The sequence below is a fragment of the Pseudomonas moorei genome (assembly GCF_042846945.1).
Classification (GTDB): Bacteria; Pseudomonadota; Gammaproteobacteria; order Pseudomonadales; family Pseudomonadaceae; genus Aquipseudomonas; species Aquipseudomonas moorei.
Genome location: NZ_AP035776.1, coordinates 3,259,465 through 3,374,499, shown reverse-complemented (window position 1 = coordinate 3,374,499; position 115,035 = coordinate 3,259,465). Strand labels below are relative to the sequence as shown.

98 protein-coding genes and 9 tRNA genes (2 of these 107 cut by a window edge) are annotated in these 115,035 nt (G+C 59.8%); 37 read left to right on the top strand and 70 right to left on the bottom strand.

Annotated features, from left to right (window positions below; all coding sequences use genetic code 11):
* Positions 1–207 carry the start of a hypothetical protein gene (locus ACGJAX_RS15725; protein WP_390955300.1) on the bottom strand. 393 nt of this gene lie to the left of the window's left edge, so only the first 207 of its 600 coding nucleotides appear in the window; its start codon is at positions 205–207; its stop codon lies off the left edge, out of view.
* A gap of 97 nt (positions 208–304) precedes the next feature.
* On the opposite strand from ACGJAX_RS15725, the gene ACGJAX_RS15720 reads away from it, so the two are divergent.
* The 6 genes from ACGJAX_RS15720 (at position 305) to ACGJAX_RS15695 (ending at position 5,781) form a co-directional block, all read left to right on the top strand.
* Entirely contained in the window at positions 305–2,023 is a 1,719-nt protein-coding gene (locus ACGJAX_RS15720) for a DNA cytosine methyltransferase (protein ID WP_390955299.1), read from the top strand.
* 314 nt (positions 2,024–2,337) lie between these two features.
* Positions 2,338–2,805, top strand: coding sequence for a hypothetical protein (locus tag ACGJAX_RS15715; protein ID WP_390955298.1), 468 nt, complete (start codon positions 2,338–2,340; stop codon positions 2,803–2,805).
* Positions 2,806–2,852: 47 nt separating this feature from the next.
* Entirely contained in the window at positions 2,853–3,440 is a 588-nt protein-coding gene (locus ACGJAX_RS15710; protein WP_390955297.1) for a hypothetical protein, read from the top strand.
* Positions 3,437–3,793, top strand: coding sequence for a hypothetical protein (locus ACGJAX_RS15705; RefSeq protein WP_390955296.1), 357 nt, complete (start codon positions 3,437–3,439; stop codon positions 3,791–3,793). The genes ACGJAX_RS15710 and ACGJAX_RS15705 overlap by 4 nt, the downstream gene beginning before the upstream one ends.
* A gap of 615 nt (positions 3,794–4,408) precedes the next feature.
* Positions 4,409–4,642 (top strand): hypothetical protein, encoded by a 234-nt coding sequence (locus tag ACGJAX_RS15700; protein ID WP_103406190.1) that lies wholly within the window; start codon positions 4,409–4,411, stop codon positions 4,640–4,642.
* Positions 4,642–5,781 carry a tyrosine-type recombinase/integrase gene (locus ACGJAX_RS15695; RefSeq protein WP_390955295.1) on the top strand — a complete coding sequence of 380 codons (1,140 nt, stop codon included), beginning with the start codon at positions 4,642–4,644 and terminating at the stop codon, positions 5,779–5,781. The genes ACGJAX_RS15700 and ACGJAX_RS15695 overlap by 1 nt, the downstream gene beginning before the upstream one ends.
* A gap of 113 nt (positions 5,782–5,894) precedes the next feature.
* Here ACGJAX_RS15695 and ACGJAX_RS15690 read toward each other — a convergent pair.
* A tRNA-Val gene (locus ACGJAX_RS15690) sits at positions 5,895–5,971 on the bottom strand.
* 183 nt (positions 5,972–6,154) lie between these two features.
* Here ACGJAX_RS15690 and ACGJAX_RS15685 point away from each other — a divergent pair.
* Positions 6,155–7,438 (top strand): FAD-binding oxidoreductase, encoded by a 1,284-nt coding sequence (locus ACGJAX_RS15685; protein WP_090318775.1) that lies wholly within the window; start codon positions 6,155–6,157, stop codon positions 7,436–7,438.
* 51 nt (positions 7,439–7,489) lie between these two features.
* Here the strand turns inward: ACGJAX_RS15685 and ACGJAX_RS15680 are convergent, their stop codons facing one another.
* The 23 genes from ACGJAX_RS15680 to leuC all read right to left on the bottom strand — a co-directional run bounded on the left by ACGJAX_RS15680 (position 7,490) and on the right by leuC (position 32,507).
* Complete coding sequence (locus ACGJAX_RS15680; RefSeq protein ID WP_390955294.1) at positions 7,490–8,461, bottom strand: XdhC family protein; 972 nt, start codon at positions 8,459–8,461, stop codon at positions 7,490–7,492.
* 1 nt (position 8,462) lies between these two features.
* Entirely contained in the window at positions 8,463–9,698 is a 1,236-nt protein-coding gene (locus ACGJAX_RS15675; RefSeq protein WP_390955293.1) for a c-type cytochrome, read from the bottom strand.
* Positions 9,699–10,238, bottom strand: coding sequence for a (2Fe-2S)-binding protein (locus tag ACGJAX_RS15670; protein WP_007982256.1), 540 nt, complete (start codon positions 10,236–10,238; stop codon positions 9,699–9,701). It lies immediately after the preceding gene.
* Positions 10,231–13,062 carry a xanthine dehydrogenase family protein molybdopterin-binding subunit gene (locus tag ACGJAX_RS15665; RefSeq protein WP_248914066.1) on the bottom strand — a complete coding sequence of 944 codons (2,832 nt, stop codon included), beginning with the start codon at positions 13,060–13,062 and terminating at the stop codon, positions 10,231–10,233. Before ACGJAX_RS15665 ends, ACGJAX_RS15670 begins: the two co-directional genes overlap by 8 nt.
* 504 nt (positions 13,063–13,566) lie before the next feature.
* Positions 13,567–13,643: transfer RNA gene (locus ACGJAX_RS15660), tRNA-Asp, on the bottom strand.
* Positions 13,644–13,735: 92 nt separating this feature from the next.
* A tRNA-Asp gene (locus tag ACGJAX_RS15655) sits at positions 13,736–13,812 on the bottom strand.
* Positions 13,813–13,865: 53 nt separating this feature from the next.
* Positions 13,866–13,941: transfer RNA gene (locus ACGJAX_RS15650), tRNA-Val, on the bottom strand.
* A gap of 158 nt (positions 13,942–14,099) precedes the next feature.
* Positions 14,100–14,873 (bottom strand): SDR family oxidoreductase, encoded by a 774-nt coding sequence (locus ACGJAX_RS15645; RefSeq protein WP_390955292.1) that lies wholly within the window; start codon positions 14,871–14,873, stop codon positions 14,100–14,102.
* Positions 14,870–16,081: an O-succinylhomoserine sulfhydrylase gene (locus ACGJAX_RS15640; protein WP_390955291.1), complete on the bottom strand. Its 1,212-nt coding sequence runs from the start codon at positions 16,079–16,081 to the stop codon at positions 14,870–14,872. Before ACGJAX_RS15640 ends, ACGJAX_RS15645 begins: the two co-directional genes overlap by 4 nt.
* Before the next feature lie 78 nt (positions 16,082–16,159).
* Positions 16,160–17,665, bottom strand: a complete 1,506-nt coding sequence (gene purF / locus ACGJAX_RS15635; RefSeq protein WP_075945888.1) for an amidophosphoribosyltransferase — start codon at positions 17,663–17,665, stop codon at positions 16,160–16,162.
* 41 nt (positions 17,666–17,706) lie between these two features.
* On the bottom strand, positions 17,707–18,267 hold the full coding sequence (locus ACGJAX_RS15630) for a CvpA family protein (RefSeq protein ID WP_090318758.1): 561 nt from the start codon (positions 18,265–18,267) through the stop codon (positions 17,707–17,709).
* Between the two features lie 98 nt (positions 18,268–18,365).
* Entirely contained in the window at positions 18,366–19,025 is a 660-nt protein-coding gene (locus ACGJAX_RS15625) for an SPOR domain-containing protein (protein ID WP_247254176.1), read from the bottom strand.
* Positions 19,009–20,316 carry a bifunctional tetrahydrofolate synthase/dihydrofolate synthase gene (folC, locus tag ACGJAX_RS15620; protein WP_390955290.1) on the bottom strand — a complete coding sequence of 436 codons (1,308 nt, stop codon included), beginning with the start codon at positions 20,314–20,316 and terminating at the stop codon, positions 19,009–19,011. Before folC ends, ACGJAX_RS15625 begins: the two co-directional genes overlap by 17 nt.
* Positions 20,313–21,233, bottom strand: coding sequence for an acetyl-CoA carboxylase, carboxyltransferase subunit beta (gene accD / locus ACGJAX_RS15615; protein ID WP_090318747.1), 921 nt, complete (start codon positions 21,231–21,233; stop codon positions 20,313–20,315). Before accD ends, folC begins: the two co-directional genes overlap by 4 nt.
* 191 nt (positions 21,234–21,424) lie before the next feature.
* Positions 21,425–22,039, bottom strand: a complete 615-nt coding sequence (locus ACGJAX_RS15610) for a phosphoribosylanthranilate isomerase (protein WP_248914061.1) — start codon at positions 22,037–22,039, stop codon at positions 21,425–21,427.
* Between the two features lie 63 nt (positions 22,040–22,102).
* Positions 22,103–22,927, bottom strand: coding sequence for a tRNA pseudouridine(38-40) synthase TruA (truA, locus tag ACGJAX_RS15605; protein WP_090318742.1), 825 nt, complete (start codon positions 22,925–22,927; stop codon positions 22,103–22,105).
* 172 nt (positions 22,928–23,099) lie between these two features.
* A complete protein-coding gene (locus ACGJAX_RS15600) occupies positions 23,100–25,724 on the bottom strand; it encodes a FimV/HubP family polar landmark protein (RefSeq protein WP_390955289.1) in 2,625 nt (874 codons plus the stop codon).
* Positions 25,725–25,928: 204 nt separating this feature from the next.
* Positions 25,929–26,939 carry an aspartate-semialdehyde dehydrogenase gene (locus ACGJAX_RS15595; protein WP_390955288.1) on the bottom strand — a complete coding sequence of 337 codons (1,011 nt, stop codon included), beginning with the start codon at positions 26,937–26,939 and terminating at the stop codon, positions 25,929–25,931.
* A gap of 244 nt (positions 26,940–27,183) precedes the next feature.
* Positions 27,184–28,296: an aspartate-semialdehyde dehydrogenase gene (asd, locus tag ACGJAX_RS15590; RefSeq protein ID WP_090318733.1), complete on the bottom strand. Its 1,113-nt coding sequence runs from the start codon at positions 28,294–28,296 to the stop codon at positions 27,184–27,186.
* A gap of 69 nt (positions 28,297–28,365) precedes the next feature.
* A complete protein-coding gene (leuB, locus tag ACGJAX_RS15585; RefSeq protein ID WP_130206987.1) occupies positions 28,366–29,448 on the bottom strand; it encodes a 3-isopropylmalate dehydrogenase in 1,083 nt (360 codons plus the stop codon).
* A 64-nt stretch (positions 29,449–29,512) separates the two neighbouring features.
* Positions 29,513–30,280 carry a methyltransferase domain-containing protein gene (locus ACGJAX_RS15580; protein ID WP_390955287.1) on the bottom strand — a complete coding sequence of 256 codons (768 nt, stop codon included), beginning with the start codon at positions 30,278–30,280 and terminating at the stop codon, positions 29,513–29,515.
* Between the two features lie 153 nt (positions 30,281–30,433).
* Positions 30,434–31,078 (bottom strand): 3-isopropylmalate dehydratase small subunit, encoded by a 645-nt coding sequence (gene leuD / locus ACGJAX_RS15575; protein ID WP_090318721.1) that lies wholly within the window; start codon positions 31,076–31,078, stop codon positions 30,434–30,436.
* Positions 31,079–31,088: 10 nt separating this feature from the next.
* A complete protein-coding gene (gene leuC / locus ACGJAX_RS15570; RefSeq protein ID WP_090318719.1) occupies positions 31,089–32,507 on the bottom strand; it encodes a 3-isopropylmalate dehydratase large subunit in 1,419 nt (472 codons plus the stop codon).
* A 147-nt stretch (positions 32,508–32,654) separates the two neighbouring features.
* Here leuC and ACGJAX_RS15565 point away from each other — a divergent pair, with 147 nt between their 5' ends.
* Positions 32,655–33,545, top strand: a complete 891-nt coding sequence (locus ACGJAX_RS15565; protein ID WP_090318715.1) for a LysR family transcriptional regulator — start codon at positions 32,655–32,657, stop codon at positions 33,543–33,545.
* Between the two features lie 66 nt (positions 33,546–33,611).
* Positions 33,612–36,890: a PAS domain S-box protein gene (locus ACGJAX_RS15560; RefSeq protein ID WP_090318710.1), complete on the top strand. Its 3,279-nt coding sequence runs from the start codon at positions 33,612–33,614 to the stop codon at positions 36,888–36,890.
* Between the two features lie 66 nt (positions 36,891–36,956).
* On the opposite strand, the gene ACGJAX_RS15555 is transcribed toward ACGJAX_RS15560, so the two are convergent.
* The 10 genes from ACGJAX_RS15555 to gltX all read right to left on the bottom strand — a co-directional run bounded on the left by ACGJAX_RS15555 (position 36,957) and on the right by gltX (position 42,939).
* Positions 36,957–37,403 (bottom strand): Hsp20 family protein, encoded by a 447-nt coding sequence (locus ACGJAX_RS15555; RefSeq protein WP_047531258.1) that lies wholly within the window; start codon positions 37,401–37,403, stop codon positions 36,957–36,959.
* A 130-nt stretch (positions 37,404–37,533) separates the two neighbouring features.
* Positions 37,534–38,493 (bottom strand): tRNA-dihydrouridine synthase, encoded by a 960-nt coding sequence (locus ACGJAX_RS15550; protein WP_247254169.1) that lies wholly within the window; start codon positions 38,491–38,493, stop codon positions 37,534–37,536.
* Between the two features lie 174 nt (positions 38,494–38,667).
* Entirely contained in the window at positions 38,668–39,105 is a 438-nt protein-coding gene (locus tag ACGJAX_RS15545) for a thioesterase family protein (RefSeq protein WP_056853718.1), read from the bottom strand.
* 48 nt (positions 39,106–39,153) lie between these two features.
* Positions 39,154–39,987 (bottom strand): alpha/beta fold hydrolase, encoded by an 834-nt coding sequence (locus ACGJAX_RS15540; RefSeq protein WP_090318699.1) that lies wholly within the window; start codon positions 39,985–39,987, stop codon positions 39,154–39,156.
* Positions 39,988–40,016: 29 nt separating this feature from the next.
* A complete protein-coding gene (locus ACGJAX_RS15535) occupies positions 40,017–40,556 on the bottom strand; it encodes a TetR family transcriptional regulator (protein WP_390955286.1) in 540 nt (179 codons plus the stop codon).
* 184 nt (positions 40,557–40,740) lie between these two features.
* Positions 40,741–40,816 (bottom strand) — tRNA-Glu (locus tag ACGJAX_RS15530).
* 80 nt (positions 40,817–40,896) lie between these two features.
* Positions 40,897–40,972, bottom strand: a tRNA-Ala gene (locus ACGJAX_RS15525).
* A 53-nt stretch (positions 40,973–41,025) separates the two neighbouring features.
* Positions 41,026–41,101, bottom strand: a tRNA-Glu gene (locus tag ACGJAX_RS15520).
* A gap of 79 nt (positions 41,102–41,180) precedes the next feature.
* A tRNA-Ala gene (locus tag ACGJAX_RS15515) sits at positions 41,181–41,256 on the bottom strand.
* A 201-nt stretch (positions 41,257–41,457) separates the two neighbouring features.
* The gene (gltX, locus tag ACGJAX_RS15510; RefSeq protein WP_090318693.1) at positions 41,458–42,939 is read right to left on the bottom strand and encodes a glutamate--tRNA ligase; all 1,482 of its coding nucleotides are present in this window, start codon (positions 42,937–42,939) and stop codon (positions 41,458–41,460) included.
* 233 nt (positions 42,940–43,172) lie between these two features.
* On the opposite strand from gltX, the gene ACGJAX_RS15505 reads away from it, so the two are divergent.
* Complete coding sequence (locus tag ACGJAX_RS15505) at positions 43,173–44,222, top strand: HlyD family secretion protein (RefSeq protein WP_090318690.1); 1,050 nt, start codon at positions 43,173–43,175, stop codon at positions 44,220–44,222.
* Positions 44,212–45,762 (top strand): MDR family MFS transporter, encoded by a 1,551-nt coding sequence (locus ACGJAX_RS15500; protein ID WP_248914054.1) that lies wholly within the window; start codon positions 44,212–44,214, stop codon positions 45,760–45,762. The genes ACGJAX_RS15505 and ACGJAX_RS15500 overlap by 11 nt, the downstream gene beginning before the upstream one ends.
* Before the next feature lie 60 nt (positions 45,763–45,822).
* Here ACGJAX_RS15500 and uvrB read toward each other — a convergent pair whose 3' ends face one another.
* Positions 45,823–47,838, bottom strand: coding sequence for an excinuclease ABC subunit UvrB (gene uvrB / locus ACGJAX_RS15495; protein WP_130207009.1), 2,016 nt, complete (start codon positions 47,836–47,838; stop codon positions 45,823–45,825).
* Positions 47,839–48,190: 352 nt separating this feature from the next.
* Here uvrB and ACGJAX_RS15490 point away from each other — a divergent pair, with 352 nt between their 5' ends.
* Together ACGJAX_RS15490 and ACGJAX_RS15485 are read left to right on the top strand one after the other, a co-directional pair.
* A complete protein-coding gene (locus tag ACGJAX_RS15490) occupies positions 48,191–49,387 on the top strand; it encodes an amino acid aminotransferase (protein WP_247254166.1) in 1,197 nt (398 codons plus the stop codon).
* A gap of 150 nt (positions 49,388–49,537) precedes the next feature.
* Positions 49,538–49,738: a hypothetical protein gene (locus ACGJAX_RS15485; protein WP_090318679.1), complete on the top strand. Its 201-nt coding sequence runs from the start codon at positions 49,538–49,540 to the stop codon at positions 49,736–49,738.
* Here ACGJAX_RS15485 and ACGJAX_RS15480 read toward each other — a convergent pair.
* Positions 49,735–49,965, bottom strand: a complete 231-nt coding sequence (locus tag ACGJAX_RS15480) for a hypothetical protein (protein WP_090318677.1) — start codon at positions 49,963–49,965, stop codon at positions 49,735–49,737. The two genes, ACGJAX_RS15485 and ACGJAX_RS15480, sit on opposite strands and share 4 nt — an antisense overlap.
* Before the next feature lie 227 nt (positions 49,966–50,192).
* Here ACGJAX_RS15480 and ACGJAX_RS15475 point away from each other — a divergent pair.
* A tRNA-Asn gene (locus ACGJAX_RS15475) sits at positions 50,193–50,268 on the top strand.
* Positions 50,269–50,397: 129 nt separating this feature from the next.
* Here ACGJAX_RS15475 and ACGJAX_RS15470 read toward each other — a convergent pair.
* The 3 genes from ACGJAX_RS15470 to xth all read right to left on the bottom strand — a co-directional run bounded on the left by ACGJAX_RS15470 (position 50,398) and on the right by xth (position 54,044).
* Positions 50,398–51,915 (bottom strand): solute carrier family 23 protein, encoded by a 1,518-nt coding sequence (locus ACGJAX_RS15470; RefSeq protein ID WP_390955285.1) that lies wholly within the window; start codon positions 51,913–51,915, stop codon positions 50,398–50,400.
* A 397-nt stretch (positions 51,916–52,312) separates the two neighbouring features.
* On the bottom strand, positions 52,313–53,140 hold the full coding sequence (locus ACGJAX_RS15465; RefSeq protein ID WP_390955284.1) for an arylamine N-acetyltransferase: 828 nt from the start codon (positions 53,138–53,140) through the stop codon (positions 52,313–52,315).
* A 109-nt stretch (positions 53,141–53,249) separates the two neighbouring features.
* On the bottom strand, positions 53,250–54,044 hold the full coding sequence (gene xth / locus ACGJAX_RS15460) for an exodeoxyribonuclease III (protein WP_248914050.1): 795 nt from the start codon (positions 54,042–54,044) through the stop codon (positions 53,250–53,252).
* A gap of 238 nt (positions 54,045–54,282) precedes the next feature.
* Here xth and ACGJAX_RS15455 point away from each other — a divergent pair, with 238 nt between their 5' ends.
* A complete protein-coding gene (locus tag ACGJAX_RS15455) occupies positions 54,283–54,468 on the top strand; it encodes a hypothetical protein (RefSeq protein ID WP_390955283.1) in 186 nt (61 codons plus the stop codon).
* Positions 54,469–54,523: 55 nt separating this feature from the next.
* Here the strand turns inward: ACGJAX_RS15455 and ACGJAX_RS15450 are convergent, their stop codons facing one another.
* A complete protein-coding gene (locus ACGJAX_RS15450) occupies positions 54,524–55,930 on the bottom strand; it encodes a DUF1254 domain-containing protein (RefSeq protein WP_390955282.1) in 1,407 nt (468 codons plus the stop codon).
* Positions 55,931–56,072: 142 nt separating this feature from the next.
* Positions 56,073–57,644: a diguanylate cyclase gene (locus tag ACGJAX_RS15445; protein WP_390955281.1), complete on the bottom strand. Its 1,572-nt coding sequence runs from the start codon at positions 57,642–57,644 to the stop codon at positions 56,073–56,075.
* A gap of 191 nt (positions 57,645–57,835) precedes the next feature.
* On the opposite strand from ACGJAX_RS15445, the gene ACGJAX_RS15440 reads away from it, so the two are divergent.
* Entirely contained in the window at positions 57,836–58,303 is a 468-nt protein-coding gene (locus ACGJAX_RS15440; RefSeq protein WP_090318659.1) for a hypothetical protein, read from the top strand.
* A gap of 93 nt (positions 58,304–58,396) precedes the next feature.
* Here the strand turns inward: ACGJAX_RS15440 and ACGJAX_RS15435 are convergent, their stop codons facing one another.
* Entirely contained in the window at positions 58,397–60,148 is a 1,752-nt protein-coding gene (locus tag ACGJAX_RS15435; protein ID WP_390955280.1) for a L,D-transpeptidase family protein, read from the bottom strand.
* 83 nt (positions 60,149–60,231) lie between these two features.
* Here ACGJAX_RS15435 and ACGJAX_RS15430 point away from each other — a divergent pair, with 83 nt between their 5' ends.
* The 3 genes from ACGJAX_RS15430 (at position 60,232) to ACGJAX_RS15420 (ending at position 62,395) form a co-directional block, all read left to right on the top strand.
* On the top strand, positions 60,232–60,936 hold the full coding sequence (locus tag ACGJAX_RS15430; protein WP_390955279.1) for a murein L,D-transpeptidase catalytic domain-containing protein: 705 nt from the start codon (positions 60,232–60,234) through the stop codon (positions 60,934–60,936).
* Between the two features lie 86 nt (positions 60,937–61,022).
* Positions 61,023–61,427, top strand: a complete 405-nt coding sequence (locus tag ACGJAX_RS15425; protein WP_390955278.1) for a hypothetical protein — start codon at positions 61,023–61,025, stop codon at positions 61,425–61,427.
* 203 nt (positions 61,428–61,630) lie between these two features.
* Entirely contained in the window at positions 61,631–62,395 is a 765-nt protein-coding gene (locus ACGJAX_RS15420) for a transporter substrate-binding domain-containing protein (protein ID WP_390959886.1), read from the top strand.
* Positions 62,396–62,561: 166 nt separating this feature from the next.
* On the opposite strand, the gene ACGJAX_RS15415 is transcribed toward ACGJAX_RS15420, so the two are convergent.
* Entirely contained in the window at positions 62,562–62,783 is a 222-nt protein-coding gene (locus ACGJAX_RS15415; protein ID WP_390955277.1) for a hypothetical protein, read from the bottom strand.
* Positions 62,784–63,249: 466 nt separating this feature from the next.
* Here ACGJAX_RS15415 and ACGJAX_RS15410 point away from each other — a divergent pair, with 466 nt between their 5' ends.
* The 3 genes from ACGJAX_RS15410 (at position 63,250) to tal (ending at position 65,724) form a co-directional block, all read left to right on the top strand.
* A complete protein-coding gene (locus ACGJAX_RS15410; protein ID WP_034147866.1) occupies positions 63,250–63,519 on the top strand; it encodes a hypothetical protein in 270 nt (89 codons plus the stop codon).
* A 101-nt stretch (positions 63,520–63,620) separates the two neighbouring features.
* Positions 63,621–64,619 carry a tRNA dihydrouridine(20/20a) synthase DusA gene (gene dusA, locus ACGJAX_RS15405; protein WP_390955276.1) on the top strand — a complete coding sequence of 333 codons (999 nt, stop codon included), beginning with the start codon at positions 63,621–63,623 and terminating at the stop codon, positions 64,617–64,619.
* A 178-nt stretch (positions 64,620–64,797) separates the two neighbouring features.
* Entirely contained in the window at positions 64,798–65,724 is a 927-nt protein-coding gene (gene tal, locus ACGJAX_RS15400; protein ID WP_390955275.1) for a transaldolase, read from the top strand.
* Positions 65,725–65,916: 192 nt separating this feature from the next.
* On the opposite strand, the gene rssC is transcribed toward tal, so the two are convergent.
* A complete protein-coding gene (gene rssC, locus ACGJAX_RS15395; RefSeq protein ID WP_090318630.1) occupies positions 65,917–66,399 on the bottom strand; it encodes an anti-sigma factor antagonist RssC in 483 nt (160 codons plus the stop codon).
* On the bottom strand, positions 66,399–67,580 hold the full coding sequence (rssB, locus tag ACGJAX_RS15390) for a two-component system response regulator RssB (protein WP_090318626.1): 1,182 nt from the start codon (positions 67,578–67,580) through the stop codon (positions 66,399–66,401). The genes rssC and rssB overlap by 1 nt, the downstream gene beginning before the upstream one ends.
* A 275-nt stretch (positions 67,581–67,855) precedes the next feature.
* Here rssB and ACGJAX_RS15385 point away from each other — a divergent pair, with 275 nt between their 5' ends.
* Positions 67,856–68,155, top strand: coding sequence for a PilZ domain-containing protein (locus ACGJAX_RS15385; RefSeq protein WP_090318623.1), 300 nt, complete (start codon positions 67,856–67,858; stop codon positions 68,153–68,155).
* Between the two features lie 60 nt (positions 68,156–68,215).
* On the opposite strand, the gene ACGJAX_RS15380 is transcribed toward ACGJAX_RS15385, so the two are convergent.
* Positions 68,216–68,905 carry an MlaA family lipoprotein gene (locus tag ACGJAX_RS15380; protein ID WP_390955274.1) on the bottom strand — a complete coding sequence of 230 codons (690 nt, stop codon included), beginning with the start codon at positions 68,903–68,905 and terminating at the stop codon, positions 68,216–68,218.
* A 200-nt stretch (positions 68,906–69,105) separates the two neighbouring features.
* Between ACGJAX_RS15380 and ACGJAX_RS15375 the strand changes: the two genes are divergently transcribed.
* The gene (locus ACGJAX_RS15375) at positions 69,106–69,726 is read left to right on the top strand and encodes an HAD family phosphatase (protein WP_390955273.1); all 621 of its coding nucleotides are present in this window, start codon (positions 69,106–69,108) and stop codon (positions 69,724–69,726) included.
* 109 nt (positions 69,727–69,835) lie between these two features.
* Positions 69,836–70,099 (top strand): DUF4404 family protein, encoded by a 264-nt coding sequence (locus ACGJAX_RS15370; RefSeq protein WP_090318615.1) that lies wholly within the window; start codon positions 69,836–69,838, stop codon positions 70,097–70,099.
* Positions 70,100–70,143: 44 nt separating this feature from the next.
* Here the strand turns inward: ACGJAX_RS15370 and queF are convergent, their stop codons facing one another.
* A complete protein-coding gene (gene queF / locus ACGJAX_RS15365; RefSeq protein WP_248914040.1) occupies positions 70,144–70,974 on the bottom strand; it encodes an NADPH-dependent 7-cyano-7-deazaguanine reductase QueF in 831 nt (276 codons plus the stop codon).
* A 61-nt stretch (positions 70,975–71,035) separates the two neighbouring features.
* On the bottom strand, positions 71,036–71,572 hold the full coding sequence (locus tag ACGJAX_RS15360) for a plastocyanin/azurin family copper-binding protein (RefSeq protein WP_390955272.1): 537 nt from the start codon (positions 71,570–71,572) through the stop codon (positions 71,036–71,038).
* 155 nt (positions 71,573–71,727) lie between these two features.
* Here ACGJAX_RS15360 and ACGJAX_RS15355 point away from each other — a divergent pair, with 155 nt between their 5' ends.
* Both ACGJAX_RS15355 and ACGJAX_RS15350 read left to right on the top strand, forming a co-directional pair.
* Positions 71,728–72,408, top strand: a complete 681-nt coding sequence (locus ACGJAX_RS15355) for a heavy metal response regulator transcription factor (protein WP_090318607.1) — start codon at positions 71,728–71,730, stop codon at positions 72,406–72,408.
* The gene (locus ACGJAX_RS15350; protein WP_390955271.1) at positions 72,408–73,757 is read left to right on the top strand and encodes a heavy metal sensor histidine kinase; all 1,350 of its coding nucleotides are present in this window, start codon (positions 72,408–72,410) and stop codon (positions 73,755–73,757) included. The genes ACGJAX_RS15355 and ACGJAX_RS15350 overlap by 1 nt, the downstream gene beginning before the upstream one ends.
* Positions 73,758–73,878: 121 nt before the next feature.
* On the opposite strand, the gene ACGJAX_RS15345 is transcribed toward ACGJAX_RS15350, so the two are convergent.
* From ACGJAX_RS15345 to ACGJAX_RS15335, 3 genes are all read right to left on the bottom strand, one after another.
* Positions 73,879–75,123, bottom strand: coding sequence for a lipoprotein-releasing ABC transporter permease subunit (locus ACGJAX_RS15345; RefSeq protein ID WP_090318600.1), 1,245 nt, complete (start codon positions 75,121–75,123; stop codon positions 73,879–73,881).
* A gap of 66 nt (positions 75,124–75,189) precedes the next feature.
* Positions 75,190–75,873 carry a lipoprotein-releasing ABC transporter ATP-binding protein LolD gene (gene lolD, locus ACGJAX_RS15340; RefSeq protein ID WP_174552474.1) on the bottom strand — a complete coding sequence of 228 codons (684 nt, stop codon included), beginning with the start codon at positions 75,871–75,873 and terminating at the stop codon, positions 75,190–75,192.
* Between the two features lie 7 nt (positions 75,874–75,880).
* Positions 75,881–77,131, bottom strand: coding sequence for a lipoprotein-releasing ABC transporter permease subunit (locus ACGJAX_RS15335; protein ID WP_090318594.1), 1,251 nt, complete (start codon positions 77,129–77,131; stop codon positions 75,881–75,883).
* 94 nt (positions 77,132–77,225) lie between these two features.
* Here ACGJAX_RS15335 and ACGJAX_RS15330 point away from each other — a divergent pair, with 94 nt between their 5' ends.
* A complete protein-coding gene (locus ACGJAX_RS15330; protein ID WP_090318591.1) occupies positions 77,226–77,807 on the top strand; it encodes a PilZ domain-containing protein in 582 nt (193 codons plus the stop codon).
* 14 nt (positions 77,808–77,821) lie between these two features.
* Entirely contained in the window at positions 77,822–78,544 is a 723-nt protein-coding gene (locus tag ACGJAX_RS15325; RefSeq protein ID WP_390955270.1) for a glycerophosphodiester phosphodiesterase family protein, read from the top strand.
* Between the two features lie 42 nt (positions 78,545–78,586).
* Here the strand turns inward: ACGJAX_RS15325 and sthA are convergent, their stop codons facing one another.
* Together sthA and ACGJAX_RS15315 are read right to left on the bottom strand one after the other, a co-directional pair.
* On the bottom strand, positions 78,587–79,981 hold the full coding sequence (gene sthA / locus ACGJAX_RS15320; protein WP_007984277.1) for a Si-specific NAD(P)(+) transhydrogenase: 1,395 nt from the start codon (positions 79,979–79,981) through the stop codon (positions 78,587–78,589).
* 207 nt (positions 79,982–80,188) lie between these two features.
* A complete protein-coding gene (locus ACGJAX_RS15315; protein WP_390959884.1) occupies positions 80,189–81,163 on the bottom strand; it encodes an FAD:protein FMN transferase in 975 nt (324 codons plus the stop codon).
* A gap of 326 nt (positions 81,164–81,489) precedes the next feature.
* On the opposite strand from ACGJAX_RS15315, the gene ACGJAX_RS15310 reads away from it, so the two are divergent.
* On the top strand, positions 81,490–82,788 hold the full coding sequence (locus ACGJAX_RS15310; protein ID WP_390955269.1) for a tricarballylate/proton symporter TcuC: 1,299 nt from the start codon (positions 81,490–81,492) through the stop codon (positions 82,786–82,788).
* Between the two features lie 97 nt (positions 82,789–82,885).
* Here ACGJAX_RS15310 and ACGJAX_RS15305 read toward each other — a convergent pair whose 3' ends face one another.
* The 5 genes from ACGJAX_RS15305 to ACGJAX_RS15285 form a co-directional block, all read right to left on the bottom strand.
* Positions 82,886–84,325, bottom strand: coding sequence for an efflux transporter outer membrane subunit (locus ACGJAX_RS15305; protein ID WP_390955268.1), 1,440 nt, complete (start codon positions 84,323–84,325; stop codon positions 82,886–82,888).
* Positions 84,326–84,334: 9 nt separating this feature from the next.
* Complete coding sequence (locus tag ACGJAX_RS15300; RefSeq protein WP_390955267.1) at positions 84,335–86,485, bottom strand: glycosyltransferase family 2 protein; 2,151 nt, start codon at positions 86,483–86,485, stop codon at positions 84,335–84,337.
* Position 86,486: 1 nt separating this feature from the next.
* On the bottom strand, positions 86,487–87,731 hold the full coding sequence (locus tag ACGJAX_RS15295) for a hypothetical protein (protein ID WP_390955266.1): 1,245 nt from the start codon (positions 87,729–87,731) through the stop codon (positions 86,487–86,489).
* Entirely contained in the window at positions 87,728–88,933 is a 1,206-nt protein-coding gene (locus tag ACGJAX_RS15290) for an HlyD family secretion protein (protein ID WP_090318570.1), read from the bottom strand. The genes ACGJAX_RS15295 and ACGJAX_RS15290 overlap by 4 nt, the downstream gene beginning before the upstream one ends.
* A gap of 534 nt (positions 88,934–89,467) precedes the next feature.
* Positions 89,468–90,931 (bottom strand): glyceraldehyde-3-phosphate dehydrogenase, encoded by a 1,464-nt coding sequence (locus ACGJAX_RS15285; protein WP_090318567.1) that lies wholly within the window; start codon positions 90,929–90,931, stop codon positions 89,468–89,470.
* A 363-nt stretch (positions 90,932–91,294) separates the two neighbouring features.
* On the opposite strand from ACGJAX_RS15285, the gene mfd reads away from it, so the two are divergent.
* The 3 genes from mfd to ACGJAX_RS15270 are packed head-to-tail and all read left to right on the top strand — an operon-like array spanning position 91,295 to position 98,025.
* The gene (gene mfd, locus ACGJAX_RS15280; protein ID WP_390955264.1) at positions 91,295–94,744 is read left to right on the top strand and encodes a transcription-repair coupling factor; all 3,450 of its coding nucleotides are present in this window, start codon (positions 91,295–91,297) and stop codon (positions 94,742–94,744) included.
* A 10-nt stretch (positions 94,745–94,754) separates the two neighbouring features.
* On the top strand, positions 94,755–95,321 hold the full coding sequence (locus ACGJAX_RS15275; RefSeq protein WP_090318560.1) for a CsiV family protein: 567 nt from the start codon (positions 94,755–94,757) through the stop codon (positions 95,319–95,321).
* A gap of 10 nt (positions 95,322–95,331) precedes the next feature.
* A complete protein-coding gene (locus ACGJAX_RS15270; protein WP_390955262.1) occupies positions 95,332–98,025 on the top strand; it encodes an SNF2-related protein in 2,694 nt (897 codons plus the stop codon).
* 115 nt (positions 98,026–98,140) lie between these two features.
* Here ACGJAX_RS15270 and ACGJAX_RS15265 read toward each other — a convergent pair whose 3' ends face one another.
* The 3 genes from ACGJAX_RS15265 to ACGJAX_RS15255 form a co-directional block, all read right to left on the bottom strand.
* Entirely contained in the window at positions 98,141–98,878 is a 738-nt protein-coding gene (locus ACGJAX_RS15265; protein ID WP_390955261.1) for an S-methyl-5'-thioinosine phosphorylase, read from the bottom strand.
* 12 nt (positions 98,879–98,890) lie between these two features.
* Complete coding sequence (nagZ, locus tag ACGJAX_RS15260; protein ID WP_174552493.1) at positions 98,891–99,889, bottom strand: beta-N-acetylhexosaminidase; 999 nt, start codon at positions 99,887–99,889, stop codon at positions 98,891–98,893.
* A 170-nt stretch (positions 99,890–100,059) separates the two neighbouring features.
* Positions 100,060–100,767, bottom strand: a complete 708-nt coding sequence (locus tag ACGJAX_RS15255) for a TetR/AcrR family transcriptional regulator (protein WP_247254138.1) — start codon at positions 100,765–100,767, stop codon at positions 100,060–100,062.
* A gap of 229 nt (positions 100,768–100,996) precedes the next feature.
* Here ACGJAX_RS15255 and lexA point away from each other — a divergent pair, with 229 nt between their 5' ends.
* Together lexA and sulA are read left to right on the top strand one after the other, a co-directional pair.
* Positions 100,997–101,605: a transcriptional repressor LexA gene (gene lexA / locus ACGJAX_RS15250; RefSeq protein ID WP_090318547.1), complete on the top strand. Its 609-nt coding sequence runs from the start codon at positions 100,997–100,999 to the stop codon at positions 101,603–101,605.
* A 10-nt stretch (positions 101,606–101,615) separates the two neighbouring features.
* The gene (gene sulA / locus ACGJAX_RS15245) at positions 101,616–102,089 is read left to right on the top strand and encodes an SOS-induced cell division inhibitor SulA (RefSeq protein WP_090318543.1); all 474 of its coding nucleotides are present in this window, start codon (positions 101,616–101,618) and stop codon (positions 102,087–102,089) included.
* Between the two features lie 90 nt (positions 102,090–102,179).
* Here the strand turns inward: sulA and ACGJAX_RS15240 are convergent, their stop codons facing one another.
* The 7 genes from ACGJAX_RS15240 to ACGJAX_RS15210 all read right to left on the bottom strand — a co-directional run bounded on the left by ACGJAX_RS15240 (position 102,180) and on the right by ACGJAX_RS15210 (position 110,704).
* Positions 102,180–102,413: a hypothetical protein gene (locus tag ACGJAX_RS15240; RefSeq protein ID WP_007995277.1), complete on the bottom strand. Its 234-nt coding sequence runs from the start codon at positions 102,411–102,413 to the stop codon at positions 102,180–102,182.
* A gap of 152 nt (positions 102,414–102,565) precedes the next feature.
* Entirely contained in the window at positions 102,566–103,090 is a 525-nt protein-coding gene (locus ACGJAX_RS15235; RefSeq protein ID WP_247254136.1) for a DUF6586 family protein, read from the bottom strand.
* 151 nt (positions 103,091–103,241) lie between these two features.
* Positions 103,242–105,869, bottom strand: a complete 2,628-nt coding sequence (topA, locus tag ACGJAX_RS15230; protein ID WP_247254135.1) for a type I DNA topoisomerase — start codon at positions 105,867–105,869, stop codon at positions 103,242–103,244.
* A gap of 113 nt (positions 105,870–105,982) precedes the next feature.
* Complete coding sequence (locus ACGJAX_RS15225; protein WP_034147901.1) at positions 105,983–106,219, bottom strand: DUF1653 domain-containing protein; 237 nt, start codon at positions 106,217–106,219, stop codon at positions 105,983–105,985.
* A gap of 99 nt (positions 106,220–106,318) precedes the next feature.
* Positions 106,319–107,494 (bottom strand): acetyl-CoA C-acyltransferase FadA, encoded by a 1,176-nt coding sequence (fadA, locus tag ACGJAX_RS15220; RefSeq protein WP_390955260.1) that lies wholly within the window; start codon positions 107,492–107,494, stop codon positions 106,319–106,321.
* A gap of 29 nt (positions 107,495–107,523) precedes the next feature.
* Positions 107,524–109,671: a fatty acid oxidation complex subunit alpha FadB gene (fadB, locus tag ACGJAX_RS15215; protein WP_390959774.1), complete on the bottom strand. Its 2,148-nt coding sequence runs from the start codon at positions 109,669–109,671 to the stop codon at positions 107,524–107,526.
* 595 nt (positions 109,672–110,266) lie between these two features.
* On the bottom strand, positions 110,267–110,704 hold the full coding sequence (locus tag ACGJAX_RS15210) for a hypothetical protein (RefSeq protein ID WP_247254133.1): 438 nt from the start codon (positions 110,702–110,704) through the stop codon (positions 110,267–110,269).
* Positions 110,705–110,808: 104 nt separating this feature from the next.
* Between ACGJAX_RS15210 and ACGJAX_RS15205 the strand changes: the two genes are divergently transcribed.
* Positions 110,809–111,249, top strand: coding sequence for a universal stress protein (locus ACGJAX_RS15205; RefSeq protein ID WP_090327238.1), 441 nt, complete (start codon positions 110,809–110,811; stop codon positions 111,247–111,249).
* 183 nt (positions 111,250–111,432) lie between these two features.
* Here the strand turns inward: ACGJAX_RS15205 and ACGJAX_RS15200 are convergent, their stop codons facing one another.
* Positions 111,433–113,352, bottom strand: coding sequence for an ATP-binding cassette domain-containing protein (locus ACGJAX_RS15200; RefSeq protein ID WP_090318524.1), 1,920 nt, complete (start codon positions 113,350–113,352; stop codon positions 111,433–111,435).
* Between the two features lie 213 nt (positions 113,353–113,565).
* On the opposite strand from ACGJAX_RS15200, the gene ACGJAX_RS15195 reads away from it, so the two are divergent.
* A protein-coding gene (locus tag ACGJAX_RS15195) for a transglycosylase SLT domain-containing protein (RefSeq protein ID WP_390959771.1) crosses the window boundary here: on the top strand, positions 113,566–115,035 show its 5' portion. The gene runs 459 nt beyond the window's last position; only the first 1,470 of its 1,929 coding nucleotides appear in the window; it begins with the start codon at positions 113,566–113,568; its stop codon lies beyond the right edge, outside the window.

Here is a 115,035-nt window from a genome sequence, read left to right as displayed (position 1 = left end):
AAGCTCAGCCATCCAATGATGTCTGAAATTACTCAAATTCCCTTGAATTTGATTTCTCTGAACGCCAATCGTTAACCACGCCGCTAAAAGCGCTACTACAACTCCAGCTGCAGCCGGGACAACTGTTGCCCAATCCGTGTCTGAGTCGATATGAATATATATTGGCGAATCTTTAAGGCCAATCTCAGTGCCAACTTGATTCTTCAATAATCGCCCCTCGTACTTGATATCAGCAGCGTTTAGTTCAAATGACCTAGGTAGTTCCATATCTTAGCCCGAGTTTAAATCAAGAAGGATATACCATATGGCCATCACTTACGGAAGCGTGTGCAGCGGCATCGAAGCCGCGACACAAGCCTGGCACCCACTGGGCATGCGGGCGACCTGGTTCGCCGAGATCGAGGCCTTCCCCAGCGCGGTGCTGGCCCACCATTACCCGAACACGCCGAACCTCGGCGACATGACCAAACTCAGCGCCCTGGTGCTGGCCGGCAAGATCGCCGCACCGGACGTCCTCGTCGGCGGAACCCCGTGCCAGGCCTTCAGCGTGGCCGGGATGCGCGAAGGTCTCACCGACCCGCGCGGCGCCCTCACCATCAAATACGTGGAGCTTGCAGATGCAGTTGACTATGTTCGCGCCGGCCAGCGAAGGCCCGCCTGCGTTGTCGTTTGGGAAAACGTCCCCGGCGTCCTCAGTGACAAAGGGAACGCCTTCGGATGCTTTCTTGGCGCGCTTGCTGGGGAAGACTGCGAACTGCAGCCTTCAGGGAAGAAATGGCCGGACGCTGGTTGTGTGTATGGACCCAAAAGAACAATCGCGTGGCGGATCCTGGACGCCCAATATTTCGGCCTGGCCCAACGACGCCGCCGTGTGTTCGTTGTCGCAAGTGCTCGAGACGGATTCGATCCAACCGAGGTACTTTTTGAGCGAGAAGGCGTGCGCCGGGATACTGCGCCGCGCCGAGACGCGGGGCAAGACGTTACCGGAACAGCTCCTTTCGGCCCTGCGCTCCAGTGCGGATGCGGAGAAGTCTTCGGCGAAGAGCTCGGACCATACGGCTGCGTGAACTGTGAGGGTGATGAAGGTCCGGCGGTGTCGATGTTCCGCGGGATCCCGGCGTTCGGTGGCCACAGCCTGGAAGGATCAGTTGAACGCTCTGCCACGCTCACCGCGAAGGACACGCGCCTGGACGTGGAAAGCGAAACCTTCTTCGTCGCGCCGACATTGGCCGGCGGCGGGCGCAAGTCCGGAGGGTATTCGCTCGACGACATCCCCATCACGGCGCCTGCGCTGCGGGCTCAGGCCCAGAGTAGCCACCGCGCCGACTCGGAAGCCTTCATCGTCGCGGGTACGCTAAACGCCAACGGCAAGGCGGCCGGCAGTGCCACTCAGCAAGATGCCGAATCAGGCCTACTGGTGGTGCACGGCACTCAGGACCCCGATGTCCGCGTCGACCAAGCGCACACCCTCGGCCGGAACAACGGCATGGAAAACGCCGTGCTGGCCTTCTCCTGCAAGGACCACGGCGCCGACGCTGGCTCGCTATCACCGACGCTCCGCGCGATGAACCACTCAGGCAGCCACGCGAACGCCGGTGGCCAGGTTGCCGTGTGCATCACAGGCGATATTACCCACACCCTGAAGGCTGAAGGCTTCGACGGCAGCGAAGACGGTACCGGTCGGGGCCAGCCTATTATCGCCGCCTTTGCCGAGAACTCCCGTGCCGAACTGCGATACGAGAGTGGAGACGGCTCCATCTCGGGTTCGCTCAGCGGCGGAGGCGGCAAGGCTGGTCAAGGCATGCCGTCGGCTCAAGTCGGCGCATCCGTTCGACGTCTCATTCCCCGCGAGTGCGAACGCCTCCAGGGCATGAGCGACAACTACACACTGATCCCCTGGCGCGGGAAGCCAGCCAGCGAATGTCCGGATGGGCCGCGCTACAAGGCTATCGGGAACAGCAAGGCAGTCACCGTCGTTCGCTGGATTGGCCGGAGGATTCTTTATCAGCTCGAAAGCCGGTAAAGACGGGTGTTAGTGGTAGTAAGAATCGGTGTCTCATCCCGGTCACGCATTTTATCTAGCTCATTACGCGCCTCAGCAATGCCCAATGCGTAGCCGTTCATTGATGCAATCAGTGAACCGCTAATCACGTATCGACCGCAATCTGGGCAACCGATCTCCTTGCCGTCGTATCTGGTGGGATGATCAATTGATTCTGTTCCGCAGACTAAACAAAGCATTCGCACCTCCTTATTAATCGCTCCACTGTAGCCGATCTCAAGCATCGCGACCCCACTCACTCCACCGCCCGGGCATGACCCGGCATAGGACGCCCCATGCCCACAGAAAACAAACTCATCCCGTCGCTGCCGGAAGTGAAGCGCTGGCAATTAAAAGGCTTCATCCCTGGTGTTGAAGGCGAGAGCAAGGCTGTATTCCGGCCGGTCGTGGTTTTAGCCGATGATTTCGACCGCATCGCCGCCGAGCGTGACGCCCTGCAGCAGCGCCTGAACGCAGCGGATCAGCGGATTGATGAGCTGACCATCCCAGATGGCTATTGCGTCATGCCCACCTGGCTGACCGCCGAGAACGGCGCCAAGGCTCTCCTGCTTGGTGAGTTCAAGTTGGAAGTCACGACCGAATGTCCTGAATGCCGCGAACTTGAAGAGCCTTTAGAGGGCTGTGAGGTCTGCGATGGCGAGGGGGAATATGGGCAGCAGCACATGATCCCTTGGGATCAAATCAAATTCATCTACAGCGAGGCCGTAAAGGGCCTGGCGAAAAAACCGAACACCCTGCTGTAACTCCTTCCCCCTTCAAAGTCAGCCGCTATAGCGGCAAGGACGAAGTCATGACTGCACAAAAGCCAATCATCATGTTCGACTCCCCGGAAGCTGCCAGCCTTCAAACGGTAACGGGCTGGGTTTCCGCCGATGGCCGATTTTTCGGGAATGATGAAAACCTCGCCCGGTATTGCGGCGCCACCCATCGCTGCTGTGACGCCCACCCGGAACACCAGATTTACGAAGTGAACAGCTACTGCAAAGAGTGCCACCATCAAAGACGGCAAGCGAAGTTCGCAGCCATGCCGGTCAAAGAGTGGGCCGGTGAGCCGCTGGTCATCTTCGACGGCGACCAGTACTTCTTCGATGAAGACAGCTTGCGCGACTACCTCATCGAGAGCGATATCGATCTCGCCGACCTGCAGCTCTGCATCTGCGAACCGAACTATCCCAGTCAAATCGATCCTGCAGACCACTTTTGCGATGACTTGCCGGAAGACGGTGAGATCCGCGACGACCAGTTAGTAGCGGCATTCGAGCTACTGAACGAGATGATCCGCAAATCTGAGCCGCTGTCGTGGTCGGAGGGCAAGTTTGCAGCTGCGCTGCCACAGGCGTTCATTGACGAGGTCATGAATGCACGGGAGGCGGCATGAAGCTGACTGAGAAACAGCAGGCCGTCCTCGCTGAGCTGAGAAAAATCGGGCGGGAGAACGCCTATCGCTATCGCGAAACCCAGCCATACCTGCACCAGAAGGACTGCGAGAAGCTCGCCCTGTGTGATCAGGCGTGCGTGTTCGGTCTGGGCGGGCTGACCTACCAGGTTGCAGGCCGACTCGGGGTTGCTGCCCCGTCCGTACTGAGCATATTCAAGGCTCTTCGGCGCAAAGGGCTGGTTATTCGCGAGGAAGCCTATCCGGATTACCAGCGCGCACGGTACTGGTGGCCGGTTGACTTGGCTGCTGAGCTCGCCGGAGAACAGTTGCCGGCAAGCGAGGTGACCCCATGATCGCCCTCGCCTGGTTCGCCTACGTGTACTGCTACAAGGGGCCGCGCTAAAGAGCCCACCCTGACCAGTTGCGGCCACTCAGCATTTCTCTGAAACAGCTGGCAGGGCGAACTCCTTAACCTTATTCGAGCGGGCCTTCCCCGTATATCAGCTACTCCCTGATACCCGCCGCCAGCGTCCCCACCGAAATCGTCCGATTGCAAACCAAAACCTTACAACTCACAGCCTGCCGGTGTACGGCGGGCGAGGAATTCGCATGCCAAAAGTAATGCAATCGGTCGCAGATCCAAGCGCGGAACACGGCTTTCGAATAGAGCCTGCGACATATGAGCAGGCCGAAAAGGTGGCAGGGTTCCGGCTTGATCGACGGCGCAAATACTGGATTACCGAGAACGGCGAGGTCGAGGAAGAAGGCGTTGCGACATTGGCGTGTAGCGGGTGCAGCTGCGGATGTGAGGGTGGCTGCAGTTGCGGCCCATCGTCTGGTTGCAGTGAGTGCGGCTACACCGGCAAGCGGCGATTTTTCTTCGGCTACCCCGCTCAGTCGCCCGAACAGCGGAAAGAACTCCGAAATATATAACCATCTTCTGCCGCCACGCGGCGCGGAGCATCATCATGGCAAAAGTTATTGCCCAAATTACCGCCAGGCTGCCGCGCCTCATGGAGGCCGGCGAATACAGAAAGCTGCGCTACGCCGGCGGAAAGCCGAGCCTGCAGCAATTGAAAAAATGGATTGAGGAAGGCGAAGTGGTGGGAGAGGTAAAGGGCGGGATGTACTTCGTGGACCTGCAGGCGGCCGTGATTGGATCGAACGATCCGTTGCTGGCCAAGATGATGGAGGTGGGCTAATGGCTCCCCCGCGCGCCAGGACCGTTAAAAATCGTGATCTGCCTGCCAACCTGTACCCGAACGGGAAATATTGGCAGTACAAGAACCCGATCACCGGCAAGAAGACCAGCATCAACAAACCGATGGCCGAGGCCATCAAGCTGGCTAACGCCGCCAACGCCAAGTTGCTTCCGCTGCTGGTCGACGACGGCTCGCTGCTTGCCATGATCACCGGTGACGCCGCGCCGAAGTTCACTCGCTGCCTGGAGCGCTTCGAAGACGAATGGCTGACCACAAAGACTTATGCAGCCAGCACCCTAAAGGAAATCAAATTCAAGTTGGCCCGGTACCGCGAGGACTTGGGCCACCTGATGATGGGGCAACTGGACGTGCTGACGGTGGCGGAGTACCTGGACGGGTTCGAGAACAACGCCTACACCAAACACCGCGGGCTGCTCGTCCAGGTGTTCGCGTTCGCCGTGGCCAAGGGCCTGTGCGAGCGCAACTCAGCGGAGCTGACCCTGGTGAAGAAGGAAGCCGAGAAGAAGCGCCAACGGCATACAGTCGAGGGGCTGAACAGGATTTTGGAGTATGTGGGGACGCCGATCTGGCTAAAACGCGCCATTCGGTTGGGGTTGCTGAGTCTTCAGCGGCGGGAAGATATCGTGGTGTGGCCGAAATCGGCGGTGGACCTCGAGCAGAACACCATCAAGGTGTCGCCCGGGAAGACGCAAAACTATGGGAAACCCGTGCACTTGGAAATTGTCATGGGCCAGGCACTGCGGGAAGTTGTGTTGGAGTGCATGCGGTCGCCGGTGGTCTGTCCGTACCTGATCCACTACTCGCCGAAGGCGCGCAAGCGGACACAGTTGGACGCCAAGCTACACTGGAACGCAGTGACAGCGGACTACCTGACCAAGTCGTTTGCCCTGGCTCGGGACGATTCGAAGGCCTACGACGACATGCCAGCTGGCGAGCGCCCCACCTTCCACGAGATCCGAGCGCTCGGCGCATGGCTGTATGAGCAGCAGGGTTTCGAGCAGGAATATATTCAGGGATTGATGGGACACGCCGACGTGAAGATGACCGAGCACTATCAGGCAGGGCACGGTGATGAAGCGGTGGTTTACATGAAGGTCAAAGCCGACCTGAAGATGTAGCGCGGTGGTCGTTTGCCCAAAATATTCCCAAAGTTTGCCCAAACACCAGACAACAAAAAAGGGCCCACCTTTCGGTGAGCCCTTCTAGACCGCCCAGCAGAGCGGATTTTGTTTGGTAGGCGCGATTGGACTCGAACCAACGACCCCCACCATGTCAAGGTGGTGCTCTAACCAACTGAGCTACGTGCCTGCTGTGAGGCGGCATTCTACGGAATTCCGGAGGGGTGTCAACACCTTTTTTCGAGCTAACCCTATGAATATGCAAAATATTTAATTTTGCTGCTGCAAAGAAGATTTTCCGGTGGCTGGCGGTGGTTTTTTAACTCGGGTAGGATCAGCACACTCGTAAAATATATTAAACAGAGGCTGCAGGATGGCGAACACCCCCTACCCAGAATCCTACTACGCCGCATCGGCCAATGCGGTTCCGCCGCGCCCGGCTTTGCAGGACGACGTTGAGACCGATGTCTGTGTGATCGGCGCCGGTTATACCGGGCTGTCCTCGGCCCTGTTTCTACTGGAGAACGGTTTTCGGGTGACGGTGCTCGAAGCGGCCAAAGTGGGTTTCGGCGCGTCAGGGCGTAATGGTGGCCAGATCGTTAACAGCTATAGCCGCGATATCGACGTAATCGAGCGCAGTGTCGGTCCCAAGCAGGCGCAATTGCTGGGGCAAATGGCGTTCGAAGGCGGGCGGATCATTCGTGAGCGAGTGGCCAAGTACAACATCCAGTGCGACTTGAAGAACGGTGGCGTGTTCGCAGCCATCACCGCCAAGCAAATGGGCCATCTGGAATCCCAGAAGCGCTTGTGGGAGCGCTTCGGGCACACGCAGCTTGAGTTGATGGATCAGCGGCGCATCCGTGAAGTCGTGGACTGCGATCAGTACGTCGGCGGCATGCTCGACATGAGCGGCGGGCACATTCATCCGCTTAACCTGGCGCTGGGCGAAGCGGCTGCAGTCGAGTCGCTGGGCGGCACCATCTTTGAGCAATCGCCGGCAGTGCGCATCGAACGCGGCGCGAACCCGGTGGTGCACACGCCGCAGGGCAAGGTGCGGGCCAAGTTCATCATCGTGGCGGGTAACGCCTACCTGGGCAATCTGGTGCCGGAGCTGGCTGCCAAGTCGATGCCGTGCGGAACGCAGGTCATTACGACTGAACCCTTAGGCGATGCGGTGGCGAAAAGCCTGCTGCCTCAGGATTACTGCGTCGAGGACTGCAACTACCTGCTCGACTACTACCGCCTCAGCGGAGACAAACGCCTGATTTTTGGTGGCGGCGTGGTATATGGCGCGCGCGACCCGGCGAACATCGAAGCCATCATTCGACCAAAAATGCTCAAGGCTTTCCCGCAACTCAAAGACGTGAAGATCGATTACGCCTGGACCGGCAATTTCCTGCTGACCCTGTCACGCCTGCCACAGGTCGGACGGTTGGGCGACAACATCTACTATTCCCAGGGTTGCAGCGGCCACGGCGTGACCTACACGCACCTGGCCGGCAAAGTACTCGCCGAGGCGTTGCGCGGTCAGGCGGAGCGCTTCGACGCCTTTGCCGACCTGCCGCACTACCCCTTCCCTGGCGGTCAATTGTTGCGCACACCCTTTGCGGCATTGGGCGCCTGGTATTACGGATTGCGGGACAAGTTCGGGTACTGATCGTCAGATACGAAAAGGGCCGCTTGATGCGGCCCTTCTTTTAACAGCGCGTCAAAGTCGATCCCGCGCAATTCCACTGCGAATCCGCAAGATATCAGCCAGCACGGCCAGCGCAATTTCCGCCGGCGTCTTGCTGCCCAGGTTCAGACCGATCGGCGCATGAATCCGGGCCAGCTCGACATCCCCAAGGCCACCAATGCGCCGCAGCCGCTCAAAGCGCTTTTGCGATGTCTGCACGGACCCCATCACACCAATGTAAAACGCCTCGGTGTGCACCGCTTCCATCATTGCCAGGTCATCGATGCGCGGATCGTGGGTCAGCGCCACCACCGCCGTATCGCTATGACAGCCGCCATCGGCGATGAACACCGACGGCAATTGGCGGCGGATCTCCACGCTCTCCAGCACCACGCCTTCCAGCACCTCGTCGCGCGGATCACAGAGGATCACTTCGAAGCCCAGGCCCACGGCAAACTCCGCGCAGGCGTGTGCCACGCTGGAGTACCCGGCCAGCAACAAGCGCTGAGCCGCGCCGATGCGCAGCCGGACCCGATCGATCTCCCGTTCGACCCGCACACCCTGCTCGCGATCATCGAACAGACTGCGCGCGCCGCTGACCAGATCGACTTCACGGATCAACCGGCGTCGACCCAACAGCGCCGACTCCAGTTCCCGCAAATGCGCCTGCTGCTCGCAACCGGGCTCCAGCTTCTCCACCAGCACATCGAGCACGCCGCCACAGGGCAGACTCACCCGCGAGCGCGGGTCATCGCCTTCCCCGTAGCGTACGACGCTGACCGCTTGCTCAAAGGCGCCCTCGGCGACGCGCTCAAGGAAGTCCTCCTCGACGCAGCCGCCGGACAGCGATCCGATCCACAAACCATCGGTATTCACCGCCAGCAACGATCCGGGCGCGCGCGGCGCCGAGCCGTAGGTGGCGAGCACAGTGCACAGCCAGACACGCTGACCGGTCGCCGACCACTCTAGAGCCCGACGTACCACTTGCAGGTCGAGATGCTGCATGTCAGTGCGCCTTGTGCTCGAGCGGCGGCGCTTCTGCCCGCAGCTTCTGCACGTCGTTTACCGGCAGGTCACCCGATTGCCCGCCCCAACCCTGACGCAGGTAGTTCAGCAGATCGGTGAGCTGCTCCTGACTGAGTTTGCGGGCAAAACCCGGCATCGGTTGCATGTGCTCGAACCCGGCAAATTTCTGTTCGCCAATACCCTCGTCAATCACCCGCACCAGGTTGCGCGGATCTTCCAGGCGCAACGTGGTGTTGCCACGCATGGCCACGGCGACGTGCGGCTTGCCTTCACCACCAATCGCATGGCAACCGGCACAGACGTTCAAATATTCCTGACGCCCGCGCTGGGCACTCGCAGTCAATTGCTCCAATGGCACATCGGTCAGCACTTTTGCGGCCGGTGGCTGATCGCCGAGCAGGAAAGTCGCCATGGCGGCCAGGTCCGCGTCGTTGAGGCCCTGGGTGCTGTTGTGGAACACCGGGAACATCTCGTTGAACATCGTGCCCTGGGCGCTCATGCCGTGCTTGAGGAACGAGCTCAGGTCCTGATGATTCCAGCCGCGAGCCGCCAGGTCCGTGGCCAGCAGGCTCGGCGCCAGATAGCCATTGAGCAGACCGCCGGTCATGCGCTTGTCCTGTTGCATCGCACCCGGCAAGCCGCGTGGGGTATGGCATTCGCCGCAATGACCGAGCACGTCGACCATGTACTGGCCACGCTTCCAGGCTTCGCTTTTGCCTTCAGCCGGCGCCAGTTTCACGTCTTTGCCGTAGAGCATGTTCCAGCCCATCAGGCCCAGGCGCACGTTGAACGGAAAGCTCAGACTGGTCACCGGCGCAGCACGCTCGATCGGCTCGACGGTCTTCAGGTACGCGTGAATCGCGTCCGAGTCTTCGCGCGGCATCAAGTGATACGAGGTGTACGGCATCGCCGGGTACAGGTTCGCGCCGTCGCGGCGCTTGCCTTCAGTCAACGCGGCGAAGAATTCGTCATCGCTATACAGGCCGATACCGTGCTCTTTGCTCGGGGTAATGTTGGTGCCGTAGATCGTGCCGAACGGCGAGATGATCGGCAGACCGCCCGCGAACGGCGCGCCACCCGGCGCGGTGTGACAGGCCATGCAGTCGGCGGCGCGGGCGAGGTATTCGCCGCGTTTGACCTGATCATCGGCGTGAACCAAAAACACCGGCGCAGCCAGGCCAACCGCCAGCGCCAGGCGGGTAAGTAGTTGCTTCATTTAACCCTCCTTGACCAGGCCGAGATCGGTCAGCACGTTGCGCGTGGCGCTGTAGTAGCGCACGTAGCCGGTGCAGCGGCAGATGTGGTGGCCGAGGCTGTCCTCGATGACTTTTTCCAGCTGGCTTTTGACGATGGGCTGACGCTGCAGCTTTTCCACCAGCACGGTCGCCGCGTTGACGAAGCCAGGCGCGCAATAGCTGCACTGGAAGGCGAATTCGTCAACGAAGCGTTGCTGGATCGGGTTCAGCTCTGTGACTTTGCCCTGTTCGTCGCGGGTCGCGTGGCCTTCGATGGTCCGCACTTTCTTGCCTTCGAAATAGTGCGCGCCAGTGATGCAGGTGCGCACTTCTTCGCTGGTGCCGTCGGGGTTGTCGACGATGACCACGCACGCATGGCAAATGCCCTGGCCGCAGCCCAGGCGCGAGCCGGTAAGGTTCTTGTATTCGTGCAGGTAGTCGATCATCGGCAGGTCATCAGGGATGTCCACCGGGCCGACGGATTGACCGTTGAGGGTCAGTTGAAGCGGACGGTTAGCCATTGAGGGCCTCCTTGATGCGCGCAGAAGTGATAGGCAAGTCGCGTACGCGCTTGCCGATGGCGTGGGCCACGCCGTTGCCGATGGCACCAACCACCGGGATCATCACCACTTCGGCGATGCCCTTGGACGGGTCGCTCGGCGACAGAGGCGGCAGGATTTCCGCAGTCTGTTTCCACACCGCCACATGTCGCGCCATCGGAAGGCGGTAACGGTTGAAGTTCCAGTCACCCTCCCCCGGTCCACCTTCGTACAGTGGCATTTCTTCCATCAGTGCATGGCCGATGCCCATGGCGATGCCGCCTTCGATCTGGCCCTTGACCAGCTCCGGCACCAGCACCCGGCCGCACTCGACCCATGAGTGGTGGTTGAGCACTTCGACTTCCGCCGACCCCTTGTTCACTTTCAACTCGACCAGCGTGGCCACGGGGCTGTAGTAAGTCACGGCCGCGTTATTCAGCTGGGTCGCCGGATAGGCGATGTTCTGCCGATCCAGCAAATGGAAACCGGCGCTGGTCATTTGCGCCAGCTTCGCCTTCGGCGCACCGTCGCCGTACTTGACCGCCAAGCCATCGAGCGGCAAGCGTTCACGCACGCCATCAATGCTGAACTCAGCCTCGGCCCAACTCCAGCGGTTGAAACCGTGCACGGTGGCGGCCGTCACCAGACCACGTTCGTGGGCACGCTTGGCCAGCACTTCGAAAGGCAGGGGCTCCATACCGTTGGCAGTCAGTTTGCCGTCAACCCAATGGGCATCCTCGCGGCGTACCACGTATGGGTTGGCCTGGCCGCCGTAAGGGCCCTGACGCCAGATCTCCAGCGCCGCCGGCCACAAACCGTGGTTGAACAGCACACGCGCTGCTTCACGGGTGGCGTGGCTGAAGTAGTAGGCCGAGTTGGTCGCCGACGAGGCCGACGCAATTTTGCCGACCCAGCGCGGGTTGCGCAGGAAGTTGTCCTGCTCGGCCTGACTCATGATGTAAGGGTTGCCGCCGCTGATCAGCTGCATCTCTTTCCATTCGGTTTCGCCGGTCTTCACTTCGTGCGCCGGGTTGCCGAGGAAATCGGCCACGACCATCGCTTGCGAAGTCGACATGCCGGTACCGATCTCGATGCCGATGTGGCGCAGGGTGATGCGGCCTTCGGCAGTGAATTCGATGCTGGCCATCGGCGCTTCGGAACCGGTACCGAAGTCTTTCTGGCAAATGGCGAACCCGATGCCATACCAGTGATCCGGATCAGCCGCTTCGCGCTGCTTCTTGATCGCGTCGCGGTTTTTCCAGACTTCATGAACCGCGGCCTTGTCGAGAATCTCGTGCAGGCGCAACGCCCCTGCCGGCACTGCACCCTGGGTGTTTTTCATGCCCGAGCGCAGGGCATTTTTCTTGCGCAGGTCGATCGCATCGACGCCCAGGCGATCAGCAATCTCGTCGACCATCATTTCGGTCGACGCCATGCTCTGCAGGGTGCCATAGCCACGCATCGACCCGGCTTCAACGGCGCGGGAATGATAGGCCGTGACCTGCAAATCGTTCTGCGGCATGTAGTAGATCGACTGCGCCGCCGTGGCCCCCACCGCTGCCACCGAGGCGCTGTAGTTGATCCGGCCGCCGCCGTCGACACTCATGTCGGCGCGGAAAATCTTGAAGCTGTGATCGTTCTTGTCCACCGCCAGCTGATAGCGAATGTCGAACGGGTGACGCTTGATGCCGCTCTGGAACTGCTCGTAGCGGTCGTTGGCCAGACGCACCGGCACACCGGCGCCGTACAGCGCCGCCAAGGCTGCGTAGTAGACGAAAATGTTGTGGTCTTTCGAGCCGTAGCCGACGGTGTAGCCCGGGTGCATGTTCAGGTTCGCCAGGCCGAAACGCGACGGCGCGATCATCTTCGCGGTCTCGGTTGCAGCTTCCAGCGGGCACTGGGTCGCCACCACGAAATGCAGGGTCTTGGTCGCAGGATCGTACCAACCGTTACCGTTGTCCGGCTCCATCGCTGCCGGTTCGATCGACGGGGTCTTGTAGCGCTCGTCGAACACCAGCCAGTTGTCCGGCGGCGTCTCGATCTGCTGCTTCATGCGCTCGGCGTAGAACAAGCCGCGCTCGGTCAGGTTGCCGTGCAGGTTCGGTTGCGAATTCCACACCGGACGGCGATTGCGCAGCATCGGGAACAGGATCGAATCCTTGAGGCTGGCGAATTCATCTTCGTCCGCCGAGGTCGCGCCACCCACCCGCACATAGCGGAAGCTGCCATAGGGGTCGCCTTCGTAGTACGGCACTTGGGCACCGTAACGAATCGCTTTGTCATTGAATTTGAGTTTGGCCTTGGCCTGGCGGAAGCGCTCGAAGTCGTTCCAGATCAGGATCGCCACCGGATGACCAATGAACATTGGCACCTTGCCGGCCGGCAACAATGGGTCGGGGGCGTGCTCTTCCGGGAAGACGATGCCGTCCTTGACCAGATCCTCGGCGGTAACGATGCGATCGGGCTGCAGATCGGCGCCAAGCCACGACAGGTCGTAACCATCATAAATGCGATCAGCCTTGACGGTTTTCAGCAGCATTGCGTGGCCTTGTTGCTGTGGCCAGCCCGGCATGTCCTTTGAACGGATGTCGCGGGCAAAAACCTTGCTGCCGCAGACCTTGGACAAGGCATCGTTACGGGCTCGCGCCTTACCGTTGTTGCCGAGCCACTGCTCGGACGGCACGGTCACGCTGTTTTCCATCAAGGCGGCCAGCGCCTGACTGCTGAGCGGTGTAAGCGTCACGCTCACACCCGCTACCAGCCCGCCCTGAAGGAACGAACGCCGGGATATTTCACGGTTGGACATGGATCATCCTCTGGGCGGTTATGGGGTCCGCCCTTCTGATTATGTACTGGAAATCTCGAGTCTTGCAGAAGCCCTTCTTTGACGTTGCAAAGGGCTGTAGTGACAGTGCAAAGCTGACCGAAAGGTTAAGTTTATAGGCTTATGCGCTCACAGCAAATAACCAGACACAAAAAAACTGACCAAAGAATCAAAAAACTGCGACTTTGCACCGCAGGGAACGACTGGACAAACAGACATCCGCCCTGCCTGCAGGAGCAAGCTTGCTCGCGAAAGATCCCTTCCAGCCGATCTAAATTTTGAATGTGGCGACGCCTTCGCGAGCAAGCTCGCACACAGGGATTTGTGCCGGATAAAGGGTTGCAGCCAGGAGGGAAACAGGAGAAAGGTCAAATTTCAGACACAAAAAACCCCGGTCTTTCGACCAGGGTCTTTGCTATCGACTCGAAGTAGCGCAATTGGCTTTCTTCGTAGCTCCAAGGCGTTCAGTGGGCCTCGGAGCAGATATGGCGCAGCGGACGGGACTCGAACCCGCGACCCCCGGCGTGACAGGCCGGTATTCTAACCGACTGAACTACCGCTGCGTATCGCTGTGGACTTGCGTCCAGGTAACTCGTCTGATTGAAAACTCAGTAGCTTTTCAATCTCGAACCAGATGAATCTGACTCGGAAAATATGGCGCAGCGGACGGGACTCGAACCCGCGACCCCCGGCGTGACAGGCCGGTATTCTAACCGACTGAACTACCGCTGCGCGTCGGTGGAGGCATTTCAGCTTCCATCTTGCTTTCGCAAGACTCTCGAGAGTGGTGGGTGATGACGGGATCGAACCGCCGACATTCTGCTTGTAAGGCAGACGCTCTCCCAGCTGAGCTAATCACCCGTTTGCATCTCCGAGGCCGCGAAATTTACGCAGGTAGCGAACCTAAGTCAATAGCAGGATTGAAGTTTTTCTGAAAAAGACAAAATCATGTCATTTCCGGCGGTGCTCGCCACGAGCGCCGGCAACCTCAAACCGCGACCGAGAGGCCCTTGCTGGAGTTACTCGCGGTAAATCATCTTCTTGGTCATGCCGCCGTCGACCACAAACTCCTGGCCCGTCACGAAACCGGCGTTCTTCGACAGCAGCCACGCGACCATCGCCGCCACGTCCTCGACCGTCCCTACCCTGCCTGCCGGATGTTGCGCGTGATCGGCATCGGTCAGCGGCTCGGCGCGGCGCACCGAGGGATCTCGCGTATCGATCCAGCCGGGACTGACCGCATTGACGCGAATCTCCGGGCCAAGGCTGATCGCCAACGCGTGAGTCAAGGCCAGCAAACCGCCCTTGCTCGCCGCATACGCCTCGGTATCGGGTTCCGATTGCCCGGCGCGGGTCGATGCCAGATTGACGATCGCTCCGCTGTGAGCTCGCAAGTAGGGCGCACAGTGCTTGGCCAACAACATCGGCCCACTGAGATTCACCGCCAACACCCGATTCCAGTAAACCAGGTCGAGGCTCTCCAGCGTGATGTTGTGCGGATCGGCTACCGCCGCATTGCACACCAGTGCATCCAGACGCCCAAACTGCCCCAGCACCTCGGCGACACCCAAAGCAACCTGCCCTTCGTTCGACACGTCCATGGCGATGAACCAGGCGTTTTCACCAAGGACCTTCGCCACTTTAGAACCGCGCACCCGATCCAGGTCCGTCAACACGACTTGCCAGCCCTCGCTGATCAGCCAGGCGGCTATACCCAGACCAATGCCCCGCGCAGCACCGGTCACCAGTGCAACGCGGCCATTGGAACCCCCTGGCGTGGCCAATTCGATCACAAGGCAGCCAACCCGCGCGCCAGATCGGCTTGCAGGTCGGCCACGTCTTCCAGCCCAACCGCGATACGGATCAGGCTGTCACGAATGCCCGCGGCTTCACGCTCTTGCGGCGCCAGACGCCCATGAGAGGTGGTGCTCGGGTGGGTGATGGTGGTTTTGCTGTCGCCCAGGTTGGCGGTGATCGAAATCAGACGGGTCGCGTCGATAAAGCGCCAGGCGCCCTCTTTGCCACCCTTGACCTCGAAACTCACCACCGCACCAAAGCCCTTCTGCTGACGCTGGGCCAGCTCGTGCTGCGGATGGCTCTTGAGTCCGGCGTAATGGACCTTTTCGATGCCGTCCTGCTGCTCCAGCCACTCGGCCAGCTGCTGGGCATTGGCGCAATGGGCCTTCATCCGCAGATTCAGGGTTTCCAGACCCTTGAGGAAGATCCAGGCATTGAACGGGCTGAGGGTCGGCCCGGCGGTACGCAGGAAACCGACCACTTCTTTCATCTGCTCGCTGCGACCGGCCACGACACCCCCCATGCAACGACCCTGGCCGTCGATGAACTTGGTCGCCGAGTGCACAACGACGTCGGCACCCATTTTTAGCGGCTTTTGCAACGCCGGGGTGCAGAAACAGTTGTCGACCACCAGCATCGCGCCTTTGGCGTGAGCGATTTTCGCCAGTTCGGCAATGTCCACCAGCTCGGCCAATGGATTGGACGGCGACTCGACGAACAGCAATTTGGTATTGGCCTTGATCGCTGCATCCCAGCCGGACAAATCCGCCAGGGGCACGTAATCGACTTCGACGCCGAAACGCTTGAAGTATTTTTCGAACAGGCTGATGGTCGAGCCGAACACGCTGCGCGATACCAACACGTGATCGCCAGCGCTGCACAGGCTCATCACTACCGCCATGATCGCGGCCATGCCGGTTGCGGTGGCCACGGCCTGCTCGGCGCCTTCCAGCGCGGCAATGCGCTCTTCAAAAGCGCGCACGGTCGGGTTGGTGTAGCGCGAGTAAACGTTGCCCGGCACTTCCCCGGCAAAACGCGCGGCCGCATCAGCGGCGGTACGGAATACGTAGCTGGACGTGAAGAACATCGGATCACCGTGTTCGCCTTCCGGCGTACGGTGCTGACCGGCACGTACGGCCAGGGTGTCGAACGCTACGCCTTCGAGGTCGCTGTCCAGTCGACCGGCATCCCAATCCTGACTCATGCTGTCACTCCTTGCCCTGCTCTTGAAATAAAAGGTCTTTGGTAGATACAAAACCGGCCCCTAGGGGCCGGTAATTACTCAGTTGTTGTACAGATCGATGATCGCACTGACCGCCTGGGTCTTGACCTTGGAGGCATCGTTACGTGCCTGCTCGATCTTGTTCAGGTAGGCCTCGTCGACGTCGCCGGTCACGTACTGGCCGTCGAACACGGCACAATCGAACTTCTCGATCTTGATCTTGCCGCCACCGACCGCTTCGATCAAGTCAGGCAGATCCTGATAGATCAGCCAGTCGGCACCGATCAGGTCAGCCACGTCCTGGGTCGAACGGTTGTGGGCGATCAACTCATGAGCGCTCGGCATGTCGATGCCGTAGACGTTAGGGAAACGCACGGCTGGCGCTGCAGAGCAGAAGTAGACGTTCTTGGCGCCCGCTTCGCGTGCCATCTGAATGATCTGCTTACAAGTGGTGCCGCGCACGATGGAGTCGTCCACCAGCATCACGTTCTTGCCGCGGAATTCCAGCTCGATGGCGTTGAGCTTCTGGCGTACGGATTTTTTCCGCGCAGCCTGGCCCGGCATGATGAAGGTACGACCGATGTAGCGGTTCTTCACGAAGCCTTCGCGGAACTTCACGCCCAGGTGGTTCGCCAGCTCCAGGGCTGCGGTGCGGCTGGTGTCCGGGATCGGGATGACCACGTCGATGTCGTGCTCGGGGCGCTCGCGCAGGATCTTCTCGGCGAGCTTCTCGCCCATGCGCAGACGGGCTTTGTAGACCGACACGCCATCAATGATCGAGTCCGGACGCGCCAGGTAGACGTGTTCGAAGATGCACGGGGTCAGGGACGGGTTGGTCGCGCACTGACGGGTGTGCAGCTTGCCGTCTTCGGTGATGTAGACCGCTTCGCCCGGTGCCAGGTCGCGAATCAGGGTGAAGCCGAGCACGTCCAGGGAAACGCTTTCGGAGGCGATCATGTATTCGACGCCTTCGTCGGTGTGACGCTGGCCGAACACGATCGGACGAATGCCGTGCGGATCACGGAAACCGACTATGCCGTAGCCGGTCACCATCGCCACTACCGCATAACCACCGACGCAACGGTTGTGCACGTCGGTGACGGCAGCAAACACGTCTTCTTCGGTTGGCTGCAACTTGCCGCGCTGGGCCAGTTCGTGCGCAAACACGTTGAGCAGCACTTCCGAGTCGGAGCTGGTGTTGACGTGGCGCAGGTCAGATTCGTAGATCTCCTTGGCCAGCTGTTCAACGTTGGTCAGGTTACCGTTGTGCGCCAGAGTGATGCCGTAAGGCGAGTTGACGTAAAACGGTTGAGCTTCGGCCGACGTTGAGCTGCCCGCGGTCGGGTAGCGCACATGGCCAATACCCATATGACCGACCAGACGCTGCATGTGACGCTGATGAAACACGTCACGCACCAGGCCGTTGTCCTTGCGCAGGAATAACCGGCCATCATGGCTGGTCACGATACCGGCAGCGTCCTGGCCGCGGTGCTGGAGGACGGTTAGCGCGTCATACAGCGCCTGATTGACGTTCGACTTACCGACGATACCGACGATGCCACACATGCGACGCAACCCCTACTTAATGGATCTGAACTGAACACAACTCACTGAGGCGTTTTCGCCGTCGGCAAGAGGTGCTCCTTGAACGGTATTTCAGCGGGTACGCTGATACCGCTGGCAAGCCACTGACTGCTCCACCCGAGAATCAGGTTTTTGGACCAGTCTGCGACCAATAAAAACCTTGGTACGAGTTGGGATTCTTTCCACCACCCGTCCTGCTGTACCGGCCCCAGGCTCAACAGCCCGACCGCCACGACCACCAGCAACACGCCACGCGCGGCGCCGAAGGCCATGCCGAGGAATCGATCGGTCCCGGAAAGCCCGGTGACGCGTACCAACTCGCCGATAAGATAATTGATCATTGCGCCTACGATTAAAGTGGCGACAAACATGATGGCACAACCCGTGATCACACGAGCCGATGGCGTTTCGATGTATCCGGCGAGGTACTCGGACAATGAGCCACCGAACATCCAGGCAACGACTCCTGCGATGATCCAGGTCACCAGCGACAGCGCTTCTTTGACGAAGCCGCGGCTCAGACTGATCAATGCGGAGATGGCGATGATTGCAACGATCGCCCAGTCAACCCAGGTAAATGGCACAGTGCAGCCTACAGACGGATAAGGCGGCGCATTTTAGCAGAGCCCATGCTTATCGGTAAGCTGCGATTGTCAGTGCATTTCAAATCGGGGCGATAGATTTAGCCGCGCTCTGGCTGAAAGCGCACCACAAAACCCTTGAGGTTTTGCTGGCGATTCAACAAATCGCGCAGGCGATCAGCCTCGGCACGCTCGATCAGCGGACCAACAAACACCCGATTCTTGCCGTCGGCAGAACGAATGTAGGCGTTATAACCCTGACTGCGCAGGGTTTTCTGCAGCTTTTCGGCACTTTCGCGATTGGCCAGACTGGCCAGTTGCACCGACCAGCTGACCGACAGGCCATTGGCGTCGACACGACTTTGCGTGGTATCCGGCTTACCCGGAGCGGCCGCAATCGGCTGGGCGGGAGCCGTCGCAGGCTTGGCGGCCGGGGCAGGAGGTGGCGTGACGGCTTTTACAGTTGGAGCCGGCACCGCCGACGCCTTTGGCGCGACAGGCGCTGCAGGCTCCTCCTCTTGGGCAATTTCATCGTCACTTGGCACCGGCTCCTGCGGCAAAGCCTGGGGCTCGGGCACGACGACCGGTTCAACCTGAACCTGTGGCATCGCTGGCGCTTGCGGTGCAGCCGGCGCCTCAACCGTCACCTGGCGCTGCTCATCCTGACGGGAAAACAGCATCGGCAGGAAAATCACGGCCAGCGCGACCAAAACCAGGGCACCGACCATGCGCTGTTTGTAAGCTTTATCCAGCAATGCCATTTGCCGCTTCCTCCGTGGAGCGCCGAGCCAACCACTCAAGGGCCTCGGCGACACAATAAAAAGATCCGAACAACAGAATTTCATCGTCGCTCGTCGCCAGCGCACACTGCCCTTCCAGAGCGGCTGCCACGCTGTCATAGGATGTTACCGAAGCACCGGTCTTTTCCAGCGCCCCCTGCAGATCGACAACCGGCCGCGCCCGTGGCGAATCCAGCGGCGCGACAGCCCAGTGCTCGACACTAGCACTCAACTCAGTAATGACACCATCCAGATCCTTGTCCGCCAGCAACCCGAACACCGCCAGGCGCTTGCCCACCGGCGGCCGGCTCGCCAGGCGACGGGCCAGATACTCCGCCGCATGGGGGTTATGCCCCACATCCAGCAGCAGGTTCAGACGCTTGCCCTGCCAGTCGAATTGCCGACGATCGAGACGACCGACGACCCGCGTTGCCTGCAGCGCCTGGATAATTTGCGCATCATCCCAAGGCAAGCCGAGCAGCAGATAAGCCTGCAATGCCAGCGCGGCGTTTTCCATCGGCAGATCAAGCAACGGCAGATCATGCAGCTCAACCGCACGCCCGTGGGCGTCCAGACCGCGCCATTGCCAGTTGTGATCGGTGATACCGAGGTCGAAATCGCGCCCACGCAGGAAAAACGGGCATTTGAGTTCGCGCGATTTATCCAGCAGCGGTTGCGGAGGATTCAGGTCGCCACAGAGCGCGGGCGCGCCCTGTCGAAAGATACCGGCCTTCTCGAAGGCCACGGACTCCCGGGTATCGCCCAGGTAATCGGCGTGATCGACACCGATGCTGGTGACCAGCGCCATGTCGGCATCCACCACGTTGACCGTGTCCAGACGCCCGCCCAGCCCCACTTCCAGCACCACGGCATCGAGCCCGGAGCGCTGGAATAGCCAAAACGCCGCCAGGGTGCCCATCTCGAAATAGGTCAGGGAAGTGTCGCCACGCCCCGCCTCGACCGCCGCAAAGGCTTCGCACAGCTCGGCGTCAGTGGCTTCAACGCCATTGACCTGCACCCGCTCGTTGTAACGCAGCAGGTGCGGAGAGTTGTAGACACCGACTTTCAGGCCCTGGGCCCGCAGCAACGAGGCCACGAACGCACAGGTAGAACCCTTGCCGTTGGTGCCGGTGACCGTGATCACCCGAGGCGCCGGCTTGCCCAGCCCCATGCGGGACGCTACCCGTTGCGAGCGCTCAAGGCCCATGTCGATGGCCGAGGGGTGCAACTGCTCAAGGTAGGCGAGCCACTCGCCAAGGGTACGTTGGGTCATACGTTGGCAGGCACCGGTGGAACCACGATCGGCTCGATGGGGGTCGCGACGAACTGGGGCGTCGGCAGGCCCATCATCTGCGCCAGCAGATTGCCCAGACGCGGACGCAGCTCCTGACGGTGAATGATCATGTCGATGGCGCCATGCTCCAGCAGGAACTCGCTGCGCTGGAAGCCTTCCGGCAGTTTTTCGCGCACGGTCTGCTCGATCACACGCGGGCCGGCAAAGCCGATCAGCGCTTTAGGTTCGCCGACAATCACGTCGCCGAGCATCGCCAGACTGGCGGAAACACCACCGTAGACCGGGTCGGTCAGTACGGAGATGAACGGAATGCCTTCTTCACGCAGACGCGCCAGTACTGCAGAGGTCTTGGCCATTTGCATCAGGGAGATCAGCGCTTCCTGCATCCGTGCACCGCCAGAGGCGGAGAAGCAGATCATCGGGCAGCGGTTTTCCAGCGCGTAGTTGGCAGCGCGTACGAAGCGCTCGCCGACGATGGCACCCATCGAACCACCCATGAAGGAGAATTCGAACGCCGACACCACCACCGGCATACCCAGCAAGGTACCGCTCATGGAAATCAGGGCGTCTTTTTCGCCGGTCTGCTTTTGCGCAGCGGTCAGGCGATCCTTGTACTTCTTGCCATCGCGAAACTTCAGGCGATCCACTGGCTCCAGGTCCGCACCCAGCTCAACACGGCCTTCGGCGTCGAGGAAAATGTCGATACGGGCGCGTGCGCCGATACGCATGTGGTGATTGCACTTGGGGCAAACGTCCAGGGTCTTTTCCAGCTCCGGACGATACAGCACAGCCTCGCAAGACGGGCATTTGTGCCAAAGACCTTCAGGCACCGAGCTCTTCTTGACCTCGGAACGCATGATCGAAGGGATCAGTTTGTCTACTAACCAGTTGCTCATGCTTTCTTTCTCCAGTACCGGCGGCCCGAACGCTCTGGTTCGCAGCCCCGCGTATGCCCTTGAGCTAAATTCATGTGTGCGGCGATGATCGGTCAATGGCCGGGTCAGCGAAACGTGACCTGCGTACCACCCAACAACCCTCAGCCTTTTTGTACAGAGCAGTGGACGGCGGCAGTCTGCCAGCCGTCACATCAACGCACCGCGTTGATGAATGCCCGAATCTTCGCGTGATCCTTGATGCCCTTGCTTGCCTCCACCCCGCCGCTGACATCCACGGCATACGGCCGAACCCGATCAACTGCCTCAGCGACGTTATCCGGGGTCAAGCCGCCCGCCAGAATGATCGGTTTGCTCAAACCCTGCGGTATCAGTGACCAGTCGAATGCTTCGCCGGTTCCCCCCGGAACACCTTCGACATAGGCATCGAGCAAGATCCCGCTGGCACTCGGATAAGCATCGCAAGCCGCCGCAATGTCATCACCGGCCTTGACTCGCAACGCCTTGATGTACGGGCGATGCCAGCTTTCACACTCCGCCGCGCTTTCGTCGCCATGGAACTGCAACAGATCCAGCGGCACAACCTGGAGGATGTCTGCCAATTCTTCGCGACCGGCGTTGACGAACAGGCCCACGGTCGTGACGAACGGCGGCAACGCCCGGATAATCGCGCGCGCCTGCTGAACCGTCACCGCCCGCGGGCTCTTGGCGTAAAACACAAACCCGATGGCATCGGCACCAGCCTCAACCGCCGCCAACGCATCTTCTATGCGGGTAATCCCACAAATCTTGCTGCGAACGGCTGACATGTCGATAAAACCTCACGGCAAATCCGGGAAAGTCCCGGATGGTAACAAAAGCGTTCGAGGGCGTCAGCCGTCAAGTTCGGTGAAACCGGTCAGGAAATGCGGACCGATGTAACGCTCGGGCAATTCGAACTCGTCGCGGTACTCGACCTGCACCAGATAAAGACCAAACGGGTGTGCCGTCACCCCGCCGGAGCGGCGAATACGGCTTTCCAGCACTTCCTTCATCCATTCGACCGGGCGTTCGCCGGCCCCGATGGTCATCAACACACCGGCAATGTTGCGTACCATGTGGTGCAGGAAGGCATTGGCGCGGATATCCAATACGATCATCTTGCCGTGACGGCTGACGCGCAGATGATGCAGCTCCTTGATCGGCGACTTGGCCTGACACTGCCCGGCGCGAAAGGCGCTGAAGTCATGGATGCCCACCAGGTACTGCGCCGCCTCGGCCATGCGCTCGACGTCCAGCGGACGGTGATTCCAGGTAATTTCTTCGTTCAGGTGCGCCGGGCGGATCTGATCGTTGTAGATCACGTAGCGATAGCGCCGCGCAATGGCCTTGAACCGTGCATGAAAATGCGCTGGCATGACTTTGGCCCAACTGACGCTCACGTCGTGAGGCAAGTTGATATTGGCCCCCATGACCCAGGCCTTCATCGAACGCTCGACCTGGGTGTCGAAATGCACCACCTGCCCACAGGCATGAACACCGGCATCGGTGCGCCCGGCGCAAAGCAGCGATACAGGTGAGTCGGCGACTTTCGACAAGGCGTTTTCGAGGGTTTCCTGCACCGTGAGCACGCCAGAGGCCTGGCGCTGCCAACCACGATAGCGCGAGCCCTTGTATTCAACGCCCAACGCGATTCGGAAAAAGCCGTCGGCCGCCATTTCGGCGGCCGGGTTATCTATATTTGCCAAGGAGTGACAGCCTGCTGATGTACGCAAAGGCGGGCATTATAAGGCCGCAGGACGTGGACGCCAGTACAACCGCGCGCCCCTGGGGTAAAACAAAAACGGCAGCCTCACCGGGCTGCCGTTTTGCTTACAACGAGCCGATCACTCACGCCAGACGTGCCAGCATCTCCTTGGCTTCGCTCTTCTGGCCGTCATCGCCTTCGATCACCACCTCATTGAGGATATCCCGGGCGCCATCGTTGTCCCCCATATCGATGTAGGCCTGGGCCAGATCGAGTTTGGTGGCGACCTCGTCGGTACCGGAAAGGAAATCGAATTCCGGCTCGTCATCTGCGGAAGCCAGCGCGTCATGCGCCGTGAAACTCGGCTCGGCGATGCTGCCCGACAAGCTCTCCAGCTCGGCATTGACGTCGTCCAGCTCCGCCGCGAAGGCATCAGGCGCCGCCATTTCCTCGGCCAGGGACAGGTCAAAATCGGCCGGCAATTCCAGATCGTCCAACGCCAGCTCAGGTGCTGCCGGGGTTTCGACGACCGGCAAGTCCTTCACGCCTTCATCCAGATCGAGCAGGAAATCATCTTCGGCCAGCATCGCTGTCGAGGGTTCCGCGCCAAGATCCATGTCCAGATCGAAATCCGACAGGTCGTCGAGGTTTTCCTTGATATCAGTCTGCTGCTGCAACACCGACTCGAAACTCAGATCATCGTCGAGCGGAAAATCTTCCAGGTCTGCCAACGTCGTCGGCTCAGGTTCCGAGGCAGGCGCAGGCGTAACAGCCGCCGGAGCAATGTTGTCCAGGTCATCCAGGCTCAGATCGAACGCGCTGTCGAAATCATCATCGACCGGGGCCGGGGCCGGGACTTCCGGCTCATCCTTCAACAGGTCCTTGACGTACTGCGCGTCCAGTTCGGCGGCGACAGCTGCAGCGGCGATACCACCGGCTGCGACCAGAGCCATGGCCGGGAAGCGACTTTTGAGTTTTTCGACCTGGGCGAAGTTGTCGCCATTGGCCACCAATTGGCGCTCCTGGGTCACGAACGCATCGCGGTCGCCTTGCTGACCGTAAACTTCCATCAGCTTCAGGCGCAGATCACTGCGCTGCGGCTCCAGCTTGACTCCCTCTTCCAGCAGCGCAGCCGCCTGATTCAAACGACCGGCAGCGATGTGCGACTGAGCCTTGCCCAACACGTCATCGGAGCGATCGGCGGCCGGAGCCACCAGTGGCGCCGCGATCGGCGGCGTTACCACAACCGGGGCGATAACCGGAGCAGGCGCTGGCGCAGGAGTCGGCGCGGTAGCGAGCTTCACGCTCGGAGGTGGAACCTCCAGGCCTTCGAAGCTGCTTTCCGGCAGGTCAAGATCGGAGGAAAACGGCTGTTCTTCGGCCAAGGCCCTGGCCATGCGCAGGTGTTTCTCGGCTTCTTGCTGGGCTTTGCGGCGGCGAGCCAGCAACAGCAGCAAAAGCAGCACAACCACTGCCCCGCCACCGGCCAGCCCCAACAGCCATGGGTTGGTCAGCAGGTCATTGAACTGCTTGTCGTTGGCGGCGACCGGCGTCGGTTCAATGGGCTGTGCGACAGGCGCCGGAACCGTCTCGGGTGCCGCCGCAGTCGCTGGTGCTGCCGGAACCACTGGCGCAGGTGTTGCCGCAGGAGCAGGCGCCAGCTCAGCCGACATCGCCGGAGCGGTCGCTGCCGCCGGAGTATCAGTCGCGCCCTCAGCCTGCAATTTGGCCAGTTGATTGTTTTTCAGTTCGATCAGGCGCTGCAGCTTGTCCATCTGACTTTGCAGATCAGAGATGCGGCTTTTCAGTTCTGCATTGTCACGACGGGTCGTGTCGAGGCTTTCCTTGGTCACTGCCAGCTTGTTGTTCAGGGCCTTGGCATCACCGGCAGCGCCTTTACCGCGCGCTTTTCCGGATTCGGCGGAAACCAGGCTCAGCTTGTCGGCGGCGGTTTGCGCCGGAGCACCTTCGGCACGGGCTCGCCGGGTTGCATCGAGTTGCTGCTGCCCCGAACCCGGCTTCGCCACATAACGACGGCCCTGCCGCCACGCGGTGTTCTGCGCGGCCACTTCAGCAATCGCCTTGGGTTGCGGCACGCTGGTGCTTTGCGCCTGATCCGGCAGACGCAGCACCTGCCCGGTTTTCAGCCGGTTGATGTTGCCGTCGATAAAGGCATCCGGGTTCAGCGCCTGGATGGCCAGCATGGTTTGTTGAATCGAACCGCCATTACGCGCCTTCGCCGCGATCTCCCACAGGGTATCGCGCGGCGTGGTGGTGTGTTGCGACGGCTGGCTCGCACCGGTGACGGGCGCTGTGACAACCTGCGTCGGCGCGGGCTGCGCAGCCGCTTCGGCGGTTTGCGGCGAGAATTTGGACGGATCGAGCAGCACGCTGTAATCGCGCAGCAGGCGACCATTGGGCCACATCACCTGAACCAGGAATTTCACCATCGGCTCGGAAAGTGGTTTGCTGGACGTCACACGCAGGATGCTTTTGCCACCGGCGTTCAGCACCGGGGTGAAGGTCAAGTCGTTGAGAAACGCCTGGCGGTCGACACCCGCCTTGGCGAACTCTTCAGGTGAAGCCAGGCTCGGCACCACTTCGGCAGCGGTGAGGTCCTTGACGTCGAGCAGCTCGATTTCCGCCACCAACGGCTGGTTCAGCGTTGATTTCAGGGTCAGCTCCCCAAGCCCGAGCGCATGCGCCATACCGGAGGACAGCGCCGAGGCGGCCGCTATTGCTAACACCAGTTTGCGAACTTGAACCATAGCTCATCCTTAGTTTGAACATTCCTCGGCCAGCGAGAAGGTGTTGATAGCCGCTGCCGTAAGGCATTGCGCGGCGGCGAGAGGTCGCCGCGCGCGATCGTTTCATGCATGCCCCGGAAAGCCCCGCAGGGTGGCTCGCCTTCAGCATTCCAGCCAAGCATAGCGCTGGTCGGAACCATTCGAAAAATTGTTGCCAAGTATCTTTTACAGCAAGTCTTTTATCAACAACTCAGCCAGCTGCACAGCGTTGAGCGCGGCGCCCTTGCGTACGTTATCTGACGTCAGCCACAAATTAAGTTCCGACAGGTCGTCGATACCCTGGCGTACCCGACCAACGTAGACCACATCCTGCCCTACCGCGTCACCTACCGGCGTCGGATAATCGCCAGCTTCGACCAGCTCGATCCCAGGCGCGTCCTCCAGTGCGGCGTTGACTTTCGCCAGGTCGACCTCACTCGCCGACTGCAGGGTCACACTAAAGCTATCGCCAAAAAATACCGGGGCTTGAATGCAAGTGACGGAAATCTTCAATGCAGGCAGGGCCATGATCTGGCGCACCTCACGCACCAGGCGTTTTTCCAGCAGCGTATGACCTCGCTCGTCCGGCTTGCCGACCTGCGCCAACAAGTTGAACGCCATCTGCCGATCGAAAAAGGTCGGCTCCAGGGGGCGCACGTTAAGCAACTCGGCGGTCTGCCGGGCCAGTTCGGTCACGGCCTCCCGGCCTTGGGCGGAAACCGCCAGGCACGCGGTCAGGTTGATGCGCTGCAGATCGATCAAACCCATTAACGGCGCCAGCACCACGGCCAGCGCGGTAGCCGATGGGCTCGGGCTGCTGATCCGGAATGGTTTTTTCAGACCGGCCAGTACGTGCGCATTGGCTTCCGGCACCACTTGTGGCGCCTGGTCGGCCGGCAGCGCGCCGGACAGGTCAATCACCGAGCAACCGGCGGCCGTGGCGCGCGCGGCGAAACTGAGGGTCACGGCCGGGCCGGCGGCGAAGAACACCAACTGGACTTTGCCGAAGTCGAACTCATCGACTTCCCGCACCCGCACATTCTTGCCGCGAAACGGCACCGAGTGCCCTGCGGATTCACTGCTGGCCAACAAGTGCAGGTTGCCGACCGGAAAGTCGCGCTCTTCAAGAATCTGCACCAGTGTTTCGCCAACAGTACCGGTGGCGCCGATCACGGCAATATCGAAGGACTGGCTCATGGTTTTACCTCTGGCGAAACGGGGGGAGCGGCACTTTACCGGGTGGTGGGGATGCAGGCAATTATGTGGCTCTGTTCTGGCCTCATCGCGGGCAAGCCCGTTCCCACAGGGTTCAGCACAATCCTTGTGCGAGCGGGCTTGCCCGCGATGACGGAACATCAGGCAACCCATCCACATCAGACTGTCTGGAATAAAAAAACCCGCACCTCTTTCAAGGCACGGGTTCTTTCACCGCTTCAATCGATCAACGCTCAAGCAGAATCCGCAGCATGCGACGCAGCGGTTCGGCCGCGCCCCACAGCAGTTGGTCGCCGACGGTGAACGCACCGACGAATTGCGAACCCATGTTCAGCTTGCGCAGACGGCCGACTGGCACGTTCAGGGTACCGGTGACCTTGGTAGGGCTCAGTTCCTGCATGCTGATCTCGCGGTTGTTCGGCACCAGCTTGACCCAAGGGTTGTGCTGGCTGATCAGCCCTTCGATATCGGCGATCGGCACGTCCTTGTTCAATTTGATGGTCAGCGCCTGGCTGTGGCAACGCATGGCGCCGATGCGCACGCAGATGCCATCGACCGGGATCGGGCTCTTGAAACGACCCAGGATCTTGTTGGTCTCGGCCTGGGCCTTCCACTCTTCACGGCTCTGGCCGTTCGGCAGTTCCTTGTCGATCCAGGGGATCAGGCTGCCGGCCAGCGGTACGCCAAAGTTTTCGGTCGGGTACGCGTCGCTGCGCATGGCTTCGGCGACACGACGGTCGATATCGAGGATGGCGCTGGCCGGGTCGGCCAGTTGATCGGCGACAGCGGCATGGGTCGCGCCCATTTGCTTGATCAGTTCACGCATGTTCTGCGCGCCGGCACCGGAGGCCGCCTGATAGGTCATGGCGCTCATCCACTCCACCAGACCGGCTTCGAACAGACCGCCCAGGCCCATCAGCATCAGGCTGACGGTGCAGTTGCCGCCGATGTAGTTCTTGGTACCTGCGTCCAGCTGCTGGTCGATGACCTTGCGATTGACCGGGTCAAGGATGATGACCGCGTCATCCTGCATGCGCAGGCTGGAAGCGGCGTCGATCCAGTAACCCTGCCAGCCGGCTTCGCGCAGCTTCGGGAAGACTTCGCTGGTGTAGTCGCCACCCTGGCAGGTCAGAATAACGTCGAGGGTTTTCAGCTCTTCAATGCTGTAAGCGTCCTTGAGCGGAGCAATGTCCTTGCCCACGGACGGGCCTTGGCCACCGACATTGGAAGTGGTGAAGAACACCGGCTCGATAAGATCGAAATCCTGCTCTTCCAGCATCCGCTGCATGAGCACGGAACCGACCATACCGCGCCAACCGATCAGACCTACACGTTTCATCGCAACTACACCTTCTTGAAAAGTGGGCCGCTGCTTTCGAGGGGTGAAAGTGGCAGCGGGCCCGAGAGATTACAGATTCCGCAGCGCGGCGACTACTGCGTCACCCATTTCCTGCGTACCGACTTTAGTGCAACCAGCCGACCAGATGTCGCCCGTACGCAAGCCCTGGTCCAACACCAGGCTGACGGCTTTTTCGATGGCATCGGCCGCGGCCTGCTGGTTGAAGCTGTAACGCAGCATCATCGACACCGACAAAATGGTCGCCAACGGGTTGGCGATGCCTTTGCCCGCGATGTCCGGCGCCGAACCATGGCACGGCTCGTACATGCCTTTGTTGTTGGTGTCCAGGGACGCCGACGGCAGCATGCCGATGGAGCCGGTGAGCATCGAAGCCTGGTCAGACAGGATATCGCCGAACATGTTGTCGGTGACGATCACGTCGAACTGCTTCGGCGCACGCACCAGCTGCATCGCGGCGTTATCGACGTACATGTGGCTCAGTTCGACCTCAGGATAATCCTTGGCCACTTCCTCGACAATTTCACGCCACAGCTGGCTGGAGGCCAGCACGTTGGCCTTGTCGACCGAGCACAGTTTCTTGCCACGGACCATGGCCATGTCGAAACCGACACGGGCGATGCGGCGGATTTCGCTTTCGCTGTACGGCAGGGTGTCGTAGGACTGACGCTCGCCGTTTTCCAGGGTACGGGTGCCACGCGGGGCGCCGAAATAGATACCGCCGGTCAGCTCGCGAACGATCAGGATGTCCAGGCCGGAGACGATTTCCGGCTTCAGGCTCGAAGCCTCGGCCAGTTGCGGGTACAGGATCGCCGGACGCAGGTTGCCGAACAGGCCCAGTTGCGCACGGATTTTCAGCAGGCCACGTTCCGGACGAATGTCACGCTCGATGGTGTCCCATTTCGGGCCGCCAACGGCGCCCAGCAGCACGGCATCGGCGGCACGGGCACGTTCCAGGGTTTCATCGGCCAACGGCACGCCGTGCTTGTCGATGGCGGCGCCACCGATCACGTCGTGACTCAGCTCGAAGCCCAGGGCGTACTTGTCGTTGGCCAGTTCCAGCACCTTGACCGCTTCGGCCATGATTTCCGGGCCAATACCGTCACCTGGGAGAATCAGAATCTGCTTGCTCATGCTTTCCTCATGTCATCAGTCGGTGCACCCTGGGGCGCGCCCGGAAAAATCTATCGATCGGTACCTATTTTTCAGCAAACAGCACCAGTACATCCGTACTGAACGAACCATCGGCCTCAATCTCGAAATATTCGCGTACTTCGTTGCCCATCGACTGCTGCAATTCGCGGATCGCCGCGCGCATCACCTGTGGCGTGCGCATGCGCTCGACCCAGGCGTTGTACTCCAGACGCAGCCGCTGCCGCGTGGTGCTACGGGTATGCAACCCCGCCTCGCTGACCTGGCGCAACCATTCGCCGGCGGAATAATCGCGCACGTGGCTGGTGTCACGCAGCACTTCGACGCTTTGCAGGTAAGTGTCAAACAACGGGCTGCCCGGTGACAACACATCGATGAACGCCGCCACGCCACCCGGTTTCAACACCCGACGCACTTCCCGCAGGGCCAGGCCGAGGTCGCTCCAATGGTGCGCCGAATAACGACTGAAGACGAAATCGAATTCACCATCGGCAAACGGCAAGCATTCGGCGGCGCCATTGACCGTGGACACGTTGCTCAAACCACGATCAGCGGCGGCTGTGGTCACCACGTCGAGCATCTGCTGCGACAGGTCGTAAGCCACCACTTCCTTCACCAGCCCAGCCACATGAAAACTCACATGACCGGCACCGCAACCCAGGTCCAGCACGCGGGCATCGCCCTTCCCCGCCAGTTCGGCCTGTAGCAGTGCGAATTCAGTGCCTTGAGCGTGTACGGCGCTGCTCAGGTAGGCCGAAGCCTGTTCACCGAATTGCTTTTGGACTACCTGGCTGTGCTGGGCGGTGCTGGTCATGGGGACTTCCTTTTGGGGGTGAGTCTTGGGGTGTCTGGTCTGGCCTCATCGCGAGCAAGCTCGCTCCCACAGGTTTTGTGAACACCGCAAATCCCTGTGGGAGCTGGCTTGCCAGCGATGGAGACGGCCCTGACTACAAAAATCTCGAATCAATCACGCGTCGCGAAACAACCAAGGCTGGCTCGCACGGTGCCTGGCTTCAAACGCCGCAATCGCGTCGCCGTCCTGCAAGGTCAGGCCGATGTCGTCCAGGCCATTGAGCAGGCAGTGTTTGCGGAAAGCGTCGATTTCGAAGCTCAGGACCTTGCCGTCCGGGCGGGTCACGGTCTGGGCTTGCAGGTCGATCTGCAACTGGTAGCCCGGATTGGCTTCAACCTGCTGGAAAAGCTCATCAACTTCGGCATCGCTCAAGATGATCGGCAGCAAGCCGTTCTTGAAGCTGTTGTTGAAGAAGATGTCGGCATAGCTCGGCGCGATGATGCTGCGGAAACCGTACTCTTCCAGAGCCCACGGCGCGTGTTCACGGCTGGAGCCGCAACCGAAGTTTTCACGGGCCAGCAAGACGCTGGCGCCTTGATAACGCTCGGCGTTGAGGACGAAGTCCTTGTTCAGCGGGCGCTTGGAGTTGTCCTGATACGGTTGCCCCACATCCAGGTAGCGCCATTCATCGAACAGGTTCGGGCCGAAACCCGTGCGCTTGATCGATTTCAGGAATTGCTTGGGGATGATCTGGTCGGTGTCGACGTTGGCACGATCCAGAGGCGCGACAAGTCCAGTGTGCTGGGTAAAAGCTTTCATGCTGCGCTCCTTAGATCAATTCACGGACGTCGACGAAACGACCGTTCACAGCGGCGGCGGCGGCCATGGCCGGGCTCACGAGGTGGGTACGACCACCGGCGCCCTGACGGCCTTCGAAGTTACGGTTGGACGTCGAGGCGCAGTGCTCACCGGACTCTAAACGGTCCGGGTTCATCGCCAGGCACATCGAGCAACCCGGCTCACGCCATTCGAAACCGGCTTCGAGGAAAATCTTGTCCAGGCCTTCCGATTCGGCCTGGGCCTTCACCAGACCCGAGCCCGGCACGACGATGGCCTGTTTGATGGTCGAGGCCACTTTGCGGCCCTTGGCAATCACGGCAGCCGCGCGCAAGTCTTCGATGCGCGAGTTGGTGCAGGAACCGATGAACACGCGGTCCAGCTGAATGTCGGTGATCGCCTGATTGGCGGTCAAACCCATGTATTTCAGGGCGCGCTCGATGGAGCCACGCTTGACCAGGTCCATTTCCCTGGCCGGGTCCGGCACGTTCTGATCAACGGCCAGGACCATTTCAGGCGAAGTACCCCAGCTGACTTGCGGCTTGATCTGGCTCGCGTCGAGCTCGACCACGGTATCGAATACCGCATCGGCATCGGACACCAGGTCTTTCCAGGCTTCGACCGCCAGGTCCCATTCCGCGCCTTTCGGGGCGAATGGACGACCTTTCACGTAAGCCACGGTTTTTTCGTCGGCCGCCACCAGACCTACGCGAGCGCCGGCCTCGATGGACATGTTGCAGATGGTCATGCGGCCTTCGACGGACAGGTCACGAATCGCGCTACCGGCGAATTCGATGGCATGGCCGTTCCCGCCGGCGGTACCGATCTTGCCGATCACGGCGAGTACGATGTCCTTGGCGGTCACGCCGAACGGCAATTGGCCTTCGACGCGCACCAGCATGTTTTTCATTTTCTTGGCGACCAGGCACTGGGTGGCGAGCACGTGCTCGACCTCGGAGGTGCCGATACCGTGAGCCAGGGCACCGAAGGCACCGTGGGTCGAGGTATGGGAGTCGCCGCAGACCACGGTCATGCCCGGCAAGGTTGCCCCCTGCTCCGGGCCGATGACGTGAACGATGCCTTGGCGCACGTCGTTCATCTTGAATTCGACAATGCCGTATTCATCGCAGTTATCGTCAAGGGTCTGGACCTGCAGGCGCGAGACCTGGTCAACAATGGCGTCGATGCCGCCCTTGCGCTCCGGTGTGGTCGGTACGTTGTGGTCCGGGGTCGCGATGTTGGCATCAATGCGCCAAGGCTTGCGCCCGGCCAGACGCAGGCCTTCGAAGGCTTGCGGCGAGGTCACTTCGTGAATGATGTGACGGTCGATGTAGATCAGCGCAGAGCCATCGTCGCGCTGCTTGACCAAATGCGAATCCCAGAGCTTGTCGTAGAGCGTTTTGCCGGCCATCAGACGGTTTCCTCATCAGCTTGTTTCTATGCCCCGGGCGTTGAGATTTCAATAACCCTTTGGCTTGTGAGGCTGATCCTATGGGGTTACATTAAATAACTCAAATTCATATTTTTTATGCTTTGGATAACCAACTGGAATGCAACCATGGACCTGGCCAACCTCAATGCTTTTATTGCCATCGCCGAGACAGGAAGTTTCTCCGGGGCCGGCGAGCGCCTGCACCTGACGCAACCTGCGATCAGTAAACGTATCGCCGGGCTGGAGCAGCAATTAAAGGTGCGCCTGTTTGATCGACTGGGTCGTGAAGTCGGTCTGACAGAGGCGGGTCGCGCCCTGCTGCCGCGTGCTTATCAGATTTTGAACGTACTCGATGATACTCGCCGTGCCCTGACCAACCTCACCGGCGAGGTCACCGGTCGGCTGACACTGGCCACCAGTCACCACATTGGCCTGCACCGCCTCCCCCCTTTATTAAGGGCGTTCACCCGCCGCTACCCCGACGTCGCGCTGGACATTCAATTCCTCGACTCGGAAGTGGCCTACGAAGAGATCCTGCATGGTCGCGCCGAATTGGCGGTCATTACCCTGGCGCCGGAACCTCATGCGCTGGTCAAGGCCACCCCGGTGTGGGACGACCCGCTGGATTTCGTGGTCGCCCCGGAGCATTCGCTGCTCACCAACGGCCCGGTCAGCCTGGCGGACATTGCCCGGCATCCGGCCGTGTTCCCCGGCGGCAACACGTTCACCCATCACATCGTCCAGCGCCTGTTCGAAGCCCAGGGGTTGACGCCAAACATCGCCATGAGCACCAATTATCTGGAAACCATCAAAATGATGGTGTCGATTGGCCTGGCCTGGAGCGTGCTGCCGCGCACCATGCTCGATGATCAAGTTGCGCGAATACCCCTACCGGGCATACAACTGTCTCGCCAGCTAGGCTATATCCTGCACACAGAACGGACGCTATCGAATGCAGCGCGGGCCTTCATGGCCTTGCTGGAGGCTCAAATCGATCTGCCAGGGACTCAAGGCTAACTTGTGCTACTCCTATAGAGCCGCGAATTCCTGTGCCAAATGCCCAAATCAGCCTAAGGCTTGCCAATGCCGAAATCTGTTGACCGTATTCCGCCGATGCCGCGAATCCAGGCACTTGACCCTCAACGATCCGAGCAGAGCTGGGAAAGTGCCCCCCAATTGTTGGCTGCCCTGAACGGCGCGCGTTTGGGCGCCTGGTATTGGGATATCGAACGCGGGCAGATCAGCTGGTCTCGCGGCACCCAGGCGCTGTTTGGCTTTGATCCACGCCAACCGTTGCCCGCCGATCTGGAATACCTCGATTTGCTGCCCCCGGAAGACCGAGCGAAAACCGTTCGCGCCTTCCACGCCGTGATCGCCGGCGCACCGCTGGAGCAAGCGATGCACCATCGCATTCGCTGGCCCGACGGCAGCCTGCATTGGCTGGAGATCAATGGCAGCCTGCTGCCCGACAAACACGGCCGGCCACGCATGATCGGGGTGATACGCGAAATCACCCACCAGCGCCAGCGCGAGCAGGCGCTCAGCAGCTCGGAAAAGCGTTTCGCCACCCTCTTTCACCTGTGCCCGAACATGGTCCTGCTGACCCGCCAGGAAGACGGTCTGATCACTGAGGCCAACCAGTATTTCGAGAGCCTGTTCGGCTGGCCGGTACAGGATGCGATCGGCCGTACCACCCTGGAACTGGGCCTTTGGGTGCACCCCGAACAGCGGGCGGTTCTGGTCAAAGCCACCAAGGCCAAGGGCGAACTGATCAACATGGAAGTGCAGTTTCGCGCCAGCAATGGCCAGATCCACGACGGCATCCTCAGCGCGCAAAAGGTCGAGCTCGAAGGCCAACCGTATCTGCTGAGCACCTTCCTCGACACCACCGAACGCAAAGCCGCCGAGCACGCCTTGAAAGACAGTCAGGAGCGCCTCGACCTGGCCCTCGATTCTGCGCAACTGGGTACCTGGGACTGGCACATTCCCAGCGGCATGCTTTACGGCTCGGCCCGCGCCGCCCAGTTGCACGGGATGGACGCGAAACCGTTCCACGAATCTTTCGAAGACTTTTTCGAAGGCGTGCCCGGCGAGGAACGCGATTCCATGCGCGACGCCTACCGTAGCCTGCGCGAAGGTCCGGCGGGCAATTATCAACTGACCTACCGGGTACAACTGGAGGACGGCACCTCACGCTACCTGGAAAGCCGCGCCCGGCTCTATCGCGACGAAAACGGCCTGCCACTGCGCATGGCCGGCACCCTGCTCGACATCACCGATCAAGTCGAACGCGAACAGCAGCTGGTGGCTTCCGAAGAGAAATTCGCCACCCTGTTCCAGGTCAGCCCGGACCCGATCTGCGTCACCCGCCAGGACACTGGGCACTTCATCGAAATCAACTCCAGCTTCACCCAGACCTTTGGCTGGAGTGCCGCCGATGTCATTGGACGCAGCGCCGACGAAATCGGCCTGTGGGACGCCTCGGCAAAAAGCCTGCAGCGCATCGAACAGGTGATCCGCGAGCAAAGCCTGAACAACGTGGCCATCCTCGTCCAGCACAAGGACGGGCAGTCGCTGACCTGCGTGATCTCGAGCCGGCAGATCAGCGTCGGCGACCAGCCATGCGTGGTCACCACCCTAAGGGACATCACCCAGCAACAGCGCTCGGAAGCCGCGCTCAAGGCCAGCGAAGAAAAGTTCGCCAAGGCATTTCATTCAAGCCCCGATGCCATCACCATCACCGAACGCGACACCGGGCGTTATCTGGAGGTCAACGACGGTTTCTGCCGCCTGACCGGCTACCGCGCCGACGAAGTGATCGGGCGCACGGTGTATCAGGTCGGCATCTGGGCCGAAGAAAAACAACGTTCGGCGTTATTGGCTGAATTGCAGATCAAGGGCCGGGTTCATCACCAGGAAATGCTCGGGCGCAACAAGCGCGGCGAATTGCTCACAGTGGAAGTGTCGGTGGAACCGATCACCCTCAATGAAACCGCATGCCTGCTGCTGACCGCCCGGGACGTCAGCCTGCTGAAAAACGCCGAAGCGCAGATCCGTCACCTGGCCTACCACGACCCATTGACCAATCTGCCCAACCGTGCACTGCTGATGGACCGCTTGAGCCAGCAGATCGCCTTGCTCAAACGCCACAACCTGCGCGGCGCTCTGATGTTTCTAGACCTCGATCATTTCAAGCACATCAACGATTCCCTCGGCCATCCGGTGGGCGACACGGTGCTGAAGATCATCACTGCCCGCCTGGAAGCCAGTGTGCGCATGGAAGACACCGTCGCACGCCTGGGCGGCGACGAATTCGTGGTCCTGCTCAGCGGTCTCGAAGGCTCACGCAGTGAAGTCAGTGATCAGGTGCGCGAACTGGCCGATACCCTGCGTGAATTGCTGTCGGAACCGATGTTCCTCGATGGCCAGCGCCTGCAAGTGACGCCGAGTATCGGCATTGCCCTGATTCCCGACCACGGCTCCACGCCGACCGATTTGCTCAAACGCGCGGACATTGCCCTCTATCGCGCCAAAGATTCGGGGCGCAACACCGCGCAGATGTATCACAACACCATGCAGAAGGCTGCCAGCGAGCGCCTGCGCATGGAGACCGATCTGCGCCTGGCGCTGTCGCGGGGTGAATTTCGCGTGCACTACCAGCCCCAGCTCGATGCCCGCAATAACCGCATCGTCGGCGCCGAGGCCCTGGTGCGCTGGACCCATCCCGAACTCGGCGCGCAATCGCCGACCGAATTCATCAAGGTGCTGGAGGACAGCGGGCTGATCCTGGAGGTCGGCACCTGGATTCTCGACGAAGCCTGTCAGGCCTTCAGGCAACTGATCGCCAATCGCCTGATCGACCCGCTGAACTTCAGCCTGTGCGTCAATATCAGCCCACGGCAGTTCCGCCAGAACGACTTTGTCGAACGCATCGAAAACAGTCTTGCCAGCCACGGTCTGCCCTGCTCGCTGCTGAAACTGGAAATCACCGAAGGCATCGTCATCCAGAATCTGGAAGACACCATCAGCAAAATGCGTCGCCTGAAAAAACTCGGCGTGAGCTTTGCCATGGACGACTTCGGCACCGGTTATTCCTCGCTGACCTACCTCAAGCGCCTGCCGGTCGACACCCTGAAAATCGACCAGTCGTTCATCCGCGACGCCACCACCGACCCCAATGACGCCGAAATCATCCGCGCCATCGTGGCCATGGCTCGCAGCCTGGAACTCAAGGTGATCGCCGAAGGGGTGGAAACACCGGAGCAACTGGCGTTCTTGCAGGGGCTGGACTGCCATTTCTATCAGGGTTACCTGCACAGCCGGCCGTTGCCGGTGGAGGAGTTTCAGAAACTACTGAGATAACCGGATCTTTCCAGAGGCCGGGTACAAAAAAGGGGCGCCAATGGCGCCCCTTCTTGTTGCTCTGACTCAGTGCTGCAGAGCCGGTTTTTCCGTCCCGTTGATCGGGATGCGTTTGGCTTTCGCCTCTTCCGGAATCACCCGCAGCAGGTCGATGCTCAACAGACCGTTGCTCAGGCCGGCAGCCTTGATTTCGATATGGTCCGCCAGTCGGAACGACAGCTTGAACGCGCGCTGGGCGATGCCCTGGTGCAGGAAGGTCACGCCTTCGTTGCTGTCACGCTTGCCGCCACTGATGGTCAGCACACCCTTCTCGACTTGCAGCTCCAGGTCTTCTTCCTGGAAACCGGCCGCCGCCACGACGATGCGGTATTGATCGTCACCGTGTTTTTCGACGTTGTACGGTGGGTAGGTGCTGCCTGGCTCGTTGCGCAGGGCGGTTTCGAACAGGTCGTTGAAACGGTCGAAGCCTACCGAGGAACGAAACAGAGGCGCCAGGGAAAATGCAGTACTCATGGTTCAAATCTCCTGAAAACTATCAGCAAGTTGTTTGTCTCCGCGACCCGAATTCGGCATCGCGTAACCCTTAGATAGGGACCGCCGATTACTTTTCAAGAGATTTTTTTCAAATTTTTTTTAGCTGTTTTCAGGCGGCTTCAGCGACCTGCAACCCCAACAAACGCGAGACCTGATCCAGTTCGGTCTCGCGGCGCAGGACGCTGAACAGCTCCACCGCTTCGGGATAATTGCGGGTCAGCATCGCCAGCCACTGCTTCAAGCGACCCGGCGATTGACGGGGCGTCATCTGCGCCTTGGCTTGCAGCCAGAAGTCCTGAATCAGAGGCAGCAGCTCGGCCCAGGTCATCTCGATGACCTCTTCACCGGCACGCGCGGCGGCGATTTGCCGAGCCAGATCCGGACGCGAAACCAGGCCGCGACCCAGCATGATGTCTTCCACACCGCTGATTTCGCGGCAACGGCGCCAGTCTTCGACACTCCAGATATCGCCGTTGGCAAAGACCGGCACCTTGACCACGTCCTGTACCCGCGGAATCCATTCCCAATGCGCCGGTGGCTTGTAGCCGTCGGTCTTGGTTCGTGCATGGACCACGATGTGCGCCGCGCCACCTTCGGCCAGGGCCGTGGCGCACACCAGCGAGCCATCCGGGCTGTCGAAGCCCAGACGCATCTTGGCGGTCACCGGAATATGCGCCGGAACGGCGCGGCGGACATGTTCGACGATCTGGTTCAGCAGCTCCGGCTCCTTGAGCAGAACCGCTCCCCCGCGGGACTTGTTCACGGTCTTGGCCGGACAGCCGAAGTTCAGATCGATCACTTCGGAACCCAGCTCACAAGCCAGCGCAGCATTTTCTGCCAGGCAAACCGGATCAGAACCCAACAACTGCACGCGCAGCGGCACACCGGCAGCAGTGCGAGCACCGTTGAGCAATTCCGGGCCGAACTTGTGGAAATAGGCAGGCGTGAGCAACTGATCGTTGACACGAATGAACTCGGTTACGCACCAGTCAATGCCACCCACGCGGGTCAGCACGTCGCGCAGGATGTCGTCGACCAACCCCTCCATGGGCGCCAAGGCAATTTGCATGAAAAACACACTCAACGAAAAACGTGCGGCAGTTTACTGGATTATCGAGCGAAAGACTTGCGCATACCTTTGTAGCGAGGGAGCTTGCTCCCGCTGGAGCGCGAAGCGGTCCTCCTGCAAATGGAGAGTGCTGCGCACTCTAAAGGGAGCAAGCTCCCTCGCCACACAGTCTTGTCAAATCAGGACCTGTAAGGCCGGGCCATACCCCTCGATGAACTCCGCCGGCATGCGCTTGGGCTTGCCACTGGACAGTTCGATGCAAACGAAGGTGGTTTGCGCCCGCAGCAACGTCGAGTTGTCGCTCGGGCGCTTCAACTGGAAGTGACGAGTCATTTTCAGGCGCTGATCCCAATCGACGATCCAGGTCGCCAATTGCAGCTCGTCGCCTTCATAAGCGGCCGCCAGGTAATCGATCTCATGCCGCACCACCGCCATCGCCCGGTCCAGCCGCCGGTATTCGACCAGATCCAGGCCCAGGCGCTGGGAATGGCGCCAGGCACAACGCTCAAGCCAGGTGACGTATACCGCATTATTGGCGTGCCCCAGTCCGTCGATGTCCTCGGCGCCTACTTGCAGATCAATGATAAATGGCGTTGCCCGATCCCAGCCCATGCCCCACTCCCGGTCAGATGATGTCGACCGGGGCAGTGTAACGGATGCTCAGGCCGATTGGCGCGATTGCAGACGGCGTCCGGCCAGCAGTGATAGCACGCCATCAATCACCCGAGGGTCGGCCAATACTCGTTGATGACCACCTTCCTGCAGGCGCAACAGGCGGCTGTCGAACCAGGCTTCATGGATCGCCTGCGATTCCTTCACCGAGACAAACTTGTCGTCTTCGGCATGGACGATCAGGCCAGGCATGTCCAGTTGGTAGTGCGCCACATCCAGCGTTGCGGCGCGCATGCCGACGTCCTTCTCAACCTGACGAATGAATGCCGAGCGAGCTTTTGGCGGCAACCCCACATAACGCGCGAAGCCGCGCAGTACGCCGAGAATTCGCGCCGGAGCCGCGATGGTAACCAGGGTTTCGGTACGCAAGCCCAGCTGCACGGCCAGCATGGCGCTGGCGCCACCCATCGAATGACCGATGACTGCTTGCAAGGGCGGCAATTCGGCGGCGGCTTCGAGCATGGCGCGGGCGAACAGCACTACGTTCGCTTCGGTTCCCGGTGAACGACCGTGCGCCGGACCATCAAGGGCAACCACGGAATAACCGGCATCGACCAAAGCGGTGATGAGACTGGCAAACTGCGTCGGCCGGCCTTCCCAACCGTGCATCAGTAACACTGCCGGACCCTGCCCCCAGCGCAATGCCGAGAGACCGAAGCGCAACGTGATCCGCTCGGATTTGGCCAGCAGCGGCAATTCCCAATCACGCGGCGCAAATTCTCGCGGCGTCATGAATGCCAGTCGCATTTTGCTTGCGACCAGCTTTGGAGCAAACCAACCCAAGGTGCCATTGACGCCACGAACCCACTTTAACGCGCTCATCGCTCTCTCCTCAGGCGCAAGCCTTCAGGTCAACGCACTGCCGACTTGGCGGCGCGCAGCAATCGATCGGATAGATCACCAGGACCCAGCGCCCGTGCCAGCGCCAGACCGCCCACCATCAAGGCCAAGTCGGCCAGGGCTTTATCGGTATCTTCAGGACTGGACGCCAACTGCGCGACCATCAGTTCCATGTGTTCATTCAGTGCGACCCGGAAGGCATCGGGCAGACGTCCGAGCTCACCGATCGACGCCGGGATCGGGCACGCAGACTCGCTGGAATCACGATGCTTGCGCGACAGATAGAACGCAGCGACCAGCGCGCGACGCTCTTCACCGGTCAGCTCGGCATCCATGTCGGCAATCAGCTCACGACGGCGACCCAACAATTGCTTGAACGCCTCCAGCATCATTGCGTCCTTGCTTTCGAAGTGCGCATAAAAGCCGCCGACGGTCAGGCCGGCTGCGCCCATGACTTCGCCCACGCTAGGCTCGGCCGGGCCGCGCTGAATCAGCGCTGCGCTGGCAGCCTTGAGGATGCGTTCACGGGTTTGAGCTTTTTTATCGTTCATCGTTGCCTCCGAATATTACGACTAGAATATTATTCTCATAATAAATTTCTGCAAGTCGTGGATGTGACCGCTGGTCTGAAGAACAGTTTGAAAGAAATGGGGGAATTTGGCCAAACGCCAGACAAACAAAAGGGCCATTCAATAATTGAATGACCCTTATAAAATCCCGCAGAGCGGGTAATCGTGGCGTCCCCTAGGGGACTCGAACCCCTGTTACCGCCGTGAAAGGGCGGTGTCCTAGGCCACTAGACGAAGGGGACACAAACCCTTCTATACAACTGATCAGTGCTGAGAGCTGATCGATTCAAGGCCGGTGTGGCCAGACCTTGAACTGTAAAATTGGTGGAGCTAGACGGGATCGAACCGTCGACCTCTTGCATGCCATGCAAGCGCTCTCCCAGCTGAGCTATAGCCCCGGATTTTTCGCCTCGCGGCGGAGCGACATCTTGTAACATCGCTTCTGTAAAACTGGCGTCCCCTAGGGGACTCGAACCCCTGTTACCGCCGTGAAAGGGCGGTGTCCTAGGCCACTAGACGAAGGGGACGCAAACCCTTCTATACAACTGATCAACGCTGAGTGTTGATCGCTTCAAGGCCGGTGTGGCCAGACCTTGAAGTGTAAATTGGTGGAGCTAGACGGGATCGAACCGTCGACCTCTTGCATGCCATGCAAGCGCTCTCCCAGCTGAGCTATAGCCCCTCATCGTTGATGTCATCGCTGAGGACGGGGCGAATCTTAAGGGTGTATCGAAAGCCTGTCAAACTTATTTTTAAAAAATTTCAAAAATTTTTGTCGGCATTACAATCACTTACCACCCTTCCCCCGCAAATTCGGGAGAAAACGCCGGAGGACAGGAGCAAATATCCAGGCCTCCGACGGCTACCGCAGAGTCAGACGCGCTCAGGCAATAGCGCCCAGCAGCTTTTCCCACTCTTTGTTTTCTTTCTTCGACACGCCGCCCAGCAGGTCAATCGCCTGGCGCAGACGGAAACGCGTCAGGTCCGGACCGAGGATTTCCATCGCATCGAGCACGGACACCGAGCTCGCCTGACCGGTGATCGCGGCGAACATCAACGGCATGGCGTCACGCAGCTTCAGCTCCAGGGACTCGACCACGGCCTGAATGGTCGCAGTGATGCTGTCCTTCTCCCACTGACGCAGGCTTTCCAGCTTCCACAGGATCAACTGCATCAACTGACGAACCTGATCGCCGGACAGTTTCTTCGACTCGAACAGCCTGGCGTCCGGATTCACGCCACCGGCAAAGAAGAACCCGGCCAACGGTGCGACCTGGCTGAAGGTCTCGACACGGCCCTGCACGTGCGGCGCGATCTTCATCATGTATTCGGAATTGAAGGCCCACTTCTGCACGCGCGCGGCGAATTCTTCCACCGGCAGGTCGCGTAGCCACTGGCCATTGAGCCACGACAATTTCTCGATGTCGAAAATCGGCCCGCCCAGGGACACACGCTTGAGATCGAAGTTATCGACCATTTCCTGAAGCGAGAACTTCTCTCGCTCGTCCGGCATCGACCAGCCCATGCGCCCCAGGTAGTTGAGCATCGCTTCGGGCATGAAACCCATGCGCTCGTAGAACGTCACCGAAGTCGGGTTCTTGCGCTTGGACAGCTTGCTCTTGTCCGGGTTACGCAGCAGCGGCATGTAGCACAGCTCCGGCTGCTCCCAACCGAAGTATTCGTACAGGAGGATCAGTTTCGGCGCCGATGGCAGCCACTCTTCTCCACGCAACACGTGGGTGATGCCCATCAGGTGGTCATCGACCACGTTGGCCAGGAAGTAGGTCGGCAGGCCGTCGGTCTTCATCAGGACTTGCATGTCCATGCGATCCCACGGGATTTCAACGTCGCCACGCAGCATGTCCGGAACCACGCAGACGCCTTCGCTCGGCACCTTCATGCGGATCACGTGCGGTTCGCCAGCGGCCAGGCGGCGTGCGACTTCTTCCTTGGACAGCAACAGCGCACGGCCGTCGTAACGCGGCGTCTCGCCACGAGCCATTTGCTCGGCGCGCATCTGGTCCAGTTCTTCGGCGGTGCAGAAGCACGGGAAGGCATGACCCATGTCGACCAGTTGCTGGCAATACTTCTGATAAATGTCGCCACGCTCGCTCTGACGGTAAGGACCGTGCGGGCCACCCACGTCCGGGCCTTCACTCCAGTCGATGCCCAACCAGCGCAAGGCGTCGAAAATCTGCTGTTCGGACTCACGGGTCGAACGCAGCTGGTCAGTGTCTTCGATCCGCAGGATGAACTCACCGCCGTGCTGCTTGGCAAAGCAGTAGTTGAACAATGCGATGTAAGCGGTACCTACGTGGGGGTCCCCGGTAGGCGATGGCGCGATGCGCGTGCGGACGGTGGTCATGGCAAGTCTCAACAAAAGAATAGAAAGCGAAGATCAGACAAGGGGCGAATGGTAACAGGCGACGTACGCCCTGCTCCAGTAAGCAGGGCATTTAAGCCAAGGTTGCGCCTACAACGCCCGTTTCCCACGGTGAATGACCGAATATCAGCCAATGGCATTTACCGTTTATCGGCTGTATGCAAGATTCGCCTGCTGATAACTTTCCTGACAATTTCTCGACTACAGTTTGCCCCATGCCTGCCCAACTCAAGCGTCGCCTGTCCATTTTCCTGATAATCGTCCTGCTGATCGCCGCGGGCTTTTTTGCCCATTGGTTTTTCAAAGGGCGTTTTTACGAAAGCACTGACAACGCGTACGTCCAGGGCGAGATCACCCGCGTGTCCAGCCAGCTGGGGGCGCGCATTGACAAGGTGCTGGTCCAGGACAACCAACATGTCGAGAAAGGCCAGTTGCTGGTCAAACTTGAAGGGGATGATTTCCACCTCGCCGTCGACCGCGCCAACGCGGCCCTCGCCACCCGCGAAGCCGAACGCCTGCAAGCCCAGAGCAAACTGACGCAGCAAAGCAGCCTGATTGCCGCCAGCGATGCGCAAGTCGCGTCCATGCAAGCGAGCCTGGGTCGCTCACAGATCGACCTGAACCGCGCCGAGACTTTGCGCAAGCCCGGTTATGTCTCGGAGGAACGGGTCACCACCCTCTCCGCCGACACCCATATTGCCCGCTCGCAACTGGCCAAGGCCCAGGCGGATTCCCAGGGCCAGCGCCAGCAAGTCAACGCACTGACCGCCGAAATCAAACGCCTCGACGCGCAAATTGCCAACGCCAAAACCGATCTCGCCCAGGCTGAACTGAACCTCACCCGCAGCGAAATCCACGCCCCTATCAGCGGTCTGATTGGCCAGCGCGCCGCTCGCGAAGGCCAGTACGTACAGGCCGGCGCCTATTTGCTGTCGATCGTGCCGGATGAAGACATCTGGATTCAGGCCAACTTCAAGGAAACCCAGATCGGCCACATGCAACCCGGCCAGAAAGCCGAGCTGATTTTCGACGCCTACAGCGACACGCCGATCGAAGCGCGGGTCGACAGCCTGTTCGCCGCGTCAGGCGCGCAGTTCAGCCTGTTGCCGCCGGACAATGCCACGGGCAACTTCACCAAAGTCGTACAACGGATGCCGGTAAAGCTGACCTTCGCCCCGGACAATCCCCTGCGCGGCAGGATCCGTCCAGGCATGTCGGTCACGGTCAAAGTGAATATCAAAGACGCCCCTGACAATGGCCGGTGATCAACTGATCCGTCCGGTCGGGGAACCGACCCGGCGGGACTGGATCGCGGTCATGAGCGTGATGCTCGGCGCCTTCATGGCTGTGCTCGACATCCAGATCACCAACTCTTCGCTCAAGGATATCCAGGGTGCGCTGTCGGCCACCCTGGAAGAAGGCTCGTGGATTTCCACCTCGTACCTGGTGGCGGAAATCATCATGATTCCGCTGACCGCTTGGCTGGTGCAGCTATTGTCGGCGCGACGTCTGGCGGTGTGGGTGTCCCTTGGATTTCTCGCCGCATCGCTCCTCTGCTCCATGGCCTGGAGCCTGGAGAGCATGATTGTCTTTCGCGCCTTGCAAGGCTTCACCGGTGGCGCGCTGATCCCGCTCGCCTTCACCCTCACCCTGATCAAACTCCCTGAACACCACCGCGCCAAGGGCATGGCCATGTTCGCCATGACCGCCACCTTCGCGCCGTCGATTGGCCCGACGCTGGGCGGCTGGCTGACGGAAAACTGGGGCTGGGAATACATCTTCTACATCAACGTGCCCCCCGGCCTGATCATGATCGCCGGCCTGATGTACGGCCTGGAGAAGAAGGAAGCACACTGGGAACTGCTCAAAAGCACCGATTACGCAGGGATCGTCACCCTCGGCGTCGGCCTTGGCTGTTTGCAGGTGTTTCTGGAGGAAGGCCATCGCAAGGACTGGCTCGAGTCGAACCTGATCGTCACCCTCGGCAGCATCGCGCTGCTCAGCCTGATGACGTTTGTGATCGTACAGTTTTCCAAGCCCAACCCGCTGATCAACCTGCGCATCCTCGGCAATCGCAACTTCGGTCTATCGAGCATTTCCAGCGTCGGGATGGGCGTCGGGTTGTACGGTTCGATCTATCTGTTGCCGCTGTATCTGGCGCAGATCCAGAACTACAACGCCCTGCAGATCGGCGAGGTGATCATGTGGATGGGCGTGCCGCAGCTGTTTCTGATCCCGCTGGTGCCCAAGCTGATGAAGTACATCTCGCCCAAATGGCTGTGCGCGATGGGTTTCGCACTGTTCGGCGTGGCGAGTTTTTCTTCGGGCGTGTTGAACCCGGACTTTGCCGGACCGCAGTTCAATCAGATCCAGATCGTCCGTGCTCTGGGCCAGCCGCTGATCATGGTCACCATTTCGTTGATTGCCACTGCCTACATCCTGCCCCAGGACGCCGGCTCGGCGTCGAGCCTGTTCAACATCTTGCGCAACCTCGGCGGCGCCATTGGCATCGCCCTGCTCGCCACCCTGCTGGATGCGCGTACAAAGACGTACTTTGATTACTTGCGCGAATCCATCGTTCCCGGCAACCCACAAGTGGCTGAACGCATGGCCTCTTTGACCGATCGCCTGGGCAGCGAAACGGCGGCGCTGGGCAAACTCAGCGAGATTGCCCATCAACAGGCCTCGATCATGGCGTACAACGACGCGTTTCATCTTGTCGGGATTGCGCTGGGGATCAGCATGCTGGCGGTGTTGCTGACCAGGAAATTGCCAGCGGGGCTCAAGGCCGGCGAAGCTCATTGAGGTTCGTGCCGTCTCAAGAAGCTGGCTTGCCGGCGCCTACAGACCAGTGTTGTTCCTCGCTCAGACCGTAATCAACCGCTCGCGCAACTTGGCAATCTCGTCCCGCATCTGCGCTGCGGCTTCGAATTCCAGGTCACGCGCCAGCTGGTACATCTTCTCTTCCAGCGCCTTGATACGCTTGGCAATCTCACCTGGCGACCGTAATTCGGCTTCGTACCGGGCATTTTCCTCGGCGGCCTTGGCCATGCCTTTGCGTTTCTTGCTGCGCGAGCCCGGCACGGTGGCACCTTCCATGATGTCGGCCACATCCTTGAACACGCCCTTGGGCGTAATGCCGTTGGCCAGGTTGAAGGCAATCTGCTTGTCTCGACGGCGCTCGGTTTCGCCAATCGCGCGCTCCATGGAACCGGTGATGCGGTCCGCATAAAGAATCGCCCGGCCATTGAGGTTACGCGCCGCCCGGCCGATGGTCTGGATCAGCGAGCGCTCGGAGCGCAGGAAGCCTTCCTTGTCCGCATCGAGAATCGCCACCAGCGACACTTCCGGCATGTCCAGGCCTTCGCGCAACAGGTTGATCCCCACCAACACATCGAAAGTGCCGAGGCGCAGATCGCGGATGATCTCGACCCGCTCCACGGTGTCGATGTCCGAGTGCAGGTAACGCACGCGCACGCCGTGGTCGGCCAGGTAGTCGGTCAAATCTTCGGCCATGCGCTTGGTCAGCGTGGTAACCAGCACTCGCTCCTCGACGGCAACACGCTTGCCGATTTCTGACAGCAAGTCGTCAACCTGGGTCAGCGCCGGGCGGATTTCCACCTGCGGGTCGACCAGACCGGTCGGTCGCACCACCTGCTCGACCACTCGCCCGGCGTGTTCCGCCTCATAGTTGCCGGGGGTCGCCGAGACAAAAATGGTCTGCGGGCTGATGCTTTCCCATTCGTCGAAACGCATCGGCCGGTTATCCAGCGCAGATGGCAGCCGGAAGCCGTACTCGACCAGGGTTTCCTTGCGCGAGCGGTCACCTTTGTACATTGCGCCGACCTGCGGCACGCTGACATGGGACTCGTCGATCACCAGCAAGGCGTCGGCCGGCAGGTAATCGTAAAGGGTCGGTGGCGGCGCGCCGGCCTCACGGCCGGACAGGTAGCGCGAGTAGTTTTCGATGCCGTTGCAATAACCCAGTTCGAGGATCATCTCCAGATCGAAACGGGTGCGTTGTTCCAGCCGCTGGGCTTCCACCAGTTTGTTGTTGGAACGCAGGTATTCCAGACGCTCCTTCAATTCGACCTTGATCCCTTCCACGGCGCCCATCAGGGTTTCCCGTGGCGTCACGTAGTGGCTTTTGGGATAGAAGGTGAAGCGCGGCAGCTTGCGGATGACTTCGCCAGTCAGCGGATCAAAAGCCGACAGGCTTTCCACTTCATCATCGAACAGCTCGATGCGGATCGCTTCGAAGTCGGATTCCGCCGGGTGGATATCAATCACATCGCCTCGTACACGGAAAGTCGCGCGGGCAAATTCCATGTCGTTGCGGGTGTATTGCAGGTCGGCCAGACGCCGCAGCAATTCCCGTTGATCGAGCTTGTCGCCGCGATCCACGTGCAACACCATCTTCAAATAGGTTTCCGGGCTGCCCAGACCGTAGATGCACGACACCGTGGTGACGATGATCGCGTCCTTGCGCTCCAGCAACGCCTTGGTCGCCGACAGCCGCATCTGCTCGATGTGATCGTTGATCGAAGCATCTTTCTCGATGAAGGTGTCGGACGACGGCACATAGGCTTCGGGCTGGTAGTAGTCGTAGTAGGAAACGAAATACTCCACGGCATTGTTCGGGAAGAACGCCTTGAACTCTCCGTACAACTGCGCGGCCAGGGTCTTGTTCGGCGCCAGCACCAGGGTCGGGCGCTGCACCTGAGCGATCACGTTGGCGATACTGAAGGTCTTGCCCGAACCGGTCACACCGAGCAACGTCTGGTGCGCCAGCCCGGCCTCGATGCCCTCGACCATCAGGCGGATGGCTTCCGGCTGGTCGCCGGCGGGCTGGAAACGGGTGACTAGCTGAAATTCAGACATGTAGTACCTCTCGGTTCTCGGTGCAGGAATCCGCCCCTGCACAGTCAAACCGGCAGGAACGAGAAAGGCCGCAAACGACCCGCGTCGCCCGAGGAAAAAACTGGATTGTGCTCAATGTGGAGCCGATTGCACTCGCTTTCAAGGCAAACGTCCTACATCCCTCGAAGTCTTTGACGATGCCAATCGACTAACGGTCGGAAAATAATCGGAAAAACTTACCGTAAAAGCTGAATCGTCTGTCGCCATCAATCGCAGATGGCCTCTATACTAGCTCCCCGTTTGTGCACCGCTCTAGTGCATTCGGCTGGAGCGCGACACGTCCCTCCACTCTCCATTCAGAGCCGCCGCAAAAATGAGCCTGTTCTCCGCTGTCGAAATGGCACCACGCGATCCAATCCTGGGCCTCAACGAAGCATTCAACGCCGATACCCGTACCAACAAGGTCAACCTGGGAGTCGGTGTTTACTGCAACGAGGAGGGGAAGATTCCACTCCTGCGCGCCGTTGTCGAAGCCGAAACCATTCGCGTCGCTCAACACGCTTCCCGTGGCTACCTGCCAATCGACGGCATTGCCGCCTACGACCAGGCCGTGCAAAAACTGCTGTTCGGTAACGATTCGCCATTGATCGCCGCTGGCCGCGTCATCACCACCCAGGCCGTTGGCGGTACTGGCGCACTGAAAATCGGCGCCGACTTCCTCAAGCAACTGCTGCCGAACGCCGTCGTGGCCATCAGCGACCCGAGCTGGGAAAACCACCGCGCACTGTTCGAAACCGCCGGTTTCCCGGTGCAGAACTACCGCTACTACGACGCCGCGACCCATGACGTGAACCGCGTCGGCCTGCTGGAAGACCTGAACGCGCTGCCAAACGGCTCGATCATTGTCCTGCACGCCTGCTGCCACAACCCGACCGGCGTCGACCTGAGCCCGGCGGACTGGAAAAACGTGCTGGAAGCGGTGAAGGCCAAAGGTCACGTGCCGTTCCTCGACATGGCTTACCAGGGCTTTGGCGACGGCATCGACGAAGACGCCGCTGCCGTGCGTCTGTTCGCTGAATCGGGCCTGACCTTCTTCGTCTCCAGCTCGTTCTCCAAATCCTTCTCGCTGTATGGCGAGCGCGTGGGCGCCCTGTCGATCGTCAGCGAATCGAAAGAAGAAAGCGCGCGCGTTCTGTCGCAAGTCAAACGCGTCATCCGCACCAACTACTCCAACCCGCCGACCCACGGTGCAAGCATCGTCGCCGCCGTGCTGAACAGCCCGGAACTGCGCGCCCAATGGGAAGCCGAACTGGCCGAAATGCGCCTGCGCATTCGCGGCATGCGCACCCAGATGGTCGAACTGCTGGCGAAAAACGCACCGCAGCGCGATTTCAGCTTCGTTGGCCGTCAGCGTGGCATGTTCTCGTACTCCGGCCTGAGCGTTGAGCAGGTTCACCGTCTGCGCAACGAATTCGGCATCTACGCCCTGGACACCGGCCGCATCTGCGTGGCTGCGCTGAACCAGAGCAACATCAATGTCGTGACGGACGCCATTGTTCAGGTGATCTGAATCGTGCGCTGATACGAAAAACGGGAAGCCTTTTGGCTTCCCGTTTTTTATTTGTCGCAGATAATTCTCAAAGCGCCGACCAGCGCCCCTAAACTGCACACATCGCTCCTGCAGGTTTGATGTACACCCGAGATTTCGACGAGAGCCCACATGAAAAACGATGACCTACGCGCTGACCGCGATGACCTGGATGACTTCATCCCCCGTGCTCCGGCCAAACGGGGCAATAACCTGGTGATGCAAGTCGCCACCGGCGTGTTCCTCGGCGGCCTGGCGCTGTGGCTGGTGCAACTGGGCGCCACAGCGCTTTACGCCAAACTGATGCTCGGCACCTTTACCTTCGGCGGTTAGGCCAGTTCGGTCGCCCGCAGGCTGGCGGCGTCGTCATAGGCGACATAGAGCGATTCAGCCACCTGACTCTTGATCGCCTTGGTGCTTTCCAGACCCAGGACAAAACCTTCAGCCTTGCCGCCGGCGCGGTTCAATTCGTCGGCGCTGCTGGCCTGGGTGATCGCATCGAACAGTTTTTCGGCGTGCGGGCCGACACCCTTGGGCAGGCTGATCTGAGCGATGCTCATGCGAGCACCCCGTTTTGACGAGGTGAGGTGGTTGAGTGATTCATGGCGCGTACCTTTTCGGCGAATGGCCGGTAGCGCGTGTAACCACTTCCGGGCGGCCATGGTAGTCCTCTGCTGCGTTTCTGGTAACCGCCAATCACCGATAAACCACCGTCTGTCCCGATGAATCCATCAACTTGCTATCAGGCGCTTGACTTCTCTTTTTGAATCAGTAACATAGGCGCCATTCCGCGATAGCTCAGTTGGTAGAGCAAGTGACTGTTAATCACTGGGTCCCTGGTTCGAGTCCAGGTCGTGGAGCCAGACAAGCAACATCAAGAAGCCCCTGAATCGAAAGATCAGGGGCTTTTTTGTGGCTGCGATTTTTTGATCCACAAAGAAAAAGCCGACCTGTCTATTCAACAGATCGGCTTTTTTCATTCGCTAAGTGTGTCAGACATGCTCACTGCTTTTGGCATGCGTCGCTCGCGGCTCTCCGTGGCCATGGTCCGGCTCCACCACCGGAATCTCTTTACCATCGCAGTCATGCAGCTTGCCGTCGCTGAAGTAATCCCCTTCGCGCAACGCCGCCAGATCCTGATAACGCAGAACCCGCTCGGTCCCCGCGGCAAACACCGACTGTTGGTCGGAGTTACCGGCCGTGAGATGGTTGAACGTGAGGTTCAGCACGATGGCCATGATGGCCGAAGAGCTAATGCCGGAGTGGAAAATGGTGGCGAACCAGCTTGGGAAATGGTCGTAGAAGTTCGGTGCAGCGATGGGGATCATGCCGAAGCCGATGGAAGTGGCAACGATGATCAGATTGACGTTGTTGCGGTAGTCGACCTTGGACAGCGTACGGATACCGCTGGCGGCCACCGTGCCGAACAACACGATACCGGCACCACCGAGCACGGAGGTTGGTACCGCTGCGATGACCCGCCCCATGAACGGCAGCAGGCCGAGGAGCACCAGGAACAGCCCCCCCGTGGCCACCACAAAGCGGCTCTTGATTCCGGTCACCGCCACCAGCCCGACGTTCTGGGCAAAGGCGCTTTGGGTGAATGAGCCAAAAATCGGCGCGATCATGCTCGACAGCATGTCGGCGCGCAGACCGTTCCCCAGGCGCTTGGAGTCAACCTTGGTGCCGATGATTTCACCAACAGCCAGGATATCGGCCGAGGTTTCCACCAGGGTCACCATCACCACAATGCACATCGACAGGATCGCGGCAAAGTGGAAAGTCGGCATGCCGAAATGGAACGGCGTGGGAAAACCGAACATTGGGCCCTGGGTCACGGACGAAAAATCCGCCATGCCGAGAACCACAGCGATGATCGTACCGACGACCATCGCCAGCAGGATCGACAAGCGGGAGATGGTCGCGCTACCGATCTTGCTCAGAAACAGCACCAGCACCAGCGTCACAGCGGCCAGGCCGATGTTGGCCATGCTGCCAAATTCCGGTGAATGACTGTTGCCGCCCATAGCCCAGCGTGCCGCCACAGGCATCAGCGTCAGGCCGATGGTGGTGATCACGATCCCCGTGACCAGCGGCGGAAAGAACTTGGTGATTCGAGAAAACACTGGCGTGATCAGCAAACCGATCAGGGACGCCGCAATCACCGCCCCCAGAATCGACTGGAACCCGCCCTCGCCGCCGCTGCTGACAATCGCCACCATGGTTGCGACACCCGAGAACGACACACCCTGTACCAGCGGCAACTGACAGCCAAAAAACGGTAGACCCAGGGTTTGCAGCAACGTGGCCAGCCCCCCCGCAAACAATGAAGCAGCAATCAACAAACCGATGTCCGCCGGCGAAAGCCCGGCCGCCTGACCAATGATCAAAGGCACCGCGACGATGCCGCCGTACATGGTCAGAACATGTTGCAGGCCGTAAGCCATATTCGCGCCGATCCCGAGATTTTCATCTTCAGGTCGTTGGTGTGAAACATGGGGCGTTTTCATGTTAGGGGGTTCCCTGGTTTTTGTTATGCGCACACTGTATTCAAGACTCAGGACAACTGTCTATAGAATTGTATACAACTGACCGGTCAATTTATGAACGGTTAGCCATGCAGTCTGTGTGCCAGTGTGTGCAACCTCCTAAAAAACCTCGGAATATATCCGCCCCGCCCTTTCCCTCTTGCGCTCACCCGCCGTTTGAATGTCTGGCGAGCATTGGCCGCGGACAACGGTTTTTATAGGCAGATCAAGTGTGTTGTGCCTGAAAAGCCTGCAAGACAGCCTTCGTGGCTCTCAGTGAATTTCACAAGGCGAAGGCGCCTGAAGCACGACCAGGAAGAAGCGCGAAAAAGGGGCAGAATGATCCAATTCGCCCCTTTTTGTGTGCACGATGATCCGTCTATTGCGGCACGATCAATCGCTCAAGTGTGCGCATCAATGTCGCATGGGTGGGCACCCGTATGTCGAACTCGCTCTCCAGAACGCCGATCAACGCCTGCACATCGGCCACTTCCCGGCGCTCGCTGTCAGACCCCATGCGATGAATCGCAAAACTGCCGTTGTTGAGCGTACGTCGCCAGCCCTCCCCGGTCCGCGCCACCATCAGTTGCCTGGCGAACGGGGATTCGGGGTGAGTCGAGACATACCAGTTGCCGACGGCGTAATCGATGTCCTCCTGGCGCTGCAGGTCGAAGATGTACATCGCTCGCCATTTGCCCGCGACCCTGGCGCGCAGGGTGTAGCCGTCGGCGTGCTGTTCGATGCGATACGACTCATGGGGCGTGAGTTGTTCATCGGCGGTATCGAGCAACAGGGGTGCGGTGGGCACCATGCCACCGAAGCCGACGTCGCTGATGTAGCGCACGCCGTCCAGGGTGACCAGGCTCAAGCGGTGCGTTCGGGCTGTCCACGCGCCTTCAGGCTGCCCCATGACCACGCGACCGCTGATGCCCCGCGCATCGAAACCCAGCGCCTGAAGCAAGGCCAGGTACAGATTGTTCAGTTCGTAGCAGTAACCGCCGCGCCCCGCGTGCAGGACTTTCTTCTCTATCGAGGGCAAGTCGATCAGCACCGGTTCGCCGGATAACGTGGTCAGGTTTTCAAACGGGAACACGCCGGTATGGCGCAATTGCAGTTGTCGCAGGGTTTCCAGGGTCGGCGCCGGGGGCATGTCAAAGCCCAGGCGTCGCAGATACAACGCGAGGTCAGTCAGGCGTGGCTCGCTCATCGTTCAGTCCTTGTGCACGCAGGCGGATCGCCCGCCAATGGGCGCTATGTATAAGGGAAGAACCGCCGTGACCGACAATTGATTTAACCAATCGCCCCCACTCCTGACGTCAACGGTGTTTGCGCGAATCCAGTTGAATCCAGGTCGGTGCGTGATCGCTGGCGTGGGGTTCGTTGCGTACCCAGGCATCGACGCCCGCCGCCTGCAGGTAAGGACTCAAGGCTGGATTGAGCAGCAGGTGGTCGATGCGCAAACCGGAATTCTTCTGCCAGTGCTGGCGAAAATAATCCCAAAAGGTGTAGAGCCGATCCTGCGGGTACAGGTATCGCAACGCGTCCGTCCAGCCCTGATCCAGCAGGCGCTGATAACATTCGCGGCTCTCGGGTTGCAGCAGCGCATCCTTGAGCCATGAGCGCGGGTTGTAGATGTCCAGGTCGGTCGGCACCACATTGTAGTCACCGGCCAGCACCACCGGATGCTCGCTGCACTGAAGATCCTTGGCATAGGCGATCAGGCGCTCGAACCACGCCAGCTTGTACTCGAACTTCGGTCCAGGCTGCGGGTTGCCGTTGGGCAAGTACAAGCAGCCCACCAGCACGCCGTGCACGGCGGCTTCCAGGTAGCGGCTCTGGCTATCGCCGTCATCGCCCGGCAAGCCTCGTCGGCTCTCCAGGGGCTGCGCGTCCCGCGCCAGAATCGCCACGCCGTTCCACGATGCCTGCCCCTGCCAGATGGCGCCGTAACCGATGGCCTCCAGCTCAGCAGCAGGGAACGCGCTGTCGACCGACTTGAGCTCCTGCAAACAGGCGATGTCCGGTTGCTCACGTTCGAGCCAGGCCAGCAGGTTCGGCAGCCGGGCGCGCATGCCGTTGACGTTGAACGTCGCGATTCGCAACTTTTTCATGGCCATCAGTCCTGTTGCCAAGGGTGTCCAGATTGTGACCCCGATGGCTCGTAGTGGTTGCGTCGGCTGACGCGTATACGGCGTAACAGCACGGCCTTCGCAAGCAAGCTCCCACAGGGTTCCCGGTTGGCCCGCAGGCCGGCGATCTACCCTGCTACGCCACTCGCCATCCAACCGGCACCAACCGTCTCGCCCCTCACACCAACATCAGGTAACGACTCATTTTGGGAGACGCGCCATGATGAACATCAAACTCACTTCGCTGTTACTGGCCGGATTGCTGTCCGCTGCATCCCTGGCCACCTACGCGGCATCGGGCGACGGCGCCAATACGACTGGCACCCAGTCCGGCGCCACCAGTGGCCCGGTCATGCCGCCCGACAATACTCCCGGCTCGTCCTCGGGCGGCGGGACAGGCAGCTGAACGCGCAAAGGCAGCCGATGAAGGGCAAGTCGTCGGCTGCTCCATCGGCAGATACCTACATCTGCTTGACCGCCGGAGGGTTCCACTTGCCGTTCAACGCTTCGGCCTTAGGCCCGTACAGGCGCATGGTCAGGTTGAACGGCCCCTTGGGTGCCGGCAACCAATTGGCCTCAAGGTCCTTGCCCGGGTTTTCGTTCTGGAAGTAGAGGTCCAGCGATCCGTCGGCATTGTTCTTGAACGGCATCCAGCTACTGACGGCGAAACGGTTAAGTTCGTTGCCGACCTGGAAACCTTCGGGGTCGTATAGCGTGATCGACCAGAACGCATTCACCGGAGGCGTTTCGCCCTTGGGAAAATGCAGCACGTACTTGTTCGCACCCTCCAGCGCCTTGCCATTCGCATCGCCCATGTTCAACGGATAAATCGCATCTTCAGGCAGGTTCGCGCCGAGCCCTACCTGAGCAACGATGGCGCGCTTGAGGTAGTAGTTGCCGTAGACGCCCATGGTGTCGGTGTTCATCGACCAGCCATTGACCACTCGCGCCAGGGTCTCGACTTTCCACTTCATCAGCGCCTGAGCCTCTTCAGGCACGGTTTGCAGCGCCGCCTGGATATCGGGGTCGAGCGAACTCAGGTTGAATGGCTGGCCGGATTCGATGCCGATGCGTTTCATCTGCGCCAGTATCGGTTGATCGGTGCTGTGGGCCGGATGCACTTTGAGCAGTTCGGCCGCGTAGGCGAAGTAATTGCCTGCCGACATCGTGTCGACCTGGATCTTCGGTGGCGTCTTCATGTCCACCGCAGGGTCGATCGTGACACTGACCGGTTCCGCCGCTTTGCCCAGGCGCGACAGCGGCGTCACGGTATAGCCGGCCTGAATCTTGTGTACCGCCGCGTAGTCCGCTGCGCCATCGGTCTTGGTCCGGCCAATGACCCACACGAAAGGTGTCGGTGCCGGCAGATGATTCAGCCCGGCAGGCACCGTGCCGGTCCAGCCCGGCGGTGTCACCAGGAACTGTGCGGCATCGGTTCCGGTGGTGCGCCAGCCCGGCGAAGCGAATACATCGCTCCACATGTCGAGCATCGGCAGCAAGTAGAAACGCCCCGCGGTGTCCGGGGCGGCGATGACCAGCGGCTCCTTGGTCAAATCGAGCCAGGCGATGGAATACAAGGTGTCGAAGTTGGAACGCACCACCCCTTTGAAATTCGCAGGCGGATACTGCGGCACACTCACAAACATGTTCATCGGCCCCTTGCCGAACTCCTTGCCCGGCTCGATGTTGGTGAACTGTTTGCGGGTGATGTCCATGGTCAACAGCGGGTAGAAATAAACGTACGCCTCGACACCGATGGCGTGAGCTTCTTCGGGTGTGATTTTCGATTGCGCGTGACTGGCCAGGGGAAAGATAGCGGAGGCGGCAACACTTAGAGCAACGGCGGTCAATGCTTGGGATATCAACATGTTGGCGATCGTCCGAGGCATGGCGGGGTCTGCCGGGCTCGGCAGAGCTAACGGAACTCTAGACGATCACATGAACAAGATCTGACAGGCAGACAGTCGGTTATTCAAGGTGTTACAGGGCTGAAACAGTGATGCACCGGCCTCAACGATCCGAACGCATCAACACTTCGACACCGCCTTCCATCGACAGCACGGCCGAGCGATTGCGCCCCGAATGCTTGGCTTGATAGAGCGCCGCATCGGCGCGCTGGAGGAATACTTCAATGCTGTCGTGCCCGGTCGGCACAAACGAGTAACAACCGAGGCTGACCGTCACGTAACCGGTGGGCGATCCGCTGTGGTTGATATTTTTGTCCATGACGCAACGGCGGATTTGTTCAGCAATGGTCATGGCACCGTGGATGTCCGTGTCCGGCAGCAGCACGGCAAATTCTTCACCGCCGTAACGCACCGCCAGATCGGCCTTGCGATGGCAACATTTTTTCACCGCTCGCGCCACCTGGGCCAGGCAGTGATCACCGACCACATGGCCATAGGTGTCGTTGTAGCGCTTGAAAAAATCGATGTCCAGCATGATCAGGCTCAGCGGACTCTGCTGCCTGGCGCCACGCCCGAACTCGATGTCCAGCGCCCGCTCGAACAAGCGGCGATTGGCCAGGCCGGTCAGGCTGTCATGGGTGGCGATCAGCTCCAGCGCTTCCTGGGCCTTGCGTAAATCCGCCTCGATTCGCTCGCCGACACGTACCTGACGAATGAACACCCAACCGAACACCCCCACTCCCAGCATGACCAGGGCGACGATGAGGCTGGATCGAAACGCGGTGTCATACCACCCGGCGAGAATCGAATCTTTTGACGAGGCCGCCGAGACCACCAGTGGATAAGCCTCCAATTGTCGATAGCCGTACAAGCGGACAACGCCGTCCACCATAGAAGTGAAGGTGGCACTGCCGGAGGGTGCCCGGGTCAGGAGTTTCTCGAAGATTTCGCCCCTGGCCAATGACGTGCCGATCTGCGACTCGACAAAGGGCCTGCGTGCCAGCAGCGTTCCATCGGTCAACCCGAGGAACATCGAGCCGTTGTCGTCAATGCTGAAGCTTTTGAAGAACTGGTCGAAATACGACATCTTGATCCCGGCCAGCAACACGCCCTGGAACTGACCATTCTTGTCGTTCACCCGCTTGGACACCGGAATGATCCACTCGCCGTTTTCCCGACTGCGAATCGCCGGGCCAATGTGCGCCACCGTCGACACATTCTGCTGATGGAACTTGAAGTACTCACGATCCGCGACGCCGGAGCCGCGAGGCAGATTTTCAAACGACGTCACCACCCACTGGCCCTTCTGATCGAACAGAAAAATGCCGTGCAATTGATTCAATGCCAGGACGCGTCGGGCGAAGGTTTTCTGCAAACGAGGTCGAACGGCAGGGCCAAACCCGTCAGCCTGAATCCAGTCCACCAGACTGGTGAGCACCAGGTCAGCCTTCTTGAACGTGTCTTCGGCCTGCTGTGCCATGGCTCGCGTCAGGTTCGACGAGGCGACCTGAGCCTGGCGCAGGTCGTGGCGCCGGGATTGTTCCAGTTGCAGGTAAAGCAACCCACACAGGCACAGGCACACCGCAGCAATGAAAAGCACCGCGGCCTTGCGTAACGGCAGGCGTTTCGATGCGACGCTGGGGACGTGATGCTGATCGTGTGGGCGCGGGGGCAAAAAAAATCATCCTCAGGGGCAACGCATGGGCACCGGCCCAAAAGCCCCTCATTTTTGTGCGCGCAGTCTACGGGTTTATCGGGGACAAATGGCAACCACTTGCCAAGTGGTTGAACAGACATGACCCAAGGCAAGAACTGCATCCCCCGGGAGCAGCTACGATTAGTCATACATCAAGACAGGGAATCGAAATGACCAAGGCAGACGAACTCGCCGCAAAGCTCAAACAAACCCGGCATACCAGCGCCGATCAGGCGATCGACAGCTGGCCAGGGCAGGTCTACGAGCTGTATCACCGCATCGAGACCTGGCTGCAGCCCCTGATGGAGGCCGGGCTGACGTTGCGGCGCAATCCCACGCATGTCTTCGAGAGCCACCCCGATGGCGAGACGTACGACTATGCCATCGACCAGTTGGTGATCACCGGTAACGACCACAGCATGACCTTCGACCCCGTCGCCCGCTTTACGGACGATGGCGAAGGGCGTGTCGAGATTCACTGTAAAAGCAACGAAATGGCGTTGTTGCGCACCCTCGACGAACACGGTGAAACCCACTGGTGGCTTCAAGGCATCGAGCTAGCCGCACAGCAAGCCGACGCGGTGGCGCTGACTGAAAACGGCCTGCTCTCGGTGGTGCAACAAGGGCTGGAACTGTAGGGCCATCGCTTTTCGTAAGCATCCGGCTTGCCGCGATGGCGTCATTTAGAGCGCCTTCGCCAGCAAGCCGGCTCTACAGGTGCGGTATCGCGCTTACAGCTTGCTTTGTTCGGTCACCACCAGCGCGGTGTCCGCACGGGGCAAGTCCAGGGCCGGTAGTTTGGTAGACAGGTTCAACTCTCGCAGTACCGGGGAGTCATAGCCATAGACGTCAGGTTTGAAGGTCACCCGGCCATCCTTGCTCAGATCGACGGTCCAGTACGCCAGCAGCAGCGGCACCTTGACTGGAAGCTTGATGTTTTCGGTTCGTCCATTGGCCAATTGCTTTTGAATGCCTTCGCTGTTCCAGCGCACCGGGTCGTTGAACAGCAACTCGACCAACTGCAGCGGATTCTCCACCCGGATGCATCCGGAACTGGTGGCTCGCACGGACTTGGCGAACAACTCGCGGTGCGGCGTGTCGTGCAGGTAAATGGCGTAGTCGTTGGGGAAGCGAATCACCACCTGCCCGAGGGAGTTCTCGGGACCGGCATCCTGGCGCAAGGTAAGGCCCTTTGCGTTGGACCAGTCGACGGTTGATGGGTCGAGCACGTTGCCCTGGCGATCAAAAACGCGGATCCGGTTGGCGGCCAGGTAGCCGGGATTCTGTTGAATCTTGGGCAACATATCCTGGACCAGAATCGTCGGCGGCACGGTCCAGGTCGGGTTGAACGTCACGTAGGTAATCTCGGACTGAAACACCGGCGTGCTGCGAAACGGCTTGCCGACCTGTACCCGGGAACGCCAGATCGGCTGGCCATCGCGGTACAGTGCGACCTTGTAACCGGCAATGTCGACAACCACAAAGGTGCCCTTCAGTTTGTAGAGCAACCAGCGCGCCCGCTCCATGTTCACCCGGACCTGATCGATCCGCGCTTCAACAGGCACATTCAAGGCTTCCAGCGTCGTCTTCCCCGCCACGCCATCGGCGCCCAGGTATTGCTCGGCTTGATATTTCTTCACGGCGGCAATGACGCTGTCGTCGTAGTCGTTTCGCTTGCCTTTGGTCGGGGCCAGGTAGCCCGCAGCCACCAAACGGGCACGCAACTGCTCGACCGCCACACCGTCCATGCCGGGTTTGAGCGATTGCCCTTCGGCCACTTTCGGCCAACCGCCAGCGTCCCGAACCTTGCGCAGCTGCGCCAGGCTTTCGCGCATGTTGCGGTAAACCGTTTCCTGCGGCGGCGCCAGGGCGAAGGCGCGGGCGATGTCGTGGGCATCGAGTGCGGCGAAGAAGCTGTTCATGTCCTCGCGAGGATCCACGCCGACAGGGTCAAAGTTCCAGTGGAAGTCCAGCCGTGAGGGGTCGACTTTCCCCCGTCGCAACTGCAGCAGTGCCGTGATGTAGGTGCGAGTTGCCGCAAGGTCGAACGCCGCCGATTGTGCCGGCGTCGGAGCGGTAGCCTGCAACGCCAGTCGTGCCTGCTCCAGTTCGGCAATCCGGAAATCCTGCGGGACCAGACCGTCGATTTTTGTGTCATTCAGGCTTTTCAGCAACTGGGCGACATCGCGTCCATCCGTCCAGGCAGCGCGATAGTTGCGATGGGAATAGAAATCCAGGACGACCCGATTGATATCCAGCCGCTGATGCCTGCGCGCAGTGAGCAGCGGCGGAAAGGCCGATTGCAGAGGTTCAAGCACCGCTTGTATGGCCTGGCCAACGACGTCATTGGGCGCAGCCCCCTGTACCCCGATCGGCGGAGTTTCCGGCATGATCGGCGAAGTTTCACCGAACGCCGTGCCACTGATCAGAAAGACCATAATAAAGACGCGGCTTATGACGAATAACCTTGTTAATTGCCCCATGGATAATCCTTAATCTCCTGCAAATCAAAAGGCTAGCGTCCTATTCGCTGCTAGACTCGAACTATTCCTGATGAGACTGACTTATGGCGCTACATCGCTTTGGCCTCCCGCTCACAGCCCTGCTGTTGACGTCGGCTTTACTGCCATCAGCCTACGCCGATTCGCTTGAAATCGCTCTGGCCAAAGCTGCTCCAAATGCCAATGCCAAAGTCATCGCCCTGGCAGTACGCGCCACACAATGCACCCGCGCCCAAGGCGCAGCCCCGGCACAGAGACTAGCAGTGATCGATTACTCACTGCCTTCGACCGAACAACGCTTGTGGGTGTTCGATCTGAAAAAACGCAAACTGCTCTTTCACGAACTCGTCGCCCACGGCCGTAACAGCGGCGAAAACATGGCCACCCAGTTTTCCAATCAAAACGAAAGCTACGCCACCAGCCTCGGCCTGTTCCGTACGCAAGAGAGCTACCTCGGCCAGAACGGCTATTCGTTGCGCATGGAAGGCCTGGAGCCAGGCTTCAACGATAACGCGTTCGAGCGGGCAATCGTCATTCACGGCGCACCGTACGTCAGCCCGGTCCTGGCACGCATCAACGGGCGCATCGGCAGAAGCCTTGGTTGCCCGGCCGTCAGGCCGGCGATTGCCCATCGACTGATCGACTCGATGAAAGACGGCCAACTGTTGTTTTCCTACTACCCGGATCAGCGCTGGCTGAAGTCTTCTTCCTACATTAATTGTGGGAGCGGCACCGTGGCGTCGTCGGAACAGACCACTAAACGCCAGTAATCAAGCAGCGTCACTTGATATTAATCAATGGCAGCCACTCACTGGGGGTTAAGCTCAAAACACATCCCCAGTTTGAGTACACGGCCATGCACAAGCATTTCATATCACTCGTTGCCGCGCTGCTCCTCAGCAGCCCATTGATCGCTTTGGCCGCAGATGAACAGCCCGCCAACACCTCGCCAACCGCACCGGCCACCACCACCGCACAAGACAAGGCGTGGAGCGAGCAGTTGCAAAAAATGCAGGCCGCCCACGAAAAAATGGCCGCCGCCAAAACCCCGGCCGAACGTCGGATCGCCATGCAGGAAGGCATGAATGCGATGAGGGGTGGCATTGGCATGATGCAAGGCCAGTGCCCAGGCATGGGGATGGGAATGGGAATGGGAAAAGGGATGGCCGGTGGCATGGGCCACTCAGACCAGATGATGGACTTGATGCAAAAAATGATGGATCAGCAATCAAGCATGATGAAGCAGCCACTGGACCAATAGCCGTGCCATCGTGACGAGGAGAACAAGCGGGAGGCGGCGGCTCAAATAATTGCTGTCACAACAAACTCGAAAAAAGGGCGTTCCACAGAGTTGGAACGCCCTTTTTTGTTGCCAGCGGCAGCCGAGAAACTGATTCGCTACACTCAGGCCTCTTCAAACCCTCACAAAAGCCCGAAAAAATGAAAATCCTGCAAAGCGCGATGATGCTCAGCGGCCTGCTCGCTCTCTCCCTTGGTGCGTCGGCGGAAGGCACCTCACATCTGGACAGCGTCATCCAGCAAGGCCAACTGCGCGTCTGCACGACGGGCGACTACAAACCCTATACCTCCAAAGGCGAAGACGGCGAATACGCCGGGATCGACATCGCCATGGCCCGCGCCCTGGCCGACAGCCTTGGCGTCAAGGTCGAGTGGGTGCCCACCACCTGGAAAACCCTCATGCCGGACATGCTCGCCGGTAAATGCGACATCGGCATGGGCGGCATCTCGGTCACTCTCGAGCGGCAGAAAAAGGCCTTCTTCAGTACCACGCTGGACGTCGACGGCAAAATCCCGCTGGTGCGCTGTGAAGACCAGGCCCAGTACCAGACCCTCGAGCAGATCAACCAACCCTCGGTGCGCCTGGTCGAACCAGCCGGCGGCACCAACGAAGCCTTCGTTCACGCCCTACTTCCCAAGGCGCAACTGCAACTGCACGACAACGTGAGCATTTTCCAGGAGCTGCTGGACAAGAAGGCTGACGTGATGATCACCGACGCCTCGGAAGCGCTCTACCAGCAGAAACTCAAACCGGGACTGTGCGCGGTCAACCCGACGCAATACATGCAATACGGCGAGAAAGCCTACCTGCTACCCCGCGACAACATGACCTGGAAGTTATACGTCGATCAGTGGCTGCACCTGGCCAAGGCAACAGGCAATTATCAGAAGATTCTGCGGCAGTGGCTGGCGGTGCCTGACGCGAAGTAATGCGTCATACCTGCCACGGAAAAAAAACCAACTGTAGGAGCCGGCTTGCCGGCGAAGGCGATTTAACCGTCAACAACGATATCGATCGCCCACGCAAATGACAGCAACAGGCTTCTACAGAGGTCCAACACATTCCAACCCCTGACGGGTCAGCACGCGATCAAACTCAGTCGTCGTGCAGCAAGCCCGAGCTGTACTCGCCGAAGCTATTGCTCAACGCATTGCCATGAAAACTCATCTTGTTGGGGCTGCTATTGGTAGGCCCCGGACCAAAGCCAGCAGATGGCACGGATTCGACCGAATAGGTTTCATGAGACGTCACACCCGAACAGGCACTCAACAGCAAAGCACCGGCGATGAGCGAGACTTTGAAGAGGTTTGAGATCATTTTTTCCGGTTCCTGTGGGGTGGATAAGCGGTGGCTTGGTCTTGTCCGTTCATCCTAGGCCGGTGGCATGTCGGGGATTATGAAACTTGGGTGGGTGACAGCGCTGGTTCAGGTACGGCGTATTTTCTAAAGAACGAGGCAATCTCTCAAAAAGAGCCACGTCCTACACGACGATAGGAATTGTCCGTACACTCCGCCATTGCTGCGTTTTTGTCACGAAGCCTATAGTCCGTCCAGCGCCCAAATGGCGTGTCGGGTTTGGCGACTCGATGGCAAAGCACAGAAACCTCCCAGCTATCTCGGAGTGTTTCGGAACGCACTTGGCTGCCTGTTTTTCTGGCGGCTGTGCGTGGGAGACCCTTGGGTCTGCCGGTTTGCCTTGTCCCGGTTCGCCAACCTGCGTACAGCTGCCACCCTTTGTTTGGCGACACTGAGTGGTAGTTCACCTCAATTCAAGGAATCGCCCATGAAAGAGTTTATGGCTTTAACCAGCAATGCCGACGATCTGCCCTCCTTTTACGTCAATACCACCCAACCGCTTCACTCACTGCTCAGCAGTGCCAGTTACCGAATCAGCGCCGTAACGCAGGTTCTCGAAAACCTCGCCATGCGCGGCGAAATCAGTACCGACTCGGTCATCCTCAGCGACTTCGCGTTGCTGTGCAGCATTCCGTTGCGTGATGGTTGCGATGTGCTGGATGTCATTGCACGACGTATGGATGCTGAACCGTCCTGACGCAAAAAAAGGGGCGCCCTCCCCGGACGCCCCTTCGGCCCTCTCCACTTCCATTCCTGATAAACTCACACCCCCTCAGCCTCACCCATCCCAGAACGCCAATGCCCCTGATGACCGCACCGACCCCCGCCCCGCTTTCCCGCCGCTTTTCCGTCGCCCCGATGATGGACTGGACCGACCGCCACTGCCGTTTCTTCCTGCGCCTACTCTCAAAAAACGCCCTCCTCTACACCGAAATGGTCACTACCGGTGCTCTGCTCAATGGTGATCACGAGCGTTTCCTGCGCCATAACGAAGCCGAACATCCACTCGCGCTTCAACTCGGTGGCAGCGTTCCGCTGGATCTGGCCGCCTGTGCCCGCATGGCCCAGGACCATGGCTACGACGAGGTGAACCTGAATGTCGGCTGCCCGAGTGATCGGGTGCAGAACAACATGATCGGTGCGTGCCTGATGGGGCATCCGCAGTTGGTGGCGGATTGTGTGAAGGCGATGCGGGATGCGGTGTCGATTCCGGTGACGGTGAAGCATCGCATCGGTATCAATGGGCGGGACAGTTACGAGGAGTTGTGCGATTTCGTGGGGACGGTTCGGGATGCCGGGTGCACCAGTTTTACCGTGCATGCGCGGATTGCGATTCTGGAGGGGTTGTCGCCGAAGGAGAACCGCGACATTCCGCCCCTGCGTTATGACGTGGCGGCGCGGTTGAAGGCGGATTTTCCGGAGCTGGAGATCATTCTCAACGGCGGGATCAAGTCACTGGAAGCCTGTCACGAGCATTTGCAGACGTTCGACGGTGTGATGCTGGGTCGTGAGGCGTATCACAACCCTTATGTGATGGCCGAGGTGGACCAGCAGTTGTTCGGCAGTATGGCACCGGTGATCACTCGCGCCGAGGCGTTGGCGCAATTGCGGCCATATATCGCTGCGCATATCGATGCCGGCGGTTCGATGCACCACATCACCCGCCATGTGCTAGGCCTGGGCACCGGGTTTCCGGGGGCGCGCAAATTCCGGCAATTGCTGTCGGTGGATATCCACAAGGCCAAAGACCCGCTGGCGTTGCTGGATCAGGCGGCAGCGTTGCTTGAAGGGCGCTGACGGTCGGTTGCTTTGAACCTGTGGTCTGTTTTGGCATCGTATTTACCGATACCGCGCCCCGCCTTTCAAACAGCCGTTTTCAGGTTGTTGCCACCGGGGCCGTCGATACACGTACGCGCCCTTGAGTGGCTGTCAGCGCTCGGGTAATGTCATCAGACCCATAGGACAGAGCACGCCCATGACTTCCAAGCTGGAACAACTCAAACAAATGACCACCGTCGTTGCCGACACCGGCGACTTCGAAGCAATCGCTCGGGTTAAACCGGTAGACGCCACCACCAACCCTTCCCTGCTGCTCAAGGCGGCGGCGATTCCTGCTTATGCCGAATTGCTGAATGCTTGCGTCAACGACTGCAAGGGCGATGTCGGCCTGGCCAGCGACCGGTTTGGCGTTGCGGTGGGGCAAGAAATTCTGAAAGTGATTCCGGGGCGTATTTCCACTGAAGTGGATGCGCGCCTGTCGTTCGACACTGACGCCGTATTAAAGCGTGCGCACCGTCTGATCGAGCTGTATGAAAAGGCCGGCATTGGCCGCGACCGCGTGCTGATCAAGATCGCCTCCACCTGGGAAGGCATCCGCGCGGCGGAGATCCTGGAGAAGGAAGGCATCCAGACCAACCTGACCCTGCTGTTCTCCTTCGCCCAGGCAGCCGCTTGCGCTGACGCCGGGGTGTTCCTGATTTCGCCGTTCGTGGGCCGTATCTACGACTGGTACAAGAAAGCCAACGGCAACGACTACACCGGCGCGGACGATCCGGGCGTGCAGTCGGTGACGCGTATCTACAACTACTACAAGGCCAACGACTACAAAACCGTCGTGATGGGCGCAAGCTTCCGTAACCTGGGCCAGATCGAACAACTGGCCGGTTGCGACCGCCTGACCATCAGCCCGGACCTGATCGACAAGTTGGCGGCGGATAATGGCAAGCTGGAGCGCAAGCTGGCGCCGGGGCATGCCGGTGAAGCACGCTTGAGCCTGAATGAAGCGCAGTTCCGCTGGTTGTCCAACGAAGATGCGATGGCCACCGAGAAACTGGCTGAAGGTATTCGTCAGTTCGCCCGCGATCAGGAAAAACTCGAGGCGTTGCTGCAAGCCAAGCTGTGATCTAGTTCAGCGCACGAAAAAAAGGGCGAACCGCTGGGTTCGCCCTTTTTTGTGCCTGTCTGGCAGGGTTGGCTTCGCGCCAGTTATGCAGTGACTGAGCGGACGCCTTCGCTGGCAAGCCAGCTTCTACGGGAGTGTGATCTGATCAACACAGGTGTTTGGCGCCCTTACAGGCACCTGCCGGTCCGCGTATCAATGCCGCTCCAGCGCATTCACCAGGTCATGGAACGCTTCACGGTTATGGTCGTTGAGCCCCATGAGGATCTTGTGCGCTTCAAGCACTTTGATTCGCACCACTTCTTCGGACTGATCCTGATCAGGCAGGTCGTCCAGACACTCCGGGCATGGCACGGGCTGGTCAACGATGTTGAACACTTGCTCGAAGCCCATGGACTGCAGCAGACGGGTGATGTCTTCGTGGGTGGTGACGACGGTCGGCAGCAGGCCGACCTTTTGCCGCGAGAGAATCGACAGCTTGGCCAGAAGGCCAAGGGTGGTGCTGTCGATGCTGCGGGTTTCAGTCAGGTCGATCACGATGGTGTTGAAATTCAACGCCGTGAAGATCCGATCAATAGTCGCATCCAACGCCGAACACAGGGTCAGGCGAACTTCACCGACGAACTTGAGGACGAAGGTGCCGTCCTGCTCGGCGAACTGGATTCTACCGGTACTCATTAAAGATTCCTGCTCAACACCAACAGGGCGATATCATCCGGCATCTCCCCTAGCGTGGCCAATCCAAAAACCTGCCGCAGACCATCCAGGCTGCCGCCCGCCGCCTTGACCCGTTGGGGCAACGCAGCTTCTTTTTCTTTGAGTGTGGGTTCTGGCAAAAGGTCCAGAATGCCATCAGACATCAGCGTCAAGCTGAAGGTCGGCGGCAGTTCCAGCACGTGGTCTTCGTAGGTGGCTTCGTTGAAGAGGCCCACCGGCAGGCCACGTCCTTCCAGATAACGAACACTGTCGGGTGTGTACAACACTGGCAACGGCAAATGACCACCGATGCTATAGGTCAACAAACCTGTCTCCTCGTCGATGACTCCACCGACCATTGTGACGTGTTTGCCCAGCTTACAACTGATCAGGCCCCGGTTGATATGACCAAGAACCTCTGAAGGCTTGAATTCCGGCAATGTACCGCTGCGCTTGGACTCGAACAGCAGGCGCGTGGTCATGAACTTCAACAGCACGGTGACGAAGGCCGAAGAGGCGCCATGCCCGGAAACGTCCGCCAGGTAGAACGCCACACGCCGCTCGTCGACGCGGAAATAGTCAACGAAATCACCCGACAGGTACAGCGACGGAATGATCTGGTGAGCAAACTTGAACTCGTCGATGGTCCAGGGGCTGACCGGCAGCATGTTCATCTGCACCTGGCGACCGGCGTTCTGGTCTTCCTGGAGCAGGTTCAGGCTGGCGGCAAGCTCACGGTTGGCCTTTTCCAGCTTCTCGCGGTAGCGCTGGTTTTCCAGCAGCAGGCGCGCACGATCCAGGGCCCGACGCACAGAGTGCTCGAGCACAGCCAGATCTTCGAGAGGCTTGATCAGGTAATCCGCTGCGCCCAGGCGCAACGCTTCGACCGCGTCGTTCATCACACCGGCACCCGACACCACGATCACCGGTGTTTGCGGCGCCAGCTCGGTCACTTGGCGGATGAGTTCGAGCCCGCCCATCTGCGGCATGCGCAGATCGCAGATGACCAAGTCGGGCTTGTCTTGCTCGAATACCTGAAGACCCTGCTGGCCATTGCTGGCCTGCAAGACGCTGAAACCACTGTCTTCCAAATAGGCGGCGAGGCTCGCGCGCACTACTTCGTCATCATCGATTATCAGCAGCGTGGCACTGGTTTTTGGCATGTGGGCAAACGGCGCCAGAATTAGGTTGGCGTAGCGGCTCGGGTTTTGGCCCGGCTCAAACTACTGGATTCGCTTTCTAGCCTCTCTGTCGCACCGTTTTCGAGCATTCGCCCTACACACATGTACACCAGAGGTGCCCTTCTAAGGCGCAGACGGTACTCCCATCCGCGAGGCGTTTCAAGCTCACGCCGATGGTCGCTTGACGTCTACACTTGTCAAATCACCGGGAGTTATAAGAACCGTCAAAACCGTAACCCAATGGAAGGATCAAGCCCATGAGTCAAACCCGTCGAGACTACAGCGAAAAGCGCGATTACATCCGCATGCGGGTCGATGCCGATGTGTCGCTGATTCATGAGGGAGATGAGGTGCCAGCCGTCTGCATCGACCTTTCCAGCAGTGGCATGCAGCTACAGGCACCGCGTTCTTTCAAGGTGGGGGACCGACTCAGTGTGCGTATCGAATCCGACCACGCCGCGCTGAAGGGGCTCGAAGCCGATACCGAAGTGGTGTGGGTGAAGGAACAGGACGCTGGAAGTCAGAAACTCGGCCTTACAATCTTAAAGATGAAGTAACGGCTCTCCAGACAAAAAAGCGGCCGAAACAGGCCGCTTTTTTGTTTGATCGGTCAGGATTTAAAAATCATCTTCGACGTGACCGTCCTTGACCTTGAATTCGCGGTTCTGCAAGTACGCGTTACGGATGAAGATGTATTTGTCGCCAGTGATCAACTTCTCGCTCGACAGCAGGTTGGCACGGGTGTCGGTGACATCCAGCGCGTAGAACGAGTTACGCACCGGCACGTCGTTCACATAGCGGTAAGCGCCGGTGTAGGTGTCGATGAATTTCGACGGCGCATCACGCAAGGTGCTTGGACCGAAGAAGGGCAGCATCACGTAAGGACCACTGCCTACGCCCCAATAACCGAGCGTCTGGCCGAAGTCTTCATCATTGCGATGCAAGCCCATCTTGGTGCCGACATCGATGAAACCCAACACGCCGAAGGTGGTGTTGAAAATCAGCCGCGCCGTGTCGACACCGGCGGCGGCCGGCTTGGCTTGCAACAGGTCGTTGGCCAGGTTGCGCACATCACCGATGTTCTGGAAGAAGTTATGAATGCCGTCTTCGACAAACTGCGGCGTCACATACTGGTAGCCCTTGGCCAAAGGCTTCAGCGCGTAGGTATCGAGCACATCGTTGAATTTGTAGATCGGACGGTTGATGCTTTCCCAAGGGTCGTCTTCCGAAGCTGCCTGGGCAACGAACGGTACCAGCAACGCGCTGGCGCACACACAAAGCTGAGCGAGATGATTGCTCCAGCGCATAGAAAACTCCTTGGATTGTACGGTCACCGGGCGCATTGGCCCGGCGCAAAGAGCGTTAGTATAAGATGGAAAGGCTGTTTTAGGCAGCATCGGGCCAGTCGGACCGCAGATGATTTCGCATCGATTGTGGCCATTCACATCCATGTCACTCAACTGTCACCGTCGTCGCCTAGCCTCGAGGCTATTTCAGGGACGTTGACATGCCGCACGCTGAAACCTCGCCTCAACCTGCGCCAAGCCTCACCGCCGTGCTGTTCGGCCTCAGTGGCTGCCTGGTGGATTTCGGTGCCCGTGCGCGCCTGAACGGCGGTCATGCGGCCGAGCACGCCGAGGCCACGCCCGGCGCCCTGGAGAGCCTGCGCAGTTTGCAGCATCTGCAAATTCCTTGCGCCTGGCTCGATGAATTGCCCTCCGCCCTCAGCCATCCCCTGGCCGCCGCCCTGCCGGAATGGATCAAACCTTCGCAACACCCCGCAACAATCAATCCTTGGCCGGCGCCGCATGCCTGCTGGCAAGCGTTGATGGCGCTGAACGTCGAAAGGCTGGATGGCTGCGTGCTGGTCAGCGGTGAACCGCGCTTGCTGCAAGCGGGGCTCAATGCCGGCTTGTGGACGATTGGCCTGGCGTCTTGCGGGTCGCTTTGCGGCATGTCACCCACCGAATGGCAGGCGTTGACACCTCAGGAACGGGACCTCAAACGCGGCAAGGCCACAATGCAGCTCTTCGCCCTGGGCGTGCATTCGGTGATCGATCACTTGGGCGAGCTCGGCACCTGCCTGGCCGATATCAGCCTGCGCCGGCTCAAAGGCGAAAAGCCCTGATCGAGATCATGCAGGTTAGGCGCGAGTGGATTAATCTAAAGGTCAGCCATAGACCTTTGGCGCGCCCTCGCGGTCTATGCCAGTGCCTATCGATAAAAGGAAGAACGCCATGCCTGCCCGCGAACTGCAAGAACAGCTCAATGCCCTGCGCGAGCAATTGGAACAGAATCCTCCGCTGACAGAAGCCGAGCGCGAAGACCTGCACGCGCTGATGCAACAGATCCAGCTTGAACTTGAACTCGAAACCAAGACCAAGGATGTCAACCTCGCCGACGGCGTCAATCTGGCGGTGGAACGCTTCGAACTCGAACACCCGACCCTGGCCGGCACCCTGCGCAACATCGCGCAAGCCCTGGGTAACATGGGGATCTGAAAAAACCTTGTGGGAGCAAGCTTGCTCGCTCCCACATCAGGGATTCATTGACGAACCAGACGATGGTTCGGCAACTGCACTTCTTCAGTACTGCGATACGGATTGATATCCAGTCCGCCACGACGAACGTAACGCGCATAAACCGTCAACTTCTCCGGCTTCAGCAAGCGCTGCAGGTCAAGGAAGATGCGCTCGACGCATTGTTCGTGGAAGTCCGAGTGCTGACGGAAGCTGACGATGTACTCCAGCAAGCTCGCATGATCCAGTGCCGCGCCACGGTACTCCACCGCCACGCTGCCCCAGTCCGGCTGACTGGTGACTGGACAATTGGACTTGAGCAAATGACTGTGCACGCTTTCTTCGACTATTCGGGTCTCGTCGCAACGCAACAGTTCCGGACGCGGATGCTCGTAGTTGCTGACACTGATATCCAGCTCATCGATACACACACCGGGCAACGCCACGACACCTTCGGCCTCGACATCTTTCAGGCTGCGAATACGCACGCCGACCGGTTTGCCGGCTGCGGCGGACAGGTCTTTGCCCAGCGTCGCCTCAAGGCTCGCGGTATCGGCGAACGGGGTCTGGTTCAGGGAATTGAGGTACAGCTTGAACGACTTCGACTCGATGATGTTCGGCGAATCCGCCGGAATGCTGAACTCAGCGATGGCCACCACCGGCTTGCCGGACGGCAACAGCCACGACAGTTCAAAGCAGTTCCAGAAGTCCACGCCCTTGTAAGGCAGGGTTTCAGCCGTCAAACCCAGCTCGGCCCACTTCGCGGTACGCGGAATCGGGAACAGCAAGGACGGCGTGTAAGTGGCGATGTATTCGCTGGATTTGCCCAGCGGCGAGTGTTCGGCTGCGGGATGCATGGCGGAAACCTGACTGAAGAATCAGCGGATTCTATCAGCCTTTGCTCCCGCCTTTGAGTGCTTACTGACTGACTGTCAATTTGCCTACCATGCCGGCCTGGTAATGGCCGGGGACGTTGCAGGCAAATTCCAGGTTGGCGGCTTTGCTGAAGGTCCAGGTCAGCTCGGCGGTCTTACCCGGTTCGACCAGTACACTGTTGGGGTCGTCGTGCTTCATGGCATGCCCTTGGGAAGAGTGATCCATCCCAGCCATCGCCCCGTGATCCATGCCCATCATGCCTGTAGGCGACAGCATCCCGCTTTGTTGCATTTGCAACATTTCCTGCTGGTGTTTGGCATGCATCGCCGCGTCACCGAGGTTGAACTCGTGCAGCAATTGACCTTTATTCACCAGGACAAAGCGAATGGTCTCCCCGGCCTTGATATCGATGGCCTTGGGAGTAAACGACATGTCGGCCATCACCACCTCGACGGTGCGGGTCGCCGTGGACGCCGGTGCCGGTTGGCCGAAATCATAAGTGCTCGCAGGCGCCGCCCACACCGGTGAGCTCAGCGCCAACACACAAGCGGCCAATGCCACAGATTTGCGCAAAAACATGGTCGTACTCCAACAAGATAAGGTTCAGCCTGTGGAAAACTCTAGACTGCTACCGCTGCCCGCAACCTGACAGCCAGATTACAACTTTGTCAGCTAGGCCTGCCGCGTCGCCACCCACGGTATAAAGCTGTCGTTCCATTTAGCCCGAGTCGCCCATGAAACTGCTGATCGTCGAAGACCAACCGAAAACCGGCCACTACTTGCGCCAGGGCCTGAGCGAGGCCGGCTTCAACACCGAACTGGTGGCCGATGGCAGCACCGGCCAGCAGATGGCGTTGAGCGGCGACTACGCGCTGCTGATTCTCGATGTGATGCTGCCCGGTCGCGATGGCTGGCAAATTCTCCAGGCCGTACGCAATGCCGGCCTGGATACGCCGGTTTTGTTTCTGACCGCACGGGATGCTGTGGAAGACCGGGTTCACGGCCTCGAACTCGGCGCCGATGACTACCTGGTCAAGCCCTTCGCCTTTTCCGAACTGCTCGCCCGGGTTCGTAGCTTGTTGCGTCGTGGCAGCGCGACACCTCAGGAAACCAGCCTGCAACTGGCCGACCTGCGCCTGGACCTGATCCGCCGTCGGGTCGAACGCGGCGGCCAACGCATCGACCTGACCGCCAAGGAATTCGCCTTGCTGGAAATGCTCCTGCGCCGCCAGGGCGAAGTGCTGCCAAAATCACTGATCGCCTCCCAGGTCTGGGACATGAATTTCGACAGTGACACCAACGTCATCGAAGTCGCTATCCGCCGCCTGCGCCTGAAAATCGACGATGACTTCCCCAACAAACTGATCCACACCGTACGCGGCATGGGTTACGTGCTCGAAGAGCGTCCAGCCTGATGCCGCGACTTTCACTGAGCAGTCGCCTGGCACTATTGTTCGCGGCGTGCACGGCGGTGGTGTCGCTGTTCGCCGGGGTGCTGTTCAGCCGCGCCAGCGAGGCGCACTTTGTTGAGCTCGATCAGCAGTTGCTCGACGGCAAGCTGATTGGCCTGCGGCGGGCGCTGCAAGACATTCAGTCGCGTGAAAGCGAAATCAAACTGGCCGATGAATTGAGCCGCCAGGCCGATCTCTCACTGCGCATCACCGGCAGCGACGGTCGGCGCTGGTATGACAGCTCGGCGAGTCTGCCCGATCAGCTTCCGCAACAACCGGGGTTGTCGACCGTCAACGATGACGGCACCGACTACCGCGTGCTGAACGCGCCTTTGTTTGAAGGCAAGCCCGATTCGCCGCAATTGACCCTGCTGCTGGACATCACCCATCACCAGCACTTCCTGCAGCGCATGCAGCACTTGATCTGGCTGACCGTCGGCCTGTCGGCCCTGGCCACTGCCCTGCTCGGCGCCTGGGCAGCACGCAGCGGGTTGCGACCGCTGCGACGCATGAGCGCGATAGCCAGCGGTGTTTCAGCGCACTCGCTCAACGCCCGCCTGCCGGAAGAGCGCATGCCGCCAGAACTGGCGGAAATGGCCCACAGCTTCAACGCCATGCTCGGACGCCTCGACGACTCCTTTCAACGGCTTTCGGCGTTCTCCGCCGACATCGCCCATGAACTGCGCACGCCACTGTCGAACCTGCTGACCCACACCCAAGTCACCCTCACCCGCCCGCGCCCCATCGAGGACTACCGCGAAGCGCTGCACAGCAACCTCGAAGAACTGCAATGGATGGCGCAATTGGTCAACGACATGCTGTACCTGGCGAAAGCCGATCACGGTCTGTTGATGCCCAAGCGCGAGCCGCTGGAACTGGCACAAGAAGCCGATATGTTGCTGGAGTTTTTCGCACCGCTGGCCGAGGACGCCCAGGTCACGTTAAGTCGAGTCGGTGGCGGGCACCTGGAGGGCGATCGCAGCATGTTGCGCCGGGCGCTCTCCAACTTGCTGGACAATGCGCTGCGGTTTACCCCGGCCGGTGGCGACGTTCGGGTGCAGATTGTCGATCAACCCAGAGGCTTGAAGCTGATGGTGGAAAACAGTGGAGCCCAGATTTCCGAAGATTTGTTGCCGCGCCTGTTCGATCGCTTCTATCGGGCCGATCCGGCGCGCCATGAAGGAAGCAGTGAACATGCGGGATTGGGATTGGCGATCACCCAGTCGATTGTCCGCGCCCATGGCGGGAAGATTCATTGCGAATCGGAAAACGGCTGGACGCGGTTTGTGATCGAGTTGCCGAAGGGAGATTGAGGCCAGCAGGTCTGGCCTCATCGCGAGCAAGCTCGCTCCCACCGTTTTTTTGCACTCACATAATCTGTTTACGATACAGCCCCTGTGGGAGCGAGCTTGCTCGCGATGGCGGTGTAACTGCTTACGAATAGCGTAGAGCGTGAGCCGGCTCGATCTTCGCCGCACGCCATGCCGGGTAAACCGTTGCCAGGAAGCTCAGAACGAACCCCGCCGAGCAGATCAACAGAACATCACCGCCCTGCAACTCGGACGGCAGGTTGCTGACGAAATACACGTCGGAACTGAAGATGTGCTGTCCACTGACCCGCTCGATCCAGCCCACCATTTCACTGACATTCAACGCGGCGATCACGCCGAGTACGCCACCGATCAGGGTGCCGACAATTCCAATCACCGTGCCCTGCACCATGAAGATCGCCATGATCTGACGCGGCGTGGCGCCGATGGTGCGCAGGATCGCGATGTCTGCGCCCTTGTCGTTCACCACCATGATCAGGGTGGCGATGATGTTGAACGCCGCCACCGCGACGATCATCAGCAACAGCAGGCCGATCATGGTTTTTTCCATCTTCATCGCACTGAACAGGCTGCCCTGGGTGTGGGTCCAGTCGTCAGCCTTGTAGGCCGTGCCCAGCCCCGTGGCGATGTCGCTCGACACCTGTGGCGCGGCGTACAGATCCTTCACCGCCAGGCGCACGCTCTGTACCTGATTCGGCGCCCAATGCTGCATTTGCGCGGCATCGGCCATGTGGATCAATGCCATCGTGCCGTCGAGCTCGGCGCCTACCTTGAACACACCGACCACGTTCAAACGCTGCATGCGCGGCGTGATGCCACCCGGTGCATTGCTCACCTCCGGCACGATCAGGGTGATCTTGTCGCCCACGTTCAAACGGAAGCGCCGCGCGGTGATTTCGCCGATCACCACGCCGAACTCACCCGGCTTCAAGGCTTCGAGGCTTCCCTGGACGATGTGCTTGGCGACGATCGACACCTGGCCTTCCAGCGCCGGATCAACGCCGCTGACCTGGATCGGCTGCATCGTGCCCTTGTAGGACAGCATGCCTTCCATCTCGGTGAACGGTACGGCGGCCGTGACTTCGGGGTTTTTCATCGCAGCAGCGGCCACGGGTTGCCAATCATCGATAGGGTTTACACCGACGATGGTGGCGTGCGGCACCATGCCGAGGATGCGCGAGCTCATTTCGCGCTGGAAACCGTTCATCACCGACAACACCACGATCATCGCCAGCACGCCTAGGGCGAGGCCGATCATCGAGGTCATCGAGATGAAGGAAACAAAGCGATTGCGGCGCTTGGCGCGGGTATAGCGCGTGCCGATAAAGATCGATAACGGTCTGAACATTCGCTGGGGCACCGTATAAAAATAAAAGACCCGACGTGCTTTTCAGTCACGCCGGGTTTCAGCCAATCAGATAGGCGTCAGACAGCCTTCCTGCAATTGCAGGACGCGATCCATCTGCCGGGCCAGGTTCATGTCGTGGGTCACCACCAGGAACGCCGTGCGCATCGAGGTGCTGAGTTCCAGCATCAAATCCTGAATCCCTTCGGCGGTGTGCGAATCGAGGTTGCCGGTCGGCTCGTCGAGCATCACCAGGCCGGGGTTGTTCACCAGGGCGCGGGCGATGGCCACCCGCTGGCGTTCACCACCGGACAACTCGGCCGGCTTGTGCTCCAGGCGATGACCCAGCCCCACCCGCTCCAGCAACGCCGTTGCACGCTTGCGCGCCTCCGGGATCGCAGTCTTGCCGATCAGCAGCGGCATGCAGACGTTTTCCAGCGCGGTGAATTCAGGCAGCAAGTGGTGGAACTGGTACACGAAGCCGAGCGCGCGGTTACGCAGCAAGCCACGCTTCTTCTCGCTCAGCGCCGAGAGTTCTTCGCCGTCGAGCCAGACACTGCCCTGAGTTGGCGTATCGAGGCCGCCCAGCAAATTGAGCAAAGTACTTTTGCCCGAACCCGATTTGCCGACAATCGCCACGCGCTCGCCCGGATGCAGCTCCAGCTGCAGCCCGGCCAGCACCTCAACCGACTCCGGGCCTTCCTCGTAGGATTTGCCCAGGTTGCGGCAGCTCAAGATTGCTTTATCACTCATGCCCGACTCACTCATAACGTAGCGCCTCCGCAGGCTGGGTGCGCGCGGCACGCCAGGCTGGATACAGGGTGGCGAGGAAACTCAGGACCAACGCGGCGGCGCAGACCATCACTACATCCTGGCTCTGCACCTGCGACGGCAGGTAATCGATGAAGTACACGTCGGCGTTGAGGAACTTGTGCCCGATCAGGCCTTCCAGCGCCGAAATCGCGGCGCTGACATTCAGCGCGGCGAAGATCCCGACCACGGCGCCGATGGCCGTACCGACCACGCCAATCACCGTGCCCTGCACCATGAACGTGCGCATGATCGTGCCGGGCGTGGCGCCGAGGGTACGCAGAATCGCGATGTCGCCCTTCTTGTCGTTCACCACCATCACCAGCGTGGAAATGATGTTGAACGCGGCCACGGCGACGATCAGCAGCAACAGCAGGCCGATCATGGCTTTTTCCATACGGATCGCCTGATACAGGTTGCCGTGGGTGCGGGTCCAGTCGCGAGCGTAGTAGCGATCTTCGCCGAGTTCGCGGGCGATGCTCCATGCCGTGCGCGGCGCCTGGAACAGGTCGTCGAACTTCAGCCGCAAGCCCTGGACCTGGTCCGGCTTCCAGCGATGCAACCGCGCCAGGTCCTGCAGGTTAGTGATGCCCAGGTAACCGTCGAGCTCGCCGGCGCCGACATGGAAGATGCCGACCACGGTGAAACGCTTCATGCGCGGGAACATCCCGGCGGGGGTGACGGTGACTTCCGGCGCCACGAAGGTCAGCTTGTCGCCGATCGCCGCGCCGAGCTTGGCCGCCGCCTTGTCGCCGATGACGATGCCGAACTCGCCGGGCACCAGGTCATCGAGTTTGCCCTGCTGCATGAAGTTATCAATGATCGACACCTGGCGTTCTTGCGCCGGGTCGATGGCATTGAGCAGGACTTTCGAGACCTTGCCGTTGTTGGTCAGCAATCCCTGCATCTGGGTGAACGGCGCAACGGCCGTCACCTGCGGGTTCTGCCGGACCTTGGTGGCGAGGCTTTGCCAATCGCTGATCGGCTCGCCGGACTCGATGGTCGCGTGGGGCACCATGCCCAGCACGCGGGTGCGCATCTCATGATCGAAGCCGTTCATGACCGACAGCACCACGATCATCACGACCACGCCAAGGGCGAGCCCGATCATCGAGGTCAGGGAAATGAATGACACAAAATGATTGCGACGCTTTGCACGGGTATAACGCGTGCCGATAAATACGAAGAGAGGTCTGAACATGTCGGGGCTTGTTCGGAGGGAAAAGGAACGTCCTTGTGGCGGGGGTCGATAACCAGCTTTACACTCAGACCACCGCCGCTACCATGGGTTCGCCATGTCGACATTAGATGAAGAAGATCGCCGCGAATACTACCGTATCGAGGACACGATCGCACTGGAAATTCGGCCCCTGTCCGCTCCCGAAGCCGCAGGCCAGGAAGTGTTGCAAGATGCTTCCCCACTCTTCAACGTGCTCAGCGAACTGCACCTGAGCGAATTCGAGTCGCAGCACCTGTTGCGCCAGATCAGCGAGCGTGACCGCAACCTCTCGGCGTTCCTGAAATCCCAGAACAAACGCATCGATTTGCTGAGCCAGGTGATCGCCATCACCGTGCTGGGGCAGATCGGCGAACCGCAGCCAGTGATCATCTCCGAAGGCGGAATCGACTTCCAGCATCCCACGCCCATTGATCCCGGGGCACACCTGTCGGTCAAACTGGTGCTGATGCCGCAAGCCCTCGGTCTGTTGCTGCGCGCTCGCGTCACCCATTGCGACCGCAAGGGCGACGGCTACGACGTCGGCACCGAATTCGAACACCCGACCGACGCGCAGCGGCAACTGCTGGCACGCTACATCTTGCAAAAGCAGGCCCAGGAACGACGCCTGGCCCGCGAACAACTCGAATCAGGCAATTAATTTAAGGAAGAACCGTGACCCTCATCTACGGCCATCGCGGCGCCAAGGGCGAAGCACCGGAAAACACCCTGACCAGCTTTCGGGAATGTCTCAAGCACGGCGTGCGTCGCTGCGAACTGGACCTGCATCTGTCCATGGACGGCGAACTGATGGTCATCCACGACCCGACCCTCAAGCGCACCACCGACCGGCGTGGCAAGGTGGTCGAGCACACGGCGGCGGAGCTGGTGACCTACGACGCGCGCAAGGGCGGCCCCGGCTGGATCAAGCCGTGCCCGATTCCGACCCTGGATTCGCTGTTCGAGCAATGCGATTTCGATCACTGGCAACTGGAAGTCAAAAGCGCCTCGCGCACCCGCGCCGCGACCACCGTGCTGGCGATTCGGGAAATGGCGCAACGGCATGGCCTGATGGACAAGGTGACAATCACTTCCAGTTCACGGGAAGTGCTGAAAGCGGCGCTGGACCTGGTGCCGGACGTATCCCGCGGACTGGTGGCCGAGTACGCCTGGCTAGACCCGCTTAAGGTCGCGGCAAGCTATGGCTGCGAGATTCTGGCGCTGAACTGGACCCTGTGCACGCCGGAGCGCCTGGAAAAGGCGCAGCGTCAGGGCCTGCATGTGTCGGTGTGGACCGTCAACGAGCCCGCGCTGATGCGCAGACTCGCTGACTTCGGCGTTGACAGCCTGATTACAGACTTTCCCGGTTTGGCCATCGCCACGCTCGAGAATTGCTGAAATCGGTCTCCCCGGCCGGCTCAGGCCACCGGCCGGAGCCGCTCAAAAAAGCCGGTTGAGGCCGTCGTACGCCGCTACCCGATAGGCTTCGGCCATGGTCGGGTAGTTGAACGTGGTGTTGACGAAATACTTCAGGGTATTGAGTTCGCCCGGCTGGTTCATGATCGCCTGACCGATGTGCACGATCTCCGACGCCTGATAACCGAAGCAGTGCACGCCCAGCACTTCCAGGGTTTCGCGGTGGAACAGGATCTTCAGCATGCCTTGCGGCTCGCCGGCGATCTGCGCACGCGCCATGCTTTTGAAGAACGCCTTGCCCACTTCGTACGGCACCTTGGCCTGGGTCAGCTCTTGCTCGTTCTTGCCGATCGAACTGATCTCCGGAATGGTGTAGATCCCGGTCGGTACGTCGTTGACGAAGCGCCAGCTGCCGTTGTCGACGATGCTGCCAGCGGCCGAACGGCCCTGGTCGTGGGCGGCACTGGCCAGGCTCGGCCAGCCGATCACGTCACCGGCGCCGTAGATGTTCGGCACGCAGGTGCGATACGCCTCGTCGACTTCGATCTGGCCACGGCTGTTGACCTTGACGCCGATGTTTTCCAGACCGAGCTGATCGGTGTTGCCGGTGCGGCCGTTGCACCAGAGCAAGGCGTCGGCCTTGATTTTCTTGCCGGACTTCAGATGCAGGATCACGCCGTTGTCCACGCCTTCGACGCGGTCGTAGTCTTCGTTGTGGCGGACCGTGATGTTGTTGTTGCTGAAGTGGTAGCTCAACGCCTGGGAAATTTCCGAGTCGAGGAAGCTCAGCAACTGACCACGGTTGTCCACCAGCTCGACCAGTACACCCAGACCACTGAAAATCGATGCGTATTCGCAACCGATCACGCCGGCGCCGTAAACGATCAGTTTGCGCGGGGTATGGCCGAGGCTGAGGATGGTGTCGCTATCGTAGATACGCGGGTGATGGAAATCGATGTCGGCCGGGCGATACGGACGCGAGCCGGTGGCAATGATGATGTGCTTGGCCACCAGTTTTTCGACCACGCCGTTGGCGCAGACCACTTCGATGGTTTGCTCGTCGGCGAAGCTGCCGGTGCCGAAGAACACGTCGACACGGTTGCGGGCGTAGTAGCCTGTGCGCGAGGCGACTTGTTTGGAGATGACTTTTTCGGCGCTTTTCAACACGTCCGGGAACGAGAACCAGCGCGGCTCACCAATGGCCCGGAACATCGGGTTGGTGTTGAACTGCATGATCTGCCGGACCGAGTGACGCAGTGCCTTGGACGGGATGGTGCCCAAGTGAGTGCAGTTGCCGCCGACCTGGCGACGGCTATCGACCATCGCCACCTTGCGCCCTGCTTTGGCGGCGTTCATTGCCGCGCCTTCCCCCGCCGGGCCGGAACCCAACACCACCACGTCGTAGTTGTAGACAGCCATGCGTACTCCTCAGAACAGGCCGTGGCGCCATCGGCACCTGCGGCTAAATCACGCCAATCTGTGGCATGAAGGAACAATTTGGGGCCAGTGCAGAACCCGGACACAGTCTATAGAAGCGTCAACGCCGCGCACATTAACCCTTGGTCGCGTCGTAGGCTAGTTTTGCCTGCACTACAAAGCCAGTCTTCGGCGCTTGAAACGCCGTGATCATTTGGTTTTCCCGCCCGTGAGGCGCTCAAAAGCGTGACTGGTGCGTGTGACGAAACCTGTATCGGCACGAATCACAAAAAATGCGCCGATATCGTGTTTTTCCGCGTAATCCCAACCGCGCTCCGGACCAAGAATGAGCAACAGCGTCGATAAGCCATCGGCCATCAACGCAGAAGGATGAATTACCGTGACGGAGGCCAGGGCGTGTGTGATCGGTGCACCGGTGCGGGCATCGAAGGTGTGGGAATAGCGCCGGCCATCCTGCTCGAAATAATTTCGGTAGTCGCCGGAGGTGGACAAGCCTAAACCGTCGACGGCGACGATACGCTCGGCCACCTGTTGATCATCGCGCGGTTCTTCCAGGGCGATGTGCCACGGCGAACCGTCAAGCTTCTTGCCCGCGGCCTTGAGTTCGCCAGTGGCTTCGGCCAGGTAGTCGTGGATGCCCAGCGCTTCGAGTCTTGCAGCGATCGTATCGACCGCGTAACCGGCGGCAATGCTGTTGAAATCAACCTCGACTGCAGCGTCCTTGCACAGCTGATCACCCTCGATGCGCAGGTGCTGATAACCGACTCGCTGTCGCGCCTGCGCCAATGCCTGTTCAGCCGGGACTTTTTCCTCGCGCCCCTGTGGGCCAAACCCCCAAAGATTGAGCAGCGGTTCCACCGTCAGGTCGTAGGAGCCTTCGCTTTGCTCCGACAGTTGTTCACCCACGCGGATCAATTTGAGGATGGACGCGGGCATTTTCTGACAGCGATTGGCGGGCAAGTCGTTGAAGCGCGAGATATCCGAATCGCTGCGGTAGGTCGACATTTGCCGGTCGATTTCAGTGAGGATTTTTTCCACTTCGACACGGACATCTGCCGGTGCCGGAAGTCCGGCACGCCGCACGTACTTGATCGAATATGTGCTGCCCATGGTTGGACCGCCAAAGCTTTCCATGGAGTCGCCGTTGCCACAGGCGGACAACATGACGATCAGAGTCACAAGACCACATAGCCGCCCATTCAACAAACCCAGGATCTCCGACAGTCCATGGCACAACGCCAAGGCCAGCGATTATGCGACAGGCCCCGACTTTTTTGCGCTGTGTGTCCCACTTAATTCGCTCCAGTGCGCCATTGGAACCGTGTAATGGCAAAAACGTTTAAGCAGCAAGCTAATTAATGGTTGCCTATCCATATATCCACACATATTGTTACAAATGCTCGCCGAAGGTGCCCAGCCTTCCCAGCGACAGGAAGGACGTTTCCAAATCATGGATTTCCAATAAGACAGCCAACAGCGAGTACGTTCTAATGTCCTCTAATACGGGCAAAGGCAAGGCGATTTTTCGCGTTGTCAGCGGTAATTTCCTCGAGATGTTCGACTTTATGGTCTATGGCTTCTACGCCACGGCCATTGCCAAAACCTTCTTCCCTGCCGATAGCGCCTTCGCTTCCCTGATGCTCTCGCTGGCCACTTTCGGGGCCGGTTTCCTGATGCGCCCGTTAGGGGCGATTTTTCTCGGTGCCTATATCGACCGCCATGGCCGTCGCAAGGGGCTGATCATCACCTTGGCCTTGATGGCCGCCGGTACGATATTGATCGCTTGCGTGCCGGGCTACGCGACCCTCGGTGTCGCCGCGCCGCTGGTCGTGCTGTTCGGTCGACTGCTGCAAGGCTTCTCGGCGGGGGTGGAACTGGGTGGTGTGTCGGTGTACCTGGCGGAAATTTCCACGCCAGGCCGCAAAGGGTTCTTCGTCAGTTGGCAGTCCGCCAGCCAGCAAGCCGCGGTGGTATTCGCCGGCCTGCTGGGTGTTGGCTTGAACCACTGGCTCAGTCCGGAACAAATGGGTGATTGGGGCTGGCGCGTACCGTTCCTGATCGGTTGCATGATCGTACCGGTGATCTTCGTGATTCGTCGTTCGCTGGAAGAAACACCCGAGTTCCAGGCCCGCAAGCATCGCCCTTCCCTTCGCGATATTGTCCGCTCGATCAGTCAGAATTTCGGCATCGTCATCGCCGGCATGGCGCTGGTGGTCATGACCACCGTGTCGTTCTACCTGATCACCGCCTACACCCCGACTTTCGGTAAAGCCGAACTGCACCTGTCGGACATGGATGCCTTGCTGGTCACCGTGTGCATCGGCCTCTCGAACTTCTTCTGGTTGCCGGTGATGGGTTCGGTGTCGGACAAGATCGGACGCAAACCCCTACTGCTGGCGGCGACGATTCTGGCGATTCTCACGGCCTACCCGGCACTGTCGTGGCTGGTGGCGAACCCGAGCTTCAGCCATCTGCTGATCGTCGAACTCTGGTTGTCGTTCCTCTATGGTTCGTACAACGGCGCCATGGTGGTGGCCCTGACCGAGATCATGCCGGTGGAAGTTCGTACAACCGGCTTCTCCCTGGCCTACAGCCTGGCGACGGCGACTTTCGGCGGTTTTACTCCGGCGGCGTGCACTTACCTGATTCATGTCCTGGACAACAAAGCAGCACCCGGGATCTGGCTCAGTGCCGCGGCGGTGCTGGGGTTGATCGCGACGCTGGTACTGTTCCGCGGCAACAAGCATGAACTGCGCACGGCGCGCGCGTCAGTGGCTGGCGGCGCCTGACAGATCGATATCGCGGGCAAGTCCGCTCCCACAGAATTTGTGAACACCACAAAACCTGTGGGAGCGAGCCTGCTCGCGAAAAGGCCCTCAAATCACCTCACCGATCCGCCATCTTCAACGACTGACTCCACCCGCCTCCCAGCGCCTTGTACAACGTCACCTGGTTGATCTCCCGTGCCAGCTCCAGCTGCGCCCACTTCTGCTGCGCATCAAACAACGAACGCTGGGCATCCATGGTGGAGAAATAGCTGTCCATGCCTGCCTCGAAACGAAGGCGCGATTGCCGATAGGCTTCCTGGTAATCCCCCACCAGTTTTTTCTGGAACTCCACCTGTGTGAGCATTTCCTGCCGGGCGTTCAAGGCATCGGCGGCTTCGCGAAAAGCGTTCTGAACCGTGGCCTCATAAGCCGCTGACTGACCGTCGAAACGCGCATGACTGGCGTCCACTTGCGCCCGTCGCCCGCCACCGTCGATCAACGGCAACGAGCCCGCCAGCGCCACCGACCAGAACTCGGCCGGCCCACTGAGCAAGCGGGAAAAATCCCCGCTCAGACTGCCCAGTGCCGACGTCAGGGAGAAGGTCGGGAAGTACGCCGTGCGTGCCGCGCCGATATCCGCGTTGGCGGCACGCAATTGAGCCTCGGCTGACATGATGTCCGGCCGACGCTCAACCAGTGCCGAGGGTAATCCCGCCGGCACATCCAGTGTGGCCATCCGCTCACCGAGCGGCCCCGTAGGCAGCAGCCCTTCTGGCACCGGCTGCCCCACCAGCACCCGCAGTGCATTAAGGTTCTGCGCCACCTGCATGCGGTAAGTGTTGACCTGCACCGCCGCTGTGTTGGTTTGTGCGTCGGCCTGATGCACATCGATCCGGGCGCTGGAACCCAGGTTATAACTCTTGCGCAACAGCTGGCCGTAGCGGTCCTGGGATTGGTAGGTGTTTTGCGCGAGATCCAGCAAATGCTGATTGGCCTTGAGGCTCAACCAGGTGCTGGCGACTTCGCCGATCAGCGCCAGCCGCGCCGTTTGATAGTCCGCCTCGGACGCCTCGAAGCGCGCCCCCGCCGCATTGCGTTGGCTGCGCAGGCGACCGAAAAAGTCCAACTCGTAAGACGTAAAACCCGCGGTGGCCTGAAAGGTATTGGCGATACTGCCGGCCGTGGCGCCCCCGCCAGGCGTGCGCACCAGCGGCGGCAGCTTGCTGCGCCCGGCATAAGTGTCGATGCCGATGGTAGGAAAAAGCCCCGACTCGGCACTGTCATAGCCGGCCCGTGCGACTTCGACGCTCGCCGCGAATTGGCGCAAGCTGCGGTTGTTGACCAGGGCCATTTCGATCAACTGGCGCAGTCGGTCATCGACCACGAAACCGCGCCAGTCTTTGTCGAACGCCTGCTTGCCGGCGCAACATTCACCAGCGGTGTTCGCCGGCCATTGCTGGTCGATCGGAGCATCGGGTTTTTCGTAGGTCGGTTCCAGCGAACAACCACCGAGCAACAGCAAAGACATGAAGCAAGACGTGGATAAGCAACGGTTCATGGCGCGCACCTACAAGCGTTGGCCGAGCAAAGCTCGCAAGGGAGAAAGAAGCAGTGTCCACAGGCTTGTGCGACTGACATTGAGCGACGGCAGAGACGGTTGACGCGAACGGACCCGGACCGGCCGCCAGCGCGCAGGCGAAACGTGGGACGGCAGATTGACCGGTTTCGGCGCACGCGGCGCCAGGCGCTTCTCCCCCAACAGGGAACGCTGCAGTAAGGTGCCAAAGGCCTGCGCCGGCTCTGCCTTGCTGACGACGTTGATGCTCGCGTCACTGAACAACCGGGCAATCAGCTGGCGCCGCACACCTTCGTCCAGGTCCGCAAACCTCAGGCCCAATCGGTCATCGCCGTGATTGCGCATGACTTCCACATCCAGCCAGCCCAACTTGTCGACCCACACCTGGCCGCACAGCCCCGGCTTGATCGAGGAGGCAAAGGCGCAGGTAAAGGACGTGCCACTCAGGGAAATGTCCACCAGGCGCCCCGGAAGGACTTTGCCGCCGAAGCGAAATCCGCTGGCCTTGTCGAATGGAAAACGCTCCTCGCCATGCAACCGTGGCCGGTCGACGCAGGCCACCAGCGTGGCCAGGTTGTAGACCAGCGCAACCACCGTCCAGCAGAGGTTGAACATCATGTTGCCGTCAAACGAAGCCGCAGTGCTGATGGCGATGTACGCACCGATCTGCGAAAACGCCGTCAAGGCAAAAAAGAACCCGAACAACTTCCAGTGCACCATCGTGCGCGAGCGGTCGAGCCCCTTGGCGGTGACTTTGAACGGTCGCCCGAACGGTCGGACCATGGCGCTGGCAATGGTGGCCGTGACGGCCAGCGAGGCGACGATCTGAGTGACCTCGGTGAAAATCGGCAAGGTGCGCCGGTCGGTGACCCAGGTGCCATAACCCCAGAAGGCAATCAACGCCGGCATGCCGAAGGCCAGGAAGTCCGCCGGATTGGCGTAGAACCCGGCGATGCCGAAGTACCAATAGAGCACCGGCGAAACCAGCATCATCAAAATGAACGGCTTGGAAAACCAGTGCATCAGGCCATGCACATAGTGCAGTCGGTCGTTGAGCGTGTAGCCGCTGCCGCGCAGCGGGCCCTCCTTGAGCAGTGCCACCTGGATCGTGCCCAGGCACCAGCGCCCGCGCTGGTTGATGTACTCGGTCAGGCCCTCGGCGGACAAACCGATCGACAGGCGTTCGTTCAACCAGCGGGTGACGTAGCCTTTCTGCAACAAGCGGTAGGTCGTGTAGATGTCTTCGCACACCGAACTGGTAGGAAAACCGCCGACTTCGGTAATCAGATCGCGCCGCACCACGAAGGACGTGCCGACACAAAACGCCGCATCCCAACCATCCTTCGCCGGCTGGAACACATCGAAAAACACCCGCTGCTCATCCACCCAGCAAGCCGACGTGCCGAGGTTGTGCTGGATCGGATCAGGGTTGTAGTAAAACTGCGGCGTTTGCACCAGACCGACCCTGGGGTCCTCGAACAGTCCCAGCGTGCGTAAAAGAATCGGTTGCTGCGGCGCGAAGTCAGCATCGAGCACCAGAATGTAAGGCGCATTGCTGGCGGCCGCCGACTGGCGCAAGCCGTTATTCAGGTTGCCGGCCTTGGCGTGGGAATTGTCGGGACGCCGCGCGTATTGCACGCCCACCTCGGCACAGTAATCGCGCAACCAGTCGCGCCGGGTGTCGTCGAGCACCCAGATGGTGAAGTTCGGGTAGTCGATGGCCTGGGCGGCGATGATGGTTTTTTCGAGAATATCGAGACCTTCGTTGTAGGTGGCGATGAAGATGTCCACCGCAGGCACCGCACTGCCTTGCTCACGCAGACGCCGCTCACCCGCATCGGCCGCTTTGCGGTGATCCGTGCGACAGAGCATCACGACAATCGAGAACAACGTGTAACCGATCGCCAGCATTTCGAAAAACAGGAAGGCGTAGGCCCAGACCGTGGCAAATCCGGAATGACCGTCGGGCAACGTGTCGCGAATTCGCCAGGCCGCGTAGTTGACCAGTAACAAGGCGGTGACCGCGCCGAAACCGGCCCGTGCGGCCCATTGATCACGGTGGGTCAGGCAGGTGAACAGCACCACCGCCGCCAGCGTCCAGAAATTGATTTGCAGCAGTTGCAGCGAGTCCAGTGCCTGCATGTCAGTCAGCCTCTTGAAAGCCGGTAAAAGGATTGACGCCGGTGGCCGCAATCGCCGCCCACGCTGTGGCGCCCAAGTGAGGCAGGTGGTAGTAGAAAAAGTCATTGGTGACCGAGTCCGGACCGATGGCCAGTCCGGTACTGATGCGCGGTGCCGGTGTTGCATACAGCCATCCATTGCCCGCCTGCTGCGCCAGCAGCACGCGCCACAACGGCTGCGCCTTGTCGCCCAAGCCACTCAAGCGCGCCACGGCAGCGGCTTGCGCGGTGCCTTCGGTCCACAGGCCATCGGGATCGCGGTTGAAGCCATAGCCCTCGCCGGCACGGTGAGCGTGATCAATGAACGCGAAGACGCGCCGCCAGTCCCTGGGAGGATCTTGCAGCGCTATCAAAGGCCAGATTTGTGCATCGAGCCCGGAACGCTCGCGGTCCGACGTCCGGCCATCAGCACCGGTGCCGATCAGGAAGCGCCCTTCCCCGGCATCCCACTGGCTCGAGACAAACTGCCGGGCAATCTGCGCCTGCGCTGCCGAATCGCTATTGGGGGCCAACGCGTCGAGTGCCGACCACGCTGCGGCGAGGTCAACGTTATGTTCGGTGGATTTCCAGTTCTGCTGGATCTGTTTGGAAAAGTACCCGTAGTAACCACCACTGAAACCGGCGGGGGATTGTCCGTCGTAGGTGTTTTTCTGCGACCAGTGCAGGACTTTTCGCGCGGCCTCCAGGTAAGACGCCTCACCGCTTTGTCGATACGCCTCCAGCAGCGCCAGGGCCGCCCACGCCTGATTGCCGGTGGAGCTGCTGACTTGATACGCGTCCTGATTCCAGGCATTGCGCTCGACGCTCCAGTAACCCGGCAATTTCATCGACGGTGAACCCACGGCACCGGCGGCGTAGGCATTGCGCAGGCGCCCGTCCTGATACTCCGGATCGTGCAGTGTCGCGAAGGCCAGTGCATCGGCGATCCGCCGAGCCGATTCAGCCTTGCCGCACGCAAACAAGGCAATGCTGGCCAGCGCGTTGTCGTAGGTGAACGCCACGCCGCGCAAGGCCAGGATCGGCGCAGGATGCCCATCCAGCGGCGGGTAACTGGCCACCAGCACCGGCCCGGCCGGCAGCGCTGTCACGGCTTGATCCAGCGCCGTACAGGTCATTGCCGCCAGTTGCGGCCTCGGCTGAGCCGCCATGGCGGACATCCCGCTGCCGAGCAGCATCAAGCTCAATACCCCGCGTAGAACGACGTTCATGGCCGTGATACCTCGGCACTGGCCCACAACCCCGGGTTGCAGGTCATGGCTCGCTGGGCATCGGTCAAGTCCGCGGCAAACGTCCCGACCACGTACACCGAATTCTGCTCGGCATAGGGGAACGGCACGCTGTAGGTGTTGGCGCGAATGTCCGATGTGCTGGACAGCAACTGCACCACGCTGGCCTTGAGGGGCTGATCCAGGCCACGGATTTTCACTGTGAGCACGCTGTCGCGGTCGATCTTGCTGGCCATGCGTTCGGGGAACACCGCAATCACGTAGCTTTGCCCGCAATCAGTGGCGCGCAACAAGGTCGAGCCGGCCTGCACCAGCGTGCCCTGAGGCGCCAGCAACTCCTGGACCGTACCGGGCGAGTATGCGACGACGTCGTAGCCGGCCATCAACTTGACCCGGTTCTGCTCGGTTTCGATCAACTGATTGAGGTTGTCGAGCTCCTGTTGATAGGCCCGGCGGTTGCGTGCCTGGTTCTCCAGGCTGAGTTTCAGCGTGGTCATCTGTGCGCTGAGATCGAACATGCGCAGTTGATCGGGGTCGAGGTAAACCTGCTTGCTTGCCGCACTGACGTCACCGTCGGTGATCCGCAATTGCGAACGCACCGATTCCGCCGCACCTTGCAACGAAGCCAGCTGAGCCTTCGACTGCGCGACCACCGCACTGCTCACTGCCCCCTGGACGAACAACTCGAGATTGCGCTCGACGGTTTCCTGGGCGTCTAACAACCGCGCGCTGGCCGCACTGTTTTCGGCTTTCAGGGCTTTTTGAGTGAAGAGCTGGCGAGTGTGAAACGCGGCCTGGTACTGCTCGCTGGTTTTCTCCAGCTCCTCGTAGTACCGCTGATCGTGCTCGGCCTGGCTGGCCGAAGACGACAATTGTTGCTCCAGGGTCAGGCGCCGGGTTTGCAGGGTGAGGAGGGTTTCCTGGTTGGCTCGCGGGTTTTCCACCACCGCGATTTTCTGGCCCTGACTGAAAGTCGTGCCGGGCTTGACCTCCAGCGAACTCACCACGCCGTCAATCGGAGTGGTCAGCAGAATCACAGGCGCATTCAAAATCGCCCGCGTCGCCGAGGCGGATACCAGTGGCATCAGCAAAGTCGACAACAGTAACCAGACGACAAATCCAAGGACCCCCAAACCCACCAGGCGTGGCAACAGTGACAATAACTTCGAGCGTTCTTCTGCCATGTTTGACTCTCCCGATAGACCAACCGCATATCAGTCAGGCAATAACAAACCGTGACTGCGAAACACTTTTGGCAGGGTGAGCAAAACGAAATTGTTCTTTGCACGGCAATTAAGCCGACGCCGTTTTATTGGATTTTATGGTGATGTGAGCAGGAATGAGATTCCTGTCTTTTTGGAGAGTTGTTGTACAGCAATAACGAAGCGGCTCAACAGGCCCGTGGCAGAGCGGGCGCTTACATTGGCGACACTAGATTCAGTCCCGAGGGGTGTCAAGCATTTGGATTTAACAAATAAATGACGTCAAATATTTACCACGCAAAGAAATGGATCCATTCAAACGACTCATGTCGATTTGATCGACAACTACTTATTTTCATTGAGAGTTTTTATTTTTAATATTCAAGTGAACTTTTTATCTATTTTTAGATAATTCTGAGTTTTTTATCAGAAAGATTAAAAAGATATAAGTAGCGATGCGATACACAAAAAAAAACGCCCCGACCAAGTCGGGGCGTTTTCATGTACCGCTAAGGCTTAGCGCGGGAACGCTGGCGGGTTTACACCGGCCATGTCTTCCATCACGCGAACCACCTGGCAGCTGTAGCCGAACTCGTTGTCGTACCAAACGTACAGTACAACGCGGTTGTCCTGGGTGATGGTCGCTTCAGCATCCACAACGCCTGCGTGGCGCGAGCCGACGAAGTCGGTGGAAACCACTTCCTGCGAGTTGACGTAGTCGATTTGCTTGTGCAGATCGGAGTGCATGGCCATCTGGCGCAGGTACTCGTTGATCTCTTCGCGGGTGGTGGCCTTCTCGAGGTTCAGGTTGAGGATGGCCATCGACACGTTTGGCGTCGGAACGCGGATCGCGTTACCGGTCAGCTTGCCGGCCAGCTCAGGCAGGGCCTTGGCAGCGGCAGTGGCAGCACCGGTCTCGGTGATGACCATGTTCAGCGCGGCGCTACGGCCACGGCGATCGCCCTTGTGGAAGTTGTCGATCAGGTTCTGGTCGTTGGTGTACGAGTGAACCGTTTCAACGTGACCGTTGACGATGCCGAACTTGTCATTCACGGCTTTGAGCACCGGCACGATGGCGTTGGTGGTGCAGGAAGCGGCCGAAATGATCTTGTCGTCAGCGGTGATCTCGGCATGGTTGATGCCGTGAACGATGTTCTTCAGCTTGCCTTTGCCGGGCGCGGTCAGAACTACGCGGTCGATGCCCGGGCAGGCCAGGTGCTGGCCCAAACCATCGGCGTCACGCCATACACCGGTGTTGTCCACCAGCAGCGCGTCTTTGATGCCGTACTGGGTGTAATCCACTTCAGTCGGGTTTTTCGCGTAGATAACCTGGATCAGGTTGCCGTTGGCGGTGATGGTGTTGTTGGCTTCATCAATGGTGATGGTGCCATCGAACGGGCCGTGAACCGAATCACGACGCAGCAGGCTTGCACGCTTGACCAGATCGTTCTCGGCGCCCTTGCGGACAACGATGGCGCGCAGACGCAGGCCGTCGCCACCACCGGTTTTCTCGATCAGGATGCGCGCCAGCAGACGGCCGATGCGACCGAAGCCGTACAGGACGACGTCGGTGCCTTTGCGAGCGGAAGCGTTTTGCTGGCCAACCACGTCAGCCAGTTCTTCGCGGACGAACTGCTCGGCAGTGCGGCCGTTGCCTTCGCTACGGAATTTGAACGCCAACTTGCCCAGGTCTACCGAAGCCGCGCCGAGCTTGAGCTCGCTCATGGCCTTGAGCAGAGGGAATGTTTCGTGGACGGAGAGTTCGCTGTCGTCGGAAGAACGGTGGCGAGCAAAGCGGTGAGCTTTGAGAATCGCGATGACAGACTGGTTGATCAGGCTGCGGCCATAGATCGAGCTCACCACGTTGTTATTGCGGTAGAGCTGACCGATAAGCGGAATCATCGCTTCTGCGAGTGCTTCACGGTCGATCCATTCACCAAGACACTGGTCGGGCTTCTGAGTCACGGTAACCTTCCACATGTAGGGGCAGAAAAAAGGGGCTACATTATGCCGCCGAGTGACTCACGTAGCAATGCGCGCTTGTCGTGCGATCCGTAACAATTCTCCGTTCAAAAAAATCACGTCTCGCGCAAACCCAATAAAACCGGGGCTTACAGCGCAGTCAATTTTTTGCGGTTTGCGCCGCGTTGTGCGTAACCCTCCGTAACACTCGTTCGTTTTACCACTACATATTCAATAATTTTTGGTAAAAAACAGGCGTTTTTTGTCTTTACCACTACATTTCGCCAAACCGGTGTAATAGACGCAGTCTGCAACTGACAGGCGGCACCCGAGGCCGCTACAATTACCGACTTTGTCGCAACGCTTGGAGCTCAACCTTCCGTGCCCGTTCTGCGTCTACCGCATCTCCCTGCCGCGGCAGGTAAACAGCATTGGGGCAACCTGCCCGGTGCCGCCCTGAGCCTGGCGATCGCCGAGGCCGCCAGTGCGGCCAAGCGCTTTACCCTGCTACTGACCGCCGACAGCCAAAGTGCCGAACGGCTGGAACAGGAGCTGAGTTTCTTCGCCCCGGATTTGCCCGTGCTGCATTTCCCCGACTGGGAAACCCTGCCCTACGATCTGTTCTCGCCGCACCAGGACATCATTTCCCAGCGCATCGCCAGCCTGTATCGACTGCCGGAACTGGTGCACGGCGTGCTGGTGGTGCCGATCACCACCGCCCTGCATCGCCTGGCACCGACCAAATTCCTGCTCGGCAGCAGCCTGGTGCTGGACGTCGGCCAGAAGCTCGACGTCGAGCAAATGCGCACCCGCCTCGAAGCCACCGGCTATCGCTACGTCGATACCGTGTACGAGCATGGCGAATTCACGGTCCGCGGATCGCTGATCGACCTGTTCCCGATGGGCAGCAAGCTGCCTTACCGGATTGACTTGTTCGACGACGAAATCGAAACCCTGCGCACCTTCGATCCGGAGAACCAACGCTCCATCGACAAGGTCGATTCGGTCAAGCTGTTGCCGGCCAAGGAATTCCCGCTGCAGAAAGAAGCCGTGACCCGTTTCAAGGCACGCTTTCGCGAGCGCTTCGACGTCGACTTCCGCCGCTGCCCGATCTTTCAGGACTTGAGCAGCGGGATTACTCCCGCCGGCATCGAGTACTACCTGCCATTGTTCTTCGAGGAAACCTCAACGCTGTTCGATTACCTGCCCCAGGACACTCAGGTGTTCTCATTGCCCGGCATCGAACAGGCAGCGGAAAACTTCTGGAACGACGTGCGCAATCGCTATGAAGAGCGGCGTGTCGATCCATCCCGTCCTTTATTGCCACCCGCCGAATTGTTCCTGCCGGTGGAAGACTGCTTCGCACGCCTTAAGAACTGGCCACGGGTCGTCGCCAGTCAACAGGACGTTGAATCCGGTGCCGGCCGCGAGCGCTTCCCTGCCCGGGAACTGCCGAACCTGGCCATCGAAGCCAAGGCCACCCAACCGCTGGCGGCGCTGTCCGGTTTTCTCGACGAGTTTCCCGGGCGCGTGCTGTTTACCGCCGAATCCGCAGGCCGGCGCGAAGTGCTGCTGGAACTGCTGGAACGCTTGAAGCTGCGACCAAAAACCGTCGACAGCTGGCCGGACTTCGTGGCGAGCAAGGAACGCCTGGCAATCACCATCGCGCCACTGGATGAAGGCTTGCTGCTGGACGATCCGGCCCTGGCCCTGATTGCCGAAAGCCCGCTGTTCGGTCAACGCGTGATGCAGCGCCGTCGCCGCGAAAAACGCGCCGATGCCAACAACGACGCGGTGATCAAGAACCTCACCGAACTGCGTGAAGGCGCGCCGGTGGTGCATATCGATCACGGGGTCGGTCGCTACCTCGGCCTCGCCACCCTGGAAATCGACAGCCAGACGGCCGAATTCCTCGCCCTGGAATACGCCGAGGGCGCCAAGCTCTACGTGCCGGTCGCCAACCTGCATCTGATCGCCCGCTATACCGGCAGCGACGATGCCTTGGCCCCGCTGCACCGCCTGGGCTCCGAGACCTGGCAGAAAGCCAAGCGCAAAGCCGCCGAACAAGTACGCGACGTCGCAGCCGAATTACTCGACATCTATGCACGCCGCGCCGCCCGCGAAGGTTATGCCTTCGCCGACCCGAAAGCCGATTACGCGACCTTCAGCGCCGGGTTCCCGTTTGAAGAAACCCCGGACCAGCAGACCACCATCGAAGCCGTGCGCGAAGACATGCTCGCGCCAAAACCGATGGACCGCCTGGTGTGTGGCGACGTTGGTTTCGGCAAGACCGAAGTGGCGATGCGCGCCGCCTTCATCGCCGTGCACGGCGGCAAGCAAGTCGCGATTCTGGTGCCGACCACCCTGCTCGCCCAGCAGCACTACAACAGCTTCCGCGACCGCTTCGCCGATTGGCCGGTGACCGTGGAAGTGATGAGCCGCTTCAAGTCTGCCAAGGAAGTGAATGCGGCGGTGGCGGACCTGGCCGAAGGCAAGATCGACATCGTCATCGGCACGCACAAGTTGCTGCAGGACGACGTCAAAATCAAAAACCTCGGGCTGGTGATCATCGACGAAGAACACCGTTTCGGTGTGCGCCAGAAAGAACAGCTCAAGGCACTGCGCAGCGAAGTCGACATTCTCACCCTGACCGCCACGCCGATTCCGCGCACGCTGAACATGGCGGTGTCGGGCATGCGCGACCTGTCGATCATCGCCACGCCGCCGGCGCGTCGCCTGTCCGTGCGCACTTTCGTCATGGAACAGAACAAGAGCACGGTCAAGGAAGCCCTGCTCCGCGAGCTGCTGCGTGGCGGCCAGGTCTACTACCTGCACAACGACGTGAAGACCATCGAGAAATGCGCCGCCGATCTCGCCGAACTGGTGCCGGAGGCACGGATCGGCATCGGTCACGGGCAGATGCGCGAACGCGAACTCGAACAGGTGATGAGCGACTTCTACCACAAGCGCTTCAACGTGCTGATCGCCTCGACCATCATCGAGACCGGCATCGACGTGCCGAGCGCCAACACCATCATCATCGAGCGCGCCGACAAATTCGGCCTGGCGCAGCTGCACCAGTTGCGCGGCCGGGTTGGACGCAGTCACCACCAGGCTTACGCCTACCTGCTGACACCACCGCGCCAGCAAATCACCCCGGACGCGGAAAAGCGCCTGGAAGCGATCGCCAACACCCAGGACCTCGGCGCGGGCTTCGTACTCGCCACCAACGACCTGGAAATCCGTGGCGCCGGCGAATTGCTCGGCGATGGTCAGAGCGGGCAGATCCAGGCGGTCGGTTTCACGCTGTACATGGAAATGCTCGAACGTGCGGTGAAGTCGATCCGCAAGGGCGAGCAGCCGAACCTCGACCAACCCCTGGGCGGCGGTCCGGAAGTCAACTTGCGGGTGCCGGCACTGATTCCCGAGGACTATCTGCCGGACGTCCACGCACGCCTGATTCTCTACAAGCGCATCGCCTCGGCCACCGATGAGGAAGGCCTGAAGGATCTGCAAGTGGAAATGATCGATCGTTTCGGCCTGTTGCCAGAGCCGACCAAGAACCTGATGCGCATCACCGCCCTGAAGTTGCAGGCCGAATTGCTGGGCATCAGAAAGGTCGACGGTGGTCCGCAAGGTGGTCGCATCGAGTTCGCCGCGCAAACCCCGGTCGACCCGCTGACGCTGATCAAACTGATCCAGAGCCAGCCCAAACGCTACAAATTCGAAGGGGCCACGGTGTTTAAGTTCATGGTCCCGATGGAACGCCCGGAAGAGCGCTTTAATACTGTAGAGGCGCTGTTCGAGCGCCTCATCCCGAAAACTGCTTGAAGGACGCCGCATGCGCCTGTTTCGCTTACTGACCTTGATGATCTCCTTGGTCACTCCCACGGCGTTTGCCGCCGATCTGTATCAGGTTGAAATGATTCTGGTCCGTCAGAACGCTGTGCCACCCATTGTCAGTCGCGCCGCACCGGAAGACTGGGCCGCCGGCGCGCAGCCCATCAGTCCCGACAGCCTGCGCACACCGAGCCTCAATGGCGAAGTGGCAAAACTCAGTGCCAGTACCGACTACACCGTGTTGCTGCACAAGGCATGGCAACAAACGCTCGGCGAAGAAGCCACCAAAGTCGCGATCAGCGAGGGCAAGGAACAATTCGGTCAATTCCCGATCGAAGGCACGCTCAACCTGAAACTGGGACGTTTCACCGACGTCGACGCAGACTTCTGGATCAACCAGATCAACGCCGATGGCCTGGTCACCGCCAGTGAACGCCTGAAACAGGAAAGCCACACCAAGAACGGCCAGCTGAACTTCCTCGACAACGGCCACCTTGGCCTGCTGATCAAAATCACCTCGCTGACCATCCCCGCACCTCGGCCAGCCCCCGAAGAAATTCCGGACTGATTGAGTCCCTATGTCCGCGACCCTGAGCAAACCCCTGGCACCCTCCTGGGTCAGCCGCTTCAAGGAGCAGAGCCTCGAACGCGGCCGCCGCTACGCACTGGAGAATCGCGTCAGGATAGTCGAGGCCGGCGACGCGACCATCATTGCCGCTTGCGAAGGCTCTGGCGGCAACGTTTATCGTCAGACCATTCGCCTGCGTGAGTCAGCCAAAGGCACCTTGCTGATGGTCGATGCCACCTGCTCTTGTCCGGTGCACACCAACTGCAAGCATTGTGCGGCGGTCTTGCTCCAGGTGCAGGAAACACTCGATTACCCCGCCGCCGCCAAGGACGCCGAGCTTCTGGAGAAACTGCAGGCCGTACTGGAAAACCGCAGTCCGAAAGCACCGCCACAAGTCCTGATAGATAACGTGCAGCCTGTGCCTCGCCTGTGGCTGGCGAGCATCGAGTTCAGTGCCTTCGAGCCACGCAATGGCAAGATGCAGCGCTATACCCAGCATCGCGCGGCGCTGTCCTTCAGCTATCTGGACGAGTACGTTTCCGGGCAGAAAAACGCCGATATCCTGATTCGCCAGGAAACACAGACACTTCGGATAAAGCGTCATCCGGACGTGGAACAGTCCTACCGGGAACAGCTGCGGATCCTCGGTTTCAAAGTCGCCACCCGCCAGAGCAAAGCCCTGCCGGAAAGTGCCGGCGAATTGTTCGAGATGGTCAATGACAGCGCCTGGCTGACCTTCACCCTCAATGAATTGCCGAAGCTGCGCACCCAGGGCTGGGAGCTGCAGATCAACGAAGACTTCGGTTTCGACCTGACCGCCGTGGACGACTGGTACGCCACCGTCGAACAGGCACCGGAACGTGACTGGTTTGATCTGGAACTGGGCATCATCGTCAATGGCGAGCGGCTGAGCCTGCTGCCGATCCTGTTGAACCTGATGCGTTCCCACACCGAAATCCTCAACCCGGAACGCCTCGCCCGACGGCGCGACGATGAGTTGATCCTGGTGAACATTCCCAACCGCCCGAACTCCGAACAGGGCCCCTTGCAAGTCGCCCTGCCCTTCGGGCGCTTGAAGCCGGTGCTGGCCACCCTTGGCGAGTTCTACCTGCAAGAGCCTGGTGAAACCACACTACGCCTGAGCAAGACCGACGCCACGCGCCTGAATCCGCTGGAAGACCTGCCACTGCTATGGGAAGGCGGCGAACAGATCCGCACCTTTGCCCAACGCTTGCGAGACATCAAGGACTACACCGCCACGGCACCGGACGGCTTGAATGCGACGCTGCGCCCCTACCAGCTGGAAGGCTTGAGCTGGATGCAGTCATTGCGACAACTGGAAGTCGGCGGGATCCTGGCGGACGACATGGGCCTGGGTAAAACCCTGCAAACCCTGGCGCATGTTCTTACGGAGAAAAACGCCGGACGTCTCGACCGGCCATGCATGGTGGTAATGCCTACCAGCCTGATCCCCAACTGGCTGGACGAAGCGGCACACTTCACACCACAGCTCAAAGTGTTGGCGCTGTATGGCGCCAGCCGCAAAAAGCATTTCGACAACCTCGCCGATTACGACCTGATCCTGACCACCTATGCCTTGCTGCCCAAGGATGTCGAACGCTTGGCGGCTCAGCCATTACACGTACTGGTACTGGACGAAGCGCAGTACATCAAGAATCCGAACAGCAAGGCGGCCCAGGCAGCGCGCGAACTGAATGCTCGTCAGCGCCTGTGCCTGAGCGGCACGCCCCTGGAAAACCACCTGGGTGAACTGTGGTCGCTGTTTCACTTCCTGCTGCCGGGCTGGCTGGGTGACGTCAAAAGCTTCAACAGCGATTACCGCGTACCGATCGAAAAGCGCGCCAGCGAAGTCAGACTTCAGCACCTCAATGGTCGGATCAAACCCTTCCTGTTACGTCGCACCAAGGAACAGGTGGCGACCGAGTTGCCGCCGAAAACCGAGATCATCCACTGGGTCGAGCTCAACGAAGCCCAACGCGACGTTTATGAAACGATGCGCCTGGCCATGGACAAGAAGGTTCGCGACGAGATCACCCGCAAGGGCGTGGCGCGCAGCCAGATCATCATCCTTGAGGCGCTGCTGAAATTGCGGCAAGTGTGCTGCGATTTACGCCTGGTCAACGACGCCACCCTACCGGCGCGTGGCAGCACGTCGGGCAAACTCGACAGCCTGATGGAAATGCTCGAAGAGCTGTTTGAGGAAGGGCGGCGGATTTTGCTGTTCTCGCAATTCACTTCGATGCTGTCGTTGATCGAAGATGAGCTGAACAAACGCGGTGTGGCCTACGCCCTGTTGACCGGACAGACCCGTGATCGACGCACGCCAGTGAAGGACTTCCAGAGCGGCAAACGTCAGATATTTCTGATCAGCTTGAAGGCAGGCGGCGTGGGCCTGAACCTCACGGAAGCAGATACGGTGATTCATTACGATCCGTGGTGGAACCCTGCGACTGAAAATCAGGCGACCGACCGTGCCTATCGCATTGGTCAGGAGAAGCCGGTGTTCGTCTACAAGTTGATCGCGCGCGGCACGGTGGAAGAGAAGATTCAGCATCTGCAAAAAGAAAAATCCGACCTCGCGGCGGGCGTGCTGGATGGACGTCAGGCCGGGGACTGGAAACTGCAGAGCGATGATATCGAGGCGTTGTTCGCGCCGTTGCCGGATAAGCTGGAGAAGCGCTGAGAACGGCGGCGCCTGAGAGATCGCTATCGCGAGCAGGCTCGCTCCCACATGGTTTTCACCGCACCTGTGGGAGCGAGCCTGCTCGCGATAGGGTCAACTCGGTCTTGAGCCTGACTCAGCCCCTGAGCACCCGCGCCAGCGTCGACTTCACCTTGCCCATCCCGTCATGCAACGCCTGCTCGATCTCGGCCATGGTGATCACCGCAGTCGACTTGCCCGCCGCCGGATTCACCACCAGCGCCAGACAGGCGTAATCCAGCTCCAGCTCACGAGCCAGGGCCGCTTCCGGCATTCCGGTCATGCCGACGATGTCGCAACCGTCACGCTCCAGGCGCGCGATCTCGGCAACGGTTTCCAGGCGCGGACCCTGGGTACAGGCATACACGCCATGGCTGCTGTAACCGACGCCCTCAGCCGCCAGTGCCGCGATCAATTGCTGACGCAGCGGTTCGCTGTAGGGATAGCTGAAATCGATGTGCGTGACCTGCTCCAGATCATCGGCAAAGTAAGTGTGCTCGCGACCACTGGTGTAGTCGATCAACTGATGCGGCACGCAAAAATGCCCAGTACCCATCGCCGCATGAATGCCACCCACCGCGTTCACCGCGAGAATCGCCTCGGCCCCGGCCTGTTTCAGCGCCCAGAGGTTGGCGCGGTAGTTCACCTGATGCGGCGGGAAACGGTGCGGGTGACCATGACGGGCAAGGAACAGAACCTCCTTGCCTGCGTACTCGCCGACCTGCACCTCGGCAGAGGGCGCGCCGTAAGGGGTGTCCACCGCCAATGACTGACGAATGCGCAGATCTTCGAGCTGAGTGAGGCCAGTGCCTCCGATAATCGCGTAAACCGTCATAACGAACCGCCCTTAATCGATCAATTGAGCTTCTTTGAGCGCGCCGACGGCAACCAGCCAACGCGGATCCTGACGGTATTCTGTGTTCGCAAACGACTGACCGCGCATTCGTGCGATGCGCGCAGATGGCTTGACCTTCAGGCGTTGCGCGGCGCTCAGGGCCAGCTCGGCGGCAGCGCGATCGTTGCACACCAGGCCCATGTCGCAACCGGCGGTCAAGGCCGCTTCAATGCGACTGGCGGCATCACCCACTACGTGGGCGCCGGCCATGGACAGGTCATCACTGAAGATCACACCGTCGAATTGCAATTCACCACGCAGAATGTCCTGCAACCAGCGCCGGGAGAAACCGGCAGGCTGGGAATCGACTTGAGGGTAGATGACGTGCGCCGGCATGATCGCTGCCAGTTGTTTACTCAGCCTGGCGAACGGCACCAGGTCATTGGCGCGGATCTCGTCGAGGCTGCGCTCGTCATTCGGAATCGCCACGTGGGAATCGGCCTCGGCCCAACCGTGACCGGGAAAATGCTTGCCGGTGGCAGCCATGCCCGCACTGTTCATGCCACGAATGAACGCACCGGCCAGCAGAGCCGCACGCGCCGGGTCGCCTTCGAACGAACGGGTACCGACCACCGCGCTGCGCTGGTAATCGAGGTCAAGTACCGGTGCGAAACTCAGATCCAGGCCAACAGCCAACACCTCAGTTGCCATGATCCAGCCGCACTGCTCGGCCAGGTACTCAGCATTCGGATTATCGGCAATGGCGCGCATCGCCGGCAGTCGGACGAAGCCCTGGCGCAGACGCTGCACACGCCCGCCTTCCTGATCCACCGCCAGCAAGAGATCCGGACGGATGGCACGGATTGCGGCACTCAACTCACGGACCTGACGCGGATGCTCGATGTTGCGAGCGAAAATAATCAGGCCACCCACCTCGGGTTGGCGCAGCAATTGGCGATCTTCGGCCGTCAGCCAGGTACCGGCGACGTCCACCATCAACGAGCCTTGCAGGCCTGCAGTCATAGAGATTCCTTGATAACGAAAAATCCGGCTCGCACGAATTCGCCGCCATGGGCAGTGCCCGGCAGATCGGCGATATCGATAGGGAACGGATTCAGAACGAGAGTCGGCATGGGCGGCTAGCTTAGCGGATGTCAGCTGCCGCGCCCACCCGTGCGGGGTTAAACCTTGGCGGCAACCGCGGTCGACTTGCTGCGCGGACGCAATTGAGCGCTGGCCATGGCCGTGTCGGTGACTCCGGACTCGGCACGCATGCCCGCAGCCAGGAATGGCACCATCAGTCGCATGACTTGCTCAATGGAGGTATTCACCCCGAAGTCGGTCTCGGCAATGGCGCGCAAGGCCTTGATGCCGGACATGCTGAACGCAGCGGCGCCCAGCATGAAGTGCACACGCCAGAACAGTTCGATCGGCGGAATCCGCGGCGCGGCTTCGTTGACCAGCATCATGTAGCGGCGAAACACCTTGCCGTACATGTCTTCCAGATAACGACGCAAATGCCCCTGGCTCTGACTGAAAGCCAGACCCAGCAAACGCATGAAGATAGAAAGATCGTTGCCACTGCGCGGCTGGACCACCAGGGCCTGCTCGACGAGGATTTCCAGCAATTCCTCAAGTGTCGCCTTGTTCTCCGGCTTGGCCTGACGACGCTCCAGCTCTTTGTCGAGACTGATGCAGAACGGCCCGAGAAACCGGGAGAAGACAGCCTGGATCAGTGCTTTTTTCGAACCGAAGTGGTAGTTCACCGCCGCCAGATTGACACCGGCCTTGCTGGTTATCAGACGCAACGAGGTTTCGGCGAAACCTTTTTCCGCGAACAACTGCTCGGCAGCATCAAGAATGCGTTCTACGGTTTCCGACTGGGCCATGACTACTCCGCCTGACAAACACTTGTTTGAAACATACGTTTCAGCCTGAGTATTGTCAAGTCTGGCAGTTCGATTTGGGAATGGTCAGTCAGACATTTAACCATACAACTGCAAAGCTTCAATCAGAAGGCTGATCGACCGTCTGGCGGCAGGCAAAAAAAGGGGCATTGCCAAGACCGTTTCACTGTATATAATCCCAGTCACTGTATAAAAAGACAGAGCGATCATTATGCTAAAGCTGACGCCACGCCAAGCAGAGATTCTGGCCTTCATCAAACGCTGCCTAGAAGACAACGGCTACCCGCCAACCCGCGCGGAAATCGCTCAGGAATTGGGTTTCAAATCCCCCAATGCGGCAGAAGAACACCTCAAGGCGCTGGCCCGCAAGGGTGCCATTGAGATGACGCCCGGAGCCTCTCGCGGGATTCGCATTCCCGGTTTCGAGGCCAAGGCCGACGACTCCAGCCTGCCGATCATTGGCCGCGTTGCCGCTGGCGCGCCAATCCTCGCTCAACAGCACGTCGAGGAATCCTGCAACATCAATCCTTCGTTTTTCCATCCTCGCGCCGACTACCTCCTGCGGGTACATGGCATGAGCATGAAAGACGTCGGTATTTTCGATGGCGACCTGCTGGCCGTGCACACCACCCGTGAAGCCCGCAACGGCCAGATCGTGGTCGCTCGGATCGGCGACGAAGTGACCGTCAAGCGCTTCAAGCGTGACGGCAGCAAAGTCTGGCTGATCGCCGAAAACCCTGACTTCGCCCCTATCGAAGTAAACCTTAAAGATCAGGAACTGGTGATCGAAGGCTTGAGTGTCGGCGTCATTCGCCGCTAAAGGAGGCTTTATGCAGTTCCCACACACATCACAGCAAGCCCAACTGCCGTTGTTCGAGGCGTTCATGGCGCAGCCATTGGCGCCAATTCTGAAGGAAGTGGTCGAGTCGCCATGGAGCGCGGAACCCGAGGTCTTCAGTGAGTTGTCTCTGCGTGGTGCCGCCGGAAACTGCCTGAACCTTCTGGCACCAATCCTCAGGGAATTGAGCCAGGATCAGGATGCGCGCTGGCTGACGCTAATCGCCCCGCCCGCCAGTCTGACCCAGGCTTGGCTACGGGACGCCGGCCTCAATCGCGAACGTATTCTGTTGTTGCAGCCGCGCGGCACTCAGAGCGCTCAGCAACTGACCTGCGAAGCCCTTCGCCTGGGTCGAAGCCACACGGTTGTCAGCTGGCTCAATCCGCTGACCGCGAACTCGCGGCAACAGTTGATCAGCGCAGCCCGGACCGGGGACGCTCAAAGCCTGAATATTCGATTGGGCTGACTGACACATACTGCGCCTTTACCGGCGCAGGGCTTCTCCAGGGACAGAAAAGCTGATCTACAACTGGGTACTGGAATCCGACGGGCGGGATCAATGAAGGACCCGCGCCCCCTCTTCCTTATCGAATTCGCCTTCAACCAGGCGTCCTGCCATCTGCACACCAACGCTCAACATCGCCTTGGCGACTTCCACGTGCTGGCCTTGAAGGAACGCTTTGGCGTCCTCGGAGAAATCCAAAGTCACCAGAGAACCCTCGTCCTCAGCCCTGCGCAGCTCAATCCGGCCGTCTGGTAACTCGACAATTTCTAGAAAGGACGTTGGCATAAAGGTCTGTTCTCCACGAAAGGCGGGGATTATATAGGCATTGGCCACGCTCCGCTCGGGATCTTGACCAGATGTCATTGCAAGAAAATATCTTTTAGCGGTCACCCCTGAGGCGGAAAGCCATTAAGGGCCTCCACCAACCGCTCAATTTTTCAGCACTCGTTCAAGCCATCGCGAAAACGGATCGCCAAACTTTTAAGGTTCTGTCGCCAGCTCTCCAGCTCGTCGCGGCTCAACTCCTCAGGCACCTCTTCTTCATCCAGATTCACGGCCAGAATCAACGGCTGCGTCACGTCGCCCTTGGGTTTGTGCGGTGCGCGGGGTGGCTGGAACAATGCTTTATGAGCCGCCAGCAACTTGGCCAGCCAGGTTTCCGGGTTGTTGGCCAGTTCGATCATCTCGGCCAGCTCAGGAATGGCGATGGTTTCCAGGACTTCGCGAGTCAGCAACGTTTCGGCCCGTGATGCACTGGCCTGAGGCAAGCGATAGAAGCCAGCGATCTCGTGACACAACCCCAACAGCGCACCGTACAGGTGAAATAACGTCGACTCACGACCAGCCTGAATCAGCGCCAGAGAGTTCATTGCCCGCCCCTCTTCAGCTTTGGCGAGCGCCTCCAGGGACAGTCCGGCGAAATAAATCTTTTGATTGGTACGGGTATAGAGCTCGTGGGCCATGGCGGCAGTCTCCACAACGAAATAATTGCATCACGCAGGTCATGCAGGAGCGAGCTCGCGATGGTCGTCAACGATGACGCGGGCCTTCAGAATGCCCGCGCTACTCTCACGCTCATCGCGAACGCGCTCACTCCTGCAAGGTATTGCGATTTTACGCCTTCGCAGCCGGTCGCTTGTCCTCGACCTTCCACTTGCCACCGTCGTAGAACGCCTTCCAGCCAGTCGGCTTGCCGTCGACTTCTGTCTGCACGTACTGCTCTTTGGTTTTGCGGCTGTAACGGATCACTGCCGGGAGGCCGTCCGGATCTTTCTTCGGCGCTTCGCAGAGGAAATGATACTTCGGATCGATCTCATCCTTGTGCGGGATGATCTCCATGACCAATGGCGCACGAGTCTCACGATTTTTCGGGAACTGGCTCGCTGCCAGGAACAGACCGGAGGCACCGTCGCGCAAGATGTAGGTATCGTTGACCTTTTCGCATTTCAGCTCAGGCATCTTCACCGGATCCATCTTTGGCGGCGCCGCATCACCACTCTTCAGCAGTTTGCGAGTGTTCTTGCACGTTGGGTTGGTGCAACCGAAGAACTTGCCGAAACGACCGGTCTTGAGTTGCATCTCGCTGCCGCACTTGTCGCACTCCAGGCTAGGACCTTCGTAGCCCTTGATGCGATAGTTGCCCTCTTCGATTTCGTAGCCATCGCAATCCGGGTTGTTACCGCAGATGTGCAGCTTGCGCTTCTCGTCGAGCAGATAAGCGTCCATCGCCGTACTGCAGATCGGGCAGCGATGCTTGCCGCGCAATACCAGGGATTCCGACTCACCCTCGTCGTCCGCAGCGATTTCATCGCCGGGCACCAGGTTGACGGTCGCCTTGCAGCGCTCTTTCGGTGGCAGGCTGTAGCCCGAGCAACCGAGGAATACTCCGGTCGATGCGGTACGAATCTGCATTGGGCGACCGCAGGTCGTGCACGGAATATCGGTCATCACCGGCTGGTTCGCCCGCATGCCGTTTTCCGCGCCTTCGGCCACTTCGAGTTTTTTCTTGAAGTCGCCGTAGAACTCGTCGAGCACGTTTTTCCAGTCGCGCTCGCCCTGGGCCACGTCATCGAGGTTCTCCTCCATGCCGGCAGTAAAGCCGTAGTCCATCAGGTTGGAGAAGCTTTCGGCCAGACGCTCGGTGACGATGTCACCCATCTTTTCCGAATAGAAACGACGGTTGTGCAGCGCCACGTAACCGCGGTCCTGGATGGTCGAAATGATCGCCGCATAGGTCGAAGGACGACCGATGCCGCGTTTTTCCATTTCCTTTACCAGGCTGGCTTCCGAGTAACGCGCCGGCGGTTTGGTGAAGTGCTGGGTCGGATCAAGCTTGATCAGCTTCATCGCATCGCCCTGGGCCATGTCCGGCAGCACGTCATCATCACCTGGCTTGGCGATCTGCGGCATCACACGGGTGTAACCGTCGAACTTGAGGATACGGCCCTTGGCGCGCAGCTCGAAGTCACCGGCGCCGACAGTGACCGTGGTCGACAGGTATTGGGCCGGCAGCATCTGGCAGGCGAGGAACTGGCGCCAGATCAGCTCGTAGAGGCGCTCGGCATCACGCTCCATACCAGAGAGCTTGCTTGGCTCGGTGTTGGCGTCGGACGGACGAATCGCTTCGTGAGCCTCTTGGGCGCCTTCCTTGCTGCTATAGACGTTCGGTGTTTCCGGCAGGTACTTCTTGCCGAACTCGCCTTCAATATAAGTACGCGCCATCGCCACGGCGTCTGCCGAGAGGTTGGTGGAGTCGGTACGCATATACGTGATGTAGCCGGCTTCATACAGACGCTGGGCCATCATCATGGTTTTCTTCACGCCGAAGCCCAGGCGGTTGCTCGCGGCCTGCTGCAGGGTGGAAGTGATGAACGGGGCCGATGGCTTGCTGCTGGTCGGCTTGTCTTCGCGCTTGACGATGCTGTAGCTGGAAGCCTTGAGCTTCTCCAGCGCGGCCATGGCCTGGGCTTCGTTGAGCGGCTTGAAGGCTTCGCCTTTTTCGCGAGCGACGTCGAAACGCACGGTTGCACCCTTGGCGGTGCCGAGGTCAGCGTGAACCTCCCAGTATTCTTCCGGGATGAACGCACGGATCTCACGCTCACGCTCGACCACCAGTTTCACGGCAACCGACTGCACACGGCCGGCGGACAGGCCACGGGCAATCTTGGCCCACAGCAGCGGCGATACCATGTAACCCACCACGCGGTCGAGGAAACGACGCGCCTGCTGGGCGTTCACGCGATCGATGTCCAGCTCGCCCGGCTGGGAGAAGGCTTCCTGAATCGCCTTTTTGGTAATTTCGTTGAACACCACGCGCTTGTAGCGGCTGTCGTCACCACCGATGGCTTCGCGCAGGTGCCAGGCAATGGCTTCCCCCTCGCGATCCAAGTCGGTTGCGAGATAGATGGTGTCAGCATCCTTGGCGAGCCGGCGCAGCTCTTCGATGACCTTTTCCTTGCCTGGAAGGATCTCGTACTTGGCTTTCCAGCCATGATCGGGATCGACCCCCATGCGAGCGACCAGCTGCTTGCGCGCCTTTTCTTTCGGCGACAGTGCCGGCGCTTCACCCGCAGCGGCCTTGCCGCGCTTGGCGGCTGGCTCTTTGCTGGCGCTAGCCGAACCGCTGGTGGGCAGGTCTCGGATATGGCCGATACTCGACTTCACCACGTATTGGTTACCCAGATACTTGTTGATGGTCTTGGCCTTAGCCGGGGATTCCACAATGACCAGCGATTTGCCCATGGATCAGAAAATTCCTGAATTCTAGAAGTGAAAGGCGTTGGCGCCTGACGCGGCACCGCTATATATAGTGGCTACAAGGTGAGGTCAAGCGCAGGGTTTTGCGCGCACTCAGCTTATGGCTTGGAAAAAACACTCGGTTCGGCTTGCACCAAAGCAAAGCGTGGCACCTGCTCGCCGTCAACTTCGACCGACTCCAGGAACATGCTCAAGGGACGCACCCAAAAGCCGTAATCGCCATACAGGGCTTGGTAGAAGACCACTTCTTCTTCGGTTTCCGAGTGCCGTGCAACACTGAATACACGGTACTGCGGACCTTTGTAATGTTGGTAGAGCCCAGGTTGTATCGGCATGCTTCGGCCCTCACTCAAATCTTTTCAAAATAAAAATAAAAATAAATCCGGAAAAACAAAAACCGGGGCACTTGGCCCCGGCTTCCGTCGACGAAACGATTAAACGCGTTCGAAGACGGTGGAGATGCCTTGGCCGAGACCAATGCACATGGTCGCTACCCCGAAGGTACCGCCATTTTGCTTCATCACATTGAGCAAAGTGCCGGAGATACGCGCACCGGAGCAACCGAACGGGTGACCCAGGGCGATCGCGCCGCCGTGCAGGTTAACCTTCTCGTTCATCTTGTCGAGCACTTTCAGATCTTTCAGCACCGGCAGGGCCTGTGCGGCGAAAGCTTCGTTGAGCTCGAAGAAGTCGATATCGTTGATGCCAAGGCCCGCGCGCTTCAGTGCTTTCTGTGTGGCCGGTACTGGACCATAGCCCATGATCGCCGGGTCCACACCTGCCACTGCCATCGAACGAATCACCGCCAAGGGCTGGATGCCCAGGTCCTGCGCACGCTGCGCCGACATCACGATCATGCACGAAGCACCATCGGTGATCTGCGACGAAGTACCCGCGGTCACGGTACCGCCCTTTGGATTGAAGGCCGGCTTGAGGGCCGCCAGGCTTTCCAGGGTGGTTTCCGGACGAATGGTTTCGTCGTAGTCGAACAGTTTCAGGAAACCATTCTCGTCGTAGCCCTGCATCGGGATGATTTCGTCTTTGAACTTGCCTTCCACGGTCGCCTTGTGGGCGAGTTGGTGAGAGCGCAGGCCGAAAGCATCCTGCTGCTCACGAGTAATGCCGTGCATTTTGCCCAGCATTTCGGCGGTCAGGCCCATCATGCCCGAGGCTTTCGCCGCGTACAGGGACATGTGCGGGTTCGGATCGACACCGTGCATCATGCTCACGTGACCCATATGCTCGACGCCGCCAACGACGAATACGTCACCATTGCCGGTCATGATCGCTTGCGCGGCCGTGTGCAGCGCACTCATCGACGAGCCACACAGACGGCTGACGGTCTGGCCGGCTGAGGTGTGCGGGATTTGGGTCATCAGCGACGCCATGCGGGCGATGTTCCAGCCCTGTTCCAGGGTCTGGTTTACACAGCCCCAGATCACGTCTTCGACTTCGCTCGGGTCGACCTTGACGTTGCGTTCCAGCAGTTTGCTGATCAGGTGCGCCGACATGTCTTCGGCGCGGGTATTGCGGTGCATGCCGCCCTTGGAGCGGCCCATCGGAGTACGACCGAAGTCGACAATCACGACGTCTCTAGGATTCAAGCTCATAAGTTCACTCTCACTCTAGTTGGGGGCGCTTAACCGAAGAAGCTCTGGCCGTTTTTGGCCATTTCGCGCAGCTTCTCGGTCGGGTGGTACAGCGCGCCCAAATCAGCGTACTGGTCAGCCAGGGCAACGAACTCTGCAACACCGATCGAGTCGATGTAGCGCAGCGCACCGCCACGGAATGGAGGGAAACCAATACCGTAGACCAGACCCATGTCGGCTTCGGCAGCGGTTTCGACAATGCCGTCTTCCAGGCAACGCACGGTTTCCAGGCACAGCGGGATCATCATCCAGTTGATGATGTCTTCGTCAGTGACTTCGCGCTGTTCAAACACGATTGGCTTGAGCACTTCCAGGACCGACGGATCGGCCACCTTCTTCTGCTTGCCCTTCTTGTCGGTCTCGTAGGCGTAGAAGCCCTTGCCGTTCTTCTGGCCCAGGCGCTTGGCTTCGTAAAGCACGTCAACGGCCGAACGACGGTCGTCTTTCATGCGATCAGGGAAACCTTCGGCCATCACGTCACGGCCGTGGTGGCCGGTGTCGATGCCGACCACGTCCATCAGGTAGGCCGGGCCCATGGGCCAGCCGAATTTTTCCATGACCTTGTCGATACGGACGAAGTCCACACCGGCGCTGACCAGCTTGGCGAAACCGCCGAAGTACGGGAACAGAACGCGGTTGACCAGGAAGCCCGGGCAGTCGTTGACCACAATCGGGTTCTTGCCCATTTTCTTGGCGTAGGCAACGGTGGTGGCAACGGCCAGCTCGCTGGACTTCTCGCCACGGATCACTTCGACCAGCGGCATCATGTGCACCGGATTGAAGAAGTGCATGCCGACGAAGTTTTCCGGACGCTTGAGGGCCTTGGCCAACAGGCTGATGGAAATGGTCGAGGTGTTCGAGGCGAGGATGGTGTCCTCTTTGACCTGGCCTTCGACTTCGGCCAGAACGGCCTGCTTGACCTTCGGGTTCTCGACGACCGCTTCAACCACCAGGTCAACGTGACCGAAGTCACCGTAGGACAGGGTCGGACGAATGCCGTTGAGCACTTCAGCCATTTTCGCGGCGGTCATGCGGCCTTTCTCAACGCGGCCCACCAGCAGCTTGGCAGCTTCGGCCAGCCCCTGCTCGATACCGTGCTCGTTGATGTCCTTCATCAGGATCGGCGTGCCTTTGGAAGCCGACTGATAGGCGATACCGCCACCCATGATGCCGGCGCCGAGTACGGCAGCCTGCTTCACGTCCTTGGCGATTTCGTCGTAGGCCTTGGCCTTTTTCTTCAGCTCCTGATCATTCAGGAACAGGCCGATCAAGCTCTGCGCAGCAGAGGTCTTGGCCAGCTTCACGAAGCCGGCGGCTTCGACTTCCAGCGCCTTGTCGCGACCGAAGTTCGCGGCTTTCTGGATGGTCTTGATCGCTTCGACCGGCGCCGGGTAGTTCGGGCCAGCCTGGCCGGCCACGAAACCTTTGGCGGTTTCGAAAGCCATCATTTGCTCGATCGCGTTCAGCTTCAGTTTTTCCAGCTTCGGCTGGCGCTTGGCCTTGTAATCGAACTCGCCGGAAATAGCGCGCTTGATCAGTTCCAGCGCAGCCTCCCGTAGCTTTTCAGGAGCCACCACGGCATCGACGGCGCCGACTTTCAGCGCGTCTTCCGGGCGGTTTTCCTTACCGGCGGCAATCCATTCGATGGCGTTGTCGGCGCCGATCAGGCGCGGCAGACGCACGGTACCGCCGAAGCCCGGGTAGATGCCCAGCTTGACTTCCGGCAGACCGATCTTGGCCTTGGTGGACATGACGCGGTAGTCCGCTGCCAGACACATTTCCAGACCGCCACCCAGAGCGATGCCATTGATCGCGGCGACTGTCGGGACGTTGAGGTCTTCGAAATCGCTGAAAATCTTGTTGGCTTCGAGGTTGCCAGCAACAAGCTCTGCATCCGGCAGCTTGAAGTTGTCGACAAATTCGGTGATGTCGGCGCCGACGATGAAGACGTCCTTGCCACTGCTGACGATCACACCCTTGATCGAAGCATCTGCCTTGATGGTGTCTACGGCCTGACGCAGTTCGTTCAGGGTTAGACGGTTGAACTTGTTGACGGACTCACCCTTGAGGTCGAACGTCAGTTCGACGATGCCACTTTCAAGAGCCTTAACCGTGATGGCTTTACCTTCGTAAATCATCAACTGATCTCCACGATATGGAAGCTGAACAGTACACGTCGGACGCAGGCGAATGGCTCGGCAGGGACGTTAAACGTCGATGCTACGCCGATTCACCCGACACACCCGCCAACGCGATAGTCGGGATTCTGTAGGAGCGGTCTGAAATACAAACGCTCAATTCATACGCCCGTTTGATTTGGGTACGTCACCTTCACGGAATTTCCGACAATTGTCAATCGCCCGAAACAGGGGTTGAAACGCGACTTTCCGGTCATTTCCGTACTGCGAAGACCTTCAACACGCCAAGGCATGTGAAGTCATTCATAGGATCAATCATTAGAAAAGTCGCCCTAATTCCCGGCAGCCCGTGTTTAACGAGCTACGCTGGCGGAATCTCAGGGAAAAATGTGCACGCTTTTGGCGAATGCCCAGCGTAAGATCAGCCCACAGCGAATTACCGGCCTGCCTGGCCAACCCCGCCCGATGATGTTGTCGGGCTTTTTATTGCCTGCAAAAAAGTCTGGGGGAGCTGGGCTGCCGGGGATGGACCTGCCACCCCCGTGGCGCTCTCGGGTTCATCGCGAGCAGGCTCGCTCCTACAGGGGGTTGCGGTTCAGGCGAGGGCTTTGAGGGTAGCGTCGATGTGCTGCAAGACCTCGGCTTCGCCCTTCTCGCCCCAATAAAGAGCAATCATTTGTTTGTCGGCCTCGACCTTGTAGACATTGTCCGGCAATTTTTCGAAATGATTGAGCAGCGATCGATCTTCGCAGACCTCCTGCCACTGATTCACCCACACGCCCGGTGATTTTTGCCAGAAACTCCAGCACGCCGGTTGATTGCCCCGTCGTGGTCGGTGGTACTGCGCACAGGGATTTGGCGGCTCCTGGCCGAGCCAGTGCGGCCACTCCTGCGGCGCCAACTGCATGGCCAGGCCGATGCGCCGCGCCTCCATGCGCAGGGCCATACGCCCACTCTGGTGTCGCGACGGTCGCAACCAGGCCAGCGGACTGAGAACCACCAGCAGGATTGACACCACTATCCAGACCGTCATATCTGTACTCCCGATTCTTGATGAGCGTATTCAGTCACTTTGAAACCAATACGCTTGAAACCAGCCATACTTACCAATATCGCAACCCTCAGGAGGAGCACTTCATGCCCTACAACCACATTCTGGTCGCTGTAGACCTAACCGAAGAGTGCGACCCTGTAATCCACCGCGCTCGCGAACTGGCGGTAAGCAATGGTGCGAAATTGTCCCTGGTGCACATTGTCGAGCCGATGGCGATGGCCTTTGGCGGTGACGTGCCGATGGACCTGTCACAACTGCAACAACAGCAGTTCGACCAGGCCAAAGAGCGCCTTGACCGGTTGATCTTGAAATATCCGGAGCTGTCCAGGGAGTACAGCCACCTGACCTACGGCCAGCCACGCCAGGAAATTCACCACCTGGCCAAAGAGCAAGGGTGCGACATGATCGTGGTCGGCAGTCACGGGCGACATGGCTTGGCACTGCTGCTGGGCTCCACCGCCAACGACGTACTGCACGGAGCACCTTGCGATGTGCTGGCGGTGCGCCTGCAAACAAAAAGCTGATAGCCCCCTGTAGGAGCGAGCTCCCTCGCGATGGTCGTCAATGATATCTCGCAACGCCTGACGCCCCGCGAAACTCTCGGATTCATCGCGAGCAAGCTCGCTCCTACGGGGAATTGACCGTAGTCCATATGAAAAGCCCGGCGTTAATGCGAATGAAGCCGGGCTTTTTCATGACAGGATCAATCAGGCGTCCAGCTCGGCCCAACGCTCGACCATCACGTCGAGTTCAGCCTGCAATTGCGCCAGTTGAGCGATCACCGCAGCGGTCTCGGCAGCCGGGCGCAAATAGAAACCAGCATCGGCCATTTGCGCCTCAACACTAGCGATCTGCTGCTCCATCGCTTCAATCTGCCCAGGCAGCGCCTCCAGCTCACGCTGCAATTTGTAGCTGAGCTTCTTCTTCGCCACAGGCGCTTCAACGGCTGCCGCAACCGGCGCAGGCTCGGCCTTGACCACCGCGGAGTTCAGGTCGGCCTTGCCGGACTTGCTCTCGGTCACGCCCAACAGGCGCGGCGAGCCGCCCTGGCGCAGCCAGTCCTGATAACCACCGACGTATTCGCGAACCTTGCCCTCACCTTCAAAGACCAGGGTGCTGGTGACCACGTTATCGAGGAACGCCCGGTCGTGGCTGACCATCAGCACGGTGCCGTTGAAGGTCAGCAATACCTCTTCCAGCAGCTCGAGGGTTTCAACGTCGAGATCGTTGGTTGGTTCGTCGAGCACCAGCAGGTTCGCCGGCTTGCTGAACAGCTTGGCCAGCAACAGTCGGGCACGCTCACCACCGGACAGTGCCTTGACCGGCGTGCGGGCACGCTGCGGGCTGAACAGGAAGTCGCCGAGGTAGCTCAGGACGTGACGGCTCTGGCCGTCGATATCGATGAAGTCGCGGCCTTCGGCGACGTTATCGATCACGGTTTTTTCCAGATCCAGCTGGTGACGCAACTGGTCGAAGTACGCCACGTCAATGCGCGTGCCCTCTTCCACCTTGCCGCTGGTGGGCTGCAGACCGCTGAGCATCAGCTTCAGCAACGTGGTCTTGCCGGTACCGTTGGCGCCGAGCAGGCCGATACGGTCGCCGCGCTGCAGGACCATGGAGAAATCCTTGATCAGGAACGGGCCACCCGGGTGAGCGAAACTCACGTTTTCGAGGACCATCACCTGCTTGCCGGACTTGTCGGCGGTATCGAGCTGAATATTGGCCTTGCCGGTACGCTCGCGACGTTCGCTGCGCTCAACGCGCAAAGCCTTGAGGGCACGTACGCGGCCTTCGTTACGAGTGCGGCGAGCCTTGATGCCCTGACGGATCCAGACTTCTTCCTGGGCCAGTTTTTTGTCGAACAGCGCGTTGGCGGTCGCTTCGGCAGCGAGTTCGGCTTCTTTATGCACCAGGAAGCTGGCGTAGTCGCCGTTCCAGTCGATCAAGCCACCCCGATCCAGTTCGAGGATGCGGGTCGCGAGGTTTTGCAGGAAAGAACGGTCGTGCGTGATGAACAGCACGGCGCCCTGGAAATCCTTCAGCGCTTCTTCGAGCCAGGCAATCGCACCGATGTCCAGGTGGTTGGTCGGTTCGTCGAGCAGCAGCAGGTCGGGTTCGGAAACCAGCGCCTGGGCCAGCAGCACGCGACGACGCCAGCCGCCGGACAACTCGGCGAGGGTCTTGTCGGCGGGCAATTGCAGACGGCTCAGGGTGCTGTCGACCAGGGTCTGCAGACGCCAGCCATCGCGGGCTTCGAGATCGTGCTGGACGTGCATCAGCTTGTCCAGGTCAGCATCGGTGACGATGTTCTGGCTCAGGTGGTGATATTCGGCGAGCAGTGCGCCGACGCCGTCCAGGCCTTCGGCGACCACGTCGAACACGGTCCGCTCGTCGGCTACCGGCAATTCTTGCGGCAATTCGCCGATCTTGAGCCCGGGTGTGCGCCAAACGGAGCCGTCATCGGGCTTCTGGTCGCCCTTGACGAGCTTCATCATGCTGGACTTGCCAGTGCCGTTGCGGCCGATGATGCACACCCGCTCTCCACGGGCGATCTGCCAGGACACCTTGTCCAACAACGGCATAGCGCCGAAAGCAAGGGACACATCGCTGAATTTGAGCAGGGTCATGAGCTTCTCCAAAAACCGGGCGCGCATTCTACCTGACTTGAGGCTTCAGAAGGCCGGCAATTTCACTGTCGAAGCACTCTGCACAGCAAATGTTGCGAACTTATTCAGACAGACCGGCAAAGCTTTCGTCCCCTGCTGGCAAAAGGCTAAGCTACAGTTAATAAAGTGTTGGCTTCGTCAGCACTTGTCATGTTTTCTCTGTTCGGACGTCTCATGCGCAGTCGCATTTTCAAGCTTTTTTCATGTCTTTTACTCTCTGCCGCTGCCGTTAACTCCGCCCAGGCGGTGGACCTGTCTACCCAACGCCAGTATTACGATGAAGCCAAGCGCGCCCTGGCCAAAGGCGATAGCGGCCCTTATTTCCGCTACAGCCAGGCCCTGAGCGATTACCCGCTGGAGCCCTACCTCGCGTACGACGAACTGACCGCGCGTCTGAAAACCGCGAGCAATGCCGAAATTGAAAAATTCCTTGCCGAACATGGCGACCTGCCACAAGCCAACTGGATGAAATTGCGCTGGCTGCGCTGGATGGCTGATCGAGGCGATTGGGAGACGTTCGTCAAATATTACGACCCCAAGATGAACTTCACCGAACTGGACTGCCTGAATGCGCAGTATCAGATCAGCCACAACCTCAAGTCCGAAGGTTACGCCAACACCAACAAACTCTGGCTGACCGGCAAATCCCAACCGGCCACCTGCGATGCACTGTTCGGCATGTGGGCCGCCGAAGGCCAATTGACCGAGCAAAAACGCTGGGAGCGCGCCAAGCTTGCCGCCCAGGCGCGCAACTACCCGCTGGCCAACAGCCTGGTCAACAGCCTGACTACCCTCGCCCCTCGCGGTCGCCTGCTGATCGATGTGGCGCAAAAACCCGAGCTGCTCAATCAGCCGTCGCGCTTCATCCCGGCCGATGAGCCGATGTCCGATATCGTCAGCCTCGGTCTGCGGCGCCTGGCGCGGGAGGACCCGGACAAGGCCATGGATCTGCTCGACGGCTACGCCAGCAGCATGCACTTTTCCCGGGACGAAAAAGTGGCGATCGCCCGGGAAATCGGCCTGACGCTCGCGCGCCGCTTCGACAGCCGCGCGCTGGACGTCATGACCAAGTACGACCCGGAACTGCGTGACAACACGGTGTCCGAATGGCGCTTGCGCCTGTTGTTGCGCCTGGCTCGTTGGGAAGACGCCTATGAACTGACTCGCCGCCTGCCGCAAGACCTGGCCACCACCAACCGCTGGCGCTATTGGCAAGCCCGCAGCCTCGAACTGGCGCAGCCGCAAAACCCTGAGGCGCAGACGCTCTATAAAAACCTCGCTCGCGAACGCGATTTCTATGGTTTCCTCGCCGCCGATCGTTCGCAGTCACCCTATTCGCTGGTTAACAAACCCTTGGTGCTGAGCCAGGCGACAATCAATAAAGTGCGCAACACTCCCGGTATTCGCCGCGCCCTGGAGTTTCACGCCCGCGGACAGATCGTCGACGGTCGCCGCGAGTGGTACTACGTCAGCCGCCACTTCAGTCGAGAGGAAATGGTTGCCCAGGCAAAACTGGCCTACGACCTGAAATGGTATTTCCCGGCGATTCGTACGATCAGTCAGGCGCAGTATTGGGACGACCTGGACATCCGCTTCCCGATGGCTCACCGAGAAACCCTGGTCCGTGAAGCCAGAAACCGTGGC

What these genes read in the sequence shown, in the direction of transcription:
- lexA (WP_090318547.1), top strand. Translation starts at nt 100,997, where the DNA reads ATGCTAAAGCTGACGCCACGCCAAGCAGAGATTCTGGCCTTCATCAAA.
- ACGJAX_RS15310 (WP_390955269.1), top strand. Translation starts at nt 81,490, where the DNA reads ATGTCCTCTAATACGGGCAAAGGCAAGGCGATTTTTCGCGTTGTCAGC.
- ACGJAX_RS15295 (WP_390955266.1), bottom strand. Translation starts at nt 87,731, where the DNA reads ATGAACGTCGTTCTACGCGGGGTATTGAGCTTGATGCTGCTCGGCAGC.
- ACGJAX_RS15665 (WP_248914066.1), bottom strand. Translation starts at nt 13,062, where the DNA reads ATGTCCAACCGTGAAATATCCCGGCGTTCGTTCCTTCAGGGCGGGCTG.
- sthA (WP_007984277.1), bottom strand. Translation starts at nt 79,981, where the DNA reads ATGGCTGTCTACAACTACGACGTGGTGGTGTTGGGTTCCGGCCCGGCG.
- ACGJAX_RS15720 (WP_390955299.1), top strand. Translation starts at nt 305, where the DNA reads ATGGCCATCACTTACGGAAGCGTGTGCAGCGGCATCGAAGCCGCGACA.
- ACGJAX_RS15550 (WP_247254169.1), bottom strand. Translation starts at nt 38,493, where the DNA reads ATGCAAATTGCCTTGGCGCCCATGGAGGGGTTGGTCGACGACATCCTG.
- ACGJAX_RS15455 (WP_390955283.1), top strand. Translation starts at nt 54,283, where the DNA reads ATGATGAACATCAAACTCACTTCGCTGTTACTGGCCGGATTGCTGTCC.
- leuD (WP_090318721.1), bottom strand. Translation starts at nt 31,078, where the DNA reads ATGAAAGCTTTTACCCAGCACACTGGACTTGTCGCGCCTCTGGATCGT.
- ACGJAX_RS15600 (WP_390955289.1), bottom strand. Translation starts at nt 25,724, where the DNA reads ATGGTTCAAGTTCGCAAACTGGTGTTAGCAATAGCGGCCGCCTCGGCG.
- ACGJAX_RS15315 (WP_390959884.1), bottom strand. Translation starts at nt 81,163, where the DNA reads ATGTTGTCCGCCTGTGGCAACGGCGACTCCATGGAAAGCTTTGGCGGT.
- rssC (WP_090318630.1), bottom strand. Translation starts at nt 66,399, where the DNA reads ATGAGTACCGGTAGAATCCAGTTCGCCGAGCAGGACGGCACCTTCGTC.
- ACGJAX_RS15545 (WP_056853718.1), bottom strand. Translation starts at nt 39,105, where the DNA reads ATGGGCTGGGATCGGGCAACGCCATTTATCATTGATCTGCAAGTAGGC.
- ACGJAX_RS15480 (WP_090318677.1), bottom strand. Translation starts at nt 49,965, where the DNA reads ATGAGCATCGCTCAGATCAGCCTGCCCAAGGGTGTCGGCCCGCACGCC.
- sulA (WP_090318543.1), top strand. Translation starts at nt 101,616, where the DNA reads ATGCAGTTCCCACACACATCACAGCAAGCCCAACTGCCGTTGTTCGAG.
- ACGJAX_RS15540 (WP_090318699.1), bottom strand. Translation starts at nt 39,987, where the DNA reads ATGAGCGCGTTAAAGTGGGTTCGTGGCGTCAATGGCACCTTGGGTTGG.
- ACGJAX_RS15305 (WP_390955268.1), bottom strand. Translation starts at nt 84,325, where the DNA reads ATGAACCGTTGCTTATCCACGTCTTGCTTCATGTCTTTGCTGTTGCTC.
- ACGJAX_RS15595 (WP_390955288.1), bottom strand. Translation starts at nt 26,939, where the DNA reads ATGAGCCAGTCCTTCGATATTGCCGTGATCGGCGCCACCGGTACTGTT.
- ACGJAX_RS15410 (WP_034147866.1), top strand. Translation starts at nt 63,250, where the DNA reads ATGAAAGAGTTTATGGCTTTAACCAGCAATGCCGACGATCTGCCCTCC.
- ACGJAX_RS15430 (WP_390955279.1), top strand. Translation starts at nt 60,232, where the DNA reads ATGGCGCTACATCGCTTTGGCCTCCCGCTCACAGCCCTGCTGTTGACG.
- folC (WP_390955290.1), bottom strand. Translation starts at nt 20,316, where the DNA reads ATGACCCAACGTACCCTTGGCGAGTGGCTCGCCTACCTTGAGCAGTTG.
- ACGJAX_RS15300 (WP_390955267.1), bottom strand. Translation starts at nt 86,485, where the DNA reads ATGCAGGCACTGGACTCGCTGCAACTGCTGCAAATCAATTTCTGGACG.
- lolD (WP_174552474.1), bottom strand. Translation starts at nt 75,873, where the DNA reads ATGAGTGATAAAGCAATCTTGAGCTGCCGCAACCTGGGCAAATCCTAC.
- ACGJAX_RS15275 (WP_090318560.1), top strand. Translation starts at nt 94,755, where the DNA reads ATGCGCCTGTTTCGCTTACTGACCTTGATGATCTCCTTGGTCACTCCC.
- ACGJAX_RS15450 (WP_390955282.1), bottom strand. Translation starts at nt 55,930, where the DNA reads ATGTTGATATCCCAAGCATTGACCGCCGTTGCTCTAAGTGTTGCCGCC.
- ACGJAX_RS15640 (WP_390955291.1), bottom strand. Translation starts at nt 16,081, where the DNA reads ATGAGTCAGGATTGGGATGCCGGTCGACTGGACAGCGACCTCGAAGGC.
- ACGJAX_RS15200 (WP_090318524.1), bottom strand. Translation starts at nt 113,352, where the DNA reads ATGACCCTGCTCAAATTCAGCGATGTGTCCCTTGCTTTCGGCGCTATG.
- truA (WP_090318742.1), bottom strand. Translation starts at nt 22,927, where the DNA reads ATGGCGGCCGACGGCTTTTTCCGAATCGCGTTGGGCGTTGAATACAAG.
- ACGJAX_RS15375 (WP_390955273.1), top strand. Translation starts at nt 69,106, where the DNA reads ATGCCGCACGCTGAAACCTCGCCTCAACCTGCGCCAAGCCTCACCGCC.
- rssB (WP_090318626.1), bottom strand. Translation starts at nt 67,580, where the DNA reads ATGCCAAAAACCAGTGCCACGCTGCTGATAATCGATGATGACGAAGTA.
- asd (WP_090318733.1), bottom strand. Translation starts at nt 28,296, where the DNA reads ATGAAACGTGTAGGTCTGATCGGTTGGCGCGGTATGGTCGGTTCCGTG.
- ACGJAX_RS15350 (WP_390955271.1), top strand. Translation starts at nt 72,408, where the DNA reads ATGCCGCGACTTTCACTGAGCAGTCGCCTGGCACTATTGTTCGCGGCG.
- ACGJAX_RS15415 (WP_390955277.1), bottom strand. Translation starts at nt 62,783, where the DNA reads ATGATCTCAAACCTCTTCAAAGTCTCGCTCATCGCCGGTGCTTTGCTG.
- gltX (WP_090318693.1), bottom strand. Translation starts at nt 42,939, where the DNA reads ATGACCACCGTCCGCACGCGCATCGCGCCATCGCCTACCGGGGACCCC.
- ACGJAX_RS15465 (WP_390955284.1), bottom strand. Translation starts at nt 53,140, where the DNA reads ATGAGCGAGCCACGCCTGACTGACCTCGCGTTGTATCTGCGACGCCTG.
- ACGJAX_RS15380 (WP_390955274.1), bottom strand. Translation starts at nt 68,905, where the DNA reads ATGCGCTGGAGCAATCATCTCGCTCAGCTTTGTGTGTGCGCCAGCGCG.
- ACGJAX_RS15330 (WP_090318591.1), top strand. Translation starts at nt 77,226, where the DNA reads ATGTCGACATTAGATGAAGAAGATCGCCGCGAATACTACCGTATCGAG.
- ACGJAX_RS15505 (WP_090318690.1), top strand. Translation starts at nt 43,173, where the DNA reads ATGCCTGCCCAACTCAAGCGTCGCCTGTCCATTTTCCTGATAATCGTC.
- tal (WP_390955275.1), top strand. Translation starts at nt 64,798, where the DNA reads ATGACTTCCAAGCTGGAACAACTCAAACAAATGACCACCGTCGTTGCC.
- ACGJAX_RS15360 (WP_390955272.1), bottom strand. Translation starts at nt 71,572, where the DNA reads ATGTTTTTGCGCAAATCTGTGGCATTGGCCGCTTGTGTGTTGGCGCTG.
- ACGJAX_RS15285 (WP_090318567.1), bottom strand. Translation starts at nt 90,931, where the DNA reads ATGTGGAAGGTTACCGTGACTCAGAAGCCCGACCAGTGTCTTGGTGAA.
- ACGJAX_RS15470 (WP_390955285.1), bottom strand. Translation starts at nt 51,915, where the DNA reads ATGAAAACGCCCCATGTTTCACACCAACGACCTGAAGATGAAAATCTC.
- ACGJAX_RS15425 (WP_390955278.1), top strand. Translation starts at nt 61,023, where the DNA reads ATGCACAAGCATTTCATATCACTCGTTGCCGCGCTGCTCCTCAGCAGC.
- ACGJAX_RS15555 (WP_047531258.1), bottom strand. Translation starts at nt 37,403, where the DNA reads ATGAGTACTGCATTTTCCCTGGCGCCTCTGTTTCGTTCCTCGGTAGGC.
- xth (WP_248914050.1), bottom strand. Translation starts at nt 54,044, where the DNA reads ATGAAAAAGTTGCGAATCGCGACGTTCAACGTCAACGGCATGCGCGCC.
- purF (WP_075945888.1), bottom strand. Translation starts at nt 17,665, where the DNA reads ATGTGTGGCATCGTCGGTATCGTCGGTAAGTCGAACGTCAATCAGGCG.
- fadB (WP_390959774.1), bottom strand. Translation starts at nt 109,671, where the DNA reads ATGATTTACGAAGGTAAAGCCATCACGGTTAAGGCTCTTGAAAGTGGC.
- ACGJAX_RS15210 (WP_247254133.1), bottom strand. Translation starts at nt 110,704, where the DNA reads ATGACGGTCTGGATAGTGGTGTCAATCCTGCTGGTGGTTCTCAGTCCG.
- ACGJAX_RS15675 (WP_390955293.1), bottom strand. Translation starts at nt 9,698, where the DNA reads ATGAAGCAACTACTTACCCGCCTGGCGCTGGCGGTTGGCCTGGCTGCG.
- dusA (WP_390955276.1), top strand. Translation starts at nt 63,621, where the DNA reads ATGCCCCTGATGACCGCACCGACCCCCGCCCCGCTTTCCCGCCGCTTT.
- ACGJAX_RS15485 (WP_090318679.1), top strand. Translation starts at nt 49,538, where the DNA reads ATGAAAAACGATGACCTACGCGCTGACCGCGATGACCTGGATGACTTC.
- ACGJAX_RS15240 (WP_007995277.1), bottom strand. Translation starts at nt 102,413, where the DNA reads ATGCCAACGTCCTTTCTAGAAATTGTCGAGTTACCAGACGGCCGGATT.
- ACGJAX_RS15205 (WP_090327238.1), top strand. Translation starts at nt 110,809, where the DNA reads ATGCCCTACAACCACATTCTGGTCGCTGTAGACCTAACCGAAGAGTGC.
- fadA (WP_390955260.1), bottom strand. Translation starts at nt 107,494, where the DNA reads ATGAGCTTGAATCCTAGAGACGTCGTGATTGTCGACTTCGGTCGTACT.
- ACGJAX_RS15255 (WP_247254138.1), bottom strand. Translation starts at nt 100,767, where the DNA reads ATGGCCCAGTCGGAAACCGTAGAACGCATTCTTGATGCTGCCGAGCAG.
- ACGJAX_RS15610 (WP_248914061.1), bottom strand. Translation starts at nt 22,039, where the DNA reads ATGTCAGCCGTTCGCAGCAAGATTTGTGGGATTACCCGCATAGAAGAT.
- ACGJAX_RS15535 (WP_390955286.1), bottom strand. Translation starts at nt 40,556, where the DNA reads ATGAACGATAAAAAAGCTCAAACCCGTGAACGCATCCTCAAGGCTGCC.
- ACGJAX_RS15440 (WP_090318659.1), top strand. Translation starts at nt 57,836, where the DNA reads ATGACCAAGGCAGACGAACTCGCCGCAAAGCTCAAACAAACCCGGCAT.
- ACGJAX_RS15715 (WP_390955298.1), top strand. Translation starts at nt 2,338, where the DNA reads ATGCCCACAGAAAACAAACTCATCCCGTCGCTGCCGGAAGTGAAGCGC.
- ACGJAX_RS15435 (WP_390955280.1), bottom strand. Translation starts at nt 60,148, where the DNA reads ATGGGGCAATTAACAAGGTTATTCGTCATAAGCCGCGTCTTTATTATG.
- ACGJAX_RS15385 (WP_090318623.1), top strand. Translation starts at nt 67,856, where the DNA reads ATGAGTCAAACCCGTCGAGACTACAGCGAAAAGCGCGATTACATCCGC.
- queF (WP_248914040.1), bottom strand. Translation starts at nt 70,974, where the DNA reads ATGCATCCCGCAGCCGAACACTCGCCGCTGGGCAAATCCAGCGAATAC.
- ACGJAX_RS15345 (WP_090318600.1), bottom strand. Translation starts at nt 75,123, where the DNA reads ATGTTCAGACCGTTATCGATCTTTATCGGCACGCGCTATACCCGCGCC.
- ACGJAX_RS15270 (WP_390955262.1), top strand. Translation starts at nt 95,332, where the DNA reads ATGTCCGCGACCCTGAGCAAACCCCTGGCACCCTCCTGGGTCAGCCGC.
- ACGJAX_RS15565 (WP_090318715.1), top strand. Translation starts at nt 32,655, where the DNA reads ATGGACCTGGCCAACCTCAATGCTTTTATTGCCATCGCCGAGACAGGA.
- ACGJAX_RS15370 (WP_090318615.1), top strand. Translation starts at nt 69,836, where the DNA reads ATGCCTGCCCGCGAACTGCAAGAACAGCTCAATGCCCTGCGCGAGCAA.
- ACGJAX_RS15685 (WP_090318775.1), top strand. Translation starts at nt 6,155, where the DNA reads ATGGCGAACACCCCCTACCCAGAATCCTACTACGCCGCATCGGCCAAT.
- leuC (WP_090318719.1), bottom strand. Translation starts at nt 32,507, where the DNA reads ATGGCCGGCAAAACGCTCTACGACAAGCTCTGGGATTCGCATTTGGTC.
- ACGJAX_RS15490 (WP_247254166.1), top strand. Translation starts at nt 48,191, where the DNA reads ATGAGCCTGTTCTCCGCTGTCGAAATGGCACCACGCGATCCAATCCTG.
- ACGJAX_RS15700 (WP_103406190.1), top strand. Translation starts at nt 4,409, where the DNA reads ATGGCAAAAGTTATTGCCCAAATTACCGCCAGGCTGCCGCGCCTCATG.
- ACGJAX_RS15580 (WP_390955287.1), bottom strand. Translation starts at nt 30,280, where the DNA reads ATGACCAGCACCGCCCAGCACAGCCAGGTAGTCCAAAAGCAATTCGGT.
- leuB (WP_130206987.1), bottom strand. Translation starts at nt 29,448, where the DNA reads ATGAGCAAGCAGATTCTGATTCTCCCAGGTGACGGTATTGGCCCGGAA.
- ACGJAX_RS15695 (WP_390955295.1), top strand. Translation starts at nt 4,642, where the DNA reads ATGGCTCCCCCGCGCGCCAGGACCGTTAAAAATCGTGATCTGCCTGCC.
- accD (WP_090318747.1), bottom strand. Translation starts at nt 21,233, where the DNA reads ATGAGCAACTGGTTAGTAGACAAACTGATCCCTTCGATCATGCGTTCC.
- ACGJAX_RS15235 (WP_247254136.1), bottom strand. Translation starts at nt 103,090, where the DNA reads ATGGCCCACGAGCTCTATACCCGTACCAATCAAAAGATTTATTTCGCC.
- ACGJAX_RS15500 (WP_248914054.1), top strand. Translation starts at nt 44,212, where the DNA reads ATGGCCGGTGATCAACTGATCCGTCCGGTCGGGGAACCGACCCGGCGG.
- uvrB (WP_130207009.1), bottom strand. Translation starts at nt 47,838, where the DNA reads ATGTCTGAATTTCAGCTAGTCACCCGTTTCCAGCCCGCCGGCGACCAG.
- ACGJAX_RS15680 (WP_390955294.1), bottom strand. Translation starts at nt 8,461, where the DNA reads ATGCAGCATCTCGACCTGCAAGTGGTACGTCGGGCTCTAGAGTGGTCG.
- ACGJAX_RS15705 (WP_390955296.1), top strand. Translation starts at nt 3,437, where the DNA reads ATGAAGCTGACTGAGAAACAGCAGGCCGTCCTCGCTGAGCTGAGAAAA.
- ACGJAX_RS15710 (WP_390955297.1), top strand. Translation starts at nt 2,853, where the DNA reads ATGACTGCACAAAAGCCAATCATCATGTTCGACTCCCCGGAAGCTGCC.
- ACGJAX_RS15355 (WP_090318607.1), top strand. Translation starts at nt 71,728, where the DNA reads ATGAAACTGCTGATCGTCGAAGACCAACCGAAAACCGGCCACTACTTG.
- ACGJAX_RS15560 (WP_090318710.1), top strand. Translation starts at nt 33,612, where the DNA reads ATGCCGAAATCTGTTGACCGTATTCCGCCGATGCCGCGAATCCAGGCA.
- ACGJAX_RS15290 (WP_090318570.1), bottom strand. Translation starts at nt 88,933, where the DNA reads ATGGCAGAAGAACGCTCGAAGTTATTGTCACTGTTGCCACGCCTGGTG.
- ACGJAX_RS15225 (WP_034147901.1), bottom strand. Translation starts at nt 106,219, where the DNA reads ATGCCGATACAACCTGGGCTCTACCAACATTACAAAGGTCCGCAGTAC.
- ACGJAX_RS15265 (WP_390955261.1), bottom strand. Translation starts at nt 98,878, where the DNA reads ATGACGGTTTACGCGATTATCGGAGGCACTGGCCTCACTCAGCTCGAA.
- topA (WP_247254135.1), bottom strand. Translation starts at nt 105,869, where the DNA reads ATGGGCAAATCGCTGGTCATTGTGGAATCCCCGGCTAAGGCCAAGACC.
- ACGJAX_RS15670 (WP_007982256.1), bottom strand. Translation starts at nt 10,238, where the DNA reads ATGGCTAACCGTCCGCTTCAACTGACCCTCAACGGTCAATCCGTCGGC.
- ACGJAX_RS15420 (WP_390959886.1), top strand. Translation starts at nt 61,631, where the DNA reads ATGCTCAGCGGCCTGCTCGCTCTCTCCCTTGGTGCGTCGGCGGAAGGC.
- ACGJAX_RS15335 (WP_090318594.1), bottom strand. Translation starts at nt 77,131, where the DNA reads ATGTTCAGACCTCTCTTCGTATTTATCGGCACGCGTTATACCCGTGCA.
- ACGJAX_RS15625 (WP_247254176.1), bottom strand. Translation starts at nt 19,025, where the DNA reads ATGGCATTGCTGGATAAAGCTTACAAACAGCGCATGGTCGGTGCCCTG.